Consider the following 115343-nt stretch of genomic DNA (forward strand, 5'->3'; position numbering starts at 1 on the left):
TGACCATCGTCACCTATTCGATCCTGGGTCTTGGGCTGAACATCGTAGTCGGTTATGCCGGGTTGCTCGATCTGGGCTACGCGGCCTTCTTCGCGATCGGCGCATACACGACGGCATTGCTGGAAACCCTGCTGCACTTCTCGTTCTGGGAGACGCTGCCGTTCAGTCTGGCGTTCGCCGGGGTATCGGGCATCGTCATCGGCTATCCCACCCTGCGCCTGCGCAGCGACTATCTGGCGATCGTCACGCTGGGGTTCGGCGAAATCACGCGTATCGTCGCCACCAACCTCGACATCACGGGCGGCCCGAACGGGATCTTCGGCATCGCGAGTCCGAGCCTGTTCGGTTTCGAGATCAGTTCGCCGCTAGCGCTCTACGAACTGGGCATGGCGTTCCTCGTGTTGGTGCTCGTGTTCGCCATCCGGCTCGGCCAGTCGCGGCTGGGCCGCGCCTGGACCAGCATCCGCGAGGACGAGGCAGCTGCCGAGGCCGTCGGCGTGCCGACGCTGCGCGTCAAGCTGCTCGCCTATGTGATGGGCGCGCTGATCGGCGGGCTGGGCGGCAGCCTGTTCGCCGCCCGCTTCGGCACCATCGATCCGACCGGCTTCACCTATCTGCAGTCCGTCACGATCCTGATTGTCGTCGTGCTCGGCGGCCGGGGCAGCATTCCCGGTGTGCTCCTCGGCGCCATCATCGTCGCCGGCCTGCCGGAGATTCTGCGTTTTCTCAATCTCTGGCGCATCTTCGCTTTTGCGATCGGGCTCGTGATCCTGATGCTGCTAAGGCCACAGGGGTTGTGGCCAGCGCCGTTGCGCCGCGTCGCGCCGGCGCGCAAGGGCGCTGACGCCGATCGCCTCGCTGTGCCCGATCACGCCGTCACCGATGAGGTTCTGCTGGAGGTGCGCGACATGCAGCGCCGCTTCGGTGGCGTGCTGGCGGTCGGCGGTGTCAGCTTCATGGTGCGAAGCGGCGAGATCGTGAGCCTGATCGGTCCGAACGGCGCCGGCAAGACCACCGTGTTCAACTGCCTGACCGGCGTCATCCGCCCGACTGGCGGCCAGATCGTCTGGTGCGGGGAACGGCTTGCCGGCGGCGCGCCTCATCGCATCGTCCATCAAGGCATGGCGCGCACCTTCCAGGGCATCCGCCTGTTCGGCCACATGACGGCCTTCGAAAACGTCCTGACCGGCATGGACCATCGGCTTCGGACACCGCTCGCAGCCGAGCTTCTGGCGTTGCCGTCCGCGCGCGCCGAGGCGGCGGACCATTCCACCGAAGGCCTGCGCTGGCTTGCCTTCGTCGGTCTTGCCGGCAGGGCGGGCGAGCGCGCCGCCGATCTGCCCTACGGCGACCAACGCAGGCTGGAGATCGCCCGTGCGCTCGCCAGCAGCCCTCGCCTGCTGCTGCTCGATGAGCCGGCTGCAGGCATGAACCCGACCGAGAAACGCGCGCTGATGGAACTGATCCGGCGGATCCGGGATCATGGCGTGACGGTGCTGCTGATCGAGCACGACATGATGCTGGTGATGGGCGTGTCGGACCGGATCATCGTGATGGACCACGGCGTCATCATCGCCGAGGGCCAGCCCGCCGTGATCCAGGCGGACCCGCGGGTGATCGATGCCTATCTCGGCACAGCCGGAAAGGACGAGGCGAGCGACGATACTGCCGGGGAGAAATCGCTGTGGGACTCCTAGAAATCCGCGATCTGCGTGTGAGCTATGGGACTGTCGAAGTGCTGCACGGCATCTCGCTGGACGTCGCGGAGGGCGAGATCGTCGCGTTGCTCGGCAGCAACGGCGCGGGAAAAACGACCACACTGCGGGCGATTTCCGGATTGATCCGGCCGCGCGCGGGCGACATTGCGATGGCTGGCCAGCGCCTGACGGGCTTGCGCGCACACCAGATCGTGGCGCTGGGTCTGGGTCATGTGCCAGAGGGGCGGCGCATTTTCGGGGCGCTGACGGTGGAGGAAAATCTGCATCTCGGCGGCTATCTGATCCGGCGCGACAGTGCGGCATTGCAACAGCGAAGGGATCAGCTCTATGCGACTTTCCCCCGGCTCGGCGAGCGACGCAGCCAGCTGGCTGGCACGCTCAGCGGCGGCGAACAGCAGATGCTGGCGATTGCCCGAGCCCTGATGCTGCGCCCGCGTATCGTGGTGCTGGACGAACCGTCGATGGGACTCGCGCCGAAGCTGGTCCGCGCGATCTTCGGCATGATCGCCGACATCTGCCGCGAAGGCACCTCGATTCTCCTCGTCGAGCAGAACGCCCGCCAGGCGCTGCGGATCGCTCATCGGGCTTACGTGCTGGAAAGTGGGCACATTGCGCTCGCGGGGTCCGCCCGCGAGCTGGCTCAGGATAGCCGGGTCCGCGCTGCCTATCTGGGCGGCAGTGCCAGCTCGGCAGAGTAACCCGCCAACTGGGCAATCGACCTTGGCTGAAACGGGTCAGACGTAAAGGAGGCAAAACATGTCAGAGATCGATAAGGAAAAGGTCGTTGCAGTGCTGCGTCGCCCGAGCGATGACGACGCCGCCTCGTCGCGGCACGGCGCCGGCCTGAGTTCGACGGAGAATGCATCATGCTGAATTATCCTGCTGCCTATCAGTCCACCAAAGGCTCAGCGCTCGACGTCGACAAGACGTTCTATCAGCGCATCGCCTCACAGCACGACACCCGCACGCTGGTCGAATCGATCGTCGTGCCGATCCGCTCGGGGCAAGCGTGGACCGTGCCGGCCGGCCACGTGTTTCGCATTGTCACGATCGAAGGCCCGCAGGTTGCCGACCTGAACATGTGGAACCGGCACAACCCGCGCGAGCGCATGTGGGCGTCGCGCACGCGCCAGTTGCAGCAGGCGCACGTGAGCACGTTCGACCGTCTGTGGTCGACGCTGCCATTCCTGCGTCCGATGGTGACCATCACGGACGACAGTCTCGCAGGCTACGGCGTCGACGAGCACGGCGGCCGTGTCCACGATCTGCTCGGCACGCGCTGCGACCCCTACGTGAACCGCATGCTGACCGGCGAGGATTTTCATTTTCACTGCCACTCCAACCTGACGCGCGCCATCGCCCCGTATGGATTGACTGAGTACGACGTCCACGACGTGCTCAACGTGTTCCAGTGCACCGGCCTGAATCTCGAAGACAAATACTTCATGAAGGCGTGTCCGGCAAAGAAAGGCGATTACCTCGAATTCTTCGCGGAGATCGACTTGCTGTGCGCGCTGTCGACCTGTCCGGGCGGCGATCTGTCAGTGCCGATGTGGGGACCCGACGCGCGCGATCCGCTGGAAGTGTGCCGGCCGCTTGGCATCGAGGTCTGGCAACTCGCGCCACAGATGCTGGATGGGTGGACGCCGCCGGCCGTGGCTGCCTACAAAGGGCAGCACGGAATGGCGCTGAATCAGCCGCAATGGAAGTGAGACTGGCGCCTCCTGTCCAGCAGGAATCGATGGTGGCGCAGCACAAAAGCCGGAGCGAGACCGCGCCGCCTTGAATGCCGCCGGCCCCCTTGTATCTGAGGACATCATGAAAGTTGTCGTGCTCGGTGGCGGGGTAGTCGGTGTGACAACCGCGTACCAGTTGCAGAAGGATGGCCATGAGGTCGTGATCGTCGAGCGGCAGCCTTTAGTCGCATCGGAAACCAGTTGGGGTAATGCGGGCATGATCGCGCCCGGGCATTCCTTTGTCTGGTCCTCGCCCAAAGCGCCGATGATTCTGCTCAAATCGCTGGTGCTGAAAGATCAGGCGTTGCGCTTCAAGTTCTCGGCGGATCCCAGGCTTTACAGCTGGTCGTGGCGTTTCCTGATGGAATGCACCTCAGAGAAGGCACGCCGCAATACCCTGCTCAAGCATCGGCTTGCCGCGTACTCGCAACGCGTGCTACAGAATGTGATCGCTGAGGACGCCATCGAATACGATCGAAATGACCGCGGAATTCTGTATTTTCATCGGACGCAGGAAGCGCAGGATCGCGGAGTCGAACACATGAACGCTGCTGGAATCCGATGGGCAAGTCATCAGGGTTCTCAGCCGCGATCAGGTCGTCGCACTCGACCCGTCGCTGGCTTCGGCAAAAGACAGGATAGCGGGTGCCATTTACTGCCCGACCGATGAGACCGGAGACCCTGCGAAGTTCACCCGCGCCCTTGCGGAAAAGATTGTCGCGCGTGGCGGTACGCTTCTGACGGACACCACCATCGACGGCTTCGAAACCGCTGGGCAGGACGTGGTGGGCATAAGAACGAGCCGAGGCCTTGTAAAAGCCGACGCGTATGTGCTCGCCCTTGGCGCCTATAGTCCGGTTCTTGGCCGACAGATCGGCATCGATCTTCCGATCTATCCGATCAAGGGATACTCCCTCACGATTCCGATCGATGGCCGGCCCATGCCACCCTCCGTTGCAGTGGTCGACGAGCACAACCTGGTCGCAATCTCGCGCTTCGGCGACCGGATCCGGGTCACCGCAACGGCGGAGTTTGCCGGCTACGACACGAGCCATAAGCCTTCTGATTTTGCGTTCATGAAGAGCGTGACACAAGAACTCTACCCGGCCGGCGCCAACTACGATCGCGCCGAAATGTGGGCCGGTCTCAGGCCGATGACGCCGACGAACCTGCCGTTTCTTGGGCGCAGGAAGTATCGCAATCTTTATCTGAATACCGGTCACGGTCATATCGGCTGGACCATGTCGCACGGATCGGCTCGAATCACGGCCGACCTGATCGCGGGACGAACCCCGGCGATTCCGATGGTGGGGCTGCTTTGCGACTGATGGCGACGCGTTTTGCAGCCAAAACATGGGGCCCCAGCCGAACGATGCCGGCAAACTATTGCATCGACCGGTCGAATCCGCCGCGCATGACCCGTCGGTACACGTCGCGCTCAAAGAATTGCGACTTCGAGACGCGTTATCGCGCGTCACGCGCAGTTTTTCGCCATCAGATCCACTGGAACGCTGGCGACGGTTGCGCGGCTCGTGTCGGGGTTGCTACGATCCACGCCCAACTCAGAGCTTCCTCAAGCGCATCTGCAATTGCGGCCGAGTTGAGCGCCGCGTCAAGAGAATCGAATCTTCGGCTTGACCACACGGGTCAATTTTCGCCGCGAACGTCCTTCATCAAGGCCTTTTTGATTTGATCGGGCGCCATGGGTTGCCGGGCAGTCTGTCAGGATCGCTCTCTCCCTACGTAAGCTCATATTACAATGCCGGGCCAAAAACGCTGCCCGGTAGGGCGGCACTCAGACCAAAAGGTTCAATGTCGACCCAGCTTTCGAATCCCACGTCGCTCGCCTCAGCCTCCGATAAACCTGCCGCCGCGCGCATCGCATCACTCGGCTGGCTGCTCCCCTTCCACGCGCTGGTCTGGACGCTGGCCGCCTGGCTCGCGCGCGGCAATCTCGACATCCAGGGCGACATGGTCGAGACCTATGTCTGGGGCATCGAGTGGCAGGCCGGTTACGCGAAGCACCCGCCGCTTTCGTCGTGGGTCGCAGCGGCCTGGTTCAGCGTGTTCCCGCACACCGATCTCGCGTATTTCGCGCTGTCGGCGGTGAACGTGCTGGTCGGCCTGGCCGGGATCGTCGCGCTCGCCGGGCGCTTCGTGCCGCGCCAGATCGCGATCATCGCCGGGCTTGCGATGGCGGTCTCGCCGCTTTACTCGAATCTCGCCATCAAATTCAATCCGAACTCGATCCTGCTGTCGGTCTGGCCGTGGACCGCCTACTTTTTCGTCCGCTACGTGCAGCCGGGCAGCCGCCTCGCGCGCAGCGGCGCGGCGCTCGGTCTCGGGGCGTGCGCGGCGCTTGCCGTGCTGGGCAAGTACTTCACGATCGTACTGCTGCTCGGGCTGTTGCTGGCATTGCTCGCGCGTCCCGCATGGCGTGCGCGCCTCGTCAGCGTCGATTCGCTGCTCGCGGTGGCGGCGGGAGTCGCCGTGCTGGCCCCGCACGTACACTGGATGATGGTTAATCATTTCCCGACGCTCGAGTATGCCGCGCAACGCACCGGCGGCACGCTTCTCGCCGCGGTCGGGCGCTTTGGCATCTACACGCTCGCGCAGATCGGCTATCTCGCGCTCAGTTTCGTTTTCGTGCTGTTGATGGTGCGCACGCGCGGGGCTGCGCGGCTCATGGCGCTGAGCGTTGTTCGGAGCGCGTCGTACCCGGATCTCTGGTGGCTCGCGCTGGGGCCACTGTTCGCGGTGGGCCTGCTGTCCGTGATCGGCAAGACGCAGATGGCCTCGGTCTGGGGCATGGCGCAGTGGTTTGCAATGGTGCCGCTCTGGCTTGCCGTGCTCGTGCAAGCCCGCTTCGAGTTCGCGCCGCAGCGTGCCATACGCGTCATGGCGGTGTACTGGGCGCTGGTGCTCGCGGTATCGGCAGTGGTCGGCTACACAGGGGCGCGGCGCAATTCCGACGACGCGGCCGAGCCGCGCGCGGAACTCGCGGCAGCCGCGCAGGCGGTGTGGCACGAACGCACCAGCCAGCCGCTGTCGATCGTGGCGGGCTCGACGCATGAGGCCGCTTCGATGGTGTTCTATGACGGCGGCCACCCCCGCTTCTGGGATCTCGACTGGCCGGCGGCAACGCCCTGGCTCACATCCGCCGATTTCGCGCGCCAGGGCTCGCTGATTGTGTGCCGTGGCGACGACTCGGGCTGCATCGCGACGGCATCGTCGCTAAGCCATGCAGCGCCGATTGCGCTCGAGGTGAGCAAGACCGCATGGGGACGGGAGTTGCCCGCGCGTCCCTACCAACTGTTCGTGATCGTGCCGCAGTCGTGAGCCACGCGCCCATCACGCCGTACCGCGGCCGGCCGGTGGCGCCGTTGGCCTCGACTGCCTCTCAGGGGAAGATCGGCTCGCAACCTAACCGAGCGAGTGGAAAGAGGTACCATGAGTACGCCGTCGAACGCCAGGCTCATCCGTGCCTGAGCGTGTAACGTCTCTCTGGCTAGAGGTCCTGCCATGATCCTGTATCACACCGTCCCCGATTCGTCGGTCATCGAAATATCCGTCGAAGGCAAAATCACCGACCACGAACTGCGCGAAGCCATCGAGCGCATGCGTGGTGATCTTGAACTGAACGGTAAGACCCGCGTGCTCGAACGCATCGAGCATTTCAGCGGCATCGAGCCGAAGGCGCTATGGACCGACCTGACGCTCGGCGTCTCCGTCGCCCGCAAGGTCACGCGCGCCGCCGTGGTGGCCGACGCGGGCTGGATTCGCGCCTCGATGCATTTGGCGCGGTTCTTCACGAAGGCTGAAATCAAGGCGTTCCACGTCAACGAGTTGGAACAGGCGCGAGCCTGGATCAACGCCTGAACGTCGTCTCCAGCCGGCCGCATCGGGCGGAGGCCGGCCAGTTGGAGCCGCACGACTCAACATCAGAACTGTTACTGCCGAATCAAGGACACGGAGCGCAACGATCCTATGATGGAATGAGGCCGCGCGACACGCGCGGAAAAGCGCTAAAACATGTAGGAAAACAGGAGAAGAGGAGCACATGACGAAGCGAGTGATCGTGACCGGCGGCAGCGGCCTGGCCGGAAAATGGGTGGTCCAGAACCTGGTCGAACACGGCTACGAGGTGATGAATCTTGATCGCGTGCCGATGGCGGCGCGCACGGCGCGCACGTTGATTACGGACATCACCGATGCGGGCCAGGTATTCAATGCGCTGGCGTCGAGCACCGCGCCGGGAGAATTCGCCGACGACCTCGAACCAAAGCCGATCGACGCGATTGTGCATTTTGCGGCGATCCCTCGCATCATGATCACGCCCGACAACGAGGTCTACCGGATCAACGTGATGGGCACGTACAACATCCTCGACGCAGCGTCGAAGCTTGGCATCCGCAAGGTGATCGTGGCATCGAGCGAAACCACATACGGTATGGTGTTCGCGCACCGGGATCGCAGTCCAGAGTACTTCCCGCTCGACGAGGAATACCCGGTGAACCCGATGGACAGCTACGCGACGTCGAAGGTTATCAACGAAGTGACAGCGAAGGCGTTCCACGCGCGCACCGGCTCTGACATTTACTGCTTTCGTATTGGCAACGTGCTCGAACCCAACGACTACGCGAAGTTTCCGGCGTGGCTCAAGGATCCAGCACTGCGCAAGAGGATTGCGTGGAGCTATATCGACGGGCGCGATCTCGCGAGCGCGTGCCGGCTTGCCATCGAAAAGGACGGCCTCGGCTTTCAGGTGATGAACGTCGCGGCCGACGACGTGTCATCCGACGTACCTACCGCGGAACTGCTCCGACGCTACTACCCCGGCGTGCCGCTCAAAAAGCAACTCGGCGAGTTCGAGACCCTGCTCAGCAACGAGAAGCTCAAGCGCCTTCTTGGGTGGAACCAGCAACACTACTGGCGCGACGAAGCGAAAAAGGTCGTCCAGTAAGCATGGCGGGCCGGCCCCCGGCCGGCCAATCACGCCGTGCGAGTCTTCATGGACTGCCTTGCAACGACGCAGACCGGCGCAATGGCGTCGTTCCCGCAGTCGGGTGGTGGGTCTCGGGAAGAATTTCCGAACAAGCCCGCAGCGAAAATTCTCCCTGCGATGCACTGCATTGCAGGCGTGCCGCCACCTCGAACGCGGACCGACAATGAAGCCAATGGCTCGCCTTCACGGCTGTCAGCGCGGGCGCCTGCGTCGCTTATCCGCCGTCGGTATTGCTACGTTCAGCCGGCGGTCAGCGAGTAGTCGTTTGCAGCAGGTCGCGCGCGGTGCTTAGCATGCCGTCGGCGATCTTTCCGGAATCGACCTTGTAGCTGCCGTCACGCAGGGCGGCCTTGATCGACTCGACCTTCGCCGTGTCGCTATCCGAATCGCTGGACGTGTGCATCGCGGACACTGATGAGAGATTAACCGTCGAATTCTGCGCGGCGGCAGCGCTGACCTGGTGCGCGGACTCGACGGCATCCTTCGCATCGCTGTTGATCGTTGCGCGTTGCGGACCGTTCTGCGAAGCCGCGAGCGGAAAATTGCTGGATTCAATCTTCATGGTGTGTGTTCCCCACTGGTTGAGTCCTTTAACGGTTCAGCGTTTGAAATCTTCACCCTGCTGTGGGAAGCGGAACCGTATCCACGTTTCGCCGCGAGCCGCTAAGCCTTGCCGGGCGGGCACTCTAGCCGCCTGCAGCAAATTGCAACAAAGTGTGAGCAATACCACACAACGGCTATAAGCTGATCGAAGCGTCGACCCGCTCCGAATCAAAGGCGCAGGTATGCTTGAGAACACGACGCCGCACCCCATTTTGCTTGCTGTGAACAAACGTACCCGCCGCCCCTTGCAGCCTCGATGGCCCTTTCCGCCAAGTCGCGATGTCGCTGGTCGCGCCTTTGGCGATCTCGTCGCGCTTCAATATTGCGGCGCGGACGTGTGGCTCTGGCGATGCCGATGCGGCGGCCATGTGACTTCCGCCCTGAAGACGGTAGAGAGCGGTGCAGTGCGTGATTGCGGCTGCCGTGAGCAGCGTCGCGTGTGGCGGTCGCGACCGGGCTCACCTGCGCTGAAGAGCGGCGAGGTTTTCGGCCAGCTGACGACCGAGCGGTACGCTGGCGATGGATTGTGGGTTTGCCGGTGCGACTGCGGTGGTGAGGCGACAGTTAGCGCCGGACGGTTGCGAATGGGCAAGGCGCGCTCGTGCGGCAGGTGCCTCGTCGCTTCGACTCACCGAGTGGCGTAGCGCCGCAACGGAAAATGTTCGTTCGACTCAGGTCAAGCGATCTACACTGCAATTCAACGAATAAGAAAAGATCGCCAGCCTTGGCTGGGTCTGGACGATCGTATTCCGATTTCGCTTTGATTTCGCTTTGATCAAGCGTAGTCCGTACATGCTCCCCTTTCTGTCTGGAGGCGGTCATGAAAAAGGAGAGGAAGACAGCACGGCAAATTCTGTCCGGGAACCCTCGGGAGGTTATCTCAGTGGGCCCCGACGACACGGTGCTGAACGCGTTGCAGTTGATGGCCGACAAGGACGTGACGACGGTGCTGGTGCTGCAGGCCAGCAATCTGGTTGGCGTGCTGTCTCAGCGCGACTACGCCCGCAAGGTCGAGGTGCTTGGCCGCAACGCCGCGAACACCAGGGTTGGCGACATCATGACCACCCAGGTGCTTTATGTGACGCCCGAGCATACCTGCGATCAATGCCTCGCGTCGATGCATACCCGGCGGATCCGGCACCTGCCTGTGATCGAATCCGGGCGCGTCATCGGCGTGCTTTCCGACAGTGACGTGCTGGAGGAACTCCTGCAGGAGGACGAGCATTTCATCAGGATTCTCGAGGACGACATGCTCCATCTGACCATTGATACCGGTGGCGCCTATTAGAAAGTCGCGCTCGAATCAGGCGAGGTGAAACGTGAGCACGCAATCAACCGCGGGGGCGCTTTCACCGGCCATCCTTTCCCGTTCGTCCGGCAAAGTGGCGTCGGCGCGCGATGCCGTGCGCCTGATCCGCGACGGCGATACGGTCGCGACGGGTGGCTTCGTCGGCATCGGCTTCGCCGAAGACATCGCCATTGCCATCGAGCAACTCTGTACGGCGCATGACGAGGATACGTTAGTCACCCTCCCAAAGCCCGCCAACCTCACGCTAGTCTATGCGGCCGGCCAGGGAGACGGCAAGGAACGCGGACTGAACCACCTGGCGACGCCGGGACTCGTCAAGCGCGTCATCGGCGGACACTGGGGCCTCGTGCCGAAGCTACAGCAGCTTGCGGTGGATAACCAGATCGAGGCGTATAACCTGCCGCAGGGCGTGATCAGCCACCTGTTTCGCGACATTGCGGCCGGAAAGCCAGGCCATCTCTCCCGGGTCGGCCTCGGCACCTTCGTCGATCCGCGCTTCGGTGGTGGCAAACTGAACGAGCGCACCACCGAGAATCTGGTCGAGTTGATGCGGATCGGCGACGAGGAATATCTGTTCTACAAGGCCTTCCCGATCAACGTCGCGATCGTGCGCGGCACCACTGCCGATCCGGAAGGCAATGTGACGATGGAGCGCGAAGCCCTGACACTGGAGGCTCTCGCGATCGCCATGGCCGCGCACAACTGCCGCGGCCTCGTGATCGTCCAGGTGGAGCGCATCGCCGAAAGCGGCTCGCTCAACCCGCGACAGGTCAAGATCCCCGGCGTGCTGGTCGATTGCGTCGTGCTGGCGCCGCCCGAGAACCACCAGCAGACCTTTGCCACACCATACAGTCCGGCGTACGCCGGCGAAATCCGGGTCCCCCCGAGCAGTGTGGCGCCGATGCCGATGAGTGAGCGCAAGGTGGTCGCGCGACGCGCGGCAATGGAACTCCAGCCAAACAGCGTGGTGAATCTCGGGATCGGCATGCCCGAAGGCATCGCCAGCGTCGCCAACGAGGAAAGGATCCTCGACCTGATGACGCTGACCACCGAGCCCGGCGTCATCGGCGGCATTCCTGCGGGAGGCTTGAACTTCGGCGCGGCGACCAATGCGCAGGCGATCATCGATCAGCCCGCCCAGTTCGATTTCTATGACGGCGGCGGGCTCGACGTCGCCTTTCTTGGCCTCGCCCAGGCCGATCGCATGGGAAACCTCAATGTGTCGAGATTCGGGCCGCGCCTGCCCGGCGCCGGAGGCTTCATCAACATCAGCCAGAATGCCAGGAAAGTCGTGTTCGTCGGCACTTTCATGGCGGGCCACAGCCAGATTTCGGTCGTCGACGGCAAGCTGCATATCCACCGTGACGGCACGGCCAGGAAATTCATCGAGGAAGTCGAGCATCGCACGTTCTCTGGCCCGTATGCGGCGGCACTGGGCAAGCCGGTCCTCTACATCACCGAGCGTTGCGTGTTCGAGTTGGGCGCCGAGGGCATGGAACTCATCGAGATTGCACCGGGCGTCGATCTGGAGCGCGATATTCTGGCCAGGATGGACTTCGCACCGATCCTGCGTTCGCCGACGCAGATGGACGAGCGGATTTTCCTGCCTGAACCGATGGGCCTGCGCTCGAATGTTTTGCGACTGCCGCTGGAAGCGCGCTTCATCTACGACGACCACAAGAACATCATGTTTCTCAATTTCGCGCGCCTCGAGGTGAAGCGTCCCGACGACATCGCGGCGATCCGGGCTCAGGTATACCGCGTCTGCGAACCACTGGACCACAAGGTTTATGCAGTGGTGAACTACGAGGGTTTCGTGTTGGACCCCGCGCTGGAGGACGCGTACGTCGAAATGGTCGAGGATATGGTGCAGCGCTACTATCTCGGCGTAACACGCTTCACTACCAGCGCTTTCATGCGCGCCAAGCTGGGTGGCGCCCTTACGCGGCGCGGGCTGTCACCTTATGTCTATGAGACGGAGGCGGAAGCGCAGGCCTACCTGCGCGAACAGTCGTCAAACCGCTGAATCCGGCTTGCATCGTGATCGCGGCACCGAAGGCCGAGTGCGCCCGCGCCGGGTTCTGTGGAACCCTCGATGTCAGTGCCCTGCCAGCCAGCGCAACTGAGGCCCTGGATATCCCGCGACCCACGTGCCGTTCGCGGTGAAATCCCACGTCGGACCGAAGCTCGCCGGCTCGAGCAACTGGGTGTCCGTGAGTCCGCTCGAACTGGCCACCGCCGTGCCCGAACCGACACCCGCCGCCGCCCCCGACGATTGGCTGTTCCAGAACACGTTGGCCGCGATCCGGCCGCTGTTCGTGCCCGCGATACCGCCCTCCGTCGAGTTCGCGCCCGCCGTGAGTCTGGACGCGGCATACGACTCGCGGATGAAGCCCGTATTGATGCCGACAAGTCCGCCGACAGTCGCGCCGCCGTTCAGGAATTCGTAGGCATACGATCGGGTGATGGCGCCACGGTTGGTGCCGACGAGTCCGCCGACCGTGCTTTGCGCACCGGCTGTTGCGCGGCCGATCGCGAAAGACTGATCGATGCGGCCGTCGTTCAGGCCGACGAGCCCACCGATCTGGCCCACGCCGATGATGTTCACGCCCGCCCACGAGCGCTCGATGCGCCCAAAGTTCTCGCCGACCAGACCGCCGGCCACTGTGCTCGTGTTGCCCGGGGCACCGATGGCGCCCGTTGCGCCGACGTTCACCATGTATCCGTAGTTGATGCCGGCCAGCAAGCCGACCGTTTCTCCCGAGGACGTCGCGGTGCCGTCCGCGAGCGTGAAATTGCGGACGACGCCGCTCTTGCCGATCACGCCGAAGAGTCCGGTATCGGCCGCGCTTGAGAGACGCAGATCCGCGGGGAGATGCCCCATGCCGTCGAACTGACCGGTGAACGGATTCGCGGCGGTGCCGATGCCTCCGAACTCCGGCGCACCCGCGAATTCCAGCCCCCTGCTGCCCAACGCATAGTTGCCGGAGAGGTTGTTATTCACCGCGCTCAGGTCCGTCATGGAGTTGACGAGCTGATAGGCCGTGAACTGCGTGACGAGCCCAGTAAACGGCGCGGGGTGCCACGATACGTTGGTGTACACGGTGCCGGGCGTGTAGCTGCCGTTCATGTCGTACAGGCCGCTGACGATGCCCATGCTTCGCGACCAGTCGATCGTGCCCTGGTTGGTCAGACTGCCACCGTTGTCGAAACCATAGGTGTCGGCGGACAGCGTGAGCGAGCCTGTGCCCCTATTGGCGATGGTCGCCTGCGGTGCGATCGTCAGCGAGTGCGCCGCGTCGAGCGTCAGGGAGGAGGCTCCGTGCCAGCGCACGCTCGCTTCGATCGCGATGTCTCCCTCGCCGGTCGCCCCGAGCTTGCCGTCCGCGCCGTTCGCGAGCACGGAGATGGACGCGCCGTTGCTCAGACTTGCGCCGAGCGTGTTGGCGGTGGGGACGTCCGCGGTGAAGTCCCCCGTGGTGATGTTCCATGCTTTCGCCCGCACATCCGCGCCGCCGACCTTGACGTCCTTGCCGGACATGTCGAGCGTGCCGCCGCTGCCGTCCGCGTTACGCGCGCTGATTTGCGCCCCGCGCGCATCGACGTTGCCGGAGTTGACGACGACCCCGTTGACGGTGGTGTTCGCGACGAGCCAGACGTGGCCGTCGCGCGTCGCGGTGCCGGTGGCGCGCAGGGCGCCCGAATGACCCGCGAGCGCGAAGATATTGCCGTCGGCCGCCTGCACGTCGATGATCGCCGCCCGTACCGTGCCTGAGTTCGTCACCGTGCCGCCGCTTCCCACGTCCACGAAGACTTGTTGAAAGTTGCCGTCGAAGAGCCGGACCTGACGGCCTGCGACGAGTTCGGCATTGCCGTTCGGCGCATCGATCGTCCCTGCGTTCGTGACCTTGCTGGCCGATATCAGAAACACGTCCCCACCCGACGAACTGATCTTGCCGAGATTGACTACATCCGCCGTGGAACTGCCTGTGTAAGCCGAGCCACCGAACACGGGCGGGTTGAGAAAGACATCGTTGGGGACGTCGAGCGTCGACGCGACGAAACGCCCTCCCGTCGACACCACGCCGCCTGGCCCGATGAGCACACCATGCGGATTGACGAGGTAGATGCTGCCGGTGCCCTTCAGCGTGCCGTAGATCGCCGACACGTCGTTACCCGTCACGCGATTGAGTGTCGCGCCCGTGCCGTTGTTGATCGACACCGTGCGGGACGATCCGATCGAAAAACTGTTCCATTCGATGATGCCGCGCGAGCCCGCTTGCGTGATGCTCATGCCGGCATCGTTCTGAGTGATGCTTCCCGAGCCGGCGACGAAATGCCCGCCTTGCGGCAGGGTACCCGCCGCGTACGCGACGTGCGTCATGGAAAGTCCGGTCAGCGAAATGACGATGGCAAATGAAATCCGCACGCTTGCATGACGGCGTTGCGATGGACGTTGCCGCAGCAGAGATGGCCTTCGAGTGCTCATACATCCCCCTTCCACGCTCGCGCGAAACGGCTGCCAACGACCCGTGGAGCCGACCGGAAACGCGTGAGTCGCCGCGTATGAAGATTAGCAGTTCGCCTCGTCGCCACTTAACGACCGTGGCCGATTTGGTCGATATTTCGGCCCGAAATGTTGTTGCGCGACCGGGACGGGATTACCGTCGCCTTCCATCTTGATAACGATTTCAATGCAAGTTTGAAATACCTTTATTACGGGAGGTTATTAAGTCACTGGTTTCAAGCGCGGTCGACCATCGTCAAGCGCCCGTGCGGCGGGCCTTGCAGCCTGGCGGCACCGCGCGCGCCCGGATTTGCGATCGAGCAGCGCGAACCTTGCTGGGCAACAGCCGCAACGCGACATTTCGGTATACTCGCGAGCTTTCCCAAAAACGATTATTCGCGGCCCTCCTCCCGCGTAGCGACCGCCGTTTCATAGGCGTGCCGCCCTCGCGCGACAAGCGTGCCCGCCCCGCTCACCATGTCCGATCTCTCCACGCCGTTCGGCGCGCCCCGCCGTCTCGTCAACATCAATCCGAAGCCGCTCGCCGTCGCGTTCGCGCTGGTCGTGCTCGGCGCGATCTATCTCGCGCAGACCGTCAGCGTGAAACAGGCTGCGCTGTACGTCCTCGGCGCGCTGCTCGGCGTCACGCTCTATCACGCCGCGTTCGGCTTCACGTCCGCATGGCGCGTGTTCATCGCCGACGGCCGCGGCGCCGGGCTGCGCGCGCAGATGCTGATGCTCGCGATCGGCGTGCTGCTGTTCTTCCCGGCGCTTTCCGCCGGCACGCTATTCGGTCATCCAGTCGTCGGCGAAGTGTCGCCCGTCGGCACGTCGGTCCTGATCGGCGCGTTCATGTTCGGCATCGGCATGCAGCTCGGCGGCGGCTGCGCCTCCGGCACGCTGTATACGGTCGGCGGCGGCAGCACACGGATGGTGGTCACGCTGATCGCGTTCATCATCGGCTCGGTGATCGGCACCGCGCACATGCCGTTCTGGTCCGCGCTGCCGCATCTGCCGCCGATCTCGCTCGTGCAGACGCTCGGCGTCGGCCCGGCGATCGCGCTGAACCTCGTGGTGTTCGCGGCCATCGCCGCGCTGAGCGTGCTGATCGAAAAGCGCCGTCACGGCCGTCTCGTCAGCGGCGTGGAGCGCGCCCCGAACGCATCGCCGTGGCTGCACGGCCCGTGGCCGCTCCTCACCGGCGGCGTCGTGCTCGCGATCCTCAACTTCGTGACGCTCGCGCTGTCGGGCCATCCGTGGGGCATCACGTCGGCGTTCGCGCTGTGGGGCGCGAAGGCGTTCTCCGCGATGGGCGTCGACGTCGCGAGCTGGCATGTGTGGAGCACCGGCCCGAACGCGGCCGCCCTTGCCGCGCCGATCAGCCACGACGTGAAGTCGGTCATGGACATCGGCATCGTGATCGGCGCGATGGTTGCCGCTTCGCTGGCCGGCCGCTATGCGCCGGTGTGGCGTCTGCCGCTGCGCTCGCTGATCGCGGCAATCATCGGCGGACTGATTCTCGGCTACGGCGCGCGCCTCGCGTACGGCTGCAATATCGGCGCGTACTTCAGCGGCATCGTGTCGGGCAGCCTGCACGGCTGGCTGTGGCTCGTCTCGGCATTTTTTGGGCAACGTGGTCGGCACGAAGCTGCGTCCGGTGTTCGGCCTCGCGGTCGAGCGCGTCAAGCAGACGGGCTGCTGAGCGGGCGGCTTCGGCCGCCTATCGGGCGGGGGCGGCGCTGCCGGCCTCACTTGCACCCGTCTGAAGCCGTCGCGCGAGTTCGTCAGCGATCTGCTCCGCGCTTTTCCTGACCGCCGTCTTTTCATCGCGGCCGGACAGCACGACCTTCGCGGCGATCACGTACGGGTTGAGCTTGATCACGGCGCCTGGCATATCCCTGCTCGCCCCCTCTTCAACAGTTTCATAGAGCGGCGGTAACTCCGGCGTAGCCAGGTTATCGCAGGAAACCGCGACCTGAAACTGGCTTTGGCCCGCGCCCATACCCACCATCGCGCGACGCAGCCGATTACCCTCATCGACACTGAGAAAAACGCCGCGCACCTGCCAGCCGCCGTGGGGCAGCGGTTCACCCGGCGTGACGCGGCGCGCGTCTACTCCGGCCTTCTTCAGATCGTCCGTCAGAGATTGCGCCATCAGCGCAACGATGTCTCGCGCACGCGCCTGCGGATCCTGCTGCTGACGCAGCGGGCCCTCAGGCACCAGATTGCCCAGGATGCCTCGCGCGCGGTGGCCTGGCCCGCTGTCAGGGGCGATGTTCGCGGCGTCGAGATCGAAATCGGAGACATAGACGACCGGCGGCGCGACAGGAGCCGCGAGCGCCGCCGACGAATCCGCGGCCAGACATCCTTGCGCGCTGGCACACACGTACGTCGCCAGACATACCATTCGCACCCATCGCAACACCATTGCGCACCTCCACGCTGATCGCCTGGTACTGGTTGCATGGCAGCGACGAAATACGGCATTCATATCGCGGCCGTTCATCCAGCTTAGGTCTTTCAGAAGCGCACCCATGGCTTGATCGTCTGCATCGCGATCTGAAAATCCTATACTGGGTCGGTGCGGTTGCTGACTTCGCGCCTTGTCTGCACATCGGTTTGCGCGAGTCCAATCGTCCGACATGACGCATCTGAAACCCGGTGCACCGCGCGTTGCGTCATCTGCCTGACAGAACGGAAAACCAAGCCATGCTGACGATCGACGACATCCGCGCCGTGCCGCTGTTCTCGACCCTCCCCGACAGCGAACTGGAAATCCTCGTGCACGCGTGCGCCGACCTGCATCTATGCGCGGGCGAGTTCGCGGTCCATGAAGGCGGCGAGCGCGCGTTATACGCCGTGCTGTCGGGCAAGATGGAAGTCATCAAGACGTTCGACGGCATCGAGCGAACCTTGGGCTGGCGTCTGCCCGGCACGATCTTCGGCGAAGTGCCGCTCGCGCTGAGCGCACCGTTTCCGGGCGCGTATCGAGCGGCCGAGCCTTCGCGCGTGATGCGGGTCGACGCGCCGCAATACTATGCGCTCGCGGCGGCGTCGCCCGACGTGGCGTTCAAGATGGGCGCGCTCGCGCGCGAACGCATCGGCGGGCTGCAAAGCCTTTCCGCCGAGCCGCCGAAGGCGCGTGTGACGATCGTCGGCAACCGTTGGGACAATGCGTGCACGCTGCTGCGTCAGTTCCTCGCGCGCAATCAGATCAGCGTCGACTGGCTGGCGCCGGATGCGCCCGAATTGGCCGCGCGCTGGCCTGGCACATGTCCAACGGAAGGCGAGTGCCCCGCGTTGCGCCTCGTCGACGGCACAGTGCTGAGGCGGCCCGCGACCCGCGAGCTTGCGGGACTGCTCGGCCTCCAGACGCAGCCGCGTCTGGCCGGATACGACACGGCGATCATCGGCGGCGGTCCCGCGGGGCTGGCTGCCGCGGTATACGGCGCGTCGGAAGGTCTGCGCACGCTGGTGCTCGAGCGCGAGGCGCCGGGCGGACAGGCGGGCACGTCCTCGCGCATCGAAAATTATCTCGGCTTTCCCAATGGTGTTTCCGGCGACGAACTCGCGAGCCGCGCGCTGCAACAGGCACGGCGGCTCGGCGCGGAGATCCTCGTGACGCGCTCGGTCGAGCGCATCGATGTGCGGGCGCGGCGGATTCATCTCGACGGCGGCGACGCCGTGCACGCTCGAACCATCATTCTCGCGACGGGCGTCACGTGGCGGCGGCTCGCGATCGACGGCTTCGACCGCTTGATCGGCAAGGGGATTTACTACGGCGCGGCGCGCAGCGAAGCGAGCGCGACGCACGGCCTCGATGTCCATCTGATCGGCGGCGGCAATTCGGCCGGCCAGGCGGCGTTGTACTTCGCCAATCATGCGCGCAGCGTGACGCTCGTCGTGCGCGGCGATTCGCTCGAAAAGGGCATGTCGCGCTATCTCGTCGAACAGCTAGCGGGCAAATCGAATGTCGCGGTGCGGCTGCGCTCGGAAGTCGTCGGCGCGCATGGCGATACGCATTTGACGGCCATCACCGTTCGCGATTCGACGAGCGACGCAGTGAGCCGACACGACTGCGGCGGTCTGTTCGTCTTCATCGGAGCGGATGCGCAGACTGAGTGGCTGCCGCCCGAAATCGCGCGCGATGTGCGCGGCTACGTTCTGACCGGCGATGACGTCGTCAAGGCCGGACGCTGGTCGCATCAGCGCGATCCTTATCTGCTCGAATCGAGCGTGGCTGGCGTGTTTGCGTGCGGAGACGTGAGACTGAGCCCTGTGAAGCGCGTCGCTTCGGCCGTCGGCGAGGGCAGCATGGCGATTGCTTTCGCGCACAGGTATTTGCAGTCGGACGGAGCTTGAGTTCATCGCGTGAGTCTGCTGCGCGGTCGGGTTGCGCGGCCGCTATGGATTCGCAGGCAGCGCGACGCGTTCCAATACCGTCATCGGGCCGAGCCTTTCGATCACATCCAGTTGAGCCGTATCGCGCACGAACAGCGAACCCGCAAAGCCGAGCGCGTTGACCGACACGCCTTCGACTCGCTCTTGCGATCTCGGCACGAGCAACATCCAGCGCCGCGTGACCAGCAGGTTGTAGGGCGTCGCATGACAGCAGGCACGGTCGATTTCGAACGCGCCGATATCCGCCGCGTCGAGCAGCGTGCGATAGCGGGAAAGCGCCAGCTTCGGCGCATCCGCGCGAGCCAGATCATCGGCGTGAAAGCGTGCGAACGCATGCCGAAACGGCAGATCCGGCAAGCCGTTCTCCGCACCGAGCAGGGGCTCGACAGGCACGGACGGATCGGCTTGCCCGAGCGGCAGCGGCACGATCTGCAGGTGCTTGTGCGGCTGGCTCGCGCCCGCCTGCGTGCCGGCGTTGTAAAAGCCGATGCCGTCGAATTCGGCCATGCACGCGAGCAGCGCTTCGAAATCGGCAAGATCGAGCAGCGCTTCCTGCGGTTCGAATTCGCGCCTGACGATCAGCAAATGATGATCGATCACGTTGAACTTGTTCAGCAACGCGAGGTGAGTATCGGAGATGTCGGCGACGAACAGATCCGGCTCATAGGGAAGAAATGGGTTCGCCTGAGGGTGCTTTGCCGTCTGCAGCTTGCGCGCTTGCTCGCGTTGCTGTTCCTTGCGCGTCAGGCTCGACACCCGACGCACGAGAAAACGGATGCCGCCGCTGTCGATCACGGACTGTTGCGTGTCGATCGGTCGCAGCGCGCCGCAGCTCAGCGCATGTCCGGTCTGTCGCACAATGGCGGGCCACAGCGTGCCCGGAATCAGGCGTCGTTGTCGTTCCATAGGATGTCGGCAGGCGTGGCGGCGCGCGTGAAGCGGGTGAATGAATGCGCAGCCGCTACAGCTTGTAGCCTATCGTGCGCAAAAGATCCTTGCGCCATTGAATGTCCTCCGCGCTTTCCGTGCCGACAGGCGAAAAACCATCGACCACGCCGACGATGCCTCGCCCCTGATCTGTTTCAGCGATCAGCACTTCGACGGGATTCGCCGTTGCGCAGAAGATGCGGCAGACCTCCGGCACGGCCTTGATCGTGTTCAGCACGTTGACGGGGAAAAAGCCGTCGCCCAGAAACACGAAGAAGCTATGGCCCGCGCCGACGTTGGTTGCGTTCTGGCATGCCATCTCGACGAGGCTTTCGTCGGTGCCGGAGCGGCGCACGAGGCGCTTGCCGGAAGCCTCGCAAAACGCGAGACCGAACTTGATGCCGGGCACCGTGCCGACCATCGCTTCGTGAATATCCTCGACAGATTTGATGAAGTGGCTTTGCCCGAGAATGAAGTTGGTCGCTTCGGGCTTGACGACCTTGACGGCGGACAATTGCATGATGGACCTCGCTCCATTGCGGCAACACGCCGATGAAAACACGTCGAACACGGGCCAACGCGACCGTGGATGGTTCGCGCGTCAGCCGGTCTTCGTCGATCCGGCTTCTAGCCTAGTACTAACCGCGCGTGAGCGAAACCTCGACCGACCACGAGCCGCGGGATTCGAATGCGCCCAGACGCCGTTTCCGAGTCGCGCCAGTCCAGGATCGAGCAGGCCGAGAAAGCCTGACTTATGGCGGCACCGATCGACCAAAAGCCGATTGATCCTCATAGCGTTTTGACCCGCTTTAAACCCCCATCGCACCGCGGCAACCTCTCCGGGTCAACAAGGTCAACCGCCGGTTTACGCCCCCGACCGAGTGTGCAAGTATCTTCACCAAGCCGCATCCCGCACACTCTTGCGAGGTTCACGATGGCCTGGAAACTTTGGAAGACCGAGAAGCGGTACGACGAGACGCGAAGCTGGCCGAGCGGCACGCATGAGTCGTTGAAGCAGCTTCTGGATATGTACCTGGGCAGCGACTCGCCACCGTTTGCGAACTGGGCCGCGCCTGGAATTACTTTTGCGCCCGAAGTCGAAACGCTCGCGCGAAACGGAGTCCGGGGGTATCAGCTTGCCCTCTGGTTGTGGCTTTTCGCCGAGAAGCACGGCACGATCGCGGCAAAAATGGTGCGTGAGTCTTTGTGCCTGCTCGCCGACGCCATGCAACCGTCGTCCGGCGACAAGATCGACTCGCTCCTCGACCTCGAAAACCGCCTCGCGCATTCTGTCGAGGACCTTTCCGCTCAACAGCGCACCTTCCGACTGGAGGGTCTGTCCGTCGAGCTACCCATGGAGTTTTTCCTCGCTACTGCTTTCCTCAGGCTCGCACCGGACTCGCCTTATGCCGGGAACGAAGGCACCGACCTGCAAGGCAACGACTTCAAACTGGCCGACTGTTTTGAGCATGCAACCGAAGAGGGGCTGGCGGTATTCCGGCCCATGATAGACGCGGTCGACTTCGACGCGAAATCGCTGCCCAACTGGAGATGGAGCGCTCATCCCGGCGCCGCCGAGCGACACCTGCAACGCCGCCACAAGAATCCCCTTTTCGCCCTTCATCGCCAGATGGTGACGGCTCACGAGGTCTATGAGGCACGGCTTGCCGACGCTCGGGCCATCGAGGACATCAGGACCGAGCTCAATGAGACTAGCCGGTCGTTCTCCGAGACGACCGAATTGCCCTTGAACTGGCAGCCCTTCCTCGAAGGATACCGGGACCACGTCGACAGGCTCGACGAACGCCGGCTCGTCGTTGGCGGACAGAGCACGTCGCTCGGCAATGCGATTGCAGCGTTGCGCGCCGACATACTTACGACCTGGCGCGCTGCGATTCACAGGAACCGGCACAGTCTCGCGACTCTGGAGCAGGAAGAAGCGAAACGGGCTGAGCGACGGACGCTGCTGTATGGATGCGAGTGGACGGCCCAGCTTTTGAGCCACGGGTCGCTGATCCCGGCGGAAGAGGTGGTTCCCGCCCTGCTAAGCGAGCCCCCCTCCGAGCTGGAAAAGGTGGTGACCGGTCTGCGGGGCGAACCGCGACTGCATGAGACGCTTGCGCAGTGTTGTGCAACTGCGCATCGGCTTGTGAACGAGCTTCGCGCGGCTGGCCATCAGCTTCCCGACATCGACGAGAAGCTTCGCATTCTGGATGGTGCGCCCGGCCAGTTGCCGGTCTGATCGTCTTCGAGGTGTGCCATGTCGCGTTACCTATTTGGATGCCACGCCCGACCCACAAAAGGCCACTTATGAACTCTTCCTCTCGTGACCCCGCATCTACGCTTTCAGAGTACCTGGAGCTTTCGCTAGACAAAGGAAAGAGCCTGATTTTTGTGCTCTCCCAAGGCGAAAATTGCGAAGTCTACCTTGGTGATCCTGGCGAGCCAGACGCGGACTGGACAAGCTGCGCGGCCATTCCGAACAAGCTGGTCCACGCGCTTCTGGAGACCACGCGGTCAGGATTCAACCAATTGGTCATTGAAGGACAGGCCTACCGCTTCGCTCGGACCTTCGCGCAAGTTGCCGAGCAGGGCGCTGTCGTCTTCACGCCTGCGTAGACGTTGTAGCCAATCACGTTGATGCATTTGATCATGGATGATCGTGACGATTTCCTTGTGCGCAACATGGCGTTCCGCGAGGTCGATCTGGCGGTCGAATGGGCCGCGGCAGAGGGGTGGAATCCGGGCCTCGACGACGCGAGGTGCTTCTGGAATGCAGACCCCAATGGCTTTTTCGTCGGTACCTGGCGCGGGGAGCCGGTGGCATGTATCTCGGCAGTCGCCTACGATGAGCGCTTCGGTTTCATTGGCCTCTACATCGTCAAGCCGGCGTTTCGCGCCAGGGGTTTCGGTCTGCGCACCTGGCAGCACGCGATGCGCTATCTGGGAGATCGTACGATTGGCCTAGATGGTGTCGTTGCCCAGCAGCAGAACTATAAAAAATCCGGCTTCCAGCTCGCCTATCGCAACATCCGCTTCCAGGGCGTCGTGCAAGCGGCGTCGACGCCAAACCTGACGAACGCGCGGGAGGTACCCTTCGCGCAACTGGTTGCCTACGACAGCGCATGTTTTTCGACCGCCCGTCCCCGCTTCCTGGCGGACTGGATCGCGCAGCCACAGGCGCTGGCCCTGGCGGATGTGCGCAACGCTCAGATAAGGGGGTACGGCGTGCTGCGCCGTTGCGGGACCGGCTACAAGATCGGTCCGCTCTTTGCCGACGACGCACGGATCGCCAACGATCTGTTCGACGGACTGGTCGTGAGCGTCGCAGGCGAAGTCATCGCGTTCGACGTCCCGGAGGTCAACGCGGCCGCCGTAGCGCTCGCTGAACGCTACGGCATGGTTAGCGCGTTCGAAACGGCGCGAATGTACACTCGCGCCCCGCCGGCCATTCCCGTGCAACGCGTGTTCGGGGTGAGTTCGTTCGAACTAGGTTGACTGCAAAGATCGAGCCGCTGGAAAAAACCGGCGGTGATGCGCCAGACCTCCACTACGATCCGAGCGGTCCGCCCCGAAAGGGAACGATCATCGCGGCGGTTTTTCACGAGCGCTGTCCTCGCGACATGAACGTCACTTTCGCGAGACCCACTTCTTCCTTTCCGGAACTTCGACGGTGGCGCCGACCGGTGTGAACGGTGCTTGAAAATGATCGACGAGGAAGTCGATGAAGGCGCGCGCCCGCGCGGTCTGATTGCGCTGTCTGGGGTAATAGACGAACAGGTCCGCGGACGGCAGCACGGTATTCGGCAGCACCAGCTTAAGGCGCCCGCTCTGTACATACTTGGCCAGATCCCATTCAGAGCGAATCAGAATCCCATGACCGTCGAGCGCCCACCGAAGGACAATGTCGCCGTCATTGCTCGATAGCGCGCCTTTCACCTTGATCGCCTCGATGTGGTCGTTCACGATGTAGCGCCACACGCCATAAGCGTCATCGTTCTGCCGATGAATGATGCAGCGATGCTGGTGCAGGTCCTCCACCCGCTCGGGCGTTCCAAAACGTTCCAGATATTTCGGGGACGCGCAAAGAAAGCGGCGATTGCTCATGATGCGCCTCGCGCTCAGACGACTGTCGGGTAGCTCGCCGAACCGTATCGCCATGTCGAAGGCCCCTTCGACGAGATCGACCGGCCGGTCTGTCACCTCGAACTGAACTTCGACATTCGGAAAACGCTTTGCGAAGTCGGAGACGAGCGGCGCGATCGTGGTCCTGCCAAAACCGAGCGTCGCGTTGATGCGCAACGGCCCATGCGGATCTCGTCCGGCGCCGGATATGGCCTCCTCCATCTCGCGGACCTGCCCGACGATCTGGGACGCGTAGCGCAGATAGGTCTCGCCCTCGGGCGTCAGGCTGACGCTGCGCGTGGTCCGGTTGACCAGACGCGCGCCGAGCCGCTGCTCGATGATCCCCAGCCGCTTGGTCGCCGCTGGCGGACTCAGATCGAGCGCCCGGGCGGCGCCGGACATGCTCCTGAGTTTCGCCAGGAGAATGAAGAACTCAAAGTCGGATGCGGGGGCAGTACTCACTTTTGGTGAAATATGTAGTGAACGTAAGTGAATTCTAGCAAGCTCTTTCGCGGCTAAGCTATTCACCACATTGAAGCCGGTGTGGCTCAATAACTGTTCAAATCTCTGGAGACAGTGGCGTGAGAATCGTTGAAATCCGCGAAAAAACCGTTCCGATCAGTTCCCCGATCCGGAACGCCTATATCGACTTCAGCAAAATGACCTTGAGTCTCGTCGCGGTCGTCACGGACGTCATTCGCGACGGCAAGCCGGTGATCGGCTACGGCTTCAACTCGAACGGCCGTTACGGTCAGGGCAAGCTGATGCGCGAGCGCTTCATCCCGCGCCTGCTCGAGGCCGCCCCTGCCTCGCTGGTCGACGACTCCGGCGACAACCTCGATCCCCACAAGATCTGGGCGACGATGTTCATCAACGAGAAGCCCGGTGGCCACGGTGAGCGGTCCGTCGCCATCGGCACGATCGACATGGCCGTCTGGGACGCGGTGGCGAAAATCGCGGGCAAACCGCTGTTTCAGCTCCTCGCGCAACGGTACGGCAATGGCGAGGCCAACCGCAAGATCTTCGTCTACGCGGCGGGCGGCTACTACTATCCGGGCCAGGACCACGAAAAGCTCAAGGATGAGATGCGCAGCTACATCGACCGGGGATACACGGTCGTGAAGAAGAAAATCGGCGGTGCCTCGCTCGACGAAGACCTGCGACGCATCGACTCGATCCTCAGCGTGCTGCAGGACGGCCAGAAGCTCGCGGTCGATGCCAATGGCCGCTTCGACCTCGATACGGCGATCAGGTATGCGAAGGCCCTGTCGCAGTACGACCTGTTCTGGTACGAAGAGGCGGGCGACCCGCTCGACTTCGAGTTGCAGGCGACACTGCGCAACTACTATGACAAGCCGATGGCAACTGGCGAAAACCTGTTCTCGATGCAGGATGCTCGCAACCTGATCCGCTACGGCGGCATGCGTCCCGATCGCGACTGGCTGCAATTCGATTGCGCGTTGAGCTATGGGCTCGTTGAATATCTGCGAACGCTCGACATGCTGCATCAGCATGGCTGGTCGCGCAGCCGTTGTATTCCCCACGGCGGGCACCAGATGTCGCTGAACATCGCGGCGGGCCTCGGACTTGGCGGCAACGAATCGTACCCGGACCTGTTCCAGCCATACGGCGGCTTCCCCGACGGCGTTCGTGTCGATAACGGATACATCACGATGCCGGAGCTGCCCGGCATCGGCTTCGAAGGCAAATCCGACCTCATCGCCGAGATGCGCAAGTTGGCTGAATAACGCGCGCGCGCAACGGCACCGACCAATATTCCCGGTTGAATGGCTCATATAAAGACGGAACGAAGCCGGCTCAATGCGGCCTTTCCACGCTGCTGCGTGGGAGGGCCGCATTTTCCCTTTGAAGACGCCACGCACAGGAGACAAACATGCCAGTATCGAAAGTAAGAAGAGCACTTTCCAAGCTGTACGTTCAGGTCCTCATCGGGATCGTGGCCGGTGTCCTGCTCGGCCACTTCTACCCCGAGCTCGCCTCGCAGATGAAACCGCTGGGCGACCTGTTCATCAAGCTGATCCGGATGCTGCTTGCACCGATCATCTTTGCATCGGTCGTGGTCGGGATTGCGCGCATGAACGACCTTCATCAAGCGGGCCGGGTTGGCGTGAAAGCCCTCCTGTATTTCGAACTGGCGTCGACCATTGCCCTCATAGCGGGAATGGTGGTCGTCAATGTCATCAAACCCGGCAGCGGAATGAACATCGATCCCTCGCAGATCGATGCCGCTGCGATTTCGACCTACACGCACGCGGCGCAGCAACACGGCATGCTCGACTTCTTCATGAGCATCGTTCCGAATAGCATCGTCGGGGCATTCGCCAAAGGCGAGATGCTTCCCATCATTTTCTTTTCAGTCCTGCTCGCCATCTCGCTGGCAAAGCTCGGACCTCGTGCCGCGCCATTCGTCGACATGCTCGACATGTTCCTTCAAGGAATGTTCGGCGTCGTGCGAATCGTCATGTACGTTGCTCCGATCGGCGCGTTCGGGGGCATGGCCTTCACCATCGGCAAATACGGCATCGGCACCTTGGCATCGTTCGGCGAGTTGATGCTTTGTCTGTATCTGACTTCGTTCTTTTTCGTGTTCGTCGTGCTCGGCCTCGTCATGAAAATGTGCGGGCTATCGCTGTGGAAGTTTCTCCGCTACATCAGGGACGAGATTCTGATTACGCTCGGCACGGCGTCGACGGAAGCGGTGTTGCCGCAGATGCTGATCAAGATGGAGGCGATGGGCTGCGCTCGCCCAGTGGTCGGCATGGTCTTGCCCACCGGCTACACGTTCAATGCCGATGGAACGGCGATCTATCTGACGATGGCGGCCTTGTTCATCGCCCAGGCGATGAACGTCCACCTGAGCATCTGGGACCAGTTGCTCGTGCTCGGCGTACTGCTGCTCACGTCGAAGGGTTCTGCGGGTGTGGCCGGGGCGGGATTCGTCGCACTGGCCGCGACGCTCGCCTCGATGCACAAGATTCCCGTGGAAGGCCTCGTGCTGCTGCTCGGCGTGGACCGCTTTCTCAACGAGGCGCGCGCAGTCACGAACCTGATCGGCAATGGCGTTGCCACCGTCGTCGTCGCTCGCTGGGAGGGGCAACTCGACAGGAACCTGGCGCGCGCGGTGCTGGATCGCGACAATACGCCTCACTTCCACACACCTGGTCCTGCCGCGCAACCGGCGATCCCGCCGGCACCGACGACCGAAGCCGCCGCGCTTCTCGACGGCTCGCCGAATCATCAATAGAACTGAACTTTTCCGGGTGGGTGCCGTTAATGCAGAAATATCTCACTCCACCGAATTCAGCATGAAACTGACCATCAAGTTCCGTCTTCTCGCCACACTCACCTTGCTCGGGTTCCTGCTGACCGTGACCGGCGTGCTGGGGATCGCCGGCATGCGTGGTTCGAACCATGCCGTTGCGAAGGCGTACACCAACGACGTGGCTGCCGCAACCGCGCTCGGCAAGTCCAACCTGAACCTGACGGTAGTGCGTACCACGCTCGACCGCGTGCTGCTGCACCCGGAAGCAGCGGACAGAGCCGCGCTCATCGATAAGGCCCGCAACTATCTTGCGGTCTCCGACAAGGCCTGGAAAGAGTACCGCGCACTGCCCGTTTCCGAGGCCGAGGCGGCCTTGTCGAAGGCCGTGGCCGACGCCCGGGAAGCGATGCTGCATGGCGCACTCGAACCGATGATGGACGCGATGAGCCGTGGCGACCATGAAGCCGCCGACCACGATGCGATGGTCGTGATGCCACCGCTGTCGGCGGCTCTCACGCAGAAAACCGCGAATCTGGACAAGTTTCGCAACGAGCAGGGCAATGTGCGTTACAAGACGGCACAGGACCGCTATGACACCCTCGTGACAATTACCGGAATCGCGATCGCCGTCGGTCTTCTGACCTGCGTCACCTGCGGTTTCACGCTGCTTCGCGCAATCGCGCGCCCGATCGATATGACGGTGCGCCATGTCGAGCGACTCGCTCAGGGTGACATGTCGCAGCAATTGCGCTTCGACAGTGATGACGAAATGGGTCGCCTCGTCAGAAGCGTCGGGCAGATGCAGAAGGACATCGGCACGATGATCGAACAGATTGCGCGCGGCAGCGAGTCGATCGCATCCGCGACCCAGCAGATCTCGGCCGGCAACGCGGACCTGTCGGCGCGCACCGAGACGCAGGCGGCGTCCATCGAGGAAACGGCGGCGAGCATGGAGCAACTCACCAATGCCGTTACGGAGAACGCCGCGCACGCGCGTGAAGCGCGCGAGCTGGCCGACGCGACGAAGACGACGGCCGGTGCGGGTGCGGACGTGGTGCGTCAGGTCATCGCCGCGATGACCGACATTCACGACGGTGCGAAGAGGATGGGCGAGATCATTGGCGTGATCGAAGGCATCGCCTTTCAAACCAACATCCTTGCGTTGAATGCGGCTGTCGAGGCTGCTCGCGCCGGAGAGGAAGGACGTGGCTTTGCCGTCGTCGCTGGCGAGGTGCGCAATCTCGCCCAGCGCTCAGCGACAGCGGCGAAGGAAATCAAGGAGCTTATCGACGCCTCGACAGCCCGCGTCGCGGACGGTTCGCGCCTGGTCGGTCGGGCCGGTGAGAGCATGGGCGAAGTACAGACGGCCGTCAGCCGCGTCACGTCGATCATGAGCGACATCGCGACGGCCTCGGCCGAACAGAGCGATGGCATCGAGGAAGTCAATCGGGCGATTACGCAGATGGACCAGATGTCGCAGCAAAATGCCGCGCTGGTCGAGCAGGCAGCCGCCGCGGCCGCGTCGCTGACCGAGCAGACCGGTCTGTTGACGAAGGCGGCGGGTCGATTTCGCTTTGCGTCCCTGTCCTGATGCGGCGCTATGGGCTCGCCTGCCGCTGCGGGCCTTAGCTGCGCGCGTCGCCGGAGGTCGTGGCGTCGGGCTCACCGGTAGGCGCTGCCTCGAGAAAGCCGCGCCCCATCTCAGCCTCGAAGCGCGAAGCGCTGCCCTCCCAGATGATGCGTGCATGTTCGAGCACGTAGACACGGTCCGCATGCGGCAGCGCAAACCTGACGTTCTGCTCGCCCAGCAGTACGGTAATGGGCGTGGACTTTTGCAGCGAATCCAGCGCTTTCGACAATTGCTCGAGAATCACGGGCGCGAGCCCCCAGTGTCGGTTCGTCGAGAATCAGCAGCTTCGGCTGGGTCATCAGCGCGCGCGCGATCGCGAGCATTTGCTGCTCGCCGCCGGAAAGCGTGCGCGCGGTTTGGCCCTGGCGCGATTTGAGGATCGGAAAGAGATCGAACAGCCACGACAGCTGTTTGGCGCGCACCGTATCGGCGAGATGATATCCGCCGAGTTCGAGATTCTCGCGTACCGTCATGTCGCCGAATAGCTCGCGCGTTTCCGGGCATTGCACGAGGCCGGCGCGCGAGATCGCGGCACCGCTGCTGCCGCGCAGATCGCGCCCGTCGAAGCGAATCGTCCCCTTGTACGGCACGAGGCCCGAGAGCGCGTTGAAAAGCGTCGTCTTGCCCGCGCCGTTCAGACCGACAACCGATACGAACTCGCCCTCGCGCACCTGCAGACTGACGTCGTCGAGTGCGCACGCCTTGTCGTATAGCACACGCACACCGGTCACCTCGAGGATCGTGGGCCTGGCAATGCCCGCGGCTCCGGTGCGCTGGCGCAACTCCAGCTTGCTGCCCAGATAGACCCGGCGCACTGTCTCGTTCTGCATCACTTGTTCGGCGGTGCCCTCGGCGACATGCTCGCCAAGGTACATCGCGAGCACGCGGTCGGCGAGCGCGGACAGACTTTTGACGTTGTGATCGACCAGCAGCACCGCGCGGCCTTCGGCGCGAAAGCCGCGAATCAGCTCGGAAAACGCCTCCGATTCGGCCACCGTCAGTCCCGCGAACGGCTCGTCCACGAGCACGACCTGCGGGTCGCGCGCGATCGCTTTGGCCATCTCCATGCGGCGCAGATCCGCAAATGGCAGTGTCGCGGGATGCCGATGCATGACGGCGGCAAGGCCCACACGCGAGGCAATTTCCTGCGCGCGCTGGTGCACGTGCGGTTCGGCGGCCAGCTTGACGAGCGAATCAGGAAGCAGCGCGAGCTTGATGTGTTCCAGCACCGTCTGCCGATGGAGCGGCCGCGAATGCTGAAACACGATGCCCACGCCCGCGCGCGCGATCCGGTGCGGCGCCCAGCCGGCCATCTCCACGCCATTCACCTTGACCGACCCCGCGTTGGGCCGCTCGATGCCCATGATCAGCTTCATGACGGTGGACTTGCCCGAGCCGTTTGGTCCGATCAGGCCAAGAATCTCGCCGGGCCGGATGTCGAAGCCGATATCCTTCACGGCGACGAGACCGCCGAAGCGCTTGGTCAGTCCGCGTACGGAGAGCAGCGGCGTGTCGCTCATTGGCGCTCCCTCGCACGCAGCAGATTGCCGAGCAGACCGTCTGGAAAGAACAGCAGCGCCGCCAGTGCGACCGCCGCGACGACGAATGTGTTGAGCTGGCCGAGCGGGCGCAGAAATTCGCCGGCGACGATCAGGAAGATCGAGCCGAGCACCGCGCCGAGTATCGTGCGGCGTCCGCCGAGCACGGCCGCGATGATGATCTGTACTCCCACGCTGAGATCCACCACCGTGCTCACGGAGGCCGTGCCCTGGTAGAACACCAGCATCGCGCCGGCCACGCCGGAAAAAACGGCGCTGATGCAAAAGGCCACGAGCTTGTGTCGCGTGACATTGAAACCCAGCGCCTGCGCGCCGGTCGCGTCCTGGCCGCTTGCCTGCAGGATCAGACCGACGGCCGAACGCGACAGGCCGAACAGCAGGACGGCGCAAACGATCAGGAACGCGAGCGCGATCCAGTAGTTATGGTTCGCGTCGACCGACATCACGTCCGGCACCATCATGCCGATCTCGCCGCCAGTTATGCCCGCAAAGATCACGATGGCGTTCTGCAGCAGCAGCACGGCCACGAGCGTAACCAGCCCGAAGTAAGGACCGCGCAACCGCAGCGCGGGCACCGCCAGCAGCAGGCCGCCCACCAGCGCGACGCCGCCGCCAGCGAGCACGCAAACGGGTATCGGCAGACCCCATCTGGCGTCGAGGATCGCGGCCGAATAGGCGCCGAGTCCGATCAGGAACGTCGGCCCGAAGTTGACCTCGCCGGCAAAGCCGAACAACAGGTCCCACGACATGGCGAACACGCCGAAGTAATACGCAACCGTGAGCACGCCGAGGATGTAGCCCGAAAGCCACCACGGCAACGTCGCCGCCATCGCGGCGAGCGCAACGGCGATCCATGCGCCACGCGAACGGAGAAGAACGGACATGGGGGTACGCTCCATTCGCACTGTTAGCGGCGTCCCAGGAAGCCCTGGGGTCTTACATACACCACGAGCACCAGCAGCAGCAACGCGGGCAGCGGCCGCAGGGTCGGCGCGATCAGATAGGCCGTAATGGTTTCCAGATAACCGACGACATACGCGGCCATCAGCGAACCGGACACGCTGCCGAGCCCGCCCAGCACCACAATGGAGAATGCGCTGGCCGTGAGCTGCCCCGCATTGTTGGTGCTCACGCCGAGGAACGAAGCGAGCAGCACGCCCGCGATACCGGCCAGCACCCCATAGATGCTCCACGCGAGAAGATAGATTCGGGAGAGTTCGAAACCGAGCAGCGTGAGACCACGAGGGTTCATCGAAGCCGCGAGCAGCGCCTTGCCTGCGCGCGTGCGGTTCACGAACAGCCACAACATGCCGATCACGGCCCAGCAGACCGCCGCGATCATGATTTCGTTGAACGGCACGCGCACGCTGCCGACCATCGCCACACCGCTGATCAGCGGGCGCATCGTCACCGGGTTGTCGGTGAAGAGCCACGCCATGCCCTGCTGGATCATGATGCCCCACAGCAGCGTGCCGGTGAGCACGAAGATTTCCTTCTCTTCGCCGGGAATCGCGGCCGAGCGTTGAATGGGCCGCACCACCATCAGGTAGGTGACGAAGGCCGTCAAGAGACCCGCCAACACGCCGAGCAGCGTGCCGAGATAGGTGCCAAGTCCCGCCTCGCCCGCGAGCATCCAGCCCATCAGCGCCGCGACCAGCATCACGCCGCCGTGCGCGAGATTCAAGATGCCGGAGACGCCGAAGATCAACGTGAAACCGATCGCGCCCAGCGCGTAGAGGGAACTGATCGCAAAGCCGTCGACGAGAATCTGCAGTAGCAACATGCCCGGCCTTTCATGTTGGTTAAGGTGTCGATGCGTGCGCTGTCCGGGCCTTCGCTACGCGCGGGTCCGGACAGTCGCGATCGTCGCGCTGCTAGTTCGCGCTTGCCTGCTGCACCTTCATGAAGGTCGGGAATTTGACCACGCCGTTGGCAATCGACTTGGGCCAGATCGCAACCTGCTTGCCGTTTTGCCATTGCAGGTCGATGCCCGTGATATAGCCGGGCCCGTACTTCAGCGCGTGCGTGAACTGATCGCTCTTGCCGTAGAACTGCCAGCGTCCGATCGTGCCCACGTAGTCGGTTTTCTCGAGTGCGTCGACCATCTGGTCCGGATCGGTCGAGCCCTTGTTGCGCTTGATCGCGTCCGCGAGGATGTAGACGAGGTCGTAGCTCGTGAAGCCGCAATACGCCGGAGAAACGCCGAACTTCTTCTGATACTCATCCGTAAAAGGTACCGTTTTCGGCGTGATCGCCACGCCCGGCGCCGCGGCCGAGGCCGTGATCACGCCTTCCGTCGCGCCGTTCGTGTCCTTCCAGAAGCTCGTGGTCGTGGCCTGCGAGCTTTGGCCCGACATCGGGATCGGCACCTGCTGGTCGTGCCATTGCACGGTCGGCTGCACGCCAACGTGGCTGATGCCGGTGGTGATCGTATCGGGGTGCTTCGCCTCGATCTGGTTGAAGATCGGCGTGAAGTCGGAAGTGTCAGGATTGAAGCGGATGTGATCGAGCACCTGAAGTCCCGCTTTGGGCAGGCATTCGAGGTAGCGTTCGTCGAGCGGCTTGGTCCACGCCGCGTCCTCGCTCATGACGACCGTCGTTTTCATCTTGAACTGGCCGACCAGAACGTCGTGTGAGAAGTCGCAGATGGACTGTGCGATGAACGCCGACGTCATCCAGCCGTGGAACGTGTACTTGTAGTGGTCGTAGTCGTCGTGAACGTGCTTCGAGATGTCGTTGCTAGCCGCGCCGGGCGTAATGAAGGGCATCTTCAGGCGTCCCGACCACGGTTCCATCGCGAGCGCCACTTCGCTGATGTAGCTGCCGATCACAGCGACTACCTTGTCCTGAGTCGCCGCGCGCTGGAAGGCGCGCACGCCGTCCGAAGCCGATGAATGGTCGTCGTACGCGACGATCTGGATGGGCCGGCCATCGACGCCACCGCTGGCGTTGATCTGGTCCGCGGCGAGTTGCGCCGCCTTGCTGATCGAAGCGCCCGCCACCGAGGATTCTTCGCTGATCACGCCAATCTTGATCGGCTCTGCCGCCGCGTGGGCGCCTGCCGGCAGAGCCAGGCCCGCCGCTACCATCCCCGTCGCGACGACGCAATGAAAGTTTCGCCACACACTGTTACTGGACATCATGCATCTCCGATTCGAAAGGATCGTTGAGCAACATTTGCCCGCCACATCGCAGCATTTGAAGAATGCGCACACAACAATATTCACGGGACTCGCAGCGCTCAATCGGTACAAACGATGACCGGGTCCCTACGGATTTCATGGTGCAGAGCGGAAAAAATTTTGCCGCCCGCGCCACCGGACGCGGTTTGTCCATAGTGAGAGCGATGGCTATGGACCGCGAGACTAGCGGCCTTCATCCTCTCGCTCATTCGTGATCCGAAGCATTGTGGCCGCATCGCTTTGCGGGGTTGGTGCGGCGGTTCAATGGACCAACCCGCGCCATGATCAGCCGAGGGCGGTCGCGGCGCGGAAACGGACCACGCGGCAAGCGTGCCTGCGTGCGGGTCCGAACACTACCCGGCAACCTTGCTTGCTGACACATGTACGTCATGCTAGGTTGCTGCAATTCCCGCTGCCGCATCTGGCATCTATTTTTCGCAACGCTGCGCGCGATCAAAAAAAAGCGGGGTGGGTTGCTCTGGACTCATCGTACGCGTACGCCTTTCCCCTGGAGGAATTCAAGAGCCATGGCTTCAATGATCCAGCGGACGACCCTGTTCGCCTGCCTGCGCGCGGCTTGCGTCGCGGCTTGCCTGTCGATCGCCGCCCTTGGTGCCCATGCCGCGGATCTCGTGATCGCAGGCCGGGACGACATCTACGGCCGCGGACTCGCGCAGGCGGTGGACGGCTACAAGAAACAGCACCCGGGCGTCGATATCGAGTTGCTGAAGCTGCCGAACAACGACCTGTATCAGAAACTGAAGCTGTCATTACGCGAAAACACGCGCGCCTATGACCTGGTGATGATGGACGACACCTGGTCCCCCGAATTCATCGCCAACGGATGGCTTCAGCCGCTGCCCGCCACGCTCGCGGATGCCGACATGGTGACGTCCACGATCTCCCTCGGACGCACGTCGACGGGAACCTTGTACGCGATGCCGATCGTCGGCAATGTCGAGATGTTCGCTTATCGCAAGGATCTGCTCGCGAGTCGCGGCCTGCAGCCGCCGCGCAGTTGGGACGACGTGCTGAAGATCGCGCAGACCATCGGCACAGCCGACAAGGACGTCTCGGGTGTCGTGTTTCGCGGCGTGAAGGGTAACCCTGTCGTCACCGGTTTTCTGCCGATCCTTTGGGCCTATGGCGGAGATGTCGTCGACACCAACGGCAAGGTCACGATCGATTCGCCCGAAGCGCTGGCCGCGCTGAAGATGCTGCTCGCCCTGAAGAAGTGGGCGCCGAAGGACGTCGACGTATATGGCGCCGGTGAAGTGCGAGACGCCCTGCAAGGCGGCACGGCCGCGCAGGCCATCGAAGTGTGGCCCGCCTGGCTGCCCGCGCTCGACGATCCGGCGAAGTCGCGCGTCGTCGGCCAGGTCGCGCTGCAACCGCCGCCCGGTCAGGTCAAAGGGCCGGCGCCGATGCTCGGCATCTGGCAAATGGGTATTGCGAAAGATGCGGCACATGCGAAAGTGGCGGCGGATTTCCTCGCCTATCTGACTTCGTCGGCCACGCAAACACAACTGGCCGTGCTCGGCATTCCGCCGACGCGCAAGAGCGTCTTCGTCAATCCGACGCTCGTCAAGCAGTATCGCTGGTACCCGGACCAGCTGAAGGCGCTCGAAGCGGGCCGTGCGCGGCCTCGCGTGAAAGACTGGCAGCAGATCGAGGCGATTCTCGGCGACGCGTTGCAACTCGCGCTGACGGGGCAGGCCGCGCCCGACGCAGCCTTGCATCAGGCGGCGCAGAAGATCGCCCAGGCCAACGCCGCATTGCAGTGAAAGCGGCGGTGACAGCGCAGACAAGCGTGGGAGAGAGTCGATGAGCGGGTTGCGACGTTATCTGCCGCTGATCGTCCTGATGAGCCCAGCCGCGCTCGTGCTCGGCGTGCTGGCGCTCTACCCGATGGCGCGCGTGCTGATCGATTCGTTTTTCTCGGTGAATTACGCGTCGGGGCATCGCTCGTTCATCGGGCTCGCCAACTATCGATCGGTCATTGCGGACGGCGAGTTCGGCACGAGTTTCGTCAATACGATCCAGTTCATGAGCGTGGCCTCGCTCGCTGAAGTCCTGTTCGGCCTCGCGCTCGCGCTGCTGTTCGTGCGCGCGTTTCCGGGCCGGCGCATCGCCTTGCCGCTCGCCGTGCTGCCGATGATGCTCTCCACGCTCGTGTGCTCCGCCATCTGGCGCAATTGGCTCAATTACCGCGGCTTCCTGAATGCGCTGCTCACGGCGGCAGGTCTGCCGGCGGTGCCCTGGTTATCCGATCCGCACCTCGCGCTCTGGTCGCTGATGTTGGTCGATGTCTGGCAATGGACGCCGATGGCATTCCTGATCATTCTCGCGGGGCTGCAGTCGATTCCGCCGGAAATCGCCGAGGCGGCCCGCATCGACGGCGCGAACGAATGGCAGTGCCTGCGATACATCACGCTGCCGCTCGTTGCACCCCACGTCGCCCTCGCGATGCTGCTGCGCTCGATCGACACCTTCAAGCTGTTCGACAAGGTGTACGCATTGACGGGCGGCGGTCCGGGCAATGCCACGCAAACGCTGTCGACGTACATCTACGACACGGGTTTCCGGTTCTTCAACGTAGGACCCGCCAGCGCGGGTTCGGTACTGATGCTGCTCACGTGCGCGGTGCTGGTCTCGGGATACATATGGAAATCGGCCGTCAAGCGCGACCGTTGATGCCCCTCGCACGCTTGCAGGGTTTCGCGCGACGCTCGTCCGCTGCCGCAGTGCGAGGGCTGTTGCGGATCGCTGCGCTGGCGGTGTTGCTGCTGCCGTGCATCTGGATGGCTGGCGCGGCCTTCACGCCGACGCTGGAACGCCTCGCCCATCCGCTCGCGTTGTGGCCTTCGGCGCCCACGTTCGAGCATTTCGCGGCGGTGTGGGAAAGCGGCATGGCCCAGTCGGTGCTGAACTCCGTGTGGGTCGCGCCAGGCGCCACGTTGCTCGCGCTCGCGCTGGCTTTTCCGGCCGCTTATGCTCTCGCGCGGCTTGCGTTTCCCGCGCGCCTCGATCTGCTGTTCCTGCTGCTCGTGCTGGCACTGAAGCTGATGCCGCCGATTACGGTGGCCGTACCGCTGTTTTCGCTAGCGAAGTGGCTCCATCTGCTCGATTCGCTGTTTGGGCTGATACTCGCCTATCAGCTGTACGCGCTGCCGATGGCGATCTGGATGTTGCTGCCGTTCGTGCGCGACGTGCCGATCGAATTCGAGGAGGCCGCGGCGCTCGACGGCGCGAACCTCGCGCAGCGCATCGTCTTCATCGTCGTGCCGCTGTGCGCGCCTGGTCTCGTTGCCACCGCCATCTTCGTGTTCATCATCGCGTGGAACGAGTTTCTGCTGGCGCTGTTGTTCGTCTCGTCGCCGAGTCATTTCACGCTGCCGCTCGCCATGGCGGGTTATGTGACCGAGAACGGCATCGACTGGGGCGAACTGATGAGCGCGGGGCTGATTTCGTCGGTGCCGACGCTTCTGCTCGCGGGCTATGTGCAGCGCTATCTGCTGCAGGGCTTTTCGGGCGGGTTGAAGTAGGGGCTCCGACTTCACGCCGCCGCTGCAGCAGACGCTTTGCTTATCCAGAGGTTCTCTTGCGCCCTGCCCTGACTGATCACACCGTTTCGCCGGCTGACTGGATGTCGGCCATCGATGGCAGCCGCTTGCTGTCCGCACTGACCTTGCCGGGCAGCCACGACACCTGCGCCTACACGGTCGATGACCGGCTCGCGCGCACGCAGCATGCTACGCTCGACGATCAGTTGCACCATGGCGTGCGGGTCCTCGACATCCGCTGCCGCCATGTGCGTGATCGCTTCGCGATTCATCATGGCGGCATCTCGCTGGGTCTGACTTTCGACGATGTGGTGCGGACATGCGCTCAGTTTCTCGCGCTTCACCGCGGCGAATGTATCGTCATGTCCGTCAAGGACGAATGGCCCGCGCGTGACTGCGCCCACGCGTTTGCCGCGACCTTCGAGTGGTATGTGGAAAGACATGCGGATGTGCGCTGGCACCTTGCTTCCGGGCGGCCGCTGCTGGAGGCGGTACGCGGGAGCATCGTGCTACTGCGGCGCTTCGCGAGTGAAGCGCCGCTCGGCATCGACCTGACAGTCTGGCCCGAGAACGCGACGTTCGATATCGACGTCGTGCCGGCGCCATTCACCATTCAGGACGAGTTTCGCGTGCCGGTGCCGACATCGATCGCTTACAAATGGCGCGCTATCGATTCACTGTTGAACCTCGCCCCCGCTCTGTGCGGCGAGCGGTGGGTCATCAACTTTTGCAGCGGCACGGGGATGGCGGCGGCGCCGGTCGTCGTGGCGTGTGGCGATACACGGCATCGCGGCATTCACGAGCAACTTGCGGAGCGACTCGCGGCTCGTCCGGAACCATGCGGCACGCTGATGCTCGACTTTTGCGACTGGCAGGACTGGCGCCTCGTTGATGCGTTGATCGACTGCAACTGGAGCCGATAAGGTTTCGCTGCGGGTATGACGTCGCCCGCGAACGTCAGCGTGGTTCCTTGTTTGCCTGAGGCTGCCGCGGTGGCGGCTTCGATTCTTGTCCGCGTTGCGCCGGTTCACGCGTACAGGCGTCCGGCGGCGTGACATAAGGAACGTCGTCGCGGCAACAGGCATAGATCGGAAACCCAAACGCGTTCGTGCCGACAATGGTCGTTGGCCCGTGCAGCGGGCACACCGGCTTCATGGCGCCCCCTTGAAACTCATCGATCAATCGCTTCCATCTTACGCTCGCGTGCGAACGGTGTTCTAGGTGCGCCTGCGTTGCCCTTCGAAACCCGGTCCCGTTCACCGCTGCCGACACGCATTCGCTATGCGTCCCGCGCCGCAGCGTTCGTCATTCTCTACAGCACGCGCCGCGGACGAGCGACGCTGCCTGGGCGGCCGCCCCCTCGTGCAGCGAGCCGGCCGGGCCCAGGCAGGAGTGTCTGACAGCGTCGGCTGAATTGTCATTTTCTTGCATGAGATGCAATGATGCATCCGGTGGTGCTCACTGCAGTGTCCTGTCATTTGGGACATTTTCGTGACATTGTTGGGGTGCTCCGCGAAGCAATCGGAGAGCGCACTCATCATCGCTGGCCATGCGCGTCCTTCGTTCGGACGTTCGAACGTCGACTTAGTTCGACTATCTCCTCTGATAGCCGACCTTTCGGAATAAGGGTATTTACCTAGCCCTTCTTCTCAAAAATTTAACAATTTGAAGTTAGAATGAACCTTCTAACATCGATTGTTATGTCATTTCATGACAGTTGAAATCCAGGGCGAAGCATCCGGTCAGCGGCACGGCCGGACTGACGAGGGTTATGGCCAACCGATCGGCCGCGACCCGATTATGGACACAGTGTCGTCATTCGACTGTTGAATACCGACGATCAGAAGTGCAATCCGGGCCGAACTGGTTTTGTGGTGTTTATTCAGTCTTACTAATAATACTTTTGCTCTGGAATCGTTTCCGACCGACATTCAGCATATTCATTGCGCATGTCGTCTCCGAGGCAAGCGGGGTTCGAAATCAATCGAGGGAGAAGCAATGAGAGACCTTTCGTCCGAAGTTTTGCTGAAATTCTGCCGAACGAATGCGTCGATTTTTCTTTCGCTCGCCAGCGAAGTGTTTGAAGGGCACAGAAACTCGCCGCCCTGAACCGGCAGGCGAGAAACACCATTCGGGGCATCTGGAATCTTTGAGCAGTGCGCCGGCGCGGCATATCGCCGCGAGCTGACGCACCCGGCTCTATTCGCGCAATACCACAAGCCTATAAAAAGCCGCGCAGTTCAATCAATGCCGCAGCCGTTCCTCCCTCGACGCTGGAGGCGGCAGCGCATTGTGGCAAAGCGATGGCGGGTATGCGAGACGGCCATTGGGTATTCACGATCCTCGCAGACATTACGATCACGGATGGAAAGGATGACGAAGCGAATCGTAGTAGTAACGGGCGGCATGGGCGGCCTGGGAGAAGCGATCAGTACGAAACTGCACGACGCAGGGTATGCGGTGGTAGTCACGCACTCGCCGAACAACACCGGTGCGGACAAATGGCTGGCTGACATGGAAACTCAGGGCCGGAGCTTCCGCGCTTACCCGGTCGACGTGGCCGACTACGACTCATGCCAGCGTTGCGCGGACAAGATTCGGGCGGAGGTCGGCCCGGTCGACATCCTGGTCAACAACGCGGGGATCACTCAGGACATGACTCTCAGGAAGATGGACAAGGTGAACTGGGATGCGGTCATTCGCACGAACCTCGATTCGGTCTTCAACATGACCAAGCCGCTGTGCGAAGAGATGGTCGCACGAGGCTGGGGGCGCATCGTCAATATTTCGTCCGTCAACGGTTCAAAAGGCTCGGTCGGCCAGACCAACTACGCCGCGGCCAAGGCTGGCATGCACGGTTTCACCAAGTCGCTAGCACTGGAAGTGGCGCGCAAAGGGGTCACCGTCAACACGATTTCGCCGGGCTACCTGGCCACCAGGATGGTCACCGCGATTCCGCAGGAGATCCTCGATACGAAGGTCCTGCCGCATATCCCGATGGGACGGCTCGGCAAGCCCGAGGAAGTCGCGGCGCTCGTGCTCTATCTCTGCTCGGACGATGCCGGCTTCGTGACCGGCTCCAATATCGCGATCAACGGTGGCCAGCACATGCAGTAACGCGACACACCGCGCCGGTACGCCCCGGAACATCGGACGAAGCGGCGTGAACCATTCACGCAACACCCCTGTGCTTCCATGAGAGGAACGTGTCATGAGTGAGACCTGGATGGGCCTGATCATTGGGGGCTCGGCCCTCGGCATCGCAATGCTGATGGTGATTGATCACTATCGCCGTGAGCGCAGACGGGCACGACTGCTACGACAGCTGGATCATCATGAGTGGTGGCATCAACCGGGCGGGCGAATGTAGGTGCATCGTCCGTGCCAATAACAAATCAGATACATCGAGAGGGCTGAAGAATGACACCGGAAACCACCGGACAACTAAAGGCCACAGGCCATCAGATTACGGTTCGTGCGAGGCGCGGCTGCATGCGGGTCGCCGCAGTGTGGCAGGTATTGATGCCGGTCGCAGATGCCATCGAGGACGTACGGATTACGAGCAACCGCAAACGTGACGTCGAAGACATGACGATCGCGTTTGCCGACAGGCTCTCCGGATCGCTGCACACCGTTCTCAGGCAGTTCGAGACGATGCCGTGGGTGGCCGCCGCGGAGCTTTGCTGAACACCGGGGCCGTGCCGCTTGCAATGGGTCGCGTCGCCACGCGACCCCGCGCGCGTCATGCTACCTGGCCCGCCAGGTAGCTGGCGGGCGCGCGCGCCCCGCATGGGTTGTTTGGCACGAACCGGCCAATTGAAGCCGGACGTATACGACCGGACCCAGCCGGTCACCACCTGAGAGAAGTGGATGAAAACAACAATCAGGAAAGGGCCCCCGGACAGGGAGAGCCCCTATACACCCCTGACCGCTGGAGATGCGATTTCCCATCTCGAACGGATCCTGTCCTCCGATGGCGCGGATTCGTTGTTCAGCCGGACCTACTGGCGCGCGCGTGTTCAGCAGGTGAGCGCTACTCAAGGACTGACTCCGCAGCAGCAGGCAAGGCTCGTGAAATTGCTCGAGTCGCTCCCGCCCCCGGTCCCGAGCGAAGAATCGTGCTAGTCACTTTTCGACCTCGCTACATCGTGGAGATTCGGGCGCAACTCGATTGGCAGGCGGCTGCCGGCTCGGACAGCCAATCGCCAAGCCGCGGACGTACGCCGTCCGCGATGGATCAGAGCTGATCGTCGACATCCAGCAGCCGATCCTCCACATGCAGGTCTTCGGCGCACTCTCCCCGCAAGGGCAACTCACCGCCTTCCGCTCGGAGTCGATCGCGGACCATTTGGCAGAGGCGTTCGCGCACGAGGATACGTTGTGCCGTGTCCATCTGCGCGTAACGCTGAATCTGCGAATCCGAAAAGTGGAGTGTGAGCACGCATCGCGCATCCAGCGTCGTGTCGCCATGTGACTCGACGACCCAGGAGGCCTGGATGAAGAACGTCCGGCCGTCGTCGTAGCTGCTGATCGCGGGCGCCTTCGGCGACTCGAATAGCGTGGAAAGAGCCAGTTCGATTTCTTCGACGCGCTGGTTCAGATCGATGTCTTTCATTGAAACTCCTCCTTGTGGTCGAGGGCCCGGTTGCATGGCATCGGGCGTCGTCGTGACCGCGGGGTCGCTCGACGCTGCGCCCGAGTCGCCAGTTGGCACGACGGCGCTCGCGTGTCAGCACCATGCGTGCCGGCTTTGCGCCTGGCCCCGCCGAATTGATGAATCGATGAATACGCGAGCAAGAACTGTGTCCGGCTGCCGCTGGCCGCCCAATGAAGAGGCAGCGTGCTTCGGCTGAAGCCGTCGAAATCGCTGGCGCGTCCCGAAGTGGGCGCGCGACTCGTGAAGCAAAGCGCGGACTACGACCGTGCCAGCGCGCGCTGGCCGGCATCGGCTGGGTGCCGCAGGAACGCAATATCCTCAAGTCGCTGACGGTCGAAGAGAACCTGACGGCGATCGCCGTGTCCGGTCCGTGGGATCTGGCTCGCATCTACCGGATGTTCCCGCGCCTGCAGGAGCGCCGCGCCAATATGGGCAACCAGCTCTCCGGCGGCGAGCAGCAGATGTTGGCCATCGGCCGCGCGCTGATGCTCAATCCCAAGGTGCTGCTGCTCGACGAACCGCTCGAGGGCCTCGCGCCGATTATCGTGCAGGACTTGATGCGCATCCTCTCGGAGATCATCCGCGACGAAGGCCTCTCAGTGATTCTGGTCGAGCAGAACGCGCGCAAGGCGCTGGGCATCACGCACAACGCCGTGGTGCTCGAGCGCGGCTCGGTCATTCATTCGAGTACGGCGGCCGAGTTGCTGGCCCAGGATCACAAGATCGATACCTTGCTGGCCGGGAAAACCAGCGTGCACGCCGGAGCACTCTGCCGCCAACCGGGCTACACCGCGAAAGTCGCAACCGCCCTGTTGAACGCATCCGGTCTCGCGACATTCATCCCATGCGACGCACCGTCGATCGTTTCGCGTTCGGCAAACTCGATCCACTGTTCGAGCTTGTCGACCGTATTGCGGAACATACGGGGACTTTTCTGGCCGTCGATCAACAACGTACGGCACTTGATATCGCGCGCGGCTTCCGGCGTATAGGCGGGAAGCGGATCGAGCAACTGCTTTGGCAGCGTGAGCGCGTTGTCGAGCGCCATGCGACGAAAGCTCTCCGGGCTTTTGTTCCAGAACCCCGGCATGCTCACGGAGTCGACGAACATCGACAAGCCGGCGTCGAACTCGCCCCGCTCGATCAGTTCCGCGACCCGTGCGCGCAACACGTTGGTCGCCGGCGGCATGAACGCGGGCTGCCCCCTCGCTTCGGTTTGCAGCGGGCCGCCGGGATCGGCTAGCGTCAGCGTTTTCACGAGGCGCGGAAATTCGCGCGCGAGATGGAAAGCCACGCACCCACCCCGCGAGTGACCGACCAGATGAACGGGAGCAAGGTCGAGCGCCGTGATGAATCCGGCAATTTCCTCGACGTGCGCTTCCCAACTGAAGTCGCTGTGTCCAAATGCATCGATCTCGGGCCAGTAATGGCTCAAGCTCGGCGCGAAGCAGCGAAACCGACCCGACAGGGAGGCCATCTGGGCGTCCCAATAGCGATAGTCGCAAAGCGAGCCGTGCACGAACACCATCGGCTCGCCGCGCCCGGACTCGACATACGGTATCGCAAGACTCGATGCAGTGGTCACAAACGATGGCGCGGACGCGCCAAAGGCCGGGGCCAGAATCGATGGGCTGGTACGTGCATTCATCACAGGGCTCCTTTGGCGCCACTATCGAGGGTGTGCTCGCAAAAGAAAATCGCATAATATTGATGGAATCGATCTACTTTTCTGATATCAACCATCATGGCAACGGAAATGAAAGCGCTCGATCTGGACGTGCTGTCCATGATCATCGCGGTCGCGGACGCCGGCACGATCAGTCGCGCGGCGCAGGTCGTGCATCGTTCGCAATCGGCGGTGAGCATGCAGATCAAGACGCTCGAGACGGCGCTCGGCAAGGCGCTTTTCGTGCGCAAGCCTCGCAGCGTGGTGCCGACACAGGACGGCGAAATGCTGTTGACCTACGCGCGGCGGATGATCGCCCTGCGCGACGAAGCGTGGGCAGCGGTGGTACGGCCCGACGTGACCGGACGCGTGGTGATCGGCGTGCCTGACGACTATGCGACGTCACTGTTCCCGCCGATCCTCAAGAAATTCTCGGCGACCTATCCGAAGGCGGAGATTCAGGTAGTGGGCCTGCCAAGCGTCGCTCTCGAGCCCATGTTGAAGGACGGCACGGTCGATCTCGTCTGCGCGACGCGCGTGAAAGGATTGCACGGCGAGTTCCTGCGTCATGAACCGATGGTCTGGGCCGCCGCGCCAGGCGCGACCGAGATCTGGCGTGAAAGGCCCTTGCCCATCGCCGTGTTTTTGCCCGGCAGCGTCGCGCGGGAGAAAGCCATCCGGAGCCTGGAGCGCGCGCGCATCACCTATCGAACCTCGTATGAAAGTCCGAGTCTGCTGGGTCTGCTGACGATGGCCGAGGCCGGACTCGCGGTGACTCCTTTGGCCAGGTGCGCGGTACCGGCTCACTTCTCGCTGCTGGGAACCGCGAATGGCCTGCCGGAAATCGGCACGCTTGAAGTCGTGCTGGCGCGAAGTGCCGCTTCGAAACGGCCCGTGTGCGATTTTCTCGCGGAACGCATTCTCGCCGACCTGAAGAATTGACCCGCAGATCGACGGTTGCGCATCACGCCACGGCGGACAGTTCCGACGGAGCGTACTTCGAGGTCGCGAGCGCTTCGGCGGGAACGGCAACGTGCGCGCGCCGCACCCGCGCGCCGCCGCGAAACAGTCCGCTCGTGCGCTCTCGTGCGCCGCAAAGACGTGGCGGTGCCAACGACCTCAGGACGACTCACCCTCCTGGACCCCGCGCGACGCGCACATCCGCCACGAAGCCTTCGGCACGGCAGCGGTTTGCGCAACGTCGCGCCACCAGCGTTCGCCGCGATGCACCGCGGTCAGATCGAGCCGCTCGCCCATGCGCGGTGTCGACAGCGTGACGCCGCGCGCGAGCGCCAGCCCCGTCACCCTTTCGAACGGCTCCTGCCAGCGATGCATCGCGAGGTCGAAGGTGCCGTTATGGATCGGCACGAGCCAGCGGCCGCGCAGGTCGATATGCGCCTGCACGGTTTCTTCGGGCTGCATATGGACGTATGGCCACATCGCGTCGTACGCGCCGGTTTCGATCAACGTGACGTCGAATGGTCCGAGGCGCTCGCCGATCGCGCTGAAACCCTCGAAGTAACCGGTGTCGCCGCTGAAAAACACGCGCAAATCGTGATCGACGATCACCCACGACGCCCACAACGTCCGGTTGCCGTCGAACAGGCTGCGCCCGGAGAAGTGCTGCGCGGGCGTCGCGGTGAACTCGATGCCCTCGACCTCCGTGCCCTGCCACCAGTCGAACTGCCGGACCTTTGCCGCGTCGATACCCCATTCGATGAGCCGGTCGCCGACCCCAAGCGGCGTCAAAAACACCTCGGTACGCTGCGCCAGTATCAGCACGGTTTCGCGGTCGAGATGGTCGTAGTGATCATGCGACAGGATCACGCCGCGCAGCGGCGGCAAATCGTGGAGTGAGATCGGCGGCGCATGAAAGCGCTTCGGACCGAGCTTGCGGAACGGAGACGCCCGCTCGGCGAACACGGGATCGGTCAGCCAGAACTTGCCGCGCAACTTCAGCAGCATCGTCGAATGACCGAGCCGGTACAGGCTGCGGTCGGGCGCCGCGTCGAGTTGCGCGCGCGTCAGCGTTTCGACCGGTAACGCGTCGGCGGGCACGGTGCCGCGCGGTTTGTTGAACAGCACCGTCCACGCGAGGCCGAGCGTTTTGCGCAGGCTTTCCGCCGGACGCGGCTTGACGTTGCGAAAGCGCTCGCCGTCATGCTGCGGCGACAGGCTGAACCTCGCGCGGCTGCGTTGTGCGGCGTTCACGCCGAGCATTCGGCGGACCAGGGCGGGAAGCGACGTCATGAAGTTGACCTTCCGAAGAAAATGTACACTCGGCAGTGTAGATTATCTTAAAGAAAAGTAAACTGCTCAGTGTAAAATTGTTGGATGGAATCCTGTGCCCGCCCCCAACGTCTGACTGACCGAAAGCGCGTCGCGATCGTCGCTGCCGCGATCGAGGAATTCCTCGCGGCCGGCTACGACGCTACCAGCATGGACCGTATCGCCGCCCGCGCGAATGTCTCGAAGCGCACGGTCTATAACCATTTCCCGAGCAAGGAAGCGCTTTTCGCGGCGATTCTCCATCAGCTGTGGGACGCGAGCCATGACGGCGATGCACCCTCTTATCGTGCTGACCAACCGTTGCGCGCGCAGTTGCTCGATCTGCTGGAGCGCAAGCTGCGGCTGCTTCACGACGAGTCCTTTTTGTCGCTTGCACGGGTGGCGATCGCGGCTGGCATACATTCACCGGAGCGCGCGCGGGACATGGTCGCTCGCATGGGCGAACGCGAGGAAGATCTGACGGCGTGGGTCCGGGCGGCCGCCGCGGACGGCCGCATCAAGACCGATGACCCCGTCTTCGCGGCACTGCAGTTGCAGGGGCTCGTGAAGGCTTTTGCCTTCTGGCCGCAAGTGGCGATGGGGCAAGTGCCGCTCGATGCCAAGGAGCAGAAGCGCATCGCGGAAGCGGCGGCGGATATGTTTCTCGCGCGGTATGCGTGAGTCGGTTTGCCGGGTTGGGGCGTCAAGTCGATCGCGTTCAGACGAGCGTACGCGTAGCAATCGCTGTGGCTTTACCCGACAGGGCAAGAAGTTCTTTGCTCGAAGGCGGAGGTGCACGCAGCAACCTTCCGGGAAGCGGCGCCGCGAGAGCGAACTCTTTCTTTTTTCGCAAACGTTTGCCCCCAGGTATCAAGTCTGAGCATCCCAAGCCGAAAACGCGTACATCGCCACGAAACTTTGGAGACCCCGACGTGACGCGCGTTGTGCTCTTACTTGCCGTAATGTTTGTAACGGGCTGTGCACAACTGCAGCAGCCCAATACGGCTCAAGCCGAGAAACCTGCGGTGTCGGACGTGATCATGAAGTTCGACATTCCCGCCGATGCACTCGGCGCGCGCGATCCGCAACTGACTACGGTGCTCGCCAAGGCGGGTGCGCTCGCCGCCGCGCAGAAGCAGCCCACTGTGATCCGCGTAACGGCGCTGGGCCAGGACTTCAAGTACATCAACCAGGCGATCTGGCGGGGCGTGCCGCAGCAAGGGCTCAAACCCACGCTCGAAAACCTTACGACCGGCGCGAACCAGACGTACAGCGTCTCGATCCAGCCGCTACATGCGGGGAGCTGACACGATGCGCCTGATTGCTTTCGCCGCGGCATCGCTATGCTTAGGTTCGGCCGCATGGGCGGGCCAGCCCGCTGCCAGCGCGCCTGCGACTGCGGCCGGCACTGCCACCGCTGTCACCACAGCCTCTGCGGACAAGGTCTACCCGCCGCTGCCCACGCTCTCCATGCTGCCGCCCTCCACCGGCGACGACGACGATCTTCCCGCGCCGCGCTCGACGTCGCACAACAAGAAAAAGACGCACCAGCACGATTGCCGCTGCGCGATGCCCACGCCGCGCCTCGTCGTCTCCGATGCGTCGCGCACCTATCTCAAGGACATCGAGCGGCAGCTCGATTCCGCGCTGGCGCAGTAAAGCAGGACCTGGAGCCCCGACTCATGGACCAGCACAAGACCAACGCCTTCCGCCCTTTGCGGTCGTGGGCCCTATGCGCCTGGGCGGCGCTGCTGGCGCTCGGCAGTTCGGCCGCGCAAGCCGCCCCGCCCGCCGACGATTGCTTCGACAAGGCCGGCGCTTACCAAGGCGTCAATCCGCACGTGCTGCGCGCCGTGGCATGGCGCGAATCGAAAGGCGACGCGAGCGCCATCAACCGCAACGCCAACGGTTCGATCGACGTGGGGCAATTGCAGATCAATTCGATCCACTTTCCTGAACTCGAGAGCCGGGGCATTCCGCACCGCGCGCTCACGGACCCGTGCGTGAATATCTTCGTGGCCGCGTGGCTGCTCAAGCAGAAGATGGTGCGATACGGCAACACATGGCGCGCAATCGGAGCGTATCACTCGGAATCGCCGCACGAGCGCGACGCCTACGCGCGCAGCATCCAGGCGATTCTCGTGAGCTGGGGGCTGTTGCAGCCGGAGCGGTAAGGTTCAGGCGCAGGCCTGTCGGGGCAAAGCCGCCACGCCCGACCTGACGAAGCAGGCAAACGCAACCCACTCCGCTAACTGCTCGTCGACGCAAGCTCCATTCGCTTGCGCTGCAGGAACCGGCGCACGGCCGGATCACGCTCAAGGCCGATTGCCAGATCGTACGCGTCGAGTGCTTGCGCAGTCGCGCCGGCACGCGCGAGCAGATTGGCGCGTGCGGCCCAGTAGGGCTGGTAGTCGGCCAGCCGCGGGTCGTCCGCATACGGCGCAAGCGCGTCGAGCGCCGCCTGCGGGCCGTCGCGTTCGGCCACGGCAAGCGCACGGTTCACGGCGACCACCGGCGACGCTGCAATGGCGAAGAGCCCATCGTAGAGCTGCACGATTTCGTCCCAGTTCGGGCGACGCGTCCGGCAGCGATCCACATGCGCCGACTGCAGCGCGGCCTCGAGCTGAAAGCGCCCGATTGCGTTGAGCGCGTTCGCGCGCCGCAGCAGTGCGTTCGCCGCGTCGATCATCGGCGCGTTCCACGTTGCAGGGTCCTGGGCCGACAGCGGCACGTAGTCGCCAGCCGCATCGCGTCGCGCATCACGTCGCGCCTGTGCAAACAGCATCAGCGCGAGCAGGCCCAACGTTTCCGGTTCGTCGGGAAGCAATTCGACGAGCAGTTGCGCGAGATACAGCGCCTCGTCCGCGAGGTCGCGTCGCTCGGTATCGCCGCCGACCGGGTCCGTCCAACCTTCCGCATACGCCGCATAGACCGCTTCGAGCACCGCGTCGAGCCGGCCCGGCAGCTCCTCGCGCTCGGGCACGCTGAACGGAATGCCTGCTTCGCGGATCTTGCTCTTCGCCCGCACGAGACGTTTGCTCATCGCGGCGGGCGACATCAGGAACGCCGACGCAATCATCTTCGCTTCCAGCCCCAACACCACTTGCAGCATCAGCGGCGTACGAATCGCGGCCTCGAGCGCAGGGTGCGTGCACGCGAACAGCAGCGCAAGCCGCCGGTCGGGCAACGCGCCTGCCTCACTCTCGTCGATCTCGTCGGCGAGGATCATCAACTGGTTCGCCACGTCGTCGCCAACCTGGCGGCGACGCGCGCCGTCAATCGCCCGGCGGCGCGCAACCGTCATCAGCCACGCTTCAGGACTCGCGGGACAGCCGTGCTCCGGCCAGTCCGCGAGCGCGGCCGCGAATGCGTCGGCGAGCGCGTCCTCGGCTGCGGCGACGTCGCGCGTGCGCATCGCCAGCAGCGCGACGAGCTTGCCGTAGCTGCGGCGAGCGACCGCCTCGGCAATCGAACGCGCGTCGCCGTCATCGCCCAGGGCGCCGCCGGAGGCACTCATGCAGTGGGTGCCTCGTAAGGGGCGGTCCAGACCGGGCGCACCTCCATGACGCCGTGGGCCGCGCCGGGACAACGCGACGCCCACGACATCGCCGCGTCGAGGTTCGGCACGTCGATCAGGTAGTAGCCGGCGAGTTGCTCCTTCGAATCGGAATACGGTCCATCGAGCACTTGCGGCTTGCCGTCGACGAGCCGCACCGTGGTGGCCGTGTTCGTGTGCTGCAGCCGGTTGGCCCCCACCAGAGCCCCCGCTTTCTTCAACGATTCGGTGTACGCGTGATAGGCGGCAACGCCTTGCTGCCGCTCGCTGTCGGTCATCTTGTTCCAGCCGTTTTCTTCCGAGTAGATCATCAACAGGTATTCCATTTGAGCCTCCGTCATGGGGTTGAGGCGGATGAATTGCATCGGCCGCCATCACAATGACGCGCGGGCCGCATGCTGACGGACAGGGGGCGTCAAAAAAATCGCGGACGACCGCCTGGGACCCACGCCGCATTGGAACAAGACGCCTGGATCGCAGCCCGTTCGACCGTGTTTCGCCAAGCATTGTCGGACGGCTCAAGTGCCTTGTCGACCGGGGATTGGCTGCGGCGCGGTAAGGCCGGACCGCGATCCCTGTTCGGCATGATCCGGTGTCGGCGGAACACTCGCTAGGTCCTGACCGGGACAAAGGCCGGACCGGGATCAGACATGAGAATTTCCGAAACGAAATCGATAAATACGCGGGTCTTGGTCGGCAATCGTCGGCCGGCAGGATGAACGGCGTGGATGGGCATCGGCGCCGGCGCGAAATCCGGCAACAGGCTGACGACCGCACCGCTCGCGATCTCCGGTGCAAAGAGCCACGCCGGCGCTTGAACCAGTCCCATATGGGCGAGCACGGCAGCGCGAATCTGTTCCGCGTCGCCGGTGTGAAAATTGCCGGACGGGACGTGCAAGCCGGGACCGTCGACGTTTTCGAAGCGCCACACCCGCGGCTCGCGCAGCGGTGCGAAAACGACGCAGGCATGTCGGGCGAGATCCTGTGGCCGTTCGGGGCGCCCGTGTTTTTCGAGGTAATCCGGCGTTGCGACGACAACGACTGGGCTCGATGCCAGTTGCCTTGCAATCATCGAAGAGTCGGCAAGCCGCCCGCTTTTGATCGAAAGGTCGAAGCCCTCCTCGACCAGATTGACGGTTCGCTCCGTGGCCGACAGGTCCACCGACACGTTCGGATACCTGGCGAAAAATGCGGGCAGGCGCGGCACCACATACAGCCGGCCAAAAACCGGCGCCACGGTGACCCTAACCATCCCGGCCGGCGAAACCTGACCGCGCCCGACGGACGATTCGAGCTCCGTGAAATCGCCAATGATGCGCAAACCCGCTTCATAGACCGATTGTCCTGTCTCGGTCAGCGTCATGCTGCGCGACGTGCGCCTGACCAGTTGCGCGCCAAGATGGCGTTCGAGCGACGCGATCTGCTTGCTGACCGCGGGCTGGCCCACGCCTATTTCGCGCGCCGCCGCAGCGAAACTCCCGCTCTCGACGATGCGGACGAAAAGTTTGAGCGCATCCAGACGGTCCACTCCTTGCCTCCCAAAACTTCCGGAATGGAATTGATTGTATTCCGTTCGGCCTTCTTCTGGACGCTGGGCGGAATAGATATCGTCTGCCCATCGACCACCACTAAACGAAGGAGCAAATGATGAGCGTCGTACAGCAGACCAACCTGATCGAGATGCGGCACCCCTTGAGTGACGACGACCGCGAGGCGGCGATCTCGGTGCTCGACCGTACTCAGCGACTCTTTGCGGAATTCGGCGGAGCCTCGCGTGAGGCCTACGACGCGATGACGGCGCAAACGCCTATAGCGGATGGCGTCGATCTTGAAAGAGTCGAGAGCGCGGACGTAATGGGTTGGTGGATTCGCCCCGAATCCGCCGTGGCCGGCCGCGCGATCGTCTTTCTGCACGGAGGCGCGTTCGTACTCGGGTCTGCCACCGGTTATCGCGGCCTGGCGAGTCAGATCGCCGTGCGTGCCGGCATCGACACCTTCGTTCTCGACTATCCGCTTGCGCCCGAGCATCCGTTTCCCGCGGCATACGATGCCGTGATCGAAGCGTTGCGGTGGATGGCGCAGTCAGGCATTCGCGACATCGCGCTGGTTGGCGACTCGGCAGGCGGCGGGCTCGCGCTGGCGGCGCTGGGCGCTGATGGAGGTCGGTCGATGAACGTTTCTTGTGTGGCCACTTTTTCGCCGTGGCTCGATCTTGCGTTGACGGGCCCGTCATCGCGCAGTGAGGAGACCCGCGACCCGGTCTTGACGCGGCCCATACTCGCCGATGCCGCGGCCGCGTACCTTGGGTCAGCCGATCCCGCGGACCGACGCGCGTCGCCGCTGTACCACGTTCCCGCACATCTGCCGCCGATCGCCATTCAGGTCGGTACGGACGAACTGCTGCTCGACGACGCCCGGCGCTACGCGGCTGCCGCTGCGCAGCGGGGAAACACGGTGCAGTTGGAAATCTACGAGGGACTCCATCACGTGTTCCAGCGCTCGACCGACGAGCTTGCAAGCGCCCGATACGCGTTGGACCAGGTCGCGGGGTTTGTCTTGCGATGCGGATCGGCTATCGCCAGGCCCTGAGATTAATCTGCGATCCCGGCGAGGCTGCCGCGCGCGGACCTCGACTCGAACGCCGCAAAAAAAATGGCGCCGCAGGCATTCATCCCACGGCGCCATTTCGTGGCGCTACGACGCGAACCACACGCCGTAGCCCGGCAGCACACTTACATCGTCACAGCGTCGGCGACTTCCTTGAAGTCCTCAATCTGGTCGAAGTTCATGTATTGATAGATCTTGTCGCCGTTGGCGTTGAGCACGCTCATGTCGGCCATGTACTCTTCCTTGGTCGGGATCTTGCCGAGGCGCGAGCAGATCGCCGCCAGTTCCGCCGAGCCGAGGTACACGTTCGTGTTCTTGCCGAGGCGGTTCGGGAAGTTACGGGTCGACGTCGACATGACCGTCGCGCCTTCGCGCACCTGTGCCTGATTGCCCATGCACAGCGAGCAGCCCGGCATTTCGGTACGCGCACCAGCCGTGCCGAAGACGCCGTAATGGCCTTCCTCGGTCAGTTGCTTCTGGTCCATCTTGGTCGGCGGGGCCACCCACAGCTTGACCGGGATGTCGCGCTTACCTTCCAGCAGCTTCGACGCGGCGCGGAAGTGACCGATGTTGGTCATGCACGAGCCGATGAACACTTCGTCGATCTTCGCGCCGGCTACGTCGGACAGCGTCTTCACGTCGTCCGGATCGTTCGGGCAGGCCACGATCGGCTCGTGGATGTCGGCGAGATCGATCTCGATGACGGCTGCGTATTCGGCGTCGGCATCCGGCGACAGCAGTTGCGGGTCGGCCAGCCACTGCTCCATCGCCTTGATGCGGCGCTGCAGGCTGCGCGGATCCTGGTAGCCCTGGGCGATCATCCACTTCAGCAGCGTGACGTTGCTGTTCAGGTATTCGATGATCGGTTCCTTGTTCAGGTGCACCGTGCAACCGGCGGCCGAGCGCTCGGCGGAAGCATCCGACAGTTCGAACGCCTGCTCGACCTTCAGATCGGGCAGGCCTTCGATTTCGAGAATGCGGCCGGAGAAGATGTTCTTCTTGCCTTGCTTGGCAACCGTCAGCGTGCCTTGCTTGATCGCGTACAGCGGAATCGCGTTGACGAGGTCACGCAGGGTCACGCCCGGCTGCATCTTGCCCTTGAAGCGGACCAGCACCGATTCCGGCATGTCCAGCGGCATCGTGCCGGTGGCGGCCGCGAAGGCGACCAGACCCGAACCGGCCGGGAAGCTGATGCCGATCGGGAAGCGCGTGTGCGAGTCGCCGCCGGTGCCCACGGTGTCGGGCAACAGCATGCGGTTCAGCCACGAGTGGATCACGCCGTCGCCCGGGCGCAGCGCGATGCCGCCACGGTTGCTGATGAAGTTCGGCAGCGTCTGGTGGGTCTTGACGTCCACCGGCTTCGGATAAGCGGCGGTGTGGCAGAACGACTGCATGACGAGATCGGCCGAGAAGCCGAGGCACGCCAGGTCCTTCAGTTCGTCGCGGGTCATCGGGCCCGTGGTGTCCTGCGAGCCGACCGAGGTCATCTTCGGTTCGCAGTACGTGCCCGGACGGACGCCCTGGCCTTCCGGCAGACCGCAAGCGCGGCCGACCATCTTCTGCGCCAGCGAGAAGCCCTTGCCGCTATTGGCGGGCTGCTGCGGCAGGCGGAACAGCGTCGACGGGGCGAGGCCCAGCGCTTCGCGTGCCTTGGCGGTCAGGCCGCGGCCGATGATCAGCGGAATGCGGCCGCCCGGCGCGCACTTCATCGAACAGCACGTCGGACTTGACCTGGAACTCGGCGATCACTGCGCCGTTCTTCAGGGCTTTGCCTTCGTACGGGCGCAGTTCGACCACGTCGCCCATTTCCATCTGCGACACGTCGAGTTCGATCGGCAGAGCGCCGGCGTCTTCCATCGTGTTGTAGAAGATCGGGGCGATCTTGCCGCCGAGGCACACGCCGCCGAAGCGCTTGTTCGGGATGAACGGGATGTCTTCGCCCGTGAACCACAGCACCGAGTTGGTGGCCGACTTGCGCGAGGAGCCGGTGCCGACCACGTCGCCCACGTACGCGACCAGGTGGCCCTTTTCCTTCAGCGACTCGATGAACTTGACCGGGCCGCGCTTGCCGTCCTCTTCCGGGGTGATACCGGGACGCGCGTTCTTCAGCATTGCCAGTGCGTGCAGCGGGATGTCCGGACGGGTGGTCGCATCCGGGGCCGGCGACAGGTCGTCGGTATTGGTTTCGCCCGTCACCTTGAAGACGGTGATGGTCAGGCTTTGCGGCACTTCCGGCCGGCTCGTGAACCATTCGGCGTCGGCCCAGCTCTGCATCACGGCCTTCGCATTGGCGTTGCCCTTGTCGGCCAGTTCCTTGACGTCGTGGAACTGGTCGAACATCAGCAGGGTTTTCTTCAGCGCGTCGGCGGCCACGGTGCCCACTTCGGCGTCGGACAGCAGTTCGATCAGCGGCTGGATGTTGTAGCCGCCCAGCATCGTGCCGAGCAGTTCGGTGGCACGGGCGCGCGAGATCAGCGCGCAGGCGGTCTGGCCGTTGGCCACGGCGGCGAGGAAGCCAGCCTTCACGCGGGCGGCTTCGTCCACACCGGCGGGCACGCGGTTGGTGATCAGGTCGAGCAGCGTCTGCTCTTCGCCAGCGGGCGGGTTCGTCAGGAGTTCGACCAGCTCGGCGGTCTGCTGAGCCGTCAGCGGCAGGGGAGGAATGCCGAGCGCGGCGCGCGCGGCCACGTGAGCACGAAAATTTTCAAGCATGGGGGACCTGCTGGTATTTGCGTTTCAGGGAAAGGCTTTTAAGGCACTCCAAGCTGTGCCGGGCACTGCTTCGATCGCGATTTTAATTGCAATACCCATGCAAGGTCAAATGTCTTATGTCTTATATAAGAGTTGCGCCCCTCCTGCACCGCAAAAGCACCGACTGTGTAAGCCGCTTCAATCATTCGCAGCGCCCGAACACTTTGATTACTGCCCGCTTAACGGCTACAACAGAGGATGTCCGGCGATGTTCTTCCCGGCCGGATCCAACCGGCAGCGGAGGCGTGAATGAGCTATCAACTGATGGGCAGCATCCTCGAAGTGTGTGAATGCAAGGTGCTGTGTCCGTGCTGGATCGGAGAAGATCCCGATAACGGCATTTGCCGCAGCGCGCTTGCATACCACTACGAGCAAGGCATGATCGACGGCGTCGATGTATCGGGCCTGACGATCGCGTTCGCGGCGTTCATTCCCGGCAACGTGCTCAAAGGCGGCTGGCGCGTCGCGATGTTCGTCGACGAGCGCGCGAGCGACGCGCAATTCGATGCCCTGGTTAGCGTGCACCGTGGCGAGCGCGGTGGCCCCATCGCGGATCTCGTGCAGTTGATCGGCGAAGTCGTGTCCGTGGAACGCGCGCCGATCGAATACGCGGTCGTCGACGGCAAGGGCAGGATGAAAGTCGGCGAAGCCATCGAGGCCGAGTTGGAGCCCTATCGCGGCCCAACCGGCGAGCCGACCAAACTGGTCGAAAGCATCTTTTCGACGATACCCGGCTCCCCTGCTTTCGTCGGCAAGGCGAACTCATTCCGCCTGCGGCACGAAAAGCTCGATCTCGACCTCGCCTTGACCGGACATAACGCCATTCAGGGATCGTTCAGCTTCGCGTCGTGAAGATGCTCGCACGCTCGCGGCTGTTCGCGCCGCTCTTCGTCGCATTGACGGGCAGCGCGTGGATCGCGTTATGGATATGGGACGCGGGGCCCTATGCGCGTTTTCTGCATCATGCGAGTTGGGCCGAACTGCCGCTCGTCGGCGCGATATGCCGTCAGGTGCCCGGCGCGAGCCTCACGATTGCGGCATTGCTGCACAGCGTCGCATGGCTGCTGATGATCGCGGCCATGATGCTGCCGACCGCCTTCCCGCTCTTCGACACGTTCCGGCGGATGACCGTCGCGCGCGCCAACCGGCGCACGCTGATGGCGCTTCTGATCGTCGGTTATGCGACGATGTGGGCGCTGTTCGGCGTGCTCGCGCACGGCTTCGACGCGGCGCTCCATCTGATCGCGGACCAGTCTGCGAGCTTGCTTGCAAACGGCTGGCTGATCGGCGCCGCGATCGTCGCGCTCGCGGGCCTTTATCAGTTCAGCAGCCTCAAGCACCGATGTCTCGACAAATGCCGCTCGCCGCTGATGTTCATCACCGAGCATTGGCGCGGCAGGAGCGCGCGCCGCGAGAGCTTTGCGCTCGGCATCAGTCACGGCGCTTTCTGCATCGGCTGCTGTTGGGCCCTGATGCTGCTGATGTTCGCGGTCGGCACTGGCAGCGTCGGCTGGATGCTGGCGCTCGGCGCGATCATGTCGGCCGAGAAGAATTTCCGCTGGGGCAGCTCCATCGGCAAGCCGCTCGGCATTGCGTTGCTTGTGTGGTCCGCATGGATCGTCCTACAGCACGCCCGCAGCGCCTGAGCCATGCGCGGCATCTTGCGCCCCCGTAGCCCCGTTACCCCTCTGCGCTTCCAAAGAACGCAGTGAGTTCGTCGGCGACCGCGCGCGGTTGTTCTTCTGGAATGAAGTGCCCGCAGTGACTAATGATGCGGCCTTTGACGTCGGTGAAAAAGGCTCTCAAAGGTGTTGCCATATCGGCGATGGAACCTTGATCGGAACCGAGCGTCAGCAGTGGCAGGTCGAGCATGCCTCGTTGCTTCAGTTCTGCATTCTGTTGGGCGGACACATGCGCGGCCCGGTAATACGCAAGGCCCGCGCGTAAGCCGCCGTCTTTCTTGAGAATGCGTAGATATTCATCGATATCGGCGTCAGTGAAAGTATCGGGATTGGCCGCCTTTCGCCGCAAAAACCAGTCGAGGTATTCACGTTCCTTGCCGGCGAGCAGCACTTCCGGCAGGTCCGGTAGCCCGTGAAATGCGAAATGCCAGGTGCGCCATGCACGCTCGGGCGCGCTCGGCAACGCATCAGGCAACGTCACGCCGGGGATCCCCGCATCCAGCAGCGCGAGTCGCCGGATCTCGTCGCCGAACATTACGGCGTAAGGAAAAGCCACCCACGCTCCAATGTCGTGTGCAGCAAGAAAGTACCGGGTCATCCCCAGTTGCTGGAGCAAACCGTGAACATGGCTCGCAAGGGTTTGTGTGTCGTAGCCGTCCATCGGACGATCCGAATCACCTTGTCCGGGAAGGTCCGGTGCGACGACTCGGTAGGTCTTTGCAAGCAGCCCCATCACTTTGCGCCACGCGAACCAGCTCTCGGGAAAGCCCGCGAGCAACACGACCACGTCGCCCTGTGGGTTTCCACCGGTGACGTAGTGCAGCCTCAGTCCGTCTGCGGTTGCGAACTTGTGCTCGAATCCTGCTAACCCCGCAACGGGCCTTGCTACTGGCAACGTGCTTACGAATCCGGAACTCCCTGATGGCACCGGCGAGTGATGTGTTTTCACGAACGAAACTCCTCTGGGTTGGGGGATGACACCGTTGAGCGGCTTTTCTCATTGGCGGATGATGTTAGGAAATGGACATTTCCTAATAGGGCGAGCGGCACGCGGAGGTCATGCGATGCTATGTCTTGCTGTGCTTAGTCCAGCAGACGCATGGCCTGATCCGCCGCCGCCATCATGTGTGCCCGGGATCGCCCGACTTTGCCGACGACCCTGAAACCTTGCGTCAGACTCAGCAGTGCGCGGCCGGTAGCGTCCGGATCCACGGCGGACGCGATCGAACCGTCTGTCTGGCCCACTCGGATCAAACGACACAACAGACGCTCCGTTCGCTGCAAAGACGCGACCACGTGACTCGCGACCTCATCATCGAAGGCCACCAGGTCGACTGCACTTCCGACTACGAGACAGCCTCGCTTGCCCTCTTCGCCAATTGCAGACTCAGCATAAAACCGCAGAATGGCCCGTACCTTGTCGCGGCCGGTCTGCTCCGCGTCGAGCAGGCTCTGCAACTGGCCATTTCGTAGGTGGATGTAGCGCTCGAGCGCGGCAAGGAATACCGCTCGCTTATCGGCGAACGCCTTGTAGATACTGCCGGCGGTGAGCCCCATCGCGGACCCAAGGTCGCCAAGAGACGTCCCTTGATAACCGCGCTCACGAAAAATCTGGATTGCGCCGTCCAGCGCGACGTCCATGTCGAATTCGCGTGGACGACCTGGAGCACGTGGCTGTCTGGCAGCATGGTTGCGTGTAGTCATACGGCGATTATAGGAAATGATCATTTCCTAATCAAGATGTCCCAACGTGTACAGGCATTCGCGCCAGGCTCGTCCACCGTCTCATCCACTTTTTCCGTGTCCAACTTTTATCTGAGGCCACTGGGGACGATCGGCCGCGACGCGGTCCAGCCAATCCGGTGTAGTCTGACAGTCCGGTGCTCAATTCGGAGGCAGCATGGAACGGGAACTGAAGCTGCGCGTTGCGACGGAAGATCTCGTCAAATTCCGTAACGCGTCGATGCTTGCGCAATCAGAAGCCACAGCGGGAACGCCTCACCTGCTGACGAGCACCTATTTCGACACGCCCGATTTTTCATTTCACTGGTGCGGGACTTCGCTGCGCGTGCGCACCGTCGGCAACGACAAAATCCAGACGCTGAAGCGCGAAGGATCGGCCAAGGCGGGGTTGTTCGACCGGGACGAGTTCGAGATGCCCGTGAATACCGACGCGCCCGATCTAACGCTGCTGTACGACCAGATCCCCGACGACAGCGACTGCGGAAAGCTGATTCGCGACGAGACCGTTGCGGCCCAACTGAAGCCGGTGTTCGTCACGCGGATCAACCGGTCAGCGTTTGTGCTGCGCCAGCCGTCCGGAGACGAACTCGAGCTTGCTCTCGACGAAGGAAGCGTCGAAGCGGATTCGGGATCAGTGCAGATCGCCGCGGTGGAACTGGAACTGAAACAGGGCAATCCGGATATGCTGTACCGCGTCGCGCTGGAAATGCTCGAAACTGTGCCGCTGCGTATCGATCATCGCAGCAAGGCAGATGTCGGGTATGCACTGCTCATTGACGAGCACAGCGAGGCGGTGAAAGCGCAACCAGTGCGACTGAACAAACGCGATTCGGTCGAGGATGCGTTCTGCGTGATTGTGCGCAACTGTCTGGACCAGGTCCACGCGAATGAACGGGGCGTCGTGTCGGGCCACGATCCATCGAGCGTCCATCAGATGCGCGTGGGACTTCGTCGCTTGCGTTCGGCTCTCGACCTGTTTGCGAAGGTCATCCCCGCCTCGTCCGGATTCGACGAGGAGTTGCGCTGGATTGCCTCGGAACTCGGTGGCGCGCGCGACTGGGAAGTGCTTGCGGGATCGACGCTCGACCATGCCGGCGCCGACGGCAATGCGGACGAGATCCGGCCCGTCAGAGAGGCGTGCGAGCAGATTGCCGTCAACAACCGGCAGCGCGCTGCTGCCGCGGTCGAGTCGGTTCGCTACACGCGGCTCGCGCTCCAGTTCGCGCTTTGGGTGAACCGCAAAGGTTGGCGAGATGAGATGTCCGACGAACAGCGCAACGCAATCAGCGGCCCGGTGAAGTCATTCGCCGCCGATGTCCTGCGTCGTCGGCACAAGAAACTGATCAAACGTGGCAAGGGTTTGGCCGATCTGGACGATCACCGTCGTCACCGCGCCCGCATCGCGGCGAAAAAAGTTCGATACGCCACCGAGTTCTTTGCGTCGCTATGCCCGAAGCAGGCCGTTCGCCATTATGTCGACGCGCTCACCGCGCTTCAGGATGATCTCGGCTGGCGCAACGATGCCGTCGTCGCCGATCAGCTTCTGAAGTCGTTGTTGAAAACGTCGCCGGAAGCAGCCTCGGGCGCGGCCTTCGCACGCGGCTTCCTCGCGTCACGCGTCGCTGCCGATCATCAGACATTGAAGAAGCTGTGGAAGCGCTTCAAACTGCTTTCGTCACCGCACTGACGCGAACAATTCACCGCGATGTATCCAGGCACGAACGTGTCACGCGCAACACCCATCGTGAGGTCTCACGATGTTCGAGATCGAAGTCTTATTATCCGAACAAGCGCGACCACGCCGCGCGTATGCGGCGCGCGCGGTCCTCGAACAGGTACGACGCAGCGAGCGCGAACAGGCCTGACATGACCCCCGTCGCGACGTGTTCGAGAACATGAAAGCGGTACTGGCTCAAATGAGAGTAGGCATCGCCGATAGCGGTCAGGCAACCGACGAGCAGTGCGTTGCTATAGCGATTCCCGTACCACTTCGCCGCCGGCGTGAAGGTGAGCAGCAGGGCGAGCACACCGGTGAGCAGCCCGGTTTTGAATGCGATCGCCCAGTGCGTGAGGCTCATGATGTTGCCCCAGCTCCCCGGCATACAGGTCATGCACGCGCTGGTTGGCTGCCAGAAACGCTGGATAAACAGTTTGAAGCGGCGTTTCCATGCGCTTCCCATGATGTACTCCACGATATCCAGCGCGAGATTTCACGCAGACATGGTACATCGCGAGCGTGGCGTGGCGTGGCGTGTGATGAGCGTTCCCACCTGATGGATCCGACAGGCAAACGCCAAAGGCTATGACGACCGATCGCGATTACGCGCACGCGTGGCGCCCGTAATCACCGCAATGCCGAGCAGGATCACGGCCACGATTGCGATGATGTGCTGCGCGACATGCAGCACCATCAATCCCCACGCGACGCCGCCAATGAAAATGATCCATCCGACCAGATAGATGAGCAGGGTCATCGATTTCTCCTTGTGGTTCCGGCCAATGGCGCCGGTTGCCCGCGCTGCTAGATTTACCGTGCGCTCCGATGATCCGCTGACAGCACTCCTAGCGGCGCATGGCGCGGTGCACACGACGCCCTCGCCGCAAAAGCGATCAACGGGTCTATCTCCGAGCACATTGCGCGCCTGATCGTCAGACGCAAGGACGAGCCGAGCTATCAGGGCACGTTCACGGGCGCGCGTCGGTACTGCTGCCGCGGCCTCACAGCAGCGCTTACTGGCCGAGTTGCCAGCGCAGGATGGGGTGGGTCGCGCCGGCAGGCATGACCCACGCGCCGGTTGGACTGAAATCCCACGATGCGTCGAAGCTCGCCGGGTTGCTCATTTGAGCAGTCGTGAACCCGTTTGACGCGGGCAGTTGCGACACGTCTCCAGTGCTCACCGTACGTGTCGTCGTCTCTTTGTCCCAGTAGACATTGCCTGCAATCGTTCCGCTGGCGCCGTATGCCACGATTCCCCCGTAAGTGCCGTAGCCCGGGCCTTGGTAGGAAGGTCCTAGCACCGGACCAACCGCGAACGACTGCTCGATCACGCCGCTATTCGCGAACGCCAATCCGCCAGCCGCAAAAAGCCCTAACACCCTGCCGGCGGCATAAGACTGTGACACCGTGCCACTGTTGATGCCGACGAGTCCGCCCGGTTCCATCCGCACATCTCCGCTAACATCCGCGGTAGTAAATGATTGAACGATCCGGCCGGTGTTGACGCCGACGAGCCCCCCTGCCTCGCCGGCATCATTCACTGAAGCGCTGCTCCACGAGCGCTCGATGAGACCATCATTGGTGCCCACCAAACCGCCGATCGGAACGTTCCCATAGTGGGGCGACGTACGCAGGCCGGTCGTATACGCGTAGGTGATCAACCCCTGGTTCCGGCCGGCCAGTATGCCGTACGTGACAGAGATGGGATCGTTGAACGAAATGTCGAAGAAGGCCGTAAGCTCGCTGTTCGTCATGCCGACGTTGCGTACGACGCCCGTGCTCCCGATTTCGCCGAACAGGCCAAGCGACCGGGTACCCGACGGCGAGTAATACTCCTGCTGACTGAAGTGGTCGATCACATGTCCCATGCCGTCGAACTGGCCTGAAAAAGGTGTTGCCGCGCTGCCGAGCGAGATGAAGTCGACGCCGCCGGAGGGGGTGGAAGAGAGATTCGTCGCACTCGCGTCAATATCCTTGCCGAGCGCATAGTTGCCGGTCAGATCGAGCGATATGTTCTGCAGGTCGGAAAGCGAATTGACGAGCTTGTAGCCGGTCACTTGCGTGAGAAGACCGCTATAGGGCGCGGCAGTCCACGCGGTATTCGAGCGGATGATTCCTGGGCTGTAGCTGCCGTTCATGTCATAGAACGAACTCACCGAACCGGTACTTACCGACCAGTCGATCGTGCCGCGGTTGGTCACGCTGGCTGCGTTGTCGATGCCCGTCACGTCGGCCCGCAAACTCAGGTTGCCACTGCCGGTGCTCCTGAGCGTCGTCGCAGGTGCGATCGTCACGTTGCCAAAAGCCGCGAGCGATAACGACGCCGGTCCTCGCCAGTTGAGATTCGACGCAACCGTCATGTCGCCGCTTGCGCCGTTCGTGCCGGTCGCGGTTGCATCGACGGACGTGCCGGCGTTCAGACTGCGCATGAAGGCGTCGGCTGTGCCGCGATCGATCGTGAAGTTTGGCGTCGACGCGTTCCAAAGCCCTGCTCGGACGCGGGCGCCATGCGCCAGCGTGAGTGTGTCGGCAAGCGTATCGACGGTGCCGCCGCTGCCGTCGGCATTCGTTGCGGCGATCGTGCCTTGCTGCGTAACGTGCCCGTTGTCGGCGACCAGCCAGATGTGACCGCCACGCATCGCCGTGCCCGTCGCGCGGATACGCGAGCCACCACCTGCAAGGGCATAGATATTCCCGTCGGCCGCTTCCAGATTGATCTGCGCGGCTTGCGTGGCACCGCGATCTATCACGGTCCCTGTGCTGCCTATCTGCACGAATACCTGCCTGCTGCCCGACGATTCGAGCAACGCCACTTGCTGCCCCGTGACGAATTCCGCGGTGCCGTTCGGTGCGCTGACCGAGCCCGCATTGACCACGACACCGCGTGCAATCAGGAAAACATCGCCTCCGCTGGAACTGATGTTGCCGAGATTCACTACATTGCCATTCGATGTGCCCGTGAGCGTGAGCGTCCCGCCATTCACGAAGGGTGTATTCGGCAGATCGAGTGTTGAAGCAACGAATCGTCCGCCGGTAGTGATAGTCCCGCTACGACCCACCACGATGCCTTGCGGGTTGATCAGATACACGCTGCCAGTTGCCTTCAGGCTGCCGAGAATCGCGGAAGGCGCGCAGGCCGTCACGCGATTGAGCGTTGCGCCCGAACCGTTGTCGAAGTTGACGGCGCTGCCTTTGCCGATCGAGAAGCTGCTCCAGTCGATCACGCCGCGAGTCGAGTTCGGCTGCTTGACGGTGATCACGTTGCCCTGACCGGCGATGGTTCCCGCCCCGGCAACATAGTGCCCGCCCTGCGGAAGCACGCCACCGGCAAAGGCCGCGTGCGCCAACGACAATCCAGCGATGAAGGGTGAGATGTGTTGAGACGGATGTCGGCGATAGAGTGCGCGCAGTATCGGACGACTTAATGACAATGGTGTCATATGTCCCCCTTCCGCGGAAGTTGGACGCCATCGGCCCGCAATCCGACCGGAGTCGCGTGAACCGTGGTGAGCCCACACGCAGAATATTAGTCAGCTTGTCCGAGAGATACCAGCGAATCCCGTACTTGCCGCCTACGCAGGTCGTCCCGCACACGACGAGCGACCAGCACCGTCAGGTAGTCCGTGATTCGTGCACCTTCGCTGTATTCAATCCACGTCTGCGCGTACATCTGCGAGACCGTTTCCTCAGGAGTGTCGGTAGCGGCGGCAATCTGCCTGATGACATCCTCGACGTTGCGCGTGACCACGGCTTGCTCCGAGCGTGCGGTGATAAAGGACCGTCACACACACGTTACCCGCCTCGATGCGTCAGTCAATTGACCTGCGTCAATTGACTTCGTCCATGATCGATTACAAGCTGTTTGAGGCGGGTGGCATCGAGGCCTTCACTGAAACACCGGTTTTCCCGACGCGTCCTTGACCTTGGTCTTCCATTGCGCGCGGATTTCCGACACGACCGAATCCGGCAGCGAAATGTAGTCGAGATCGCTGGCAGCCTGCCCGCCGTTCTTGAACGCCCAGTCGAAGAACTTCAGCGTTGCCGCGCCTTGCGCCGGCTTGTCCTGCGTCGCATGCAGCAGCACGAAGGTCGCGCCGACGACTGGCCACGCGTCCTTGCCGGGCTCGTTCGTCAGGATCTGGTAGAAGGTCGTCTTCCAGTCCGCGCCCGAGGCGGCCGCCTTGAAGGTTTCGGTCTTCGGCGCAACCACGATACCGGCCGAATTCTTCAGGCTGGTGTAGATCATGTTGTTTTGCTTCGCATATGCCCACTCGACGTAACCGACCGCGCCCGGCAGGCGTTGCACGAACGCGGCAACGCCGTCATTGCCCTTGCCGCCCGTACCGGTCGGCCAGTTCACCGTCGTGCCTTCGCCGATCTTCGACTTCCACTCCGGGTTCACCTTCGACAGAAAGTTCGTCCAGATGAAGCTCGTGCCCGAACCGTCGGCGCGGCGCACCACGGCGATGTCCGTATCTGGCAGCTTCATACCCGGATTCAGCGCGGCGATCGCCGGATCGTTCCATTTCTTGATCTTGTTCAGATAGATGTCGCCAAGCACGGCGCCCGACAGAATGAGTTGACCCGGCTTCACGCCGGGCAGGTTCACAACCGGCACGACGCCGCCGACCACGGTCGGGAATTGGAACAGGCCAGTCTTCGCCAGTTCGTCGTCCTTCATCGGCGCATCGGAACCTGCGAAATCAACGGTCTTCGCGATGATCTGCTTGATGCCGCCCGCTGAACCGATGCCTTGGTAGTTGACCTTGCCGCCTCCCGCCTTTTGGTAGGCGTCAGCCCACTTGTTATAGATCGGGGCCGCAAAAGTGCTGCCCGCGCCGGTGATGTTGACGGTTTGCGCTTGCGCGGCCGCAAGCGGTAGAGCAACGGCAAGAACTGCAATTCCTCGTTTGAACAGCATGGTTTGCCTCCACGAGATTGACTGACCGGTTCAATGGTTGCAGCAAGCTACGCGCCGCGATCCCTCTCTTGCGCATTCCGCAGGCCCGGCGTGCCCATCGCCGCGTCGAGCCTTGCCATCGGCTCGAACGTCTAAACTTAGGCGGTTCGAATGACATTTCGTTGACAACTGCGGCGCGGCGTTCAGACAGTCTGATTGCGGCGTCGTTCAGCAATGCGGTTGGCTTTGTCGCGTTGAAGGATGGAATCTCACGGACAGGCTTCGGCTTCTGCATAGTACCGGTTCGGCGCGGGAAAAACTCCGGTGATGACTTCGATCAGAAAGGGGCCGTCATATTGACAAGCTTCACTCAATACACCATCAAGCTCGTCGATGCGCTCAACCGCGCGCGCGGCCACACCGATCGATGATGCAAAAGCCGACCAGCTATGGCAGGGCAATTTCGTGAACTGCTCTGAAATCGAACCACTCCTGATAGCGTCGATATGGATTGCGCCATGTGCGGCGTTGTTCAGAACCACATAGATCACCTTGACTCGGTATCGAGCCGCGGTCTGAATCTCCATGCCGTGCATCATCATGCACCCATCGCCGGTCACCACGACACACGGGCGTTCTGGGGCCGCAAGCTTGACGCCGATTCCGGCTGCGATGGCCCAGCCCATCGGGGCGAGCGAGCTCGACGAAAAGTAGTTGCCCTTACCTGACGACAGCCAGTAATGGGCCATGAAGATGCGGTGGGCTCCGGAATCCACCACGACGTTGCTGTCCTTCGGCAGAATCCGGCACAAGTGCTTAACTACGTCTCCAGGATATAGCGCTTCGTCACCGCTGGAAACTCGGTCTCCTAACTGCTCGAACCGGTGGTCGTACAGGGGGGTCTCGTTGATCTCGGCAATCCACCCCTTTCTTCTTTGCAGTGCTTGCGGCAGCCCGGGAGGGTTGTCCGCGGCTTTCTGAGCCAGCAACCGGAAGCTCGCAGAAATTCCGGAGAAGATTCCTTGACGCGAAATGTGCCCCATCGCCGGTGAATCGAAGCTGTCATCAAAGATGAATAGCTCCTTCCCCCCTGTCAGCCTCCTGCTCCAGTTCATGCTGTCTCGCTGGTTCAGGTCGCTACCGAACACGACTAGTACATCAAGTTCGTCGGAGTTGATCACCCGTGCAGCGCGCGAATGACTTGAAAATCCGTACACACCTAGTGCAAGGGCATGTTGCTCAGGAAATGCACCTTTTCCCGATAGTGTCGTTGCGACTGGAATGTGAAAGCCTTCGGCAACCTCGAGAAGAAGCTTTGCAGTTTCCGCATCATTGCCGCGACTTCCGACCAGAAACGCGACTCTCTTCGACTGAAACAGATACTGATCGCACAGGGCATCGAGAGCGGCGCGGTTCGCGGGCACTTCGCATGCGTTAAATTCGCGGTGAGCGTAGGGTTGCCGTGCCACGTCCTGACCGGGCAGGACATCCTGCTTTTGAACGTCTACGGGGATACTGATGAATGACTGCGCTCGACGCATCCAGTTCAACCCTTCGATCGCACGACGCATCTCGGCCTGAGTATTTTCCTTGTTCTTTAGCTCGACGATATCCGTCACCAGACTTCTGACCACGCCGCTTTCAAAAATGCCTCCGGGCGTGGCATCCTGGAACGCCCCTTTGCCTTCCGCGTGCGACGAGATCCCGCCGGCAATATAGAGCATCGGAATCCGGTCTGCGTGAGCGGCCGCCATGCCGGGCACGAAATTCATCGTGCCTGGGCCGGAAATCCCTGCGCAAACGCCGAATTTCCGGCTGGCGCGGGCATAGCCATCGGCCATGAAAGCACTGCCAGTCTCATGAGCGCCTACGATTCCGCGAATCAAAGGGGAGTTGTCGATTGCGTCCAGCAGCGGATAGATCAGTTTTCCCGGGACCAGGAACACGTGGTCTATTCCGGCGGACTCCAACGAGTTCACAACCATTGTCGAGACATTGAGCGGAGCGTTTGATCCCATAGTTTTGATTACGATCTCACGAGTTACCGTTAATCGAATCTCACCGCTGCGCATCTGCCCGTCACGCTGCATGTCGGAGCGGCGCGAGACGAGATCGGCGATGGCCAGTGCGCGGAGACGGCGAGACGACATTCAAGGCGCTGCACGTCGAGTGCAGTCGCGCATCGCGCTATTTCCTCGAACCCGCTTGACCGGCGGGCCCGGGTGTCTCCGTCCACAATCACACGCCCTGGCTGCACTGTTGATCATCCACGCTGCCTGCGTGCCTGAGGCAGTCGCCGCGCCGCATTGATAGCCATCCGGCGCACGTGTATCGCGGATCTTCGCCCGCTCGACTCCCGCGGGGCTGGCTCGCGCCGACGGTATGAATCGACGTCATCCAGCACCCTGAACCGGTCGGAATCGCTCAGAATTTCTGCCAGTCCGTCTCAGTCGCGGCGGCGACGACTAGCGGACCTTCTGAAGAGGGGACTGGTCTCCTCGCAACCTTTGCCGGTGTTACAGCAGAGGACGGGGCACGGTTCAGGGCCGTCCGTTGCGGTACTGCCGCTTGCGTCGTCGCTCGCGATGAAGCAGCCTTCTCGCCATCGACCTTGAAAAAAGCGACCGTCTTGCGCAGGCTTTCCGCTTGCCGGGCCATTGTCTGGGCCGCCGCCGACGCCTCTTCGACAAGCGCAGCGTTTTGCTGTGTGACCTGGTCCATCTGGTTGACTGCCTGATTGACCTGTTCGATACCGGTGCTTTGCTCGCTCGATGCCGACGAGATTTCGCCCACGATGTCGGTCACGCGCTTCACTGACTGCACGATTTCCTTGATCGCACCGCCCGCTTCTTCGACGAGCATCGAGCCTGCCTCCACCCGGCTGACAGAGTCGGAGATCAACTCCTTGATTTCCTTCGCGGCAGTCGCACTGCGCTGCGCGAGCGTGCGGACTTCACCCGCAACGACAGCGAAGCCCCGCCCCTGTTCTCCCGCGCGGGCCGCTTCGACCGCTGCGTTCAGCGCGAGGATGTTGGTCTGGAAGGCGATGCCTTCGATGACGCCGATAATCTCGGACATCGTGGCCGAGCTGGTGGAGATGTCACGCATTGTCTCAACCACGCGCCCGACGATCTCGCCGCCATGTTGCGCGACGCTCGAGGCGGTACCCGCGAGCGTGGCAGCCTGGGTTGCATTGTCCGTGTTGTGGCGGACCGCCGCAGTCAGTTCCTCCATGCTGGAAGCCGTTTCTTCGAGCGACGCCGCCTGTTGCTCCGTGCGACTCGACAGATCCAGATTGCCTTGTGCGATCTGCGCACTCGCAGTCGCGACACCTTCGGCGTTCTCGCGCACCTCTGATACGACCCGCACCAGGGCGTCGCACATGGCTTTGAGCGACGCCATCAGGCTGTTCGTGTCGCCGGGCCGCAGGGCGATACTGATGTTCAGGTCGCCGGCCGCCACGCTTCTGGCCACAGCAGCAGCCGTCGCCGGCTCCGTACCCAGTTGCCGCGTTACGCTACGCATCATCCATATGCCGATTCCCACGCCGATCGACACGGACATCGCCACGAAGACCAGCATCAAAGTTCGACCTTCCTCGTACACGGCATCGTTGGCTTCAGCTGTCCGTTGCGCGTCGGCCTGTTTCAGGGCAACCAGATTGCCCATCAGCACGAGGGTCTTGAAGCCTTTGTGGTGGTACTCGCCCAGCATGTATTCGGTCAGGCTGTCCCGGTCCCCTAACGCCGCCGCGTTGATCTTGCCTTTCATTTCATTGAAGGCCTGGATGTAGTCCTGCCAACCTTGATCGAGGTCGGCGAACGTAGCCTTGCCTTTGTCGGTATAGACGAGCGGCTCCGCCTGATTGAGGTGCTCGCGTGACGAGGCAAAGGCCTTGTCAGCTTGATCGAGCGAGCCAGCGCGCTGTGCGGCCGTCGTGGCCAGAACCGCGTTGCGCAGATAGGTGCCGACTCGCAGTACGTCGGCGTTAGCCTGCTGTATCAGGTTGAGCCCGACAAGGTCCTGCCGATACGTCTTGTCTGCGTTCGCACTGATCTCCGCCATGTTGTGCAGGCCGATCCCGCTGACAACAGCGCTGATGATCGAAACCAGGATGAACGCACTGATCAGCTTGGCGCCGAGTTTCATATTGCCGAAATTCATAGTTCGCTTTGTTGAGAATGTAAGAACCCGAACGGATAAGCAGGTACATCACCGCTTTGGCGCGCGCTATAACACAAGGCCATACCGACGCGAAACGCAGTACCGGACATAACTGGTTATCGGCAATACGCTCTCATTCTTCAGGTGAATAGCGGGATTATCGCGAAGATTTTTTTACGTCCCTATAAGAGAAACAGGAGTGCTCTATTTTGAGCCGATGAAAGTGCCAATCGGTGCACGCACTCGTGCCGGCCGCACTCGCTTGGTGCAAAGCTTTTGGTCGCCCCGAACATGCACGCTCTATGTCTTTAGCTAAATATAATATTTATCGTTTGCATAGCCCGGTGATAGCCTGAATTCGTCCCACAGGCGTGCACCGCGTCACGTCTGCTTGCGCGGGTCTGGACCGAAGAGCGCATTAGCGACGAACAACCGCGCTGAGATTCATTCTATTTCGATATGTTTATATCGATTCAATATTTAAGTTTTGCATCTTCCGGAGCAGCCGCACAGGCATGCAACACGCGCCGAAATTTTATCCAGGAGGCCCTATGAGCAATTGGATCGCGCAGCTTTTCCGGCATTTGACTGCGGGTGTGTATGTGATCGGCGTAGCGGACGGCGAGCGCCGCAATGCGTTCACCGCAAGCTGGCGTACCGACGTGACCGGCGCGCCGCTGCTGCTCGATGCGCTCGCGCATTTCGACTGCCGGGTGACCGGCGACATCGAGGCGGGAGATCATCGGCTGATAGTTGGGCGCGTCGTCGATGGCGCGCTAGCCGGCGCGGACGGCGACCCGCTGATCTACGCGCAGACTGGCAATCTCGACATGAGCGAGGATCTTTATCCGGAGACGTTTTCGTAGTTGGCTGGCGTGCTGGCTGCTCAATGCCAGTGCCCGCCATGTCCTCCGTGCCAGTGGCCGTAATAGCCGCCATGGCCATAGCCACCGCCCCAGTAGCCTCCGATCACCACTGACGGTCCCCACCATCCGTAGTAGCCCGGCCATGAATAGCCATAGGGATAGCCGTAATAGCCGGGATAACCGTAATAGCCCGGATAACCGTAATACCCGGGATAGCCGTAATAAGCAGGCGCAGGTACCGCGACGTACGTGCAATTCTGTCCCGACAACGGCAAGTCGTTTGGCGCCGGATTCGCGGCCGCCGTACCGCTCGCCGGCACAGGCGCGTTGCCAGACGATGCTTGCGCGGGGCCAGTGGCAGTGGCGCTGGTGCAGGCGTAATAGCCACCGGCTCCCGGATAGTACGAGTAAGGACCGTAATAGACGCAGCCAGACAACACACATACGCCCGCCACGCCAGTGCATAGACCAACGATTCCACAACGCATGATCGCTCCCCCTATCCGGGCGCAGCGCAGCCGTCTCGACACGGCGTGTTTTTATTCTAGTCTTCGAATCCGGTCTCGGGTACGGGTCTTGCGAACGGCAGGTATTCCGTGGAAATCAGGAGTTTCGACATGAACCCGCTCGATCCTCTCGACCCGAACGCCTCCGCGACTCCCGTACAGCCCAGCGCCGGCGCACGTATCGCCGGCGCCGGCGTCGGCGACGGTCCCGGACCCGAGGTCATGGCCGCCGCGACGCTCGACGGCAACAAGGTGATCTCTTCCGATGGCCAGGACCTCGGCAAAATCTCCGACATCATGCTCGACGTGCGCAGCGGCCGCATCGCGTATGCGGTGCTGACGGAGGGCGCTTTTCTCGGCATCGGCGGGACCTTGCACGCGATCCCGTGGCGTTCGCTGACGCTCGACACGGACCGCAAGTGCTTCCAGCTGGACGCCACGGCCGAGCAGGTGAAAAGCTCGCCGGGCTTCGACAAGGACCATTGGCCGGCGATGGCCGATCGCGCATGGGGGACGTCGGTCCATCAGTTCTATCATCGCGAACCGTACTGGGAAGCGACGCGCAGCGTCGTCGAAAGCGATCCCGCGACACGTGTCGATCCGACGAGCGGAATCTGAAGACACTCATCGCGACGCTCGAGCACGGTGCGCTGTTACGCCCCGATAGTCCGCGTCGTCTTCAGCGCGATCCACGTCATGCCTTCGCGCAAGCCTTCGAGTACCGCTTCTCTTTCCACGGCGAACACCTGCGACTGATGAAAGGTGCGTTCGAAGTCACCCTCGGGCGACACATGTTTGACATGGATCGTCGACAGAAACCCGCCTTCCTGCGCCTCCCGCGTCTCGACGCTCACGGACCAGGTTCCTTCCTGCGCGTTTGCTGATATGGCCATCGGATGCTCCTCGGGGTTGTCGCGAGCGACTGCCATCGTCAGCGTAATGGCCCGCAACGCCTCTCTCGTTGATCCACGTCAACCGTCAACACGAACCATGAGTCACGCTCGATGTCGTTCACTTTCCCCGATACTTTCAGCTCCGTTTCAGACGCCCGCCATCGCGTGAAAACCCTGCCGGGAAAACGCGCAATGCCTCTTGCACGCGGCGTGCTTGGCGCGCCCCGCGCACCGATTTCGCGCCCCTCGCCCCGACGTTTCGCGGTAAGCTTTGCGACGGTATCCGCGTCACGAGTTCGTGCCGGTGCGGCAACGCTGCCCTCATGATCGACGAACGTCGGGGTTCATCATGTGGTACGCCTTCATCGATGCACAGCAACGCCTCGCGCGCGCGATGGTCGGGGGAGTTCTGTCCGAACCGGAGTCGGGGCCGCGCCCGCAAGCGGCCTGGCTCGGCCCGGAACAGGCGGCCGACGCGTTCAGCTACTGGCTGCTGAGATCCGCCTGCGCTTTCGAACGAACGCCGACATTCGCGATCCACTCCGTTGCCGGCAACGGTAGCCGCGTTACCGTCGACGAAAGCGTCGTCGCCTCCTTGCCGCTCGGCGCGCTGCTCAGGTTCAAGCGCAACCCCTCTACACCCCCTACCGACGCCAAACTGCCGGTGCTGTTGTGCGCGCCCCTCGCCGGACATCACTCAGTCATGCTGCGCGAGACCGTCGAAACGCTGCTCGAGGAACGTGACGTGTTCGTGACCGATTGGGCCGACGCGCGCGACGTGCCGCGCGAAGCGGGCCCGCTATCGCTCGACGACTACGTGCAGGCGCTCGAAAGCTTCGTCGGCGCCGCCCGCGCGTTCGGTTCGCCGGTTCATGTGATCGCGATCTGTCAGGCGAGCGTGCCTGCGCTCGGCGCCGCGGCGCTGCTCGCCATGGACGAGGCGGCGCCGATCGCGAGCCTCTCGCTACTCGGCGGCCCGATCGATACCCGTTTGAACCCGACCATCACCGACCGCTTCGCCAGTTCCCATTCGCTCGAGTGGTTTCACGACCATGCGATCGATATCGTTCCACCGCCCTATTGCGGCGCGGGGCGTCTCGTGTATCCGGGCTTCATCCAGCAGACCGCGATTTTTGCCGCGCATCCGGAGCGGCAGTTGCGACTCGAAGCGGATTACTGGTCCCGATGGCTCGCCGGCGACATGCCCGGTGCGCAGCGGGCGCTGCGCTCGGCAAACGAATATGCCGCGGTGCTCGACATGGCGGAGTGCTACTTCTTCGACATGCTTCGTGTGGTGTTTCACGAACATCTGTTGCCGCGCGATCTGTGGTCGGTCGCCGGGCGCCGGGTACGAATCGCCGCGCTGCGCGATACCCCGCTGTGCTCGATCGAGGGTGACAGCGACGAGATCACGGGCGCGGGGCAAACGCATTGCGCGCATGCGCTGTGCGATGCATCGCCGATGCGCGCCGCGCGGCAGCTCACCATCGAGCAGTGCAATCACTACGACCTCTTCATCGGGCCGCGTTGGCGCGATGCGGTTCATCCGGGGCTCTGCGAATTCTGGCGCGATGTCGAGCACGCCGCGTTGAAGGTTTGCCGGCCGCGCCGCGCGGCCAGGGGTTCGGCAAACCGCAAATCGGCGTGAGGTGGCCGGGGAAAACGTCGGCAGTCCGCATCTGACGAACGCCGAGCGTCACGTCACGACGCAAGTTCGTCAGTTCCCACGCTCGGTGCCGATCGCTGTTTCGAGGGTCATTTCCGCCACATCGAACGCGCGACGGATCGCCGCTTTGGCGTCGTCGTCAGTGCAGTGCGCGACGGGCTTGAGCTCGTGCGCGGGCGTGACCAGATCCAGCCTCACGTCATACAGCGGATGCGCCGATCCCGGACGCAACGCCTCGATGGCGAGATGGCAGTGCGACACGAGCGCGCCAAACCGCGCGAGACGCACCAGTTGCGCACCTGCTTCCGCTTCGAGCGGAGCGGCACCCGCAAAGCCAAGGTAGACGATCTGCATGTCGATGCCCATCTTCGCCTCCCCTTGCGAGTATCGATCGAACCTGTTCCGCGCAGACTCAGGGTCCAGGCGCCTGCTATGGGGCTTATCCTGTTCTTGCCAGAAAGACGGTCATTGACGTGGGTCAAGCGCGGTGAAGGCGAGCACCCTCACTGCATATGCATACCCCCGTTAATCGCAATGTCCGCACCGGTGATAAAAGCCGCCTCCTCTGAGCATAGAAACGCGATCAACGCCGCCACCTCGTCCGGACGTCCCAGCCGGCCGAGCGGAATCTGCGGCAGGATCTTCGTGTCGAGGATCTCGCGCGGCACCGCTTCGACCATCGCGGTCGCGAGATAACCGGGCGACACCGTGTTCACCGTGACGCCGTGCTTCGCGGTTTCGAGCGCAAGTGCCTTCGTGAAGCCGTGCACGCCCGCTTTGGCCGCTGAGTAATTGGTTTGCCCGTAGGCGCCGCGCGAACCGTTGACCGACCCCACGTTGACGATGCGGCCGTGGCGCCGCTCGAGCATGCCGGGCAACAGCGGCTTGCTCATGTTGAACAGGCCATCGAGATCGGTGCGCAGCACGGCGTCCCAGTGCTCCTTGCTCATCTTCGCGAAGCTCGTGTCGTGCGTGATGCCCGCGTTGTTGATCAGCACGTCTACCGCGCCCAGTTCGGTCAGCACGCGTTGCGCGCAGCGCGCGCATGAATCGAAGTCGGCGATGTCGGCTTCGTACGCGTGAAAGTCGCGCCCCGTGTCGCGCTCGTGCTGCAGCCATGTCGACACGTGATCGTTGTGCGTCGAGTGCGTCACCGCGACCGTCATGCCCGCGTCATGAAGCGCCCGGCTGACCGCCGTGCCCAAACCGCCCATCCCGCCTGTGACCAATGCCACGCGATCCGTTCCCATCTGAACTCCTCCTTGCCGTGTCTGCCATTGACGGTGCGCGCGCCGGCCTTGCCGCGCTCGCGCGGCTAAACGACGCCCGCGAACGGCAGCGCGTTCTGCGAGCTCCACCACCATGCGCTCAGGCCGCCCGCGAGCGGCGCGACGCCTGGCGCGATGCCGTACCCCGCCTGCCACCACGCATACCAGGCGGCGCAAGCGCGGTTGGCCTCGCCGAACCAGTCCGCCTCGCGCTGCGCGACGAAAGCGATCGACTTGCTCCAGTCGGCGAAGCACCGCTCGGCGTACCCGTGGGCCGCGCCCTGTGCGGTCTGATACGCCGCCGCGTAGTCGAGCCAGCCTTCGGGCGGTCCGGATGCCGTCGAGGTCCATGGTGAAGCGGGGCGCCCGGGCGGCGCATCGGATTCGGAAACCATGATCGCTGCCCTCCAGAGCACAGCATAGGATTGCCAGGCGCGCTTGCAAACCGTCGAGCGCGCCTACCACTGTATTGAGCGCGCGGCGGCCCGCGCTTGATCTGCATCAACAGCCGCGGCCGCCGGGCTCATAGACTCCATTTGACGACGGGCTCGAGCCTGCTTGCGCCCGTTTCCCCACGTTTCTGTCACGGAGCTTTGGCGATGAGCTACAAAAGCATTCTCGTTCACCTCGATACGAGCGTTCGTGCACATCCGCGCCTCGAAATCGCATTGCAGCTCGCACACCGCTTTCATGCGACGCTGACCGGCCTGTTTTCGACGTACGTGCCACCGCGGCACGCGTTCTTCGTGATGGCCGGCACCGCCGACTACTACGCGGAGCACGAGCGCCTGCGGCACGAGCGTGCCAGCGCGCTCGAGCGGCTGTTTCGTGCCGAACTCGCGCGCGCGAACGTCGACGGTCATTGGATCGCCGCGAACGGCTACGCGAACGACGTCGTGCCGGCCTATGCGCGTCTCGCCGATCTGATCGTGCTCGGGCAGACCGATCCGACCGATCCCGAGGCGTTCGTCGCCGAACAGTTCGTCGAGCACGTCGTGCTGTCGGCCGGGCGGCCGGTGCTGCTGGTGCCGTCGGGCGGCACCTTCGCGGCGCCCGGCCGCCACGTGCTGATCGCGTGGGACGGCAGCCGCGAAGCCACCCGCGCGATCCACGACGCGCTGCCGTTCCTCGCGCACGCGTCCAAAGTGACGCTGCTGACGGTTCATTCGTCGGGGGATCGTCCGCCGCGCGACACGGTTCCGGGCGACGACATCGCACTCACCGTCGCGCGTCACGGCGTCAAGATCGACGTGCGCGAACTGAGCGTCGCGGACGGCACGCCGGTCGGCGAAGCGCTGCTGTCGCAGGCGGCCGACCTCGGCTGCGACATGATCGTGATGGGCGCTTACGCGCATTCGCGTCTGCACGAAGTCGTACTGGGCGGCGCGACGCGCACGATGCTCGAGTCGATGACCGTGCCGGTGCTGTTGTCGCACTGAAGTGCGCGCTTAAGGAGTCCGCCATGTTTCACCGCCTACTCGTCGCGCTCGACGGCAGCGACACCGCCTCCCGTGCGTTCGACGCCGCGCTGACCCTTGCCGCCGAATCGGGCGCCGAGCTGCAGCCGCTGTACGTGATCGACGTGCCCGTCATCGCCTACGACGCGCCCGGCTTCGACCCCTGCGTGATCCAGGACGCCTTCATCGAGGAAGGCAAGCGGATCGCGGCCGATGCCCAGAGCCGGATGACCGCGCGCGGGATCAAGGGCACGGCCCGCACCGTCGAAGCCGCGATCACCGGCGAAGACGTCGCGCATCGCATCGTCGAGGCGGCGCTCGAATGGCACGCCGACGCGATCGTGATGGGCACGCACGGCCGCCGTGGTGTTCAACGACTGATGCTCGGCAGCGTCGCCGAGCGCGTGCTGCGCGGCGCCAGCTGCCCGGTGCTGATGGTTCCCGCGCACGCGAACGGCGCGACGCGCGATCAGTCAGTCCCGGCCTGCGCCGAAAACGAACTCACCTGAGCCGCGAAAACCGGCCTGCTGCGCGGCCGCTCCGACGCGATCGCGCCACGGCTCCGCGACGCGGCGCTTCAGGGCCGCGCGTGCCCGTGTTCGTCATGCCGCACGATCAGCACCGGCTTGTCGGTCGCACGCACGAGCGACTCGGCGACGCTGCCGAGCAGAAAGCGCTGCACGCCGTGGCGGCCGTGCGTTCCCATCACGATCAGATCGGCTTCGATTTCGTCGGCGACGCGCGCGAGCACCGCGGACACGCTTTCGGCGTACGCGTCGATCACCCGCACGCCGCCGGGCACCTGCGCCTCGCGCATCAGCTCGCGCGGCGCATCGAGCGCGCGGCTGGCGAATTCTTGCGCCGCGGCCGCCGGTTCCGGCTCGAAAGCCACATCGGCATTGTCCGACCACTTGCCGTGCCCTACCACGCAGCAGGCTTCGAGTGTGGCGCCCGTCAGCTTCGCGAGCTTCAGCGCCTCGGCAAAGGCGCGCTGCGCGCTGGGACTGTCGTCGAGCGCAACCAGAATTCGTGCATACATGTTGGACTCCCTGTGAAAGCGCCGGCATGAACCGAAGCGGTGCCGTCGCGTGTCCGCGCCGACAGTGTGAAGCGCGCGCCGCCGCGCGGCTTGACGCAGGTCAATGGGCCGCGACAGGGACTCCATCAGCGCCGTCGCCTTCTTCGACCGCACGGCGTCGTTCTGGGCGAAGTAGCGGACCGGAACGTTCGTATCCAGTCCGATCATCGCGCCAATGCCCCCTGCTCGGCGATGGCCCGGTTCATGTCCTCGATCGACACCGGTTTCGCGGGCTTCTTCACGATGCCCTTGAGCGACGCAAGCGATTGCGTGGCCGGATAGACCTCATAGCGGCCCGTCGCCTCGTTGAAGCTGAATCCGAGCCGGTCTCCCGCCTCCAGGCCAAGCTGGTTGCGCACGTCCACCGGGATCGTGACCTAGCCCTTCGAAGTGATAGTTGCTGCTGCCATAGTGGCACCTCCGATGCTCCTAGCATTGAGGTAAGGAGAAGAAAAAGGCAAGGACGAAATGGCCGCGCGCCGATGAGGTTTTTAACAGCAGACAGGCTGGAAACGCCGAGCAGCCTCGGAAGGCAGCGTCCAGACGTTATCGTCTATCGTGTGCCAGCACGGTCTACGATGAGCAGGAGTGCGCTCGAGCGTGCACCTCGAACCGGCCGAGCCGGTGTGCGGCGAATTCGCGGCGACGGCGCTGTTTCGCATCGTTCAGGAGGCGTTGACGAACGTCGCGCGGCACGCCAAGGCCAGCCGCGTACGCATCGACATGACCTGCGCGGGCCCGATCGTATCGCTCGATATCGAGGATGACGGCGTGGGTGTCGCGCTGGATCGGTCGCAGGGAACAGATTCATTCGGTTTGCTCGGCATTCGCGAACGCGTGCGGCAGTTGCGCGGCAACGTGTCGTTCACCAGCTCGCCGGGCCATGGCTTCGGGATCTCGATCCAGATACCGGCCGACGCGCTCGCGTAATGTTCACGCGCTGCCGCGCCCCGCTGTCGCGGGTTACTCTGCGGGCGCATCCTCGGTGCTTGGCTCGCGCATGAGCAGCACCGGACAGGTCGAGAAACGCAGCACCCGCTCCGCCACGCTGCCGATCACGAGGCGCCGCACGCCGCGTCGCCCATGCGTGCCTAGCACAAGCAGATCGGCACCGATCTGCTCGCCGTGGCGCAGCACGATCGCGGCGACGTCGTCGGACAGGCTCTCCGACTCGATCATTTCAGGGCGGCAAGGCACATCGGCGGCAGCGCAGGCCTGTTCGGCCTCCTCCAGCACCAATTGGCCGTCCTGGCGCAAGGCTTCGACGAGCGTGAGCGGGTCGTAATAGCCGGCATAGGAAAAGAGCGGCGTCTTGTCGACCACATAAACCGGATGCACGACGCCCTTCGTCAACGCGGCGAGATTCACCGCTTCTTTCAGCGCGCGTTTCGAGAAAGTACTGCCGTCTAGCGCGACGAGGATATGTTGGTACATGCCGATTCTCCACTGAGGTTGGATTTGTCAACGCGCGTGGCGCGCTCCCGCTACAGATAAAAGGGCCCGCCCGGACTGCCCGGATACGGCTCCCGCCACTCGCCGTGCGGCACGTCGTCCGCCCGCAGTGACGACGCGCCGCGCGGACACACGAGCACGGGACACGCCGCGTCGCGCAGCGTGCGCGACGTCACGTGCCCCGGCAACGGGTGCGGCGCGCCGCGCATGCCGTGCGAACCCATCACGATCAGGTCCGCGTGCCAGCGTTGCGCTTCGTCGAGAATCGCGCTCGACGCATCGCCGGAATCATCGTCGAACTCGAGCAACGCGGTTTCGGCCGCGCGCCGGCTTTGTTCGAGCATCGCCGCGCCGCGCCGCAAGACATCGATTCGATGCTGCGACACGACTTCGAACGGCAGCCATTCGCACCACGCGAAGCGGTCGTCGGCCGCGTAGACGACCTTGATGCGCGCGTCGGGCGGCGCTACCGCGAGCGCGGTGCGCAGCGCGTCGAGCGCGGTGTCGCTGCCATCGATCGCGACCAGCACGCGGCTCACCGCCGAGGCATCGCTCGCGTCGGTCGACCTCGCCGGCATGTACAGCACCGGACGCCCGATCGACGCGACCAGTTCCTCGGGATCGATACGGCTGTCCCAGCGATGTTCACGCGGATGCGCGGCCACCGCGACCAGATCCGCGTCCCATTGCGTCGCCGTGTGGGCGAGCGCTTCGGCCGCGCCCTGATGCAGCGCGGTGAGATCGACGATCTCGGCGTCGGTCGCCGCGACGACGCCGTGCAACGCGATCACCGCGTCGCGCAGCGCGGCCTGCGCGCCGTGCAGCATCGCGCGATGCGCCTCGCACCAGTCCGGATAGCTGAGCATCAGCGTCGGATAAAGCGCGGCAGGATTGCAAACGATATCGACGAGACGAAAGCGCGCATCCGCCGCGACCAACTGCCGGGCGACGCCCGTGCCGAGCGGCAGTCCGCTGCCGCCCGCGGACGCGATCATCACGCGGTGGAAGGTGTTGCGCCCGGCAGCAGTGTTCATCGGCTCTCCTCGGATCGTCGCACCGCGAGGCGGCGCGCCGACCGCGTCGCTTCACACCTCGGCCCGTGACGGGGACGCCAACGGTTCGCGCTTACATGATGAACGCCGACGCGGCGCGCGGCTTGATCTGTATCAAGCGCCAACGGCTCGCTAGCGGATCACGGGCGGACCGCGAGCACGGCCGCGCCGGTCAGGTTGCCGTTGCGCAGATCGTCGAGCGCGCGGTTCGCGTCGCGCAACGCGTAAGTCGTCGTCTCGATCGCGAGCTGCGTCTCGGCGGCGCTGCGCATGAACTGAAGCCCATCGTCGCGGGTCAGATTCGCGACCGACACCACCCGCCGCTCGCCCCACAGAAACGCGTACGGGAACGACGGAATGTCGCTCATATGAATGCCGCCGCACACCACCACGCCGCCTTTCGCGACCGCCTGCAACGCCAGCGGCACCAGTGCGCCGACCGGCGCGAACAGCAGCGCGGCGTCGAGTTCGCCGGGCGGCGCCTCGTTGCTGCCGCCGGCCCATGCCGCGCCGAGGCGCAGCGCGAGTTGCTGGGCCGCGTGGTCGCCGGGACGCGTGAACGCATAGACGGTGCGCTGCTGGTGACGCGCCACCTGCGCGACGAGATGCGCGGCCGCGCCGAAACCGTAGATGCCGATCCGTTCGGCATCGCCCGCCATGCTCAACGTGCGATAGCCGATCAGACCCGCGCACAGCAGCGGCGCGGCCTCGATATTGCTGTAGTGCGGCGGCAGATGGAAGCAGTAGCGGCTATCGGCGACCGTGCGCTCGGCGTAGCCGCCGTCGATCGTGTAGCCGGTGAAGCCAGCGTCGTCGCAGAGATTTTCGCGGGCGGACAGACAGTAGCGGCAGTGGCCGCAGGTGCGCCCGACCCACGGCACGCCGACCCGCTCGCCCACCGTGAAACCGCTGACGCCCGCGCCCAATTCGGCCACCACGCCGACGATTTCGTGGCCGGGAATCACCGGCCGCTTTGGATGCTCGAGCTCGCGGTCGACCAGATGCAGGTCCGTGCGGCACACGCCGCACGCATGAACGTCGATCAGGATCTCCCCGGCACCGGGCCGCGGATCAGGCACTTCCCGCTCGGTCAGCGTCGCCGAGCTGCCGTCGAACACCATCGCTCGCATCGGGTTCTCCTCCAGAAGCTTCGGCGGCGACAAGCTGCCGTCATGGCAGACAGCGAGGCGCGCGCCGTTCTCATCAGCGTAGGCGCGCCATTGTGTCGCGCGATCGGCCCGCCCCGTAGACCGTTTGATCGAAGTCAATAAGGGCGGTTTCGCCGCCCGTACACTGATCTTATTCCTGATACAGGAGTACGTGCCGTGATTGCGAATCCGAAACTGTCTGCTCGTGTGCTCGGCGTCCGCGATGACGGCCGGCGTTGCCTATGGCGAGCCCGAGCCGAGCGCGGTGGGCCGTTATCGGCGCAGGACGCGCACACGCTCGTGCAATGGGTACTTAGCCAATAAGGACTCGATGCGCACGCAGCGAGCCCGCTGCCGACGCGCGATGGCGCCGGCAATGCGAATCAGTCGTGTACATTGCGGAGACATGTCATGCGTTTGACTGTTCATCTCGACACGTTCGATCGTGTCAACCCGATGGCCTTCGCCATTCTCTGGCTCGACAAGGACACGCGGCAATGGTCGCGCGAAGGTCATTTCGGGCTCGAGTTGCCCGAATGGGGCGCGTTGCATATGGATTGCGGCAATACGCTCGTGTGCGCGCCGCATAGCTCCGCGCCGGTCTGCGTGCTCGAGGGGCTCGATCTGAATCAGCTCGACGGGCCGTTCGAAGGCGAGGTCGGCCGCGTGCAGTGGTGCGCCGAGCACGGCCGCATCCTCGCGAGCGGCCACTGGCGCGTGCAATGCATCGACGTCGAACGGACGGCACCGGAAAACGGCGTATTCGCAACCGGCGAAGACGCCTGAATCGGTACAGCTCCGGCGTACCGCGTCGCCGATGCCATGACGCGCCGCCGGATATTTTCGTGAGTACGCTCGCAACGATGCGATCGCACTGCGCCCCGCCGAATTCGAACACGTCGCGCTCCGCGAGATCGAGTGCCTGAGCAAGCGACTCGCGCAACATGCTGCGCGCGTTCCCGAGCGGCTGAAAGCGCCGTGGCCGCACACGCAGATTCGCGCCGCGCACACTACATCGCGATCACCTTGCCAGGGTTCAGGAGATTGTGCGGATCGAGCGCGAGCTTGATCGCCTTCATCGCGGCGAGTTCGGCCGGCGAGCGTGACAGGCCGAGCACGCCCAGCTTCTCCTCGCCGATCCCATGCTCGGCCGATACCGAGCCGCGCATTTCCCCCGTCAGTTCATAGACGACGCGCTTGACGTCGTCGATGGCCTCGTCGGTCCAGCCGGGTTCTTGCACCACCACGTGCAGATTGCCGTCGCCGAGATGCCCATAGACGAGGATCGTCGCTTGCGGCCAGCGCGCGCGCAACCGCTCGTCGCAACGCTGCGCCGCGTCGCCCGCCTGCGCGACCGCGAAGCTGATGTCGAACGAGATGCGTCCCGGGATCAGGCGCGGATATTCGGCTGGCGCGTCGCGAATCGCCCAGAACGCCGCGGCGTCCGCGTCCGATTGCGCGATTGCGGCGTCGGCGATCACGCCGGCGTTCAACATGTCGGCGAGGAATTCCTCGAAAGCCGCCGACTGCCGTTCCGGGTCCGCGCCGCAAGTCTCGAGCAATACGTAGTAGGCGTGATCGCTCGCGAGCGGCACGCGCAGTTCGGGCAGGCGTTGCCGCACGAAGTCGCAATAGCTCGGCCACATGACCTCGAACGCGGACACGCCGGCCGGCAGCCGCTCCTGCGCGCGGCCGAGCAGCGTGGTCACCGCCGCGTAGTCCGGCATGCCGCACCATGCGGTCGAGATCGCGCGCGGCTTGGCCCGCAGGCGCAGCACCGCGCGCGTGATGACCGCGAGCGTGCCCTCGCTGCCCGTCAGCAGGTTGCGCAGGTCGTAGCCGGTATTGTTCTTGATCATCTTGCGCTCGCCGCCGATCACGCTGCCGTCGGCGAGCACCGCTTCGACGTCGAGCACCTGGTCGCGCATCATCCCGTAGCGGATCACGCGATTGCCGCCCGCATTGGTCGCGATGTTGCCGCCGATCGTGCAACTGCCGCGCGCGCCGAGGTCGAGCGCGAACATGAAGCCGGCGTGATCGGCCGCTTCCTGCACGACCTGCAGCGGTGTGCCCGCGAACACGGTCATCGTCGCGCTGACCGGATCGATGTCGATGACGCCGTTCATCCGCTCGACGCTCAGCGCGACCTCCCCGCCAAGCACGCAGGCACCGCCCGCGTGCCCGGTCATGCCGCCTTGCGTGACGACCGGCTGCCGGAATTGATGGCAGATTCTGAGCGCGGTGGCGACCTCTTCGGTCGTGCGCGGGCGGATCAGCGCGATCGGATCGGTCGATGGCGTGCCGCTCCAGTCCGCGAACTGCCGCCCGCCAAATTCGGCCGGCAGGCTCACGATGTCCGCGCCGAGCGCCGCGCGCAGCGCGGCGACGGCTTCGTTACCGCGGGTCGCGGAGATCGGTTCGTGCTGCATCGGATATCTCCAGTTCGTCAGACGGGCAGAGCCGCTGCGCGCGCTGCACGTCGCGGCCTGAATAAAGGCGGCGTTCCAATTGCATCTTCCAATGCGTGATCCATTCGGCTTTTCGGCTGTGTCGCTGCAATGCACCCGCTCAGGTCACCACGCCGACCTGCCACGGCACGAACTCGCTTTGCCCATAGCCGTGCAGCTCGCTCTTCGTGCGCGTGCCGGACGCGCAGTCGAGCATCATGCGAAAGATCGCTTCGCCGAGTTCGTCGATGCTCGCGCTGCCGTCGACCACACCGCCGCAATTGATATCGATGTCGTCCTGCTGGCGCTCCCACAACGCGGTGTTGGTCGCCAGCTTCAACGACGGCGACGGCGCGCAGCCATAGGCGGAGCCGCGCCCGGTCGTGAAGCAGATCAGGTTCGCGCCCGAGGCGACCTGTCCCGTCGCCGACACCGGATCGTAGCCGGGCGAATCCATGAATACGAAGCCCTTCGCGGCGATCGGCTGCGCGTATTCGTAGACGTCGACCAGATTCGTCGTGCCGCCCTTCGCGACCGCGCCGAGCGATTTTTCGAGGATCGTCGTCAGGCCGCCCACCTTGTTGCCCGCCGATGGGTTGTTGTCCATCGCGCCGCCATTGCGCGCGCAATAGTCCTGCCACCATGCAATGCGCGCGAGCAGCTTGTCGCCGACCGCGGCGCTCACCGCACGCCGCGTCAGCAGATGCTCGGCGCCGTAGATTTCCGGCGTCTCCGACAGGATCGCGGTGCCGCCGTGCCGCACGAGCCGATCGACCGCGGCGCCGAGCGCCGGATTCGCGGAGATGCCAGAGTAGCCGTCCGAACCGCCGCACTGCAGACCGACGCATAGATGCGAAGCCGGCACCGGCACGCGCTGCACGCGGTTCGCGTCGGCGAGCATCTCGCGCACCATCGCGATACCGAGTTCGATCGTTTTGCGCGTACCGCCGCTGTCCTGGATCGTGAAGCTGCGCAGCTTCGTCGTGCTGGCGTCGAGACCGCCCGCGGCGAGCACACCGTCGATCTGATTCGTCTCGCAGCCTAGCCCGACGAACAGCACCGACGCGAAGTTCGGATGCACCGCGTAACCGGCCAGCGTGCGACGCAGGATCGCAATGCCCTCGCCTTGCATATCGATGCCGCAGCCGAGCCCGTGCGTCAAGGCGATCACGCCGTCGACGTTCGGATAGTCGGCGAGCGCGTCGAGACGCACGTCGCGCCGGAAATGATCGGCAATCGCGCGCGCGACCGTCGCCGAGCAGTTCACACTGGTCAGAATGCCGATGTAATTGCGCGTCGCGATGCGGCCGTCGTCGCGGCGAATGCCCATGAAATGCGCGGGTTCGTCGACGTAGACGGTCGGCTGCGCATCGACGCCGAACGCGTGCTCGCGCGCGAACTCCGACATGCCGAGATTGTGCGTGTGAACATGCTGGCCGCGCGCGATCGCCTCACGCGCGACGCCGATGATCTGGTTGTAGCGCTTGACCGGCTCGCCTTGCGCGATGTTGCGCGTCGCGATCTTGTGCCCCGGTGGAATCAGTCCGGCGACAACCAGTTGTTCCGCCTCGATGCGCGTGCCCGGCAGCAACTGCCGGGTCGCGATGATGACGTCGTCGCCGGGATGCAGGCGGATGATCGCGGACGTGACGCTAGCTTGAGTCGACATGAAAAGCCTCGAAAACAGGGTTATCCGTATGCGTTGACACAGAATACGTCAGATCGTGGAGCGCGCGCCCTTCGGCAGATCGCGGCTTTCCGATTCCAGCGACAGCGGCTCGATGCGTCCGACGATGAAAAGATAGCTGAACGCACCGAGAAAGCAGAAGCCGCCCGCGACGACGAGCGGGATCGTGAACGAGCCCTTCGTCATCGCGACCATCACGCCGGTGAACGTCGTGATCACGATCCCCGCCAGATTCGACGCAAAGTTCTGGATGCCGCCGATCGACGCGACATGGCGCGGTGTCGGCGCGACGTCGCAGGGCAGCGACCAGATGCTCGCCGCGGCGAACGCGAGGCTGCCATAGGCGATACCGAAGAACGCGAGCATCAGATAGGTGTTCTCCGTGAACGCCGACAGCGTGATCACCGACGACACCAGCATGCCGCCGACCATGCACGTCTTGCGCGCAGCCGTCAGGCTCCAGCCGCGCCGGAACAGCGCGTCGGACACATAGCCGCCGAGCCAGCCGCCCGGAATCGCGATCAGCGCCGGAATCATGCCGAGCGTGCCGAGCGATTTCAGCGAGAAGCCGCGCGTCTGCACGAGATAGCTCGGAAACCACGTAATGAAGAAGTAGATCACGAAGTTCAGGCAGAAGAAGCCGAGCATCATGCCCCACAGCGTGCGATGGCGAAACAGCGATGCCCAGGTCACGTTGTCCTGCCCGCCTCTCGCTTGAGCCGCCGGCGCAGCGTTGCGCGCGCTCTCCATCGCGTCCTGCACGGGATTCCGATAAATCACGAACCAGCCGACGATCCACACCGCGCCGAGCAAGCCGGTGAGGACAAAAGCAGCCTTCCAGCCGAGCGTGCCGATGATCAGCGCGACCACGGGAATCGACAGCGCGGAGCCGACCCGCGAGCCGCTATCGAAGATGCTGGTCGCGATCGCGCGCTCCTTGGGCTCGAACCATTGGCTGACGAGCTTCGCGCAGGACGGATACGCGCCCGCCTCGCCGACGCCGAGCAACAGGCGGCAGCCGAACATGCCCGCGACGCTGGTCGTGACCGCGGTGGCCGCGGTAAACACCGACCACCACCCGACCGCGAGCGGCAACGCGATGCGCGCGCCGACACGATCGACGAACCAGCCGAACGGCATCTGCATCAACGCGTAGGTCCAGAAGAATCCGCTCAGGATGAAGCCCATCTCGGCGGGGCCGATGCCGAGCGCCTTTTCGATTTGCGGCGCGGCGACCGCGAGATTCGCACGATCGATGTAGTTCACCGCGATCGCGAGAAAGCACAAAAAAATCACTACCCAACGCATCTTCTTCTTCATGAAACCGTCTCCTCCTGGGCTGGCATCTACTCTATTTGGATGAACCATGCGGCCTCGTGGCCGCCGGTGTGCTGCCGGGGTGTGCTGCTGGGGTGTGCTACAGACGATCACCGGCTTGAAACGCCGCTCTTTCTTTTGCTCGTGATTGCGCGCGATGTCGGCGAGGCGATGATCGAGGAACCGCCGGCATCGCGCGTTCGGCGAGCGCGAGCTGGCCGGGTTGTTCGCAAATGACTGTCTTCATCGTCATGGAGAAATTGATCGGGTATCGGGATGCGGAGCGACCAGCAGGGCTGCACAGCTGGCGTCTCCGTGGCGTCAATCCGGCCTTACCAATTCGCAAAAATAACGGCGCGTGCGATACTGGTCAAGCCAATTCGCACGGAGTTGGGGAAACCCCCGAACGCTGTCGCCGCGCCGCCGAGCACGCACGATTTGCGCGCCGGGCGCTTCGATCTACAATCGGCGCTCGCCTTATGGGGCTTGCACAAGCTACATCGCCGGGAATCGTTTCGTGACCACCAGACCTGCCGACACTCGCCGCCTCTATCTTCAGATCGCGGAAAAATTGCGCGAGCTGATCGCTCAGCCGGAGTTCGCGCCGAACGGCCGCCTGCCGCCCGAGCGCGCGCTGGCGGAGACGCTCGGCGTGTCGCGGCCGTCGGTGCGTGAGGCACTGGTCGCGCTGGAACTGGAAGGGCTCGTCGAGATTCGCATGGGCTCGGGCGTCTACCTGTGCGCGACGCCGTCCGCGCAGAGTGATGCGTCGCTGTCGCAGGCCGAACTCGGCGATAGCCTGCTCGACATCCTCGGCGCGCGCTGCCTGATCGAAGGCTCGATCATCGCGAGCGTCGCACCGTTCTGCAAACCGAAAGATCTGAAGATGCTGCGCGCCATCTACAACGAGATGGAGCGCGAAGTAAAGGCCGGCAGAATTCCGGTCGCGGCCGATCGCGCGTTCCATCTCGCGATCGCGCAAATGTCCGGCAATGAGGTGCTGGTGCGCACCGTCAGCTCGCTATTCGATGCGCGGCATAGTCCGCTGTCGGAAAAGCTGCGCGGCCACTTCGAGAACGAGACGACGTGGGGCGCCGTGCCCGAGGAACATCTCGTGATTCTCGAAGCGCTGGAAGCGCATGATGCGATTCAGGCGCAAGCGGCGATGCAGCGTCACTTGAAGCTGTCGTTGGAGCGGGTGATTGCGGGGGGGCAGAAGACGTCTTAGGCGGTGGTGTGACTGTGAACCAGCGTCGGCGTTGTTCTGCTCCGCGGCTTCGAAGTGCCCTGTGATGGCGCCTGCGCGGCGCAGCCCACCCCAGCCTGCGCGAACGCTTCGGCGAGAAAGTCCACGCACACCTTCACCTTCGCCGACTGCGCAAGACGTTCGGGAAATACGGCCCACACGCTGGCGGGCTGCGTGAGCTCGGGCAGCACGCGCCGCAGCCTCCCTTCGTCGAGCAAGGGCTGCACGTCCCAGATCGAGCGCAGCACGATGCCGCGCCCTGCCAGCGCCCATTGCACAGCGGCCTCGCCGTGATTCGTCGAGAGCGGACCCGTCACTTTCACCGCGACCGTCTTGCCGCCCGCATCGAGACGCCAGACGCCGAATGGGTGATCGCGCTCCTTGATCGCGAGACACGCGTGCGCCTCCAGATCCGCGACGGTTCGCGGCTCGCCGTGCTGCGCGAGGTATGCCGGCGAGGCGCAAAGCACGCGATAGTTGGTTGCAAGGCGCCTTGCAATCAGGTGGCCAGCGATCTCGTCGCCGATGCGCACGTCCAGATCGAAGCCTTCGCCCGCCACGTCCACGACGCGATCGAACAGGTCGAGCCGCACACCCAGTTGCGGGTAGCGATCCGACAAGGCTGCCAGCGCCGGTGCGACGAACTTGCGGCCGAAGCCGAAGCTGCTCGACACGCGCAGCGTGCCGCGCGCAACGCGCCGCGTGCTGGAGACGTCTTCGACGAGCTGCTCCATGTCGTCGAGGATTTTCTCGGCCCACGCGAACACGCGCTCGCCCGCGGCCGTCATCGCCACGCGGCGCGTCGAGCGGTGCAGCAAACGCGTGCCGAGGCTCGCTTCGAGTATCCCGACGCGCTTGCTCACATACGCCGCCGAGGCGTCGAGCGCATCGGCGGCCGCGCTAAAGCTGGACTTGCGGGCGACCATGCAGAACACCCGCAGGTCGTTGAGCTCAGGGGAAGCAGGAAGTTTCATCAGAACGAGTGGCGCATGCCGATGCGCACGTCGGCCTGCGTCGTTGTCGAAGAAGGCGTGAAGCTGTAGCCGATCACCGCATCCACACCGTTCGACGCCTGCAGCCAGTCGCCCGAGATGTACACGTCCGTGCGCTTCGAAAGCAGGTAATGCAGACCCGCAGACAGCTGATTCCAGTGGTGGCCGTCGAAGTGCGTGTATTGATAGCCGCCCGCGAAACTTGCCGCCGGCGTGATCTGCCAGTTCGCACCGCCCTCGGCCACCAGCATGTGCTCGCTCTCGCCAAACGCCTTGATCTGCGTGTATGTGAAAGCACCCATCAGCGTGACCTTGTTGATGACATAGCTCGCGCCCACGCCGAAGGCACCTTGCCTGTCGACCGGAAAAGGCGTATCCGCATACAGCGACGTGACGGCGCCCGTGGCAGGATCGACGCTCACGGTCGGCCTGCCGAAGAACGTGCGCACGCCGATCATGTTGTACGGGTCGAACGCGTAAATGCCCGACGGGTTGTTCAGCTGCGTATAGGCGGTGCCCATCGAGAACTGGCCGTGCTGATACTGCGCGCCGACGCTCCACGCGCTGCCCTTGTGAAAATCGCCAGGCGTATTGCTGAACGAGTACATGCCGCCGAACTGAAACCCGCCGTACGTGCTCGACATGAACTTCACGGCGTTCGGCAGATGGTCGCCGTTCATGCGGTCGAAGTCACCCTGGTTGATGGCGTAGCCGCTTGCCCACGCGGACGCGTTGTACTGGTAGACCATTTCCCGCGTCATGTCGAACTGATTGCCGAACATGAGTGTGCCCCAGTCGTTCTGCAAACCCGCATAAGCGGCGCGACCAAAAAGCGAGCCGCCATTCGAGATTTGCCCGTTACCCAGATGAAAGCCGCTCTCCAGCTTGAACACGGCCTTCATCCCGCCGCCCAGGTCTTCGGTACCCATCAGGCCCCAGCGGTTCGCGTAAGTCACACCGTCGTCGAACTTGACCAGATGCGAGCCACCCGCGTTAGAGACGTAGGTGATGCCCGCGTCGAGCACGCCGTAAAGCGTGACACTGCTTTGCGCGCGCGCGGCCACCGGGAGCAAGGCGAGTGCGAGCACCGCCGTAACGAATACAGCGGGTCGCAATTTCTTCGTCTGATTCATGTTGTAGTCGTTGTTGAGTCAGGTTCAGTTCAGGCCACGGTCGGCTTCGCGCACGAGCTGGCGCTCTTTTTCGATGTCGATCGAGCGACAGGCCCACAGATAGACCAGTGCCGCGACGGGCAGGCCCACGAGCATCGCGATGTCGATGCCGCCCAGCGCATTCGCGACCGGTCCGGAATAGAGCTCTGTCTTGAAGAACGGGATCATCGCGGCAAAGCCCACCCCGTATGCGGTCAGGCCACGCCAGTTCCAGCGTCCGTAAATGCCGCGCGGGTTGAAGATCTCACGCACCGAGTAATGCGAGTGGCGCACGATGAAGAAATCGACGAGGTTGATCGCGGTCCACGGCGTGAACAGATAGCCGAGAATGCCGAGGAAGTCGCCGAACTTGCCCATGAAGTTATCCGACGCCGAAAACGCGAGCGAGGTCGCTACGAGTGCCACCACGACGAGGCTCACGATGCGCTTGGTCGCGTTCGACTTGAGCGGCTTGAACGAGTCCGTGATGCTCAGCAGCGTGAGCGAGGCACCGTAGAAGTTCAGGCCCGTGATGGCGAGCAATCCGAGCAGCGAGAGCAGCAGCGTAACCGTACCGAATCCCGGGAAGATCATGTCGCCCGCGCGCTGGACCGCGTCGGAGATCTCGATCTGCGAGTTGAGCGCCGCGGCCGCCGTGCCCACCAGCATCATCCAGACGCCGCCAATGAGCGCGCCAAGGAAGGTCCACCAGAAGGTGGCGCGCACGCCGGTATTGGGCGGCAGATACCGCGAGTAGTCGGAAACGTAGATCGACCACGAGAGCTGATATGCCGCTGCCGAAAAAAGCTGCACGAGGAACGGCGTGGTCTTGAAGCCCGCGAGGCTCAGCTGGCCTGTGGGGAACGGCACCTTCAGGCACATGCCGATGCTGAAGATCGTGAGCGCGGCGAGCAGCGCAAGCGCGAGCCAACGTTGTGCCTTATGGATCAGGTCATAGCCGAACACCGCGAGCGCAACCGCGATCACCGTGAACACGATGTAGCTCAGATGCGGCTCGGTGCCCAGCAGGTGATGCGCGGTCTGTCCCGCCATCAGCTGGTTGAACGAGTTGTAGCCGATATAGGTGACGAGCGCGACCACCCACACGAGCAGCGCTCCCATGTAGCCGAACTGCGGGCGCGACTGGATCATCTGCGGCAGCCCGAGCTGCGGCCCCTGGCTTGAATGGAACGCCATGAAGAAGGTGCCCAGCACGTTGCCGAGCACGATGGCGATCGCACTCCACAGCAGGTTGCCGCCCATGCTGATGCCAATCGCACCGGCCGCGACGGTCGCGAGATTGGCGTCGCCCGTGAACCACACGGGCCATAGGTGCCAGGCCTTGCCTTTGCGTTCGGCAAGCGGCACATAGTCGATCGAGCGTGATTCGATTCGCGATTTTGCGCGCGAAGGTTCGTTGGCCAAGGTTTCGGCAATTGCCTCGTGGGACATGTCTCCTCCAGTTGTGGGGTGGCGAAAGCGGCCGCGAATGGCACGGTCCCGCCTTCCGCGCCGGTCCCGATACCTGGAGTTCCAGTTTCCTGACACGACGCGGTTATCTTTCAGTTAACTACAAACCATCAGTTAACGATGGTACCCACCCTGGAGTGTTTCGTCGCACTATCGCATCCTCCTATTGACGTCTATGCGGAAATCGATTTGGTTCGTCGAACGTCAATTTCCATTGATTCTTAACAGAAAGAATGGGCGTCTTGCATCGAATCCGCACGCCACCCGGGCGATCAGTGCGGGATAACCCCGATCCTCCGCCGGACGGTTTTCTCCTATATTCCCGTTAACCCATAGTTTTATAGTAACTGTCAGTTAATTAACTCCCAGTACGGCGGACCCCATGACCTACCTCCCGATCGAATTCCACAAAAAACCCGACCTCCCCAAGTTGCCGGCCGACTTCTGCGCCAACCCCGAACTCGCCTGGACCATCCCGGCGAGCTACTACACCTCTGAATCGGTGTACAAGGCCGAAGAAAGAAGGATCTTCGAGAACACCTGGATCTGCGTCGCGCACCGCAGCGAACTGGCCGAAGCGAATGCCTACGTGACCCGTGAAGTGGTGGGCGAGAGCATCCTGCTCGTGCGCGGCAAAGACAAGGTGCTGCGCGCCTTCTATAACGTCTGTCCGCACCGTGGCCACCAGCTGCTCGAAGGCAGCGGCAAGGCGAAGAACGTTATCACCTGCCCGTACCACGCCTGGGCGTTCAAGCTCGACGGCGCGCTCGCGCACGCCAACAACTGCGATCACGTGGAGTCGTTCGACAAGGAAAACTCGACGCTCGTGCCGGTACGCGTAGAGGAGTACGCGGGCTTCGTGTTCATCAACCTGAACCCGGACGCCGAGGGCGTGGAAGCGCAACTGCCGGGCCTCGAAGCCAGCCTTCGCAAGGCCTGCCCCGTGATCGACGACCTCAAGCTCGCCGCTCGCTTCGTGACCGAGACGCCGGCCAACTGGAAGTCGATCGTCGATAACTACCTCGAGTGCTACCACTGCGGCCCGGCGCACCCCGGCTTCTCGGATTCCGTGAAGATCGACCAGTACACGCACACGCTGCACGGCAACTGGACGCTGCAGTTCGGTCACGCGCAGTCGTCGGAGCGTTCGTTCAAGCTCGACCCGTCCGTGAAGGACCCGAGCTTCAGCGGTTACTGGGCGTGGCCCTGCACGATGTTCAACGTGCCGCCGGGCGGCGACTTCATGACGGTCATCTACGAATTTCCGATGAGCGCCGAAGTCACGCTGCAGCACTATGACATCTACTTCCTGAACGACGAGCCGACCGAAGAGCAGAAGAAGCTGATCGAGTGGTATCGCACCGTGTTCCGCCCGGAAGATCTGCGCCTCGTGGAGAGCGTGCAGAAGGGCCTGAAGTCGCGCGGCTATCGCGGCCAGGGACGCATCATGGTCGACAGTCAGCGCAGCGGCGTCAGCGAGCACGGCATTGCGCACTTCCACAACCTGCTTGCCCAGCAGTACCAGGACTAAGGGGCCACGCATGAATTCACTGCAACATTCCGGCCTGCTGCGTGAGCGGGCCTATATCGACGGCCAGTGGCGCAACTCCGACGACGGCGCCACGCTCGACGTCTACAACCCCTCCACGGGCGAGCTGATCGCGAACGTGCCGAACATGGGCGCCGCCGAAGCGCGCGCGGCCATCGCGGCCGCGCACCGCGCCTTCCCTGCGTGGCGCGCCACTACGGCGAAGGAGCGCGCGCGCCTTCTGCGCAACTGGTTCGAGCTCATCATGGCGAACCAGCAGGCGCTGGCCGAGATCATGACCCGCGAGCAAGGCAAGCCGCTCGCGGAGGCACGTGGCGAGATCGGCTACGCGGCCTCGTTCATCGAGTGGTTCGGCGAGCAGGCCAAGCGCATCGACGGCGATGTGATCCCGAGCCCGAACCCGGACCAGCGTCTGGTCGTGACGAAGGAGCCGGTGGGTGTGTGCGCCGCGATCACCCCGTGGAATTTTCCGGCCGCGATGATTACGCGCAAAGCCGCTCCCGCGCTGGCCGCCGGCTGCACGATCGTCATCAAGCCCGCCAACGAGACACCGCTCTCCGCGTTCGCGCTTGCGGCGCTGGCCGAGGAGGCCGGCATTCCCGCCGGCGTGATCAACATCGTCACGGGCAAGTCGCGCGAGATCGGCCTCGAGATGACTTCGAGCCCGCTCGTCAAGAAGCTCACGTTCACAGGCTCGACCGAAGTAGGCCGTCTGCTGATGCGTCAGTGCTCGGATACCGTCAAGAAAGTGTCGCTCGAACTCGGCGGCAACGCACCGTTCATCGTGTTCGACGACGCGGACCTCGACGCCGCGATCGAAGGCGCACTGCTTTCGAAGTATCGCAACGCCGGGCAAACCTGCGTCTGCGCGAACCGCTTCTATGTACACGATTCGGTGTACGACGAGTTCTGCCGGCGCTTTGCCGCGCGGGTGGCCGCCTTCAAGGTGGACGACGGTTTCGCCGAGGGCGTGAACATCGGACCGCTCATCACCGAAGCGGCGCGCAACAAGGTCGACAGCCTCGTGCGCGACGCCGTGGCGCAAGGCGCGCGCGCGGTCACGGGCGGTGCGCCGCACGAGCGCGGCGGCAACTTCTACGCACCCACCGTGCTCGCCGACGCGAAGCCCGGCATGGCGGTGCTCTCCGAGGAAATCTTCGGACCGGTCGCGCCCATCGTGCGTTTTTCGAGCGACGCCGAAGTCGTGCAACTCGCGAACGATTCGATCTACGGGCTTGCCGCGTACTTCTACAGCCGCGACATCGGCCGCGTCTGGCGCGTGGCCGATCAGCTCGAATACGGCATCGTCGGCATCAACACGGGCCTGATCTCCAACGAAGTCGCACCGTTCGGCGGCGTCAAGCAGTCGGGCATCGGCCGCGAAGGCTCGAAGTACGGCATCGAGGATTACCTGTCGATCAAGTACCTCTGTATGGCGGGGGTTTCGCGTTAATCGACGCGCTCACCTTCGAGCGGATGCGGGCCGCGCCGCATCCGCTCTTTTCTCCGGACTCAGAAGTCAAGGAAGTCAAGGAAGTCAACATGAACGCCCGCGAATCGATCGCTGTCGACGTCGTCGCCGTCGAGCAACTCACTCCACTCATCAAGCGCTTCACGCTCGCACTGCCCGACGGCGCGCCACTGCCCGCCTTCAACGGCGGCGCCCATGTCCTGGTCTCCATGCAGGACGGCGAAGCGTGGCGCCACAACGCGTACTCGCTGCTGAGTTCGCCGCACGACACGCGCCGGTATCAGATCGCCGTGCGCCGCGAAGAGGCCTCGCGCGGCGGGTCCGCCTTCATGCACGAAAAGGTCGAAGCGGGCACGCGCCTCGCCATCGGCTCGCCCGCCAATCTGTTCGAGCTTGCGAGCGACGCGAAGCGGCACGTGTTCATCGCGGGCGGCATCGGCATCACGCCTTTTCTCGCGCAGCTCGCCGAGCATCGGCCTGAAGATCTCGAGCTCGATCTGCACTATGCATTCCGCAGTCCCGAGCACGGCGCATTCGTCGACGAACTGAAGGCTGGCCCGCACGCGGCCAACGTGCACTGCTATGTGGAAAGCGAGGGCCAGCGTCTCGACCTGCTCAAGCTCTTCAAGAGCCTGCCGACCGATGCGCATGTTTACGTGTGCGGCCCGCAGGGCTTGAACGACGCCGTCTACGCGAACGCCGCGTTGCTGGGATGGCCGAAGTCACAGCTGCACTCGGAGCAGTTCGCCGCTACCGACACCGGCGGCAAGGCGTTCACCGTGCTACTCGCGAAGTCGGGCATCGAGCTCGAAGTGGGCGAGGACGAGACCATCCTCAAGGCCATCGAGCGCGCGGGCGTGACGGTGGAGTCGCTGTGCCGCGAAGGCGTGTGCGGCACCTGCGAAGTGGCGATCCTCGAAGGCGAGGCCGATCATCGCGACCAGTATCTCGACGACGACGAAAAAGCCGCGCAGAAGACCATTCTGCTATGCGTGTCACGCTCGCGCACGCGACGCCTCGTGATCGACCTGTAGGCCGGCCTCCACGGCACGGATTCCCGGGTGAGCGCTGCAGCGCCTGACGGAACGGCCCTCGCGCCGATCCGTTAAACTACCGAAAGATAGGCGCTCGCACGCATTGTCCCGGCCGCGCGCCCCATTCATCATCGGCGGCATAGGCCCCGAGCCCTTCTTTCGGGCCCAGGGCCTATGCCGCCCTTTTCGCCTGATCCGTTCGACCGCGCGATACGTCATAGAGGGAAATGGATGTCCGAGGATACGTTCGCGTTCCGTCTGAAAGTACTGCTCGAGCACAAGAAGCTGAGCTTGCAGCAAGTGGCCGACGCCGTCGGCATTTCACGACCCGCCGTGCACAAGTGGACCCGCGGCGGCGAGATCGACTATTCGAACCTGCGCCGCCTCGCGGCGTTCCTCGACGTCAACTGGGTCTGGCTGCGCTACGGTGACGAAGCCGTGAAGGACCTCGGCATCGCAGGCAATACGGAACTGCCCATGACCGACCTGCGCCGCCGCTACACCGCCGAGATCATGTCGAACGAAGCGCGCATGAAGCAGGCGCAGGAGTCGGCCGGCATCGTGACCTGGGAATGGAATCTGATCACCGACGAGCTCATCTATTCGAGCAATTGCGCGAAGCTTTATGGCCGCGAGATCCACAGCAACGCCGAATTCTGGGAGATCCTGCACCCCGAAGACGCGATCTGGCTGAACGAAGGGTCCTTGAAGGAACTCGTTGCGAGCACGGCGCCGCGCGTGTGGGACTTCCGCATCATTCTTCCCGACGGGCAGATCCGCTGGATCGAGTCACGCGTCGCCATGCTGCTGGACGATGCCGGGCGTCCCGTGCGTGTGGTGGGCACCACCATCGACATCAGCGCGCGCAAGCAAGCGGAGCGCGCGTTGGAAAGCCGCCTGGAGTTGCTCAATGACGCTGCGCGCATCGCGGGTTTCGGTGCATGGCGCTGGCTGCGCGCGCAGGACGAGCTGATCGTGTCGGACGAATGGTGCCGGCTGTTCGGCGTCGATCCGGCCAGGGCGCCGCGTCATTTCGTCGAACTTTCGCAGCACATTCATTCCGACGACCGCGCGGCGCGCGAAGCGAGTGTGAATGACGCGCTCACGCATCGCGCGGACTATCGCGTGCTGTATCGTGCGTTGTTGCCCGACGATACGTGGCGGCTGGTGGTGGAGCAAGGCTACGCGCGTGTCGCGCCGCACGGCGAGGATGTGTGGCTCACGGCACTGTGCCGCGCGGCGCAGCCCGCCGACATGACGGCGGCCGCGACCACGGGTGCGCAGCCGGTCGCCGAAGAAGCCGCGGCCACGGGAAGCGCGCCGTTCGGCATCGGCGCGCGCTAAATCCGGGCGATGAACGTTCGCTAAATCCGGGTGATGAACGTTCGCTAAATCCGGGCGATGAACGTTCGCTGAATCCGGGCGATGAAGGTTCGCTGAATCCGGGTGACGAGCATTCGTCAAAGATAACGGGGCGTCCCGCAGGAACACCCCGCGCGCTTTCCGCTCAAAGCGCGGCGGCGACAGCCTTGCCGACGTCCGCCGTGTTCGCCGCGCCGCCCATGTCCGGGGTACGCGGTCCTTCCACCAGCACGTTCTCGATGGCCCGCATGATCGCGTCGTGCGCCGCCTTGTATTGCGCGTCGCCGTTGCCGAGGAAGTCGAGCATCATCGCACCCGACCAGATCATCGCGATCGGATTGGCAATCTTCTTCCCAAAGATGTCCGGAGCCGAACCGTGCACCGGCTCGAACAACGACGGGAACTTGCGCTCGGGGTTCAGGTTGGCCGAAGCCGCGAGACCGATCGTGCCCGTACACGCGGGGCCGAGATCCGAAAGAATGTCGCCAAAGAGGTTCGACGCCACGACCACGTCGAAGCGATCCGGCTGCAGCACGAAGCGCGCACACAGGATGTCGATGTGCTGCTTGTCCCACTTCACGTCGGGATACGCCTCGGCCATCGCAGCCACGCGCTCATCCCAGTACGGCATGCTGATCGAGATGCCGTTGGACTTCGTGGCCGCCGTAAGTTTCTTGCGTTCGCGCGTGTTCGCAAGCTCGAACGCGTACTGAAGGATGCGGTCCACGCCCTGGCGCGTGAACACCGACTCCTGGAGCACGAACTCGCGCTCCGTGCCTTCGAACATCTTGCCGCCCACGGCGCTGTACTCGCCTTCGGTGTTCTCGCGCACGACGAAAAAGTCGATATCCCCGGGCTTGCGATTCGCGAGCGGGCACGGCACGCCGGGCAACAAACGTACCGGCCGAAGGTTCACGTACTGATCGAACTCGCGGCGGAACTTCAGCAGCGAACCCCACAGCGAAATGTGATCGGGTACCTTGTCGGGCCAGCCCACCGCTCCGAAATAGATCGCGTCGAACTCCTTGAGCGTGGCGAACCAGTCGTCCGGCATCATTTTGCCGTGCTCCAGGTAGTAGTCACAGCTCGCCCAGTCGAAATGCGTAAATTCCAGCTTCAGATCGAACTTCGCGGCTGCCGCCTCCATCACACGCACGCCCTCCGGCATCACTTCCTGGCCGATGCCGTCGCCGGGAATCGCGGCGATTCTGAATGTCTTGCTCATGTCTCGTTCTCCGTTGCACGGCGCGCCTCAATGGGTGCGCGCTCGATGAGTGCAAGCATGCCTCAAAGGGCGCCGGAAATTAGCCGCTGTAGCGTTGAGACATTGAACACGATGCGTGAATAATCGTCCGCGAGGCTCCGGGCCTGCATCGCTAAGAGGTCTTTGCCCGACTGATTCGACCTGAACGAACCGTCGGATCGAACTTATCCGTCCGCGCAATGCGTGGACGGCCACATCGCCACTACGCGTCACCCTCAAACGTCGGTATAAACCTGCATCGCAATCCGCTTGCTCTGCGGCTCACCCGCCGAGATCTGGATCAGCTCGCAAGCACGGCGCTCCGGCTGCGCCATGTCTGGCGTCCACACCCAGTAGTGATTGCCCGGCAAGCCATTGACCGCCACCACGCGGTGATTGCCCGCGGCATCGATCGCATGGATCGTCACGCGGCTGATCAAGCCGCCCTTGAGCGCGCGCATATCGTCGACCGCTTCGCTGACCGCGCGCTCGACGCTCATGCCCATTTTCATGTAGAGCACCACCGCGCGCGCCGTGCCGGCGCGGATCGTCATCTCGCCCGCGCCCGTGCATGCGCAGGCGCCGTAACGGCTATCGGCATAGGAGCCCGCGCCGATCACGGGGCTGTCGCCGAGACGGCCCGGATATTTCCAGCCCCATCCCGATGTACTCGTGCCGCTCACGACATTGCGGGCGCTGTCCATTGTGAGAAACACGGTCGTGTCCTTGCCGATCTCCGGATCCACCGCGTCGTGGCAATAGCGTTCGAGCGGCACGTTCGGCCACGCGGCCCTGTCGGCCGCGCTGACTTCGCCGTCGAACCAGCGCGCGTACGCTTTGCGCGAATGTTCGGCGAGCAGCTCACAGCGCTCCGCACCCGTTTCGGCCGCATAGCGCGCGGCGCCCTCGCCGATCAGCAGCTCGTGCGGCAGCCGTTCCATCACCGCGCGCGCGACGCTGACCGGATGCCTGAACCCCTTCAGACCGCCCACCGCGCCGGTGCGCAGCGTCGAGCCATCCATCACCGACGCATCGAGCTCGACTTCGCCGAGCAGATTCGGCCAGCCGCCACGCCCGACCGTGCGCACCTCTTCGTCATCTTCGACGAGCCGGATGCCTGCCTCGACCGCGTCGAGCCCGGCACCGCCATTGCGCAGCAGTTCCGCGGTCAAGCCGATGCCGGATTTACCTTCGTTGTTGGTCAGAATAATCATGTGTTTGGGTCTTGCAGGCAGAAATGTGCGGAGCCTCAGGGTCAAAGTCCAGCGCGGAAATCCTTGTTCCAGAAGTCGAGCATTTCCGTTTTGTGTTTCATCAGCATCGCGAAGTCGACCGGCACGATCCGCTCCAGCTCCTTGCCCGAGAAGCCCACCGCCTGTTGCAACGACGGCGGCAGGTTCGCATTCGCGATCGTCGGCGCGTAGCCCATCGATTCGGCGAACGCGCGCTGGGAACGCGGATCGAGCATCGCATTCAGATAGGGAAACGCGCAGGCGGACGATTTACTGCCCGCGGTGACGGCGGCCTCGAACGTGGCCGGCAATGCGCCCTCCTTCGGGAACACGTAATCGACCGCGAGGCCCGCCTTTTTCCACTGCAGCGCGCGCGCCTTCCATGTGACGGTCACGACGATCTCGCCGCTCTTGAGCGCCGACGCCAGTGCATCGACCGACGGATACACTCGCGGCGATGCCTCGCGCAGCGCGCGCAAATACTTCTGCCCGAGCGCGAGATCGCTCGCTTGCCCACCCGAGGCAAGCGCGCCCGCGAGCGTCAGATAGTCATACTGATCATCGACCAGGCCGATTTTGCCCTTGAATTGAGGGTCCAGCAGCACGGCGAGACCGTCCGGGCGCGTGCGCACCCTGTCGGTATCGTAGACGAGCACGAGCGCGCTGAAGATGTGCGGGACCGCGTAGCTGCGACGAAATTGCGGAATCACGTTGGCAAGGTTCGGCAGCAGCGCGTCATCGAGTTTCGCGGTCGTGCCTTCGGAGTACATCTGGAACATGTCGTTATCGCGCAGCAGCGCGACATCCAACGTGCTGCGCCGCCCGTGTGCTTCGGCGCGCATCGTGGTCTGCCGCGCGAGCGCACTGCCGACCGCATAGGTGATCGCATCACCGGTAGGCGTCACCAGCGAATCGATGTTCTGTTGCAGCAGGCGTTGATAGTCGCCTCCCCACGTGCCGACCACCACCTGACCGGAACACGCACCGGCCGCATTGGCTTTCAACGCGAACGGACCCAGCGCGGAGGCGGCGACGAGCGTCCCCGTCGATCGAAGAAAACGGCGGCGTGGCTGGTTGATGTGATTCATACACTCGCTCCAGGAGAAATGCGCTTTCGAAAAGAAACCGCAACAGACGACGTCAGGCCTCGGTGGCCCGATCGGTATTTCATTGGATAGGTGGGGAACGCCGCTGCCGCCGCGAAGCGGCAATCGGTCAGCTCGCTGCCGTCAAGCGCGTATTCACGGCCGCCAGCACTTCTTCGAGCGTCTCCTCCATCACCTTCGACAATTCGTCGAGATGCGGAGCCGGCGCGGCGCCATGCGGCGTGATCTTCAGCGTGTAGAAAGGCATTGCGTGCTCGAAGCGGCGCAAGATCAGATTCGAGTCGAGAAAGTCGTACGCCGACACCGGATGCAGCAAACCGATGCCGAGGCCTTCCTTGACCATCGTCGCGATGTTGACCGAGTACGGCGCGGTCGCCACCACCTGCGATTGCAGCTGACCGCTCGCGAACACCTGATCCATGCCCCAGCGCACGAGGTCCGGCAGAGCGTACGACACGATCGGCTGATTCCGCAGATCCGCCACCTTGATGACCTTGCGCTTGCCCAGCGGATGACCGGCCGGCAACGCGCAGATCGCGTCGAGCTGCGCGAAGGCGGTCGAATCGGTGCCGGTCACGTCGACCGTATTCGTGACGAGACCGAGCGCGAGTTGACGCGACACCACCTGATCGCGAATCAGCGACGATGCCCCGGTCGTCAACGCAATCTGCACGGCCGGATGCCGGCGATGAAAGTTCGCCACGACGCGCGCGAAGTAGCCGAGCCCGAACGATACGACCGAGCCCACGCGAATCACCGCGGTCGACGGATTGCGCAAGCTCAGCGCGAACTCGCGGATGTTGTCCAGGCCGGCATAGCGCCGCTCGACTTCCTCGAACAGCGCCAGGGCTTCGACGGTCGGTTCGAGCCGGCCGCGGCTGCGATCGAACAGCGTGAGACTGGTCGATCGCTCCAGATCGGTAATCAGGCGGCTGATGCCCGACTGCGAAGTGCCGATGACCTGCGCGGCGCGGGTCGTCGTGCGCGTGAGCATCAGCGCCCTGAATGCGTCGATGTGCCGAAAGTCCATCCGTTCTCTCCGGATTGCACGGGCCGCCGGCGCTCCCCGCTGTCAACCTCGCGCGCAAGCGAGCGCTGCGCATGTCACGCCGGCAAATCAAAGGCATGGATTCTACCGCCCTTCATCACGACCGGAATGCGCTCGCCCTGCCCCAGCAGACAGTCGAGCGACGCAAGCGGATTGCCGTCGACGACGAGCATGTCGGCGTGCGCGCCTGCCGTGATCTGCCCGAGCTGCCCGACCTGGCCGAGCACCTGCGCGCCGACCACCGTTGCGCTGCGCAGGATTTCGAGCGGCGTCAGCACTTCGCTGCGCAAGCGGAATTCATCGCTTTGCAGACGCTGCGATTCGCCGAGCAGATCGCTACCGAAGCCCATCGGCACGCCTGCCGCGCGGAAGATTTCGAGCGAACGCAGGCCCGCCTGGCGCACGCTCCCGATCTTCGCGACGCTGTCGGCGGGCAGGCCGAGCGCTTCGCCTTCGTTCGCGAGCGCGTCGTAGGTGACGAGCGTCGGCACCGCGAACGCGCCGTGCTCGGCCATCACCCGCGCAGCCGCTTCGTCGACCAGATTGCCGTGCTCGATCGTGCGAACGCCGCAGCGTACCGCGCGCGCGATCGCCTCGGCCGTGTACGCATGCGCGAGCACGTAGGTGCCGCGCGCCCGCGCCTCGTGGACGATCGCCCTGATCTCGTCTTCCGAATAACCCCATGCGCCGACCGGATCGGTGGGCGAGGCGACCCCGCCCGAGGCCATGATCTTGATCTGATCGGCACCCATCTGCAGCTCTTCACGCACCGCGCGACGCACGGCATCGACGCCGTCGGCGACACGCGATATCGCGCCGACCCGCGCGCAACACGCGCATGGGCTATCGGTGCCGATGTAGTCGCTGCGGCCGCGCATGTCGCCGTGTCCGCCGGTCTGGCTGATCGCGCGGCCCGACACGAACAGGCGCGGACCTTCGGCGAGCCCCTGTTCCAACGCCTGTTTGAGCGCGAAGCCCGCGCCGCCCGCATCGCGCACTGTCGTGAAGCCACGCCGAAGCATGCCTTGCAACAACGGCAACGACTTCAGCGTGACCAGCACGTTCGGCAAGTTCACCTGTGCCGCGAGATTGAGCTGCGTCGCATGCACGTGCACGTGCAAATCGATCAGGCCAGGCATCAGCGTCTTGCCGCGCAGGTCGATTTCGCGTGCGGACGCGCTGCGGATCGGCCGGTCCGAGACCTCCTTGATGCGTCCGTTTTCCACCAGCACCGCGTGGTCCTCACGCAATTCGCCGGCAGCCGGATCGAGCAGCGCGCAGTGCGAGAACAGAATCGACTCCATCAGGTCTCCTCCCGGTACAAGATCCGGGTCATCTCCAACGTTGAAGGGTGTCGCGCGCTGCGCGACTCAATCGATGGTCGCGTGCGCGAGCGTGCGCGGGGTCTTCGTGAGCAGCTCCGGCGTCGGGCCGGTCACGACCGAATCGTCGAGCCGGAAACCGCCCAGGCCGTACACATAGATGCCGGGCTCCGCCGAGTACACCTCGTTGTCCAGCAGCGCGCGGTGATTGAACGCCATGTCGTCCGGATACTCGTGACCGATGATGCCCATGCCATGCCCCGTGCGATGACGGATGTACTTCGCGCAGCCGGCCTGCTCGATCACCGCCTGCGCGGCCGCGTCGATACCCGAAACCGGCTGACCCGTGACGGCCGCCGCGACGGCCGCCTCGTTGGCCGCGCGCGCGACCTCATGAAAACGCGCCTGCTCGGCGCTCGGTTTGCCGCAGAACCAGGTGCGCTCGTTCTCGATCACGAGACCGTTCAAACGCGGAATCACGATATTGACCAGACCGTCGCCCGCCTTGATCTGCGCGCCGCACGACGCACCGTCGCCGTGCGGCGACGCCGATGCCGGTCCCGACAAGGTCCAGCAACGCATCACTTCGAGGTTCTCGCCAGGAAAGCGGCGCGCGCCTTCGGTCACCATCAGGGTGGCCATCTGATAGTCGAGTTCCTGAACGAGCCGTCCGGGGCGAATGTTCTCGCGATAGCGGTCCTGCACCCAATCGGCGAGGCTTGCGGCGGCCCGCATGACGGCAATTTCCTCCCGGTGCTTGACCCAGCGCAACGAGCGCAACTCGGCGAGCATCGGCAGGAACTTCGCGTCCGGCAGCAGTGACGCCGCGCGGCCGAGCGGACCGCCGGCGGCTTCGACGCCGATTCGCGATGCGCCAAGCCCGGCGGCACGCAAACGCGCGGCGATCAGTTCCGGGACTTCCGCGAGTAGCGGCTGCCGCTCGACCACGCGCGGATGCTCGGAGTAGAACGAGATATCGTCGAGCCACAGATGTCCGCGCTCGCGCGCCATCATCACGTGATGCGTCGACAGCTCGTTCATGATCGCGAACGGCTCGCCCGACAGCGGCACGCACACGGCGATCGGCCGCTCCCAGGTCTGCACGTCGACGTGGAAATTGGTCGCCCACTGGAAGAAGTCGGCGGACGTGAAGATCAGCGCATCGACTCGCTGACGTTCCATCAGTTTTTGCATCAGGTCGTGACGGTAAGCGCGAGTCTTGTCGGTGAGGATTGGCATCTGTTGTTCCTTCAGGAAGAAGAATTGAGGAGAGGCGCATCCCACACACCAGCCCGCGGCGCGCCCTGCCAGTTCAGGTCATCATCGTCTTCGCGTAGCGCCGCTGGATGATCCAGTGCGACAACAGCGCCAGCGCAAACGTGACGACCATCGATACGATCGACAGCACGGCCCCGAACGGCCAGTTGTTCGCCTTGGCGATCTGGTCGTAGATTGCCGGCGTCATCATCGTGATGCCGGTGCCGCCGAGCAGAACCGGTGTCGCGTATGCGTTCATGCACAGAATGAACACGAGCATCGTGCCGGCCGCGACGCCGGGCGCCGCGATCGGCAGCACGACGCGCGCGAGCGTCTGAGCGAAGCTCGCGCCGAGATTGCGCGCGGCTTCCTCGATCGAGAAATCGAGGCCTTCGAGCACGCTCTGCAAGGTCAGGATCATGTACGGCAGAACCACGGCGGTGGTGCCGGCCACCACCGCGAACGGCGTATACAGCAGCCGCACCGGTTGATCGACGAGGCCGAGCGCCATCAGCATCGCATTGACGAAACCCGCGTTGCCGAGCATGACCATCCAACCCGCCGCGCGCACGACGTTGCCGACCAGCAGCGGAAACACCAGCAGCATCACCAGTTGGCTCTTGAAGCGGCTCTGCGTTTTAGCAAGCACATAGGCGACCGGAAAACCGAATACGAGCGACAGCGCCGTGCACAGCGCGGCCACCTTGATCGTGGTCCACAGCACCGCGTGGTAGTACGGATCGGTCAGAAACTGGACGTAGTTCTCGAGCGTGAACGCCGCCTGCATCATCTGGACCGAGTCGAAATGATTGAAGCTGTAGCGCACCAGTTGCACGCCCGGCAGCACGATCACGAATAGCACGACCAGCACGGCAGGCGTTGCGAGCAGGCCCCCGGCGAAGTCGCGGCGCCGCGGCGCGGCGTTCAGTGCGCTCGTCGTCATGGTTCAAAGTCCCGGCTTGAATTCCTTGTTCCAGAAGTCGAGCAGCGCCGGTTTTTCCGCGGTGAAACGCGCGTAGTCGACTTTGACGAGGCGATCGAGTTCGGCATTCGTGAAGCCGACGCTCTGTTGCAGCGTCGGCGGCAAGGCCGCATCGGTGACGGTCGGCGCATAGCCCATCGTCTCGGCGAAGCCGACCTGCGCGCGCGGATCGAGCATCGCGTTCAGATAGTTGAAGCCGCACGCACGCGTCGGCGCGTTCTTCGGCACGGCGGCCTCGAACGTGACCGGCACGCCGCCCTCTTTCGGGAACGCGTAGTCGACCGGCACGCCGCCTTTTTTCCACTGCAGCGCGCGCGCTTTCCACATGCAGGTCATCCAGATTTCGCCGCTTTTCAGCGCCGCCGCGACCGTTTCGTTCGACGGATAGACCTTCGGCTGCTGCTTGCGCACCTCGCGCAGAAACTGGATGCCGGCCGCCGTGTCGCCATTGTTCTGGCCCGCCGCGAGCGAAGACTGCAGCACGTTGAAGTTGTACAGAATGTCGGAAAAACCCACCCGTCCCTTCAGTTTCGGATCGAGCGCGGCCGCGAGCGAATCGGGCTTCGCCTGAAACTTCTCCGGGTTGTAGACGATCACCATCGCACTGAAGATGTGCGGAATCGAATACGGGCGGCGCAGCGCTTCGATCGTGCGCGCCGAGTTCGGCACCAGTTTCGTGTCGAGCGGTTCGAGCACCCCGGAACGGTTGACGTCGAACATGTCGATGTCGGCGAGACAGGCGACGTCGAGCGAACCGTGACGCGACATCTTCTCCGCGCGCAGCTTCGTCATGCGGCCGATCTGATCCGCCGAGTCGTACGTGACGCGACCGCCAGCGGCCTCGATGATCGGCTTGCCGATGTTCTGTTCGAGCAGGTTCAGATAATCACCGCCCCACGTGCCGACGACGACGTTGGGGCAAGCGTCGGCCGCCAGCGCCGTGCGCGGATCGAAACCGAGCGACGGAGCGACGAGCAGACCGGAAGCAGCTTTCAGAAACGTGCGGCGCGTGATGGGATAGCTCATTTTATGGTCCTTCAGGCGGAAAAAAGCAGGCAATCTTCGGTTCTGAAGCACGCGTGCAGCGTGTCGCCCGGCGACCATGCGCCGGCACCGGCGTGCGCGGTGTTCGGCACGAGCGCGACGAGGCTCTGGCCGAGCTCGCTCGTGAGGCGCAATTCGACGGTCGCGCCGAGATAGATCCGCTCGGCCAGCCTGACCGGGATCGACACTTCGCTGTGCTCGGGCGCCGCGGCGAGACGCAGGCGCTCGGGTCGGATGCCGAGCGTGTTGGCATTGCGCGCGGCCGCGTTGACTGTGAACTTTTCGCCGTTCGCCGTGATGAACTGGCCGTTGTCGACGTGGCCCGCGAGGAAATTCATGCGGCCCAGGAAGCTCGCGACGAACGGGTTGGCGGGCCGCTCGTACAACGCGTCCGCGCTGCCGATCTGCTGCACGCGTCCGTCGTGCATGACGGCCACGCGGTCCGCCATCGCAAGTGCTTCCTCCTGATCGTGCGTGACGAAGATCGTCGTGAGACCGAGACGCTGCTGGAGCGCGCGAATTTCTTCGCGGACCTCGACGCGCAGCTTCGCGTCGAGATTCGACAACGGCTCGTCGAGCAGAAATACGTCGGGCCGGATCGCGAGCGCGCGCGCAATCGCGACGCGCTGCTGCTGGCCGCCGGACAACTGCCGGGGATAGCGTTCGGCGAGCGAGCTCAGCCGCACCATGTCGAGCGCCTCGCGAATCCGCGTGTCGCGCTCCGCCTTCGGTACACGCCGCATTTCCAGACCGAAAGCGACGTTCTGCGCGACGGTCATGTGCGGAAACAACGCATAGCGCTGAAACACCATGCCGGTATTGCGCTTGTCGGGTGCGAGCCGCGTGACCTCGGTGTTGCCGATCCAGATTTCGCCGTCGCTCGGCTCGACGAAGCCCGCGACCATGCGCAGCGTCGTCGTCTTGCCGCAGCCGCTCGGGCCGAGGAACGCGACCAGCTCGCCCTCGGCGATATCGAACGACACGTCGGCGACCGCGGTCGTCGCACCATACTGCTTGCGCAGATTGCGCAGGGATACCTGAGCCATGATCAGATCACCTTGCCGAGCTTCACGAAACGATCGGTGATCAGCATCACGATGCCAAGCAGCACGATCTGCGCGGCCGATACCGCCGCAATGGTTGGGTCGAGATTGAATTCGAGGTACTGCATGATTGCGATCGGCAACGTCGTCTTGCCGGGGCCGACGAGCGGCAAGGTCATCTCGAGGTTCTCGAACGAGACGATGAAGCCGAACAGCGTGGAGGCGACGATCGCCGGCCGCAGCATCGGCAGCGTGACGCGCCACAGCGTGCGCCACGCACCGGCGCCGAGATTGCGCGCCGCCTCCTCGACGGTGGTGTCGAGCTGGCCCAGGCTCGCGGTGACGAGCCGGATCGTCCATGGGATCGTCAGGCAGACATGCGCGAGCAGCAGGCCGCCGAACGTGCCGACGATGTCGGTGTCGAGCGCATTCTCGGCGCGCAGGTAGAACAGATAGGTCGCAATGCCGGCGACGATACCAGGCACGACTAGTGGCAGCAGCAGCGTGTTGCTGACGAGGCGACGCCCAGCAAACCGGTAGCGCGCAAGCGCGAGCGAGGCAGCGACACCGAGCACCACGCCGCCGATCGCCGCGCCGGCCGCGAGCTTCAGCGACAGCACGAAACCATTCGCGAACGCGTCGTTACGCCATGCGTTGACGTACCACGACAGCGTGTAGCCGGACGGCGGGAACGTGATGATCGCGTCCTTGAAGAAGCTCAGCCAGATCACGAAGATCAGCGGGCTCAGCATGAACAGATAGATGAGCGCGACGCCCGCCCTGACGAACCATTTCGCCGGGGACAGACGTGGGTGGGACAAAGCGCGCGCGGAAACGATGCTGCTACCGTCGATCGGAACCTGCGTCACCGCGCTTTCTCCTTGGTCGGGATTACACGTTGGGGTGTGTCCGGCGGAGTGGCGACCTCAGGCCACCCCCGCTTCGCCTCGGCTGGTCGCAATGTAAATTTGCATAGCCTGACGAACTGCGATTCACAGTAGCATGAATAAAAAAAGGAGCAAAGCGGGTTCTGGCTAGACGCGCGCTGGGGTTTACGCGGGCGCTGGTCGCCCAGGGGAAAGGTGTTTGCGCCGGAATGGCAAACGCGTTGACCGTCGAGGAGGCTTGTATCAGCGCGCCACCGCTGCCCGTGCCCTGCCCGACTTTACGCGCCAGTTCGCGAGCGCGCCGAGCGCCATCAGCACGCTGGTGCCGAGAAACACCGCGCGCATACCGATGTGTCCGCCGACGAAACCGCCCAGCAACGGGCCAGCCACCTGCCCCGCGTATTGCGACGACACCGAGTACCCAAGGATCGCGCCCGTCACGCTCGCCGGCACGTTATGGGCGGATCACGCTCGCGATGCACGGCAGCAGGCCGCCCAGTGCCATGCCCATCAGGAAACGCAGCACGATCAGCTGCCAGCTCGCGGTGACGAACGCCTGCGGAACGAGCAACACCGCCGATACGGCGAGGCAGCCGACGATCACATTCCAGTGCCCGGCGCGATCGGCGAACTTGCCCAGACGCGACGACGAGATCACGCTGCCGAGCGCCGCGCCCGACATCACGAAGCCCGCGATCATCGTCACGCTTTGAGGCTTCGTGAGCTGGGCGACGTAGACGGTGATGATCGGCTCGATCGACATATTCGCGACCATCAGCAGCAGACCCGTGGCAAGCATCGCGATGGCCGGCCGCTTGTCGTCCACCGAGGCCCACGCGCCCTGCTTCGGCGCGCTGTCCGCGCGCTTGCGAACCGGCATTTCGCGAATCAGGAACGCCGTCGCGAGAAAGGCGACGAAGATCGCCGCGCCCGAGGCCCAAAAGGTCGCGCGGATGCCGATCAGCGGCGGCAGGAAGCCGCCGATCAGCGGGCCGACCAGATTGCCCGCCATGATCCCCGACGACAGCACGCCGAGCGCCCAGCCCGAACGCGCCTTCGGCGTCTGCGTCGCGACGAGGATCATCGAGCCCGACGCATAGCCGCCGAGCAACCCGGCGAGCAGCCGCAACGCGACCAGCTGCCACGCCGAGTGCGCCATGCCGATCAGCGACATCGCGACCGCCATGCCGAGGCTCGAGCGGATCAGCATCAGCTTGCGGCCGTAGAGGTCCGCGAGCTTGCCCCACAGGGGCGCGACGAGCGCGGCGCTGAAGAAGGTCGCGCCGAACGCGGCGCCGGACCACTGCACGATCGCCGCATGATCCTTTACGCCGAGCTGCTCGACATAGAGCGGCAGGAACGGCAGCAGCAGCGTCATCGCGACGATGGTCGTGAACGAGCCGAACACGCACACGCACAGATTGCGCTGCCAATGCGCGGCGGCTTCATCGCCGGCCGGCGCGGCGGCCTTGGCTGTCGCCGTGGCCTGCGCCTGTGGTGGCACCGGTTCGACCGATGGTACGTCGAGCTTACGATTCATCTTCGAGGCTTTCCAGGGTGACGAGGGTCTGTTCGAGCTATCCAAAGCATCGTAACGGGCTGCGCCGCCGCCAGGCAGTCAACCCATCATCCTGGTATCGCTACTACCTCTTCGGAACGCGCAGGCCTGGCTGCGCGCCTCTTTGCAACTAGTGGCCCGCGGGCGACGTGCTGTGCGACGTCTGCGGCGCGGCCGCCGCCGATGCCGCCGCATCCGACACGCCCACCGCGCCGCCCGGCAGATCGGCCGGCTTCGTCGAACTCACCGCATCCGGATAGAGCTGCATCAGCACGCGCAGCACGCCATTGGTCCAGCCAAAGCCGTCCTGCAGCGGATACTCGCCGCCCCCCGCCGACTTGCCGCTCGCGTCGACGTCGTACTTCTCGACCAGCTTGCCGGTGCGCTGGTAGTACGCGACGTCGGTGCGGATCCAGCGCGTCGCGATATCGCGCGCGAGCTCCGGCTCGCTATAGCGGCGCAGCCCGATCACCGCGAGGTACTGCAGCGGCGCCCAGCCGTTCGGTTCGTCCCACTGCTGGCCAGTGTTGGTCCGCGTCGTCGCGAGACCGCCCGGACGCAGCAGATCGCGCCGGATCGTCTGCGCCACTTCGCGCGCGTCGTTGCGTGTCGCGACGCCGGCGTAAAGCGGGTACACCGTCGCGGCGGTAAGCCGGTGCGTGAGCGTGCGGTGCACGAAGTCGTAGTCGCCGAAAGCGTGCAGTTGCGGATCCCACAGCACCCGGCGGATCGCATCGGCGCGCACCCGGGCACGTAGTTCGAGATTCTCGGCGTGGCCTGCATCGCCGGTCACACGGTAGGCTTTCGCGAGCGTGCGTTCGAGGTCCGCCATCAGGCAGTTCAGGTCCACTGGCACTAGCGAGGTCACGTCGATGCTCGCGAGCGTCCTGCCGTCGGCGAACCAGCGCGAGCTGAAGTCCCAGCCGGTTTCGCCGCCCGCGCGCAGGTTGCGCCACAAATCCCGCGCATCGCGTTGCGGCATCCGCTGCGCCGTCATCACATCCTCGCGGTACGACTCGTCGCGCGGCGCCGCGCGCTCGTCCCAGTAGCGATTGAGCAGCGTGCCGTCGGCGAGGCGCACGAGATGGTGCGCCGCGTTGCCCGGCGCGAGATGGTCGCTGCCGGCCATCCAGTACGCGTATTCACGGCGCAACTCGGGCAGATAGCGGGCGTAGACCTGATCGCCCTCCTTGCGCGCGACGAGCTGCACCATCTGCGCGAAGAACGGCGGCTGCGAACGGCTCAGGTAATACGTGCGATTGCCGTTGGGGATGTGGCCATAGCGGTCGATCAACGTCGAGAAATTGTTCAGCTCGTCGTCGACGAGCGCGTGCTGGCCGCTAGCGTCGAGCCCCAGCAGGATGAAGTACGAATCCCAGTAGTAGATCTCGTCGAAGCGGTCGCCCGGCACGATGTACGGCGACGGCAGCGGCAACAGCGACGAGTACGGGCTCGCGCTCGCATCCGGTTCGCGACGCAGCACGTTCCACAGCGTATCGATGTGCGCGGTGACGCTCTCGTCAGGATCGGACGCGTAGCGCTTCGGCGCGCGCGGGGGCAGCGTGAAGCGCTGTTCGACAAATTGTTTCAGGTCGAAGCGCGGCTGAGCACGCTGGCTGTCGTAGTCGGCGATGACCTGGGCCGGCGGCTCGCCTGGCGACATATCGGCAAACGTCTTGCTGTCCGGGTAAAGATGCGCGAGTTCGACGTCGCGATACAGCTCGCCGTACAGCTCGGACGGCGGCGTCGGCACGACCGGCGACGGCTGCGCGTGATCCGTGTTTTCGACGTGCCGGTCCGCGGCGCTGCTGGCGGTATTCGCGGCGGCGGCCGATGCGGGCAGCGTAACGGCCGGCGCGGCCGGCTGGGTCTGGGCGACCGTCGGCGCGGATTGCGCAATGACGCTGGTGCTTGCGGCGAGCGCCAGCGCGGCGGCCACGGAGGCCACAACGCGGCGGTACGGCCGCTCGCGGGAACACCAAACGGGAAGATCGTAACGAAATGGCATCGGCGGACCCGTTGAGGACGACGCGGTGACGTCGACGTAGGCGGCCCGCCGCGCGCGCCGATGACATGCTGCACGCTACCGCGGGGCTTCGAGGTGGTCTCGCCAGCAAGTGCGGGGCCCGCTTCGCAAAACGATGTCGCGCGCAAGCGTTTCTCACCAAACTGCGCTCATGGCATGAGCCTTCATCAGGCCGTGCATCCCGCCGTGCGCGCTGCCATTCAGAATCCAGCGCGGCCCTGTCCGGCGCCGGCTTGCGGCCCGCTCATTTTAAGCGGAAACCCAGCTTAGCCTCCGGTCCGGAATCCTAGTGACGCCGCCTTCGCGCGCAGATCCGCGAAGCGGTCCGCCGTCGGGTTGATCGCCAGCTTTTGCGACTGATCGATCGCCGCTACGGAGCTTGAGGGCGAAGGTGCCGCCGCCCCCAGACACGTCCCGCCGAACGGCCCTTGGGCGACCGTGAACGCGGGAGCGTCGGTGCGCGGCGCGTCGTCGAGATCGAGCGCGTAGGCGAGATTGAACGTCGCCGGATCGCTGCCGCGCACGCCAAGCGGCTGTAAGCCGAAGCGCCATTGCAGCAGCGCGTGAATCGAGCTGGGGTCGAACGGATAGCGCGTGATCGAGTTCGCGCGCACGCGCGGGCCAAGCAGCGCGAGCGGCACGCGAAAGCCGAGCTTGCCGTCGTTGCCGAGTGTGAGCTCGTTGTTGCTGATCGGCCTGGTGGGCGGCACCACGTGCTCGAGAAAGCCGCCCCATTCGTCGTAGACGACGATCATCAGCGTGCGGCTCCACGTCGGGCTCGTGCGCAGCGCCTCGTAGACCTGCGCGAGAAACGCCTCGCCGTCGCGGATGTCGGCATGCGGATGATCGTCGGCGGAAACGCCTTCCGGCTCGCCCGCGAAGGACGGATCGACCATGCAGAATGGCGGCAGCGTCCCGGCCGCGGCATTCACGAGGAAATCCGCAAACGGGCGCGAAATGCCCAGATAACGCGTGCCATAAAGCGCCGTGAACGGCACGTCGTGGTAGTAGTAGCGACAGTCGATATTGCCATCGCTCAGCTTGTCCCAGATCGTGGCGAGCGACGAAGTGTCGGTGCTGTCGTCGAGCCGATCCGTTGCGCCGCTATGCAGATAGAGGCGATTGGGAAAGGTGCTGGTCAGGATGCCGCTGAAGTAAAAGTCGCCGATCGTATAACTGCTCGCCACGGCGTTGAAAAATTGAAGATCGGCCGACGTGTAGTAGCCGATAGGCAGCAGGTCGCCCGGGATCAGGCTCGTGCCCGGCGTGAGCAGCCAGCCATTCATCGCACCCGATGCCAGTTGCGTGCGCGCCCCCGAGAAGCTGTGATTAGGGTCCTGGTAGGCGCACGCCTGATAGCCGTACGCGGCATTCGCCGCGAGGGAAAACGGCGTTTGCGTCGCGCCGAACGCGTCTTTGAAGTGCTGGTTCGCGGGCATGCCCTCGGCCCCCGGCACCCAGCCGAGGAAATGGTCGAAGGAACGATTTTCCATCGTGACCAGCACGATGAAGTCGATGCCCGAACTGGCCGGCGCGGGCAACGCCGGGCGCGGCAGGCTGTAGCGGTCGGCGGCGTTGGGCGATGGAATGTCGGTAATCGAGGACGCGGGTTCGCTGGCGCTCCCTCCGCCCGGTTCTTCGTCTCCGCCCGATCCAACGCCGCCTCCGCAACCCGATAGCGCAACGCTGCCGGCCACCGCGGCCACGCCCGCAAGAAAGCGGCGCCGGTCGTGTCCGTGATTCTGGTGAGTCTCGTCGCCCATGACACGTCTCCTGGTTGGATGCGGCGCGGGCGTCCGACCATGCCAGCCTGCCGCGAAGCAAAACGCGCGCGCCGATTCGAGCGGCGGGTTGGTCGTGGGCAGCAAGTTTCGAACCCGAGGTATCCGAGGGCCGTTGCGAAGCGGCGCTCAACGGTAGCGTGGGACAAGGGCGATTCGCCTCCGCCTCGCGTGCTGACTACGCAGGCGCGGCGGTTACGGGGCCGAGGAGTATCGAAGCAGGCCGGCCGCTGCTCCGCGCTTGCTGAACGGCGCGCTCTAGATCTCCACGCGCGCGCCGACTTCGATCACGCGATTGGCCGGTAGTTTGAAGAACGCCGCGATATTGCCCACGTTGTGCAGCATCACCGCGAAAAGCCGTTCGCGCCATAGCGCCATGCCATGGCCGCGTTTGGGCACCACGGCCGCGCGGCTCAGGAACCACGATGTGTCGTCCAGGTTGAAGGCCAGTTCCGGCGATTTGTAGGCGGCCAGCGTGCGCGGCAAGTCCACTTCGTCCTTGAATCCGTACTTCACCGTTGCGTGCCAGCAACCCGTGCACAGCGGCCTGATCTGCACGCGCTCGCTGTCGGCCACCCACGGCACGTTCTTCGTTATTACGCTCAGGAAAACCGTGCGCTCATGCAGCACACGGTTGTGCCGCAGGTTGTTGACGAGCGCGTGCGGCACCGCTTCGGCGTCCGGCGTCAGGAAGATCGCCGTGCCGCCCACGCGCGTCGGCGAACTTTCGAGCAGCGCAGCGAGGTACGGCTTGAGCGGCGTCTTTCCCGCCCGCACGCGCGCTTCGGCCAGCATCATTTCCCAGCCGCGTCCCCACGTCGCCATCACCGTGAACACGATCGCGCCGATCACGAGCGGGAACCAGCCGCCATCGACGATCTTGAGCAGATTAGCCGAGAAGAACAGCGCGTCGATCACGAAGAAGAACGCGGTGGACAGCAGGCACAGCAGCCAGTTGTAGCGCCACGCGTAACGCACGACGAAGAACGTCAGGAACGTGGTGATGAGCATCGTGCCGGTCACGGCGATGCCATACGCGGACCCGAGCGCCGTGGACGAGCGGAAGCCCAACACCGCCGCAACCACGGCGATCAACAGGATCCAGTTGATGCCGGGCACGTAGATTTGCCCGATCTCGCGCTCCGACGTATGCACGACGTTCATGCGCGGCAGGAAGGAAAGCTGCATGGCCTGCATCGTCATCGAATAGGTGCCCGAAATAACGGCCTGCGAGGCAATCACGGTGGCGATCGTCGCCAGCACGATCATCGGCACGATGGCCCACTGCGGGAACAGGCGGTAGAACGGGTTTTGCACCGCGCCGGGGTTCGCCAGCAGCAGCGCGCCCTGGCCCAGATAGTTGAGCGCGAGCGCGGGAAAAACGACGCCGAACCAGGTAAGGCGGATGGGTCGCTTGCCGAAATGGCCCATGTCGGCGTAGAGCGCCTCGGCGCCCGTCAGCGAGAGCACCACCGCGCCAAGCGCGACGAACGCGAGCCAGCGGTGATGCATGACGAAGCCGAGCCCTTCCAGCGGATTGAGCGCATACAGCACGACCGGCGCGGCCATGATGTTCGCGACGCCCGCCACGCCGATCACGACGAACCAGAGCACCATCACGGGCCCGAACACGGCGCCGATGCCGCCCGTGCCGTGCTTTTGCGTGACGAACAGGATGATGAGCGCGGCGAGCGTCACTGGAATCACATAGGTCTTGAGCCCGGGCTCGACGACTTCGAGCCCTTCCACGGCGCTCAGCACGGAAATGGCCGGCGTGATCACGCTATCGCCGAAGAACAGCGCCGCGCCCATCACGCCCACCACGAGGAGGCCGCGACGCAAACGCGGCCGCGACGCGATCGACGACGCCGCGAGCGCGAGCAGCGCCATGATGCCGCCTTCGCCATGATTATTCGCCCGCAGGATCAGTACGACGTACTTGAGCGAAACGACGATCATCAGCGACCAGAAGATCAGCGAGACGATGCCGACGATATTGAAAGCATTGAGCGTGAGACCGTTGCTGGGATCGAACACGGTGGCGAGCGTATAGAGCGGGCTCGTGCCGATGTCGCCATAGACCACGCCGAGCGCGGCCAGCGCGAGCGCTGGCAGAGCCGGCGACGCTTCGCCGTGGCCTTCCTTCGCCGGCGCGGCGGATGCGGAATGTGCCATGTCTGCCTCCTCATACGAATCGTGCGTGAGCCGTGAGGGCCGCGCTGCGGGTTCGCTTCGATTCTTTCGTTTCGTTGACGTGAATTCGTTTGGGTCGTACGGGCTGAATCGTGCCGGGTGTGCGCTAGAGAAAGTATAGAAATTTCCGGCGAAAGTGCGCTTCGCGCGGGGATGCCGGCTGCCGTCCATTGTCCTCTTAACGTCAGTCGGAACGGCGAAAGCGAAGCTACCCAGGCAGTGACGTCGCGCGTTTCCTGACGCGGATCAA

The 115343-nt window shown here is 63.8% G+C and carries 98 protein-coding genes and 7 pseudogenes; 48 read left to right on the forward strand and 57 right to left on the reverse strand.

Going from position 1 to position 115343, the window contains the following annotated elements; all coding sequences use genetic code 11:
* The 7 genes and pseudogenes from OKW40_RS00005 to OKW40_RS00035 all read left to right on the forward strand — a co-directional run.
* On the forward strand, positions 1-1697 hold a 1697-nt coding region (locus tag OKW40_RS00005; protein WP_429487527.1), incomplete at its 5' end, for an ABC transporter permease subunit.
* Complete coding sequence (locus OKW40_RS00010; RefSeq protein WP_090810981.1) at positions 1685-2416, forward strand: ABC transporter ATP-binding protein; 732 nt, start codon at positions 1685-1687, stop codon at positions 2414-2416. The genes OKW40_RS00005 and OKW40_RS00010, both read left to right, overlap by 13 nt.
* 168 nt (positions 2417-2584) lie before the next feature.
* Complete coding sequence (locus tag OKW40_RS00015; protein WP_429487529.1) at positions 2585-3430, forward strand: urea carboxylase-associated family protein; 846 nt, start codon at positions 2585-2587, stop codon at positions 3428-3430.
* Between the two features lie 106 nt (positions 3431-3536).
* A pseudogene (locus tag OKW40_RS00020) lies at positions 3537-4782 on the forward strand (D-amino acid dehydrogenase).
* Positions 4783-5266: 484 nt separating this feature from the next.
* Positions 5267-6793, forward strand: coding sequence for a glycosyltransferase family 39 protein (locus tag OKW40_RS00025; RefSeq protein WP_429487531.1), 1527 nt, complete (start codon positions 5267-5269; stop codon positions 6791-6793).
* 183 nt (positions 6794-6976) lie between these two features.
* Positions 6977-7333 (forward strand): STAS/SEC14 domain-containing protein, encoded by a 357-nt coding sequence (locus OKW40_RS00030; protein ID WP_184024102.1) that lies wholly within the window; start codon positions 6977-6979, stop codon positions 7331-7333.
* 181 nt (positions 7334-7514) lie between these two features.
* Positions 7515-8417, forward strand: coding sequence for an NAD-dependent epimerase/dehydratase family protein (locus OKW40_RS00035; protein WP_184024092.1), 903 nt, complete (start codon positions 7515-7517; stop codon positions 8415-8417).
* Between the two features lie 292 nt (positions 8418-8709).
* On the opposite strand, the gene flgM is transcribed toward OKW40_RS00035, so the two are convergent.
* Positions 8710-9021: a flagellar biosynthesis anti-sigma factor FlgM gene (flgM, locus tag OKW40_RS00040; protein ID WP_429448421.1), complete on the reverse strand. Its 312-nt coding sequence runs from the start codon at positions 9019-9021 to the stop codon at positions 8710-8712.
* Between the two features lie 861 nt (positions 9022-9882).
* On the opposite strand from flgM, the gene OKW40_RS00045 reads away from it, so the two are divergent.
* The gene (locus OKW40_RS00045) at positions 9883-10350 is read left to right on the forward strand and encodes a CBS domain-containing protein (protein ID WP_184068525.1); all 468 of its coding nucleotides are present in this window, start codon (positions 9883-9885) and stop codon (positions 10348-10350) included.
* A gap of 31 nt (positions 10351-10381) precedes the next feature.
* Positions 10382-12397: an acyl CoA:acetate/3-ketoacid CoA transferase gene (locus OKW40_RS00050; protein ID WP_429487533.1), complete on the forward strand. Its 2016-nt coding sequence runs from the start codon at positions 10382-10384 to the stop codon at positions 12395-12397.
* A 72-nt stretch (positions 12398-12469) separates the two neighbouring features.
* Here OKW40_RS00050 and OKW40_RS00055 read toward each other — a convergent pair whose 3' ends face one another.
* Positions 12470-14755: a filamentous hemagglutinin N-terminal domain-containing protein gene (locus OKW40_RS00055; RefSeq protein ID WP_429487535.1), complete on the reverse strand. Its 2286-nt coding sequence runs from the start codon at positions 14753-14755 to the stop codon at positions 12470-12472.
* Between the two features lie 600 nt (positions 14756-15355).
* On the opposite strand from OKW40_RS00055, the pseudogene OKW40_RS00060 reads away from it, so the two are divergent.
* Positions 15356-16580: pseudogene (locus OKW40_RS00060) on the forward strand (YeeE/YedE family protein).
* An 18-nt stretch (positions 16581-16598) separates the two neighbouring features.
* On the opposite strand, the gene OKW40_RS00065 reads toward OKW40_RS00060, so the two are convergent.
* Positions 16599-17306 carry a DUF4410 domain-containing protein gene (locus OKW40_RS00065; RefSeq protein ID WP_184068539.1) on the reverse strand — a complete coding sequence of 236 codons (708 nt, stop codon included), beginning with the start codon at positions 17304-17306 and terminating at the stop codon, positions 16599-16601.
* A 281-nt stretch (positions 17307-17587) separates the two neighbouring features.
* On the opposite strand from OKW40_RS00065, the gene OKW40_RS00070 reads away from it, so the two are divergent.
* On the forward strand, positions 17588-19240 hold the full coding sequence (locus OKW40_RS00070; RefSeq protein WP_429487537.1) for an FAD-dependent oxidoreductase: 1653 nt from the start codon (positions 17588-17590) through the stop codon (positions 19238-19240).
* Positions 19241-19282: 42 nt separating this feature from the next.
* Here OKW40_RS00070 and OKW40_RS00075 read toward each other — a convergent pair whose 3' ends face one another.
* Together OKW40_RS00075 and OKW40_RS00080 are read right to left on the reverse strand one after the other, a co-directional pair.
* Positions 19283-20185, reverse strand: a complete 903-nt coding sequence (locus OKW40_RS00075; RefSeq protein ID WP_429487539.1) for an ATP adenylyltransferase family protein — start codon at positions 20183-20185, stop codon at positions 19283-19285.
* 55 nt (positions 20186-20240) lie between these two features.
* Positions 20241-20726 (reverse strand): adenosine-specific kinase, encoded by a 486-nt coding sequence (locus tag OKW40_RS00080; RefSeq protein ID WP_018422486.1) that lies wholly within the window; start codon positions 20724-20726, stop codon positions 20241-20243.
* Positions 20727-21140: 414 nt separating this feature from the next.
* Between OKW40_RS00080 and OKW40_RS00085 the strand changes: the two genes are divergently transcribed.
* The 3 genes from OKW40_RS00085 (at position 21141) to OKW40_RS00095 (ending at position 23704) form a co-directional block, all read left to right on the forward strand.
* Positions 21141-22448 (forward strand): tryptophan leader peptide, encoded by a 1308-nt coding sequence (locus tag OKW40_RS00085; RefSeq protein WP_429487541.1) that lies wholly within the window; start codon positions 21141-21143, stop codon positions 22446-22448.
* A 68-nt stretch (positions 22449-22516) separates the two neighbouring features.
* Positions 22517-22825 (forward strand): hypothetical protein, encoded by a 309-nt coding sequence (locus OKW40_RS00090; RefSeq protein ID WP_429354354.1) that lies wholly within the window; start codon positions 22517-22519, stop codon positions 22823-22825.
* Positions 22826-22858: 33 nt separating this feature from the next.
* Positions 22859-23704 (forward strand): GNAT family N-acetyltransferase, encoded by an 846-nt coding sequence (locus OKW40_RS00095; protein WP_429487543.1) that lies wholly within the window; start codon positions 22859-22861, stop codon positions 23702-23704.
* A 132-nt stretch (positions 23705-23836) separates the two neighbouring features.
* Here OKW40_RS00095 and OKW40_RS00100 read toward each other — a convergent pair whose 3' ends face one another.
* The gene (locus OKW40_RS00100) at positions 23837-24733 is read right to left on the reverse strand and encodes a LysR substrate-binding domain-containing protein (protein ID WP_429488446.1); all 897 of its coding nucleotides are present in this window, start codon (positions 24731-24733) and stop codon (positions 23837-23839) included.
* A gap of 179 nt (positions 24734-24912) precedes the next feature.
* Between OKW40_RS00100 and OKW40_RS00105 the strand changes: the two genes are divergently transcribed.
* From OKW40_RS00105 to OKW40_RS00115, 3 genes are all read left to right on the forward strand, one after another.
* On the forward strand, positions 24913-26079 hold the full coding sequence (locus OKW40_RS00105) for a mandelate racemase/muconate lactonizing enzyme family protein (protein ID WP_184068557.1): 1167 nt from the start codon (positions 24913-24915) through the stop codon (positions 26077-26079).
* A gap of 146 nt (positions 26080-26225) precedes the next feature.
* Positions 26226-27596, forward strand: coding sequence for a dicarboxylate/amino acid:cation symporter (locus OKW40_RS00110; protein WP_184067944.1), 1371 nt, complete (start codon positions 26226-26228; stop codon positions 27594-27596).
* A 61-nt stretch (positions 27597-27657) separates the two neighbouring features.
* Positions 27658-29205 carry a methyl-accepting chemotaxis protein gene (locus OKW40_RS00115; RefSeq protein WP_429487544.1) on the forward strand — a complete coding sequence of 516 codons (1548 nt, stop codon included), beginning with the start codon at positions 27658-27660 and terminating at the stop codon, positions 29203-29205.
* Between the two features lie 34 nt (positions 29206-29239).
* On the opposite strand, the pseudogene OKW40_RS00120 reads toward OKW40_RS00115, so the two are convergent.
* The 4 genes and pseudogenes from OKW40_RS00120 to OKW40_RS00135 form a co-directional block, all read right to left on the reverse strand.
* Positions 29240-30764, reverse strand: a pseudogene (locus tag OKW40_RS00120) (ATP-binding cassette domain-containing protein).
* The gene (locus OKW40_RS00125) at positions 30761-31687 is read right to left on the reverse strand and encodes a branched-chain amino acid ABC transporter permease (RefSeq protein ID WP_429487546.1); all 927 of its coding nucleotides are present in this window, start codon (positions 31685-31687) and stop codon (positions 30761-30763) included. Before OKW40_RS00125 ends, OKW40_RS00120 begins: the two are co-directional and overlap by 4 nt.
* A gap of 23 nt (positions 31688-31710) precedes the next feature.
* Positions 31711-32586, reverse strand: coding sequence for a branched-chain amino acid ABC transporter permease (locus OKW40_RS00130; RefSeq protein ID WP_429487548.1), 876 nt, complete (start codon positions 32584-32586; stop codon positions 31711-31713).
* A 91-nt stretch (positions 32587-32677) separates the two neighbouring features.
* Positions 32678-33943, reverse strand: coding sequence for an ABC transporter substrate-binding protein (locus tag OKW40_RS00135; protein WP_429354347.1), 1266 nt, complete (start codon positions 33941-33943; stop codon positions 32678-32680).
* Positions 33944-34512: 569 nt separating this feature from the next.
* Between OKW40_RS00135 and OKW40_RS00140 the strand changes: the two genes are divergently transcribed.
* The 8 genes from OKW40_RS00140 to OKW40_RS00175 all read left to right on the forward strand — a co-directional run bounded on the left by OKW40_RS00140 (position 34513) and on the right by OKW40_RS00175 (position 41673).
* A complete protein-coding gene (locus tag OKW40_RS00140; protein ID WP_429487550.1) occupies positions 34513-35769 on the forward strand; it encodes an ABC transporter substrate-binding protein in 1257 nt (418 codons plus the stop codon).
* A gap of 40 nt (positions 35770-35809) precedes the next feature.
* Positions 35810-36679, forward strand: a complete 870-nt coding sequence (locus OKW40_RS00145) for a carbohydrate ABC transporter permease (RefSeq protein ID WP_429487552.1) — start codon at positions 35810-35812, stop codon at positions 36677-36679.
* Entirely contained in the window at positions 36679-37530 is an 852-nt protein-coding gene (locus OKW40_RS00150; protein WP_184069600.1) for a carbohydrate ABC transporter permease, read from the forward strand. Before OKW40_RS00145 ends, OKW40_RS00150 begins: the two co-directional genes overlap by 1 nt.
* Positions 37531-37586: 56 nt before the next feature.
* Entirely contained in the window at positions 37587-38471 is an 885-nt protein-coding gene (locus OKW40_RS00155; RefSeq protein ID WP_429487555.1) for a phosphatidylinositol-specific phospholipase C, read from the forward strand.
* 1450 nt (positions 38472-39921) lie between these two features.
* Positions 39922-40665 carry an acetoacetyl-CoA reductase gene (gene phbB, locus OKW40_RS00160; RefSeq protein ID WP_184069596.1) on the forward strand — a complete coding sequence of 248 codons (744 nt, stop codon included), beginning with the start codon at positions 39922-39924 and terminating at the stop codon, positions 40663-40665.
* 94 nt (positions 40666-40759) lie between these two features.
* Positions 40760-40918 (forward strand): hypothetical protein, encoded by a 159-nt coding sequence (locus tag OKW40_RS00165; RefSeq protein WP_429487557.1) that lies wholly within the window; start codon positions 40760-40762, stop codon positions 40916-40918.
* 50 nt (positions 40919-40968) lie between these two features.
* Positions 40969-41235, forward strand: coding sequence for a hypothetical protein (locus OKW40_RS00170; RefSeq protein WP_184024008.1), 267 nt, complete (start codon positions 40969-40971; stop codon positions 41233-41235).
* Between the two features lie 183 nt (positions 41236-41418).
* Positions 41419-41673, forward strand: a complete 255-nt coding sequence (locus OKW40_RS00175) for a hypothetical protein (protein WP_260321441.1) — start codon at positions 41419-41421, stop codon at positions 41671-41673.
* Positions 41674-41785: 112 nt separating this feature from the next.
* Here OKW40_RS00175 and OKW40_RS00180 read toward each other — a convergent pair whose 3' ends face one another.
* Entirely contained in the window at positions 41786-42163 is a 378-nt protein-coding gene (locus OKW40_RS00180; RefSeq protein ID WP_187626971.1) for a DUF3022 domain-containing protein, read from the reverse strand.
* Between the two features lie 263 nt (positions 42164-42426).
* Here OKW40_RS00180 and OKW40_RS00185 point away from each other — a divergent pair.
* Positions 42427-42945: pseudogene (locus tag OKW40_RS00185) on the forward strand (ABC transporter ATP-binding protein); the annotation flags it as partial.
* Between the two features lie 44 nt (positions 42946-42989).
* Here the strand turns inward: OKW40_RS00185 and OKW40_RS00190 are convergent.
* The gene (locus OKW40_RS00190) at positions 42990-43853 is read right to left on the reverse strand and encodes an alpha/beta fold hydrolase (RefSeq protein ID WP_429487559.1); all 864 of its coding nucleotides are present in this window, start codon (positions 43851-43853) and stop codon (positions 42990-42992) included.
* A 108-nt stretch (positions 43854-43961) separates the two neighbouring features.
* On the opposite strand from OKW40_RS00190, the gene OKW40_RS00195 reads away from it, so the two are divergent.
* Positions 43962-44813 (forward strand): LysR substrate-binding domain-containing protein, encoded by an 852-nt coding sequence (locus OKW40_RS00195; protein ID WP_429487561.1) that lies wholly within the window; start codon positions 43962-43964, stop codon positions 44811-44813.
* Positions 44814-44990: 177 nt separating this feature from the next.
* Here the strand turns inward: OKW40_RS00195 and OKW40_RS00200 are convergent, their stop codons facing one another.
* The gene (locus OKW40_RS00200; RefSeq protein ID WP_429487563.1) at positions 44991-46121 is read right to left on the reverse strand and encodes an MBL fold metallo-hydrolase; all 1131 of its coding nucleotides are present in this window, start codon (positions 46119-46121) and stop codon (positions 44991-44993) included.
* An 84-nt stretch (positions 46122-46205) separates the two neighbouring features.
* Here OKW40_RS00200 and OKW40_RS00205 point away from each other — a divergent pair, with 84 nt between their 5' ends.
* The 4 genes from OKW40_RS00205 (at position 46206) to OKW40_RS00220 (ending at position 48313) form a co-directional block, all read left to right on the forward strand.
* The gene (locus tag OKW40_RS00205; RefSeq protein ID WP_429332682.1) at positions 46206-46820 is read left to right on the forward strand and encodes a TetR/AcrR family transcriptional regulator; all 615 of its coding nucleotides are present in this window, start codon (positions 46206-46208) and stop codon (positions 46818-46820) included.
* Positions 46821-47071: 251 nt separating this feature from the next.
* Positions 47072-47446: a hypothetical protein gene (locus OKW40_RS00210; protein ID WP_184067907.1), complete on the forward strand. Its 375-nt coding sequence runs from the start codon at positions 47072-47074 to the stop codon at positions 47444-47446.
* A gap of 4 nt (positions 47447-47450) precedes the next feature.
* A complete protein-coding gene (locus OKW40_RS00215) occupies positions 47451-47798 on the forward strand; it encodes a hypothetical protein (protein WP_184044876.1) in 348 nt (115 codons plus the stop codon).
* Positions 47799-47821: 23 nt separating this feature from the next.
* Positions 47822-48313, forward strand: coding sequence for a lytic transglycosylase domain-containing protein (locus tag OKW40_RS00220; RefSeq protein ID WP_429487566.1), 492 nt, complete (start codon positions 47822-47824; stop codon positions 48311-48313).
* A 74-nt stretch (positions 48314-48387) separates the two neighbouring features.
* Here the strand turns inward: OKW40_RS00220 and OKW40_RS00225 are convergent, their stop codons facing one another.
* The 3 genes from OKW40_RS00225 to OKW40_RS00235 all read right to left on the reverse strand — a co-directional run bounded on the left by OKW40_RS00225 (position 48388) and on the right by OKW40_RS00235 (position 51187).
* Positions 48388-49656 (reverse strand): RNA polymerase sigma factor, encoded by a 1269-nt coding sequence (locus OKW40_RS00225; RefSeq protein ID WP_429487567.1) that lies wholly within the window; start codon positions 49654-49656, stop codon positions 48388-48390.
* Positions 49653-50021, reverse strand: coding sequence for a YciI family protein (locus OKW40_RS00230; protein WP_018422516.1), 369 nt, complete (start codon positions 50019-50021; stop codon positions 49653-49655). The genes OKW40_RS00225 and OKW40_RS00230 overlap by 4 nt, the downstream gene beginning before the upstream one ends.
* A gap of 284 nt (positions 50022-50305) precedes the next feature.
* Complete coding sequence (locus OKW40_RS00235; protein ID WP_429488448.1) at positions 50306-51187, reverse strand: LysR family transcriptional regulator; 882 nt, start codon at positions 51185-51187, stop codon at positions 50306-50308.
* On the opposite strand from OKW40_RS00235, the gene OKW40_RS00240 reads away from it, so the two are divergent.
* Together OKW40_RS00240 and OKW40_RS00245 are read left to right on the forward strand one after the other, a co-directional pair.
* Positions 51083-51343: a hypothetical protein gene (locus tag OKW40_RS00240; protein ID WP_429488495.1), complete on the forward strand. Its 261-nt coding sequence runs from the start codon at positions 51083-51085 to the stop codon at positions 51341-51343. The genes OKW40_RS00235 and OKW40_RS00240 overlap by 105 nt on opposite strands.
* On the forward strand, positions 51343-52284 hold the full coding sequence (locus OKW40_RS00245) for an alpha/beta hydrolase fold domain-containing protein (protein WP_429487569.1): 942 nt from the start codon (positions 51343-51345) through the stop codon (positions 52282-52284). Before OKW40_RS00240 ends, OKW40_RS00245 begins: the two co-directional genes overlap by 1 nt.
* 143 nt (positions 52285-52427) lie before the next feature.
* On the opposite strand, the pseudogene acnB reads toward OKW40_RS00245, so the two are convergent.
* Positions 52428-55014, reverse strand: a pseudogene (gene acnB, locus OKW40_RS00250) (bifunctional aconitate hydratase 2/2-methylisocitrate dehydratase).
* 288 nt (positions 55015-55302) lie between these two features.
* Here acnB and OKW40_RS00255 point away from each other — a divergent pair.
* Together OKW40_RS00255 and OKW40_RS00260 are read left to right on the forward strand one after the other, a co-directional pair.
* Entirely contained in the window at positions 55303-55905 is a 603-nt protein-coding gene (locus OKW40_RS00255) for a DUF1326 domain-containing protein (protein ID WP_429487571.1), read from the forward strand.
* 2 nt (positions 55906-55907) lie between these two features.
* Positions 55908-56699 (forward strand): DUF2182 domain-containing protein, encoded by a 792-nt coding sequence (locus tag OKW40_RS00260; protein ID WP_429488450.1) that lies wholly within the window; start codon positions 55908-55910, stop codon positions 56697-56699.
* Positions 56700-56733: 34 nt separating this feature from the next.
* Here OKW40_RS00260 and OKW40_RS00265 read toward each other — a convergent pair whose 3' ends face one another.
* On the reverse strand, positions 56734-57684 hold the full coding sequence (locus tag OKW40_RS00265; RefSeq protein ID WP_429487573.1) for an alpha/beta fold hydrolase: 951 nt from the start codon (positions 57682-57684) through the stop codon (positions 56734-56736).
* A 134-nt stretch (positions 57685-57818) separates the two neighbouring features.
* A complete protein-coding gene (locus OKW40_RS00270; protein ID WP_184067881.1) occupies positions 57819-58376 on the reverse strand; it encodes a TetR/AcrR family transcriptional regulator in 558 nt (185 codons plus the stop codon).
* 259 nt (positions 58377-58635) lie between these two features.
* Between OKW40_RS00270 and OKW40_RS00275 the strand changes: the two genes are divergently transcribed.
* On the forward strand, positions 58636-60165 hold the full coding sequence (locus tag OKW40_RS00275) for a CHAD domain-containing protein (RefSeq protein WP_429487575.1): 1530 nt from the start codon (positions 58636-58638) through the stop codon (positions 60163-60165).
* 91 nt (positions 60166-60256) lie between these two features.
* On the opposite strand, the gene OKW40_RS00280 is transcribed toward OKW40_RS00275, so the two are convergent.
* From OKW40_RS00280 to OKW40_RS00310, 7 genes are all read right to left on the reverse strand, one after another.
* Positions 60257-60658, reverse strand: a complete 402-nt coding sequence (locus OKW40_RS00280) for a hypothetical protein (RefSeq protein ID WP_090810890.1) — start codon at positions 60656-60658, stop codon at positions 60257-60259.
* 120 nt (positions 60659-60778) lie between these two features.
* The gene (locus tag OKW40_RS00285) at positions 60779-60952 is read right to left on the reverse strand and encodes a hypothetical protein (RefSeq protein WP_429487577.1); all 174 of its coding nucleotides are present in this window, start codon (positions 60950-60952) and stop codon (positions 60779-60781) included.
* A 256-nt stretch (positions 60953-61208) separates the two neighbouring features.
* On the reverse strand, positions 61209-63635 hold the full coding sequence (locus tag OKW40_RS00290) for a filamentous hemagglutinin N-terminal domain-containing protein (RefSeq protein ID WP_429487579.1): 2427 nt from the start codon (positions 63633-63635) through the stop codon (positions 61209-61211).
* Between the two features lie 86 nt (positions 63636-63721).
* Positions 63722-63943: a DUF3562 domain-containing protein gene (locus OKW40_RS00295; RefSeq protein WP_184023913.1), complete on the reverse strand. Its 222-nt coding sequence runs from the start codon at positions 63941-63943 to the stop codon at positions 63722-63724.
* 138 nt (positions 63944-64081) lie between these two features.
* A complete protein-coding gene (pstS, locus tag OKW40_RS00300) occupies positions 64082-65116 on the reverse strand; it encodes a phosphate ABC transporter substrate-binding protein PstS (protein WP_184067872.1) in 1035 nt (344 codons plus the stop codon).
* A 248-nt stretch (positions 65117-65364) separates the two neighbouring features.
* Complete coding sequence (locus tag OKW40_RS00305; protein WP_429487581.1) at positions 65365-67245, reverse strand: thiamine pyrophosphate-binding protein; 1881 nt, start codon at positions 67243-67245, stop codon at positions 65365-65367.
* Between the two features lie 274 nt (positions 67246-67519).
* Positions 67520-69259, reverse strand: a complete 1740-nt coding sequence (locus OKW40_RS00310; protein WP_429487583.1) for a methyl-accepting chemotaxis protein — start codon at positions 69257-69259, stop codon at positions 67520-67522.
* 551 nt (positions 69260-69810) lie between these two features.
* On the opposite strand from OKW40_RS00310, the gene OKW40_RS00315 reads away from it, so the two are divergent.
* Positions 69811-70125, forward strand: a complete 315-nt coding sequence (locus tag OKW40_RS00315) for a flavin reductase (RefSeq protein ID WP_429487584.1) — start codon at positions 69811-69813, stop codon at positions 70123-70125.
* 20 nt (positions 70126-70145) lie between these two features.
* Here the strand turns inward: OKW40_RS00315 and OKW40_RS00320 are convergent, their stop codons facing one another.
* Positions 70146-70565 carry a hypothetical protein gene (locus OKW40_RS00320; RefSeq protein ID WP_429487586.1) on the reverse strand — a complete coding sequence of 140 codons (420 nt, stop codon included), beginning with the start codon at positions 70563-70565 and terminating at the stop codon, positions 70146-70148.
* Between the two features lie 177 nt (positions 70566-70742).
* Here OKW40_RS00320 and OKW40_RS00325 point away from each other — a divergent pair, with 177 nt between their 5' ends.
* Positions 70743-71249, forward strand: coding sequence for a PRC-barrel domain-containing protein (locus OKW40_RS00325; protein ID WP_184067860.1), 507 nt, complete (start codon positions 70743-70745; stop codon positions 71247-71249).
* Positions 71250-71284: 35 nt separating this feature from the next.
* Here the strand turns inward: OKW40_RS00325 and OKW40_RS00330 are convergent, their stop codons facing one another.
* Positions 71285-71524 (reverse strand): hypothetical protein, encoded by a 240-nt coding sequence (locus OKW40_RS00330; protein WP_429354327.1) that lies wholly within the window; start codon positions 71522-71524, stop codon positions 71285-71287.
* A 349-nt stretch (positions 71525-71873) separates the two neighbouring features.
* On the opposite strand from OKW40_RS00330, the gene phaZ reads away from it, so the two are divergent.
* Positions 71874-73172 carry a polyhydroxyalkanoate depolymerase gene (gene phaZ / locus OKW40_RS00335; RefSeq protein ID WP_429487588.1) on the forward strand — a complete coding sequence of 433 codons (1299 nt, stop codon included), beginning with the start codon at positions 71874-71876 and terminating at the stop codon, positions 73170-73172.
* A 69-nt stretch (positions 73173-73241) separates the two neighbouring features.
* On the opposite strand, the gene OKW40_RS00340 is transcribed toward phaZ, so the two are convergent.
* From OKW40_RS00340 to OKW40_RS00350, 3 genes are all read right to left on the reverse strand, one after another.
* Positions 73242-73556, reverse strand: a complete 315-nt coding sequence (locus OKW40_RS00340) for a hypothetical protein (protein ID WP_184023903.1) — start codon at positions 73554-73556, stop codon at positions 73242-73244.
* Positions 73557-73693: 137 nt separating this feature from the next.
* Entirely contained in the window at positions 73694-74440 is a 747-nt protein-coding gene (gene phbB, locus OKW40_RS00345) for an acetoacetyl-CoA reductase (protein WP_187613367.1), read from the reverse strand.
* A gap of 65 nt (positions 74441-74505) precedes the next feature.
* Positions 74506-74853, reverse strand: coding sequence for a polyketide synthase (locus OKW40_RS00350; RefSeq protein ID WP_429487590.1), 348 nt, complete (start codon positions 74851-74853; stop codon positions 74506-74508).
* A gap of 204 nt (positions 74854-75057) precedes the next feature.
* On the opposite strand from OKW40_RS00350, the gene OKW40_RS00355 reads away from it, so the two are divergent.
* Entirely contained in the window at positions 75058-75897 is an 840-nt protein-coding gene (locus tag OKW40_RS00355) for a universal stress protein (protein ID WP_429487592.1), read from the forward strand.
* Positions 75898-75920: 23 nt separating this feature from the next.
* Positions 75921-76424 (forward strand): universal stress protein, encoded by a 504-nt coding sequence (locus OKW40_RS00360; protein WP_429487593.1) that lies wholly within the window; start codon positions 75921-75923, stop codon positions 76422-76424.
* A gap of 68 nt (positions 76425-76492) precedes the next feature.
* On the opposite strand, the gene OKW40_RS00365 is transcribed toward OKW40_RS00360, so the two are convergent.
* Together OKW40_RS00365 and OKW40_RS00370 are read right to left on the reverse strand one after the other, a co-directional pair.
* Positions 76493-76954 carry a universal stress protein gene (locus OKW40_RS00365; RefSeq protein WP_184044907.1) on the reverse strand — a complete coding sequence of 154 codons (462 nt, stop codon included), beginning with the start codon at positions 76952-76954 and terminating at the stop codon, positions 76493-76495.
* A 203-nt stretch (positions 76955-77157) separates the two neighbouring features.
* Positions 77158-77364: an AbrB/MazE/SpoVT family DNA-binding domain-containing protein gene (locus tag OKW40_RS00370; protein WP_429488452.1), complete on the reverse strand. Its 207-nt coding sequence runs from the start codon at positions 77362-77364 to the stop codon at positions 77158-77160.
* 229 nt (positions 77365-77593) lie between these two features.
* On the opposite strand from OKW40_RS00370, the gene OKW40_RS00375 reads away from it, so the two are divergent.
* Complete coding sequence (locus OKW40_RS00375) at positions 77594-77923, forward strand: ATP-binding protein (RefSeq protein ID WP_429487594.1); 330 nt, start codon at positions 77594-77596, stop codon at positions 77921-77923.
* Positions 77924-77956: 33 nt separating this feature from the next.
* Here OKW40_RS00375 and OKW40_RS00380 read toward each other — a convergent pair whose 3' ends face one another.
* From OKW40_RS00380 to OKW40_RS00390, 3 genes are all read right to left on the reverse strand, one after another.
* On the reverse strand, positions 77957-78427 hold the full coding sequence (locus OKW40_RS00380; RefSeq protein ID WP_429487596.1) for a universal stress protein: 471 nt from the start codon (positions 78425-78427) through the stop codon (positions 77957-77959).
* 50 nt (positions 78428-78477) lie between these two features.
* Positions 78478-79479 carry a universal stress protein gene (locus tag OKW40_RS00385; RefSeq protein WP_429354320.1) on the reverse strand — a complete coding sequence of 334 codons (1002 nt, stop codon included), beginning with the start codon at positions 79477-79479 and terminating at the stop codon, positions 78478-78480.
* Between the two features lie 158 nt (positions 79480-79637).
* On the reverse strand, positions 79638-80627 hold the full coding sequence (locus OKW40_RS00390; RefSeq protein ID WP_429354319.1) for a zinc-dependent alcohol dehydrogenase family protein: 990 nt from the start codon (positions 80625-80627) through the stop codon (positions 79638-79640).
* Between the two features lie 429 nt (positions 80628-81056).
* On the opposite strand from OKW40_RS00390, the gene OKW40_RS00395 reads away from it, so the two are divergent.
* Positions 81057-81431 carry a DUF3564 domain-containing protein gene (locus tag OKW40_RS00395; RefSeq protein ID WP_090810855.1) on the forward strand — a complete coding sequence of 125 codons (375 nt, stop codon included), beginning with the start codon at positions 81057-81059 and terminating at the stop codon, positions 81429-81431.
* A 49-nt stretch (positions 81432-81480) separates the two neighbouring features.
* Here OKW40_RS00395 and OKW40_RS00400 read toward each other — a convergent pair.
* The 4 genes and pseudogenes from OKW40_RS00400 to OKW40_RS00415 all read right to left on the reverse strand — a co-directional run.
* Positions 81481-81633: pseudogene (locus tag OKW40_RS00400) on the reverse strand (RNA polymerase sigma factor); the annotation flags it as partial.
* 22 nt (positions 81634-81655) lie between these two features.
* A complete protein-coding gene (locus tag OKW40_RS00405; RefSeq protein ID WP_429487598.1) occupies positions 81656-83074 on the reverse strand; it encodes an FAD-binding oxidoreductase in 1419 nt (472 codons plus the stop codon).
* A gap of 139 nt (positions 83075-83213) precedes the next feature.
* Entirely contained in the window at positions 83214-84761 is a 1548-nt protein-coding gene (locus OKW40_RS00410) for a UxaA family hydrolase (RefSeq protein ID WP_429487600.1), read from the reverse strand.
* A gap of 48 nt (positions 84762-84809) precedes the next feature.
* On the reverse strand, positions 84810-86099 hold the full coding sequence (locus OKW40_RS00415) for an MFS transporter (RefSeq protein WP_429487602.1): 1290 nt from the start codon (positions 86097-86099) through the stop codon (positions 84810-84812).
* Between the two features lie 514 nt (positions 86100-86613).
* On the opposite strand from OKW40_RS00415, the gene OKW40_RS00420 reads away from it, so the two are divergent.
* Complete coding sequence (locus tag OKW40_RS00420; RefSeq protein WP_429487604.1) at positions 86614-87324, forward strand: FadR/GntR family transcriptional regulator; 711 nt, start codon at positions 86614-86616, stop codon at positions 87322-87324.
* On the opposite strand, the gene OKW40_RS00425 is transcribed toward OKW40_RS00420, so the two are convergent.
* From OKW40_RS00425 to OKW40_RS00435, 3 genes are read right to left on the reverse strand one after another with little or no spacing between them, the layout of a single operon-like run.
* Positions 87321-88316 (reverse strand): LysR substrate-binding domain-containing protein, encoded by a 996-nt coding sequence (locus OKW40_RS00425; protein WP_184067819.1) that lies wholly within the window; start codon positions 88314-88316, stop codon positions 87321-87323. The two genes, OKW40_RS00420 and OKW40_RS00425, sit on opposite strands and share 4 nt — an antisense overlap.
* Entirely contained in the window at positions 88316-89467 is a 1152-nt protein-coding gene (locus tag OKW40_RS00430) for a porin (protein ID WP_429487606.1), read from the reverse strand. The genes OKW40_RS00425 and OKW40_RS00430 overlap by 1 nt, the downstream gene beginning before the upstream one ends.
* 24 nt (positions 89468-89491) lie before the next feature.
* Positions 89492-90937 (reverse strand): purine-cytosine permease family protein, encoded by a 1446-nt coding sequence (locus OKW40_RS00435; protein ID WP_429354312.1) that lies wholly within the window; start codon positions 90935-90937, stop codon positions 89492-89494.
* Between the two features lie 400 nt (positions 90938-91337).
* Between OKW40_RS00435 and OKW40_RS00440 the strand changes: the two genes are divergently transcribed.
* From OKW40_RS00440 to OKW40_RS00455, 4 genes are all read left to right on the forward strand, one after another.
* On the forward strand, positions 91338-92486 hold the full coding sequence (locus OKW40_RS00440; RefSeq protein ID WP_429354311.1) for an aromatic ring-hydroxylating oxygenase subunit alpha: 1149 nt from the start codon (positions 91338-91340) through the stop codon (positions 92484-92486).
* Positions 92487-92496: 10 nt separating this feature from the next.
* On the forward strand, positions 92497-93957 hold the full coding sequence (locus tag OKW40_RS00445; RefSeq protein WP_429487609.1) for an NAD-dependent succinate-semialdehyde dehydrogenase: 1461 nt from the start codon (positions 92497-92499) through the stop codon (positions 93955-93957).
* Between the two features lie 89 nt (positions 93958-94046).
* Positions 94047-95009 carry a PDR/VanB family oxidoreductase gene (locus OKW40_RS00450; protein WP_429487611.1) on the forward strand — a complete coding sequence of 321 codons (963 nt, stop codon included), beginning with the start codon at positions 94047-94049 and terminating at the stop codon, positions 95007-95009.
* Between the two features lie 231 nt (positions 95010-95240).
* Positions 95241-96353, forward strand: coding sequence for a PAS domain-containing protein (locus OKW40_RS00455; RefSeq protein ID WP_429487613.1), 1113 nt, complete (start codon positions 95241-95243; stop codon positions 96351-96353).
* A 163-nt stretch (positions 96354-96516) separates the two neighbouring features.
* On the opposite strand, the gene OKW40_RS00460 is transcribed toward OKW40_RS00455, so the two are convergent.
* From OKW40_RS00460 to OKW40_RS00525, 14 genes and pseudogenes are all read right to left on the reverse strand, one after another.
* A complete protein-coding gene (locus OKW40_RS00460; RefSeq protein WP_429487615.1) occupies positions 96517-97596 on the reverse strand; it encodes a tartrate dehydrogenase in 1080 nt (359 codons plus the stop codon).
* Positions 97597-97850: 254 nt separating this feature from the next.
* Complete coding sequence (locus OKW40_RS00465; RefSeq protein ID WP_429487617.1) at positions 97851-98828, reverse strand: N(4)-(beta-N-acetylglucosaminyl)-L-asparaginase; 978 nt, start codon at positions 98826-98828, stop codon at positions 97851-97853.
* 41 nt (positions 98829-98869) lie between these two features.
* Entirely contained in the window at positions 98870-99934 is a 1065-nt protein-coding gene (locus OKW40_RS00470) for an ABC transporter substrate-binding protein (protein ID WP_429487619.1), read from the reverse strand.
* Positions 99935-100061: 127 nt separating this feature from the next.
* Positions 100062-100982 (reverse strand): LysR substrate-binding domain-containing protein, encoded by a 921-nt coding sequence (locus tag OKW40_RS00475; RefSeq protein ID WP_429487621.1) that lies wholly within the window; start codon positions 100980-100982, stop codon positions 100062-100064.
* Between the two features lie 74 nt (positions 100983-101056).
* Positions 101057-102304, reverse strand: coding sequence for a metal-dependent hydrolase family protein (locus OKW40_RS00480; protein ID WP_090810841.1), 1248 nt, complete (start codon positions 102302-102304; stop codon positions 101057-101059).
* Between the two features lie 66 nt (positions 102305-102370).
* A complete protein-coding gene (locus OKW40_RS00485) occupies positions 102371-103561 on the reverse strand; it encodes a M24 family metallopeptidase (RefSeq protein ID WP_429487623.1) in 1191 nt (396 codons plus the stop codon).
* Between the two features lie 73 nt (positions 103562-103634).
* Positions 103635-104522: an ABC transporter permease gene (locus tag OKW40_RS00490; RefSeq protein WP_429487625.1), complete on the reverse strand. Its 888-nt coding sequence runs from the start codon at positions 104520-104522 to the stop codon at positions 103635-103637.
* Positions 104523-104525: 3 nt separating this feature from the next.
* Complete coding sequence (locus OKW40_RS00495) at positions 104526-105587, reverse strand: extracellular solute-binding protein (RefSeq protein WP_429487627.1); 1062 nt, start codon at positions 105585-105587, stop codon at positions 104526-104528.
* An 11-nt stretch (positions 105588-105598) separates the two neighbouring features.
* Positions 105599-106651: an ABC transporter ATP-binding protein gene (locus OKW40_RS00500; RefSeq protein ID WP_429487629.1), complete on the reverse strand. Its 1053-nt coding sequence runs from the start codon at positions 106649-106651 to the stop codon at positions 105599-105601.
* Positions 106652-106653: 2 nt separating this feature from the next.
* A complete protein-coding gene (locus tag OKW40_RS00505; RefSeq protein WP_429354303.1) occupies positions 106654-107517 on the reverse strand; it encodes an ABC transporter permease in 864 nt (287 codons plus the stop codon).
* Positions 107518-107778: 261 nt separating this feature from the next.
* Positions 107779-109075, reverse strand: a pseudogene (locus tag OKW40_RS00510) (MFS transporter).
* A 148-nt stretch (positions 109076-109223) separates the two neighbouring features.
* The gene (gene treA, locus OKW40_RS00515) at positions 109224-111032 is read right to left on the reverse strand and encodes an alpha,alpha-trehalase TreA (protein ID WP_429487631.1); all 1809 of its coding nucleotides are present in this window, start codon (positions 111030-111032) and stop codon (positions 109224-109226) included.
* A gap of 353 nt (positions 111033-111385) precedes the next feature.
* Positions 111386-112882, reverse strand: a complete 1497-nt coding sequence (locus tag OKW40_RS00520) for an alkaline phosphatase family protein (protein WP_429487633.1) — start codon at positions 112880-112882, stop codon at positions 111386-111388.
* A 276-nt stretch (positions 112883-113158) separates the two neighbouring features.
* Positions 113159-115075: a potassium transporter Kup gene (locus tag OKW40_RS00525; protein ID WP_429487635.1), complete on the reverse strand. Its 1917-nt coding sequence runs from the start codon at positions 115073-115075 to the stop codon at positions 113159-113161.
* Positions 115076-115343: the final 268 nt, after the last annotated feature.

This window comes from Paraburkholderia sp. RAU6.4a (genome assembly GCF_050435625.1).
In the GTDB taxonomy this organism is placed as follows: Bacteria; Pseudomonadota; Gammaproteobacteria; order Burkholderiales; family Burkholderiaceae; genus Paraburkholderia; species Paraburkholderia tuberum.

Coding starts and splice junctions, on each gene's coding strand:
- OKW40_RS00080 (WP_018422486.1), bottom strand. CDS start 20,726: ATGCAATTGTCCGCCGTCAAGGTCGTCAAGCCCGAAGCGACCAACTTC.
- OKW40_RS00095 (WP_429487543.1), top strand. CDS start 22,859: ATGGATGATCGTGACGATTTCCTTGTGCGCAACATGGCGTTCCGCGAG.
- OKW40_RS00405 (WP_429487598.1), bottom strand. CDS start 83,074: ATGCAGCACGAACCGATCTCCGCGACCCGCGGTAACGAAGCCGTCGCC.
- OKW40_RS00305 (WP_429487581.1), bottom strand. CDS start 67,245: ATGTCGTCTCGCCGTCTCCGCGCACTGGCCATCGCCGATCTCGTCTCG.
- OKW40_RS00395 (WP_090810855.1), top strand. CDS start 81,057: ATGCGTTTGACTGTTCATCTCGACACGTTCGATCGTGTCAACCCGATG.
- OKW40_RS00065 (WP_184068539.1), bottom strand. CDS start 17,306: ATGGTGTTGCGATGGGTGCGAATGGTATGTCTGGCGACGTACGTGTGT.
- OKW40_RS00205 (WP_429332682.1), top strand. CDS start 46,206: ATGGAATCCTGTGCCCGCCCCCAACGTCTGACTGACCGAAAGCGCGTC.
- OKW40_RS00315 (WP_429487584.1), top strand. CDS start 69,811: ATGAGCAATTGGATCGCGCAGCTTTTCCGGCATTTGACTGCGGGTGTG.
- OKW40_RS00260 (WP_429488450.1), top strand. CDS start 55,908: ATGCTCGCACGCTCGCGGCTGTTCGCGCCGCTCTTCGTCGCATTGACG.
- pstS (WP_184067872.1), bottom strand. CDS start 65,116: ATGCTGTTCAAACGAGGAATTGCAGTTCTTGCCGTTGCTCTACCGCTT.
- OKW40_RS00475 (WP_429487621.1), bottom strand. CDS start 100,982: ATGGACTTTCGGCACATCGACGCATTCAGGGCGCTGATGCTCACGCGC.
- OKW40_RS00430 (WP_429487606.1), bottom strand. CDS start 89,467: ATGAATCAGACGAAGAAATTGCGACCCGCTGTATTCGTTACGGCGGTG.
- OKW40_RS00180 (WP_187626971.1), bottom strand. CDS start 42,163: ATGAAAGACATCGATCTGAACCAGCGCGTCGAAGAAATCGAACTGGCT.
- OKW40_RS00245 (WP_429487569.1), top strand. CDS start 51,343: ATGAGCGTCGTACAGCAGACCAACCTGATCGAGATGCGGCACCCCTTG.
- OKW40_RS00110 (WP_184067944.1), top strand. CDS start 26,226: ATGCCAGTATCGAAAGTAAGAAGAGCACTTTCCAAGCTGTACGTTCAG.
- OKW40_RS00145 (WP_429487552.1), top strand. CDS start 35,810: ATGAGCGGGTTGCGACGTTATCTGCCGCTGATCGTCCTGATGAGCCCA.
- OKW40_RS00445 (WP_429487609.1), top strand. CDS start 92,497: ATGAATTCACTGCAACATTCCGGCCTGCTGCGTGAGCGGGCCTATATC.
- phbB (WP_187613367.1), bottom strand. CDS start 74,440: ATGGGAACGGATCGCGTGGCATTGGTCACAGGCGGGATGGGCGGTTTG.
- OKW40_RS00350 (WP_429487590.1), bottom strand. CDS start 74,853: ATGGTTTCCGAATCCGATGCGCCGCCCGGGCGCCCCGCTTCACCATGG.
- OKW40_RS00495 (WP_429487627.1), bottom strand. CDS start 105,587: ATGAGCTATCCCATCACGCGCCGCACGTTTCTGAAAGCTGCTTCCGGT.
- OKW40_RS00125 (WP_429487546.1), bottom strand. CDS start 31,687: ATGTCCGTTCTTCTCCGTTCGCGTGGCGCATGGATCGCCGTTGCGCTC.
- OKW40_RS00485 (WP_429487623.1), bottom strand. CDS start 103,561: ATGCCAATCCTCACCGACAAGACTCGCGCTTACCGTCACGACCTGATG.
- OKW40_RS00220 (WP_429487566.1), top strand. CDS start 47,822: ATGGACCAGCACAAGACCAACGCCTTCCGCCCTTTGCGGTCGTGGGCC.
- OKW40_RS00465 (WP_429487617.1), bottom strand. CDS start 98,828: ATGATTATTCTGACCAACAACGAAGGTAAATCCGGCATCGGCTTGACC.
- OKW40_RS00030 (WP_184024102.1), top strand. CDS start 6,977: ATGATCCTGTATCACACCGTCCCCGATTCGTCGGTCATCGAAATATCC.
- OKW40_RS00230 (WP_018422516.1), bottom strand. CDS start 50,021: ATGGAATACCTGTTGATGATCTACTCGGAAGAAAACGGCTGGAACAAG.
- OKW40_RS00215 (WP_184044876.1), top strand. CDS start 47,451: ATGCGCCTGATTGCTTTCGCCGCGGCATCGCTATGCTTAGGTTCGGCC.
- OKW40_RS00355 (WP_429487592.1), top strand. CDS start 75,058: ATGAGCTACAAAAGCATTCTCGTTCACCTCGATACGAGCGTTCGTGCA.
- OKW40_RS00280 (WP_090810890.1), bottom strand. CDS start 60,658: ATGGGAAGCGCATGGAAACGCCGCTTCAAACTGTTTATCCAGCGTTTC.
- OKW40_RS00075 (WP_429487539.1), bottom strand. CDS start 20,185: ATGGAACGACAACGACGCCTGATTCCGGGCACGCTGTGGCCCGCCATT.
- OKW40_RS00435 (WP_429354312.1), bottom strand. CDS start 90,937: ATGTCCCACGAGGCAATTGCCGAAACCTTGGCCAACGAACCTTCGCGC.
- OKW40_RS00195 (WP_429487561.1), top strand. CDS start 43,962: ATGAAAGCGCTCGATCTGGACGTGCTGTCCATGATCATCGCGGTCGCG.
- phbB (WP_184069596.1), top strand. CDS start 39,922: ATGACGAAGCGAATCGTAGTAGTAACGGGCGGCATGGGCGGCCTGGGA.
- OKW40_RS00275 (WP_429487575.1), top strand. CDS start 58,636: ATGGAACGGGAACTGAAGCTGCGCGTTGCGACGGAAGATCTCGTCAAA.
- OKW40_RS00470 (WP_429487619.1), bottom strand. CDS start 99,934: ATGAATCACATCAACCAGCCACGCCGCCGTTTTCTTCGATCGACGGGG.
- OKW40_RS00200 (WP_429487563.1), bottom strand. CDS start 46,121: ATGACGTCGCTTCCCGCCCTGGTCCGCCGAATGCTCGGCGTGAACGCC.
- OKW40_RS00385 (WP_429354320.1), bottom strand. CDS start 79,479: ATGAACACTGCTGCCGGGCGCAACACCTTCCACCGCGTGATGATCGCG.
- OKW40_RS00440 (WP_429354311.1), top strand. CDS start 91,338: ATGACCTACCTCCCGATCGAATTCCACAAAAAACCCGACCTCCCCAAG.
- OKW40_RS00025 (WP_429487531.1), top strand. CDS start 5,267: ATGTCGACCCAGCTTTCGAATCCCACGTCGCTCGCCTCAGCCTCCGAT.
- OKW40_RS00100 (WP_429488446.1), bottom strand. CDS start 24,733: ATGTCCGGCGCCGCCCGGGCGCTCGATCTGAGTCCGCCAGCGGCGACC.
- OKW40_RS00035 (WP_184024092.1), top strand. CDS start 7,515: ATGACGAAGCGAGTGATCGTGACCGGCGGCAGCGGCCTGGCCGGAAAA.
- OKW40_RS00325 (WP_184067860.1), top strand. CDS start 70,743: ATGAACCCGCTCGATCCTCTCGACCCGAACGCCTCCGCGACTCCCGTA.
- OKW40_RS00390 (WP_429354319.1), bottom strand. CDS start 80,627: ATGCGAGCGATGGTGTTCGACGGCAGCTCGGCGACGCTGACCGAGCGG.
- phaZ (WP_429487588.1), top strand. CDS start 71,874: ATGTGGTACGCCTTCATCGATGCACAGCAACGCCTCGCGCGCGCGATG.
- OKW40_RS00225 (WP_429487567.1), bottom strand. CDS start 49,656: ATGAGTGCCTCCGGCGGCGCCCTGGGCGATGACGGCGACGCGCGTTCG.
- OKW40_RS00140 (WP_429487550.1), top strand. CDS start 34,513: ATGGCTTCAATGATCCAGCGGACGACCCTGTTCGCCTGCCTGCGCGCG.
- OKW40_RS00500 (WP_429487629.1), bottom strand. CDS start 106,651: ATGGCTCAGGTATCCCTGCGCAATCTGCGCAAGCAGTATGGTGCGACG.
- OKW40_RS00455 (WP_429487613.1), top strand. CDS start 95,241: ATGTCCGAGGATACGTTCGCGTTCCGTCTGAAAGTACTGCTCGAGCAC.
- OKW40_RS00520 (WP_429487633.1), bottom strand. CDS start 112,882: ATGGGCGACGAGACTCACCAGAATCACGGACACGACCGGCGCCGCTTT.
- OKW40_RS00425 (WP_184067819.1), bottom strand. CDS start 88,316: ATGAAACTTCCTGCTTCCCCTGAGCTCAACGACCTGCGGGTGTTCTGC.
- OKW40_RS00045 (WP_184068525.1), top strand. CDS start 9,883: ATGAAAAAGGAGAGGAAGACAGCACGGCAAATTCTGTCCGGGAACCCT.
- OKW40_RS00365 (WP_184044907.1), bottom strand. CDS start 76,954: ATGTATGCACGAATTCTGGTTGCGCTCGACGACAGTCCCAGCGCGCAG.
- OKW40_RS00340 (WP_184023903.1), bottom strand. CDS start 73,556: ATGGGCATCGACATGCAGATCGTCTACCTTGGCTTTGCGGGTGCCGCT.
- OKW40_RS00130 (WP_429487548.1), bottom strand. CDS start 32,586: ATGTTGCTACTGCAGATTCTCGTCGACGGCTTTGCGATCAGTTCCCTC.
- OKW40_RS00290 (WP_429487579.1), bottom strand. CDS start 63,635: ATGACACCATTGTCATTAAGTCGTCCGATACTGCGCGCACTCTATCGC.
- OKW40_RS00490 (WP_429487625.1), bottom strand. CDS start 104,522: ATGACGACGAGCGCACTGAACGCCGCGCCGCGGCGCCGCGACTTCGCC.
- OKW40_RS00015 (WP_429487529.1), top strand. CDS start 2,585: ATGCTGAATTATCCTGCTGCCTATCAGTCCACCAAAGGCTCAGCGCTC.
- OKW40_RS00415 (WP_429487602.1), bottom strand. CDS start 86,099: ATGAAGAAGAAGATGCGTTGGGTAGTGATTTTTTTGTGCTTTCTCGCG.
- OKW40_RS00175 (WP_260321441.1), top strand. CDS start 41,419: ATGAAAACAACAATCAGGAAAGGGCCCCCGGACAGGGAGAGCCCCTAT.
- OKW40_RS00085 (WP_429487541.1), top strand. CDS start 21,141: ATGGCCTGGAAACTTTGGAAGACCGAGAAGCGGTACGACGAGACGCGA.
- OKW40_RS00525 (WP_429487635.1), bottom strand. CDS start 115,075: ATGGCACATTCCGCATCCGCCGCGCCGGCGAAGGAAGGCCACGGCGAA.
- OKW40_RS00310 (WP_429487583.1), bottom strand. CDS start 69,259: ATGAATTTCGGCAATATGAAACTCGGCGCCAAGCTGATCAGTGCGTTC.
- OKW40_RS00150 (WP_184069600.1), top strand. CDS start 36,679: ATGCCCCTCGCACGCTTGCAGGGTTTCGCGCGACGCTCGTCCGCTGCC.
- OKW40_RS00190 (WP_429487559.1), bottom strand. CDS start 43,853: ATGAATGCACGTACCAGCCCATCGATTCTGGCCCCGGCCTTTGGCGCG.
- OKW40_RS00450 (WP_429487611.1), top strand. CDS start 94,047: ATGAACGCCCGCGAATCGATCGCTGTCGACGTCGTCGCCGTCGAGCAA.
- OKW40_RS00070 (WP_429487537.1), top strand. CDS start 17,588: ATGCTGACGATCGACGACATCCGCGCCGTGCCGCTGTTCTCGACCCTC.
- OKW40_RS00090 (WP_429354354.1), top strand. CDS start 22,517: ATGAACTCTTCCTCTCGTGACCCCGCATCTACGCTTTCAGAGTACCTG.
- OKW40_RS00360 (WP_429487593.1), top strand. CDS start 75,921: ATGTTTCACCGCCTACTCGTCGCGCTCGACGGCAGCGACACCGCCTCC.
- OKW40_RS00380 (WP_429487596.1), bottom strand. CDS start 78,427: ATGTACCAACATATCCTCGTCGCGCTAGACGGCAGTACTTTCTCGAAA.
- OKW40_RS00330 (WP_429354327.1), bottom strand. CDS start 71,524: ATGGCCATATCAGCAAACGCGCAGGAAGGAACCTGGTCCGTGAGCGTC.
- OKW40_RS00480 (WP_090810841.1), bottom strand. CDS start 102,304: ATGGAGTCGATTCTGTTCTCGCACTGCGCGCTGCTCGATCCGGCTGCC.
- OKW40_RS00270 (WP_184067881.1), bottom strand. CDS start 58,376: ATGGACGTCGCGCTGGACGGCGCAATCCAGATTTTTCGTGAGCGCGGT.
- OKW40_RS00410 (WP_429487600.1), bottom strand. CDS start 84,761: ATGTCGACTCAAGCTAGCGTCACGTCCGCGATCATCCGCCTGCATCCC.
- OKW40_RS00115 (WP_429487544.1), top strand. CDS start 27,658: ATGAAACTGACCATCAAGTTCCGTCTTCTCGCCACACTCACCTTGCTC.
- OKW40_RS00165 (WP_429487557.1), top strand. CDS start 40,760: ATGAGTGAGACCTGGATGGGCCTGATCATTGGGGGCTCGGCCCTCGGC.
- flgM (WP_429448421.1), bottom strand. CDS start 9,021: ATGAAGATTGAATCCAGCAATTTTCCGCTCGCGGCTTCGCAGAACGGT.
- OKW40_RS00135 (WP_429354347.1), bottom strand. CDS start 33,943: ATGTCCAGTAACAGTGTGTGGCGAAACTTTCATTGCGTCGTCGCGACG.
- OKW40_RS00460 (WP_429487615.1), bottom strand. CDS start 97,596: ATGAGCAAGACATTCAGAATCGCCGCGATTCCCGGCGACGGCATCGGC.
- OKW40_RS00055 (WP_429487535.1), bottom strand. CDS start 14,755: ATGACGCACGTCGCGTACGCGGCGGGTACCCTGCCGCAAGGCGGGCAT.
- OKW40_RS00170 (WP_184024008.1), top strand. CDS start 40,969: ATGACACCGGAAACCACCGGACAACTAAAGGCCACAGGCCATCAGATT.
- OKW40_RS00255 (WP_429487571.1), top strand. CDS start 55,303: ATGAGCTATCAACTGATGGGCAGCATCCTCGAAGTGTGTGAATGCAAG.
- OKW40_RS00285 (WP_429487577.1), bottom strand. CDS start 60,952: ATGACCCTGCTCATCTATCTGGTCGGATGGATCATTTTCATTGGCGGC.